Below are 115,343 nucleotides of genomic sequence, written 5' to 3'. Positions count from 1 at the left end.
CCGTCCGGATTAGGGGTAACCTGACCCACAACCACGGCATCAATACCCAGTGCAGACCATGCTGCAGGCTGAACTTCCTGCGCGCTACCCGGCTGCTGAGGCAGGCGAGAACGATCTAACGGGTTGAATTTACCGCTGTTACGCAGGTCAGCCGCCACGATGCCACCGGCATCTTCAGGTGCAGCGCCAGGACCGGCCCACTGGAACGGAACAACACCGATTGGGCGTGCCGAGTCCACCCCCTGGGTGATCTCGATACGTACTTCTGCGTGCAGTACTGCTGCCCACAGCATTAAAAAACTAAATGCTACACGTAATGCCTGCTTCATCATATCTCCCTTATCCGGGTAACCTTACCCACGATAATTTAGCAGAATGTTAACAAACTCAAATAGACAAAACTACCCGCACCCTGTGACTAAACCTGGTCTATTTTTCCCCGTTTGCACGGGGAAAATGTAACTTAAGGTTTGAAGTCCAGCGGCGCATTTTTGAAGACTTCGTAGACTGCCTGCGAAGGCGGTTTAGGCATCTTCGCCTGACGCGCTGCAGCCAGGGCCGCAGTACATAAAGCCGGGTCGCCACCTTCAGACTTAATATCCAGCAGCATGCCGTCCGGAGCCAGTTTTATACGCAACGTACACGTTTTACCGGTATAGGAAGACGCATCATAGAATCGGCTTTCAATAGCGGATTTAATCTGCGCGGCATAACCGTTGATTTCAGCCCCTGTCGCACCGTTACTCTTAGTGTTACCACTTCCGGTCGGCGCTGCGTTGTTTCCTTTCGCCCCACCGCCCGTTTTCGGCGCATTCTTACCGGAGCTCAAATCGCCGAGCAGATCGTCAACCCCTGCGGCAGCAGCGGCTTTTTCAGCGGCGGCAGCCTTTTTAGCAGCCGCTTTTTCAGCTGCTGCTTTCTTATCGGCAGCGGCCTTCTCAGCTGCTGCTTTCTTATCGGCAGCGGCCTTCTCAGCTGCAGCTTTTTTGTCAGCAGCGGCTTTTTCGGCGGCTGCGGCTTTTTCTGCCGCGGCTTTTTCTGCTGCTGCTTTCTCTGCAGCAGCCGCTTTCTTCGCGGCCTCGGCAGCAGCTTTCTTCTCTGCTTCCTGAGTGGCCTTCTTCGCGGCTTCCGCTTCTGCTTTCTTCTGCGCATCAGCTGCCGCTTTCTTCGCGGCTTCCGCTTCGGCTTTCTTCTGAGCATCAGCGGCCGCTTTCTTCGCCGCTTCGGCTTCCGCTTTCTTCTGGGCGTCGGCAGCCGCTTTCTTCGCCGCTTCTGCCGCTAATTTCGCCTGGGCATCAGCCTGTGCTTTCGCGTCCGCTGCGGCTTTTGCTGCCGCCTCTTCCGCCTGCTTTTGCTGTTCCTGTGCTTTTTTCGCGGCCTCTTCGGCTTGTTTCTGCTGCTCTGCCTGCGCTTTCGCGGCTTCCTGCGCCTGCAAACGTTCTTTTTCAAGCTGCTTCAGACGTTCCTGCTCGGCAGCCTGCTTTTCACGCAGCTCTTCCGCTTGCTGTTGCGCCTGTTTTTCACGCTGCTCTTCAGCCCGTTTTGCACTCGCCTTCTGCTGCTGTTGGCGATTATAGTTCTGTACTACCGCACCGGGATCCACCATGACGGCGTCAATGGAAGATCCTCCACCGCCGCCGGCTGATGCATCAATATGCTCGTCGAACGAACTCCAGATCAGCGCTGCAAAGAGAATAACGTGCAGCACTGCGGAGACGATTATCGCTCGCTTAAGCTTGTCGTTCTGTTCGGTTGCCTTTGACACTATCGGTTCCCAAAAACTACGCGGATGATCAAATAGGTTGGGTCATTAAGCCAACTGACTTAACACCCGCACTATGTAGCAAGTTCAGCGCTTTAATTATTTCATCGTAGGGTACGTCTTTCGCGCCACCGATTAAGAAGACCGTTTTCGGATTTGACTCCAGGCGACGCTGCGCTTCGGCAATAACCTGCTCAGGTGGCAGCTGATCCATACGATCTTTTTCTACCACGACGCTGTATTGCCCTACGCCGGAAACCTCAATGATAACCGGAGGATCGTCATTGGTGCTCACCGCCTGTGATTCTGTCGCATCCGGCAGATCCACTTCCACGCTCTGGGTAATGATTGGCGCTGTTGCCATGAAGATCAGCAGCAGTACCAGCAGGACGTCCAGCAGTGGAACGATATTGATTTCGGACTTGAGCTCGCGACGACCTCGTCCACGCGATCTGGCCATGGTTTACCCCTTGTTGCTCTCGGTGCTGGTAAACGCCTGACGGTGCAGAATCGCAGTGAACTCTTCCATAAAGTTGTCGTAGTTCAGTTCCAGTTTGTTCACGCGCTGGTTCAGACGGTTGTAAGCCATAACCGCAGGAATTGCCGCAAACAGACCGATAGCGGTCGCAATCAGTGCTTCAGCGATACCCGGTGCAACCATCTGCAACGTGGCCTGCTTCACCGCGCCCAGCGCGATAAAGGCGTGCATGATCCCCCACACGGTACCAAACAGGCCGATATACGGGCTGATGGAACCGACAGTACCGAGGAACGGAATATGCGTTTCAAGGTTTTCCAGCTCGCGGTTCATCGAAATGCGCATCGCGCGCGAGGCACCTTCCACCACCGCTTCAGGCGCATGATTGTTTGCACGATGCAGACGGGCGAACTCTTTGAAACCGCTGTAGAAAATTTGCTCGGAGCCGGTCAGGTTTTCACGACGCCCCTGGCTCTCCTGGTACAGACGAGAAAGCTCAATGCCCGACCAGAACTTATCTTCAAACGCTTCAGCCTCACGGCCAGCGGCATTGAGGATACGCGTTCTCTGGATGATGATGGCCCAGGATGCGATTGAAAAACCAATCAAAATCAACATGATAAGTTTAACCAGAAGGCTTGCCTTCAGGAACAAATCAAGGATATTCATGTCAGTCACTGCTTAAACTCCGCGACAATAGACTTAGGAAGCGCACGAGGCTTCATTATGGTTGGATCAACACAAACAATCAGCACTTCAGCTGAGTTCAGTACGGTATTCTCTGCGTTGACTATCCGCTGCGTGAAAACCAGTGAGGTCCCGCGCATTGATGTAATTTCAGTTTGGACTTCGAGCATATCGTCGAGTCTGGCAGGCGCAAAATACTCAAGCGTCATCTTGCGTACCACGAAGGCAACTCGCTCAGCCAACAGCACCTGTTGACTAAAGTGATGATGGCGCAGCATCTCTGTGCGTGCCCGTTCATAAAAAGCAACGTAGCTGGCGTGGTAAACCACACCACCGGCATCGGTATCTTCGTAATAGACACGAACCGGCCATCGAAACAGCGTTGTATTCACTTTACATCCCAGTAATGCAACAAAAGTTAGAGCTTTTAAACTTCGCTACTATACGCGCGGGAAAGATGGTTTGGAATGGGGGAAAGTAAACGGAGAGTAAATTTTTATGGGCTCGGGTAAGCCCATAACGTTAACGGACATTTCTTATTCAGAAGAAGAAGAAAATCAAACCGGCGAGTAGCACCAGATCGGCGATCGGCGGGCAAAAAATTCCCTGCCAGTGAACGGCTTTCGGACGAAAGCCTACGCCGTGGATCACACCTGCGCACACCGCCCACATAATGAGGAAGCCGTGCCAGATTTCAAGCTCGCTGGTTTTCGCTGCAAAGCGCGAAGGGTCCCAGAAGATACAGCCTGCCAGCAGTAATGCCATCACTAAAGAAAGCGCCCGTAACGGGCGCTTATCCATTACCGCGTAAAGTTTCGCGATAATATTCATCAGTGTTTTTCTTCACCCGCTTTGGTCGCTTCTACGTGCTCAAGCGCCAGGGCAGTGATGACACCAAATGCACAGGCAAGAAGCGTCCCTAAAATCCATGCGAAATACCACATATTCAGCTCCTTACTTAATACATAGAGTGGGTGTTGCTTTCGATATGTTCTTTCGTGATGCGGCCGAACATTTTCCAGTAACACCAGATGGTGTAGGCCAGAACAATCGGAACGAACACGCAAGCAACATACGTCATCAGGTTCAGCGTCATATGGCTGGACGTTGCATCCCACATGGTCAGGCTAGCATTCAGCATGGTGCTGGATGGCATGACGAATGGGAACATCGCAATACCCGCCGTCAGGATAATGCATGCCAGAGTCAGTGAAGAGAACACGAACGCCAGCGCGCCTTTTTCCAGACGAGACGTCAACATGGTCAGCAGCGGCAGCAGCACGCCCAGCGCCGGGATCGCCCACAGCACAGGGGTATTGTTGAAGTTCACCAGCCATGCTCCCGCCTGACGCGCCACTTCTTTGGTCAGCGGGTTAGACGGTGCGGTGTGGTTAATGGCAGACGTCACCACGTAGCCATCAATGCCGTACACCACCCACACACCGGCCAGCGCGAAGCAGACCAGCGTAACCAGCGCAGCAACCTGAGCCGTCGCGCGGGAGCGCAGATGCAGCTCGCCTACGGTACGCATCTGCAGGTAGGTTGCGCCCTGAGTGATGATCATCGCCACGCTGACGACACCGGCCAGCAGACCAAACGGATTCAGCAGCTGGAAGAAGTTACCGGTGTAGTAAAGACGCATGTACTCGTCCAGGTGGAACGGTACGCCCTGCAGCAGGTTACCGAACGCCACGCCGATCACCAGCGGTGGAACGAAGCTACCGATGAAGATGCCCCAGTCCCACATGTTGCGCCAGCGGGTATCTTCAATCTTCGAACGGTAGTCGAAACCGACCGGACGGAAGAATAAAGAGGCCAGCACCAGAATCATCGCCACATAGAAACCGGAGAACGCAGCCGCGTAGACCATCGGCCAGGCAGCGAACAGCGCGCCGCCTGCGGTGATCAGCCACACCTGGTTACCGTCCCAGTGCGGGGCGATGGAGTTGATCATGATTCGACGCTCGGTGTCATTACGACCGAGGAAACGGGTGAGCATCCCCACCCCCATGTCGAAACCATCCGTGACGGCGAAACCGATCAGCAGAACGCCAACCAGCAGCCACCAGATAAAACGCAATACTTCATAATCGATCATTTGATGACTCCTGTCTTAGCGTGCCGGCTGAGTAGTCGCAGTGGACTGCTCGTAGTGATAGCGACCGGTTTTCAGGCTGCTTGGGCCAAGGCGCGCGAACTTGAACATCAGGAACAGTTCAGCCACCAGGAACAGGGTGTACAGACCACAAATCAGCAGCATGGAGAAGATCAGGTCGCCTGCGGTCAGGGACGAGTTCGCTACCGCCGTTGGCAGCACCTCACCGATCGCCCATGGCTGACGGCCATATTCCGCCACAAACCAGCCGGACTCAATCGCGATCCACGGCAGTGGAATACCGTACAGCGCGGTGCGCAGCAGCCATTTTTTCTCGCCGATGCGGTTGCGAATCACGGACCAGAAGGACGCCGCAATGATCAGCAGCATGATGATGCCGCAGCCCACCATGATACGGAATGCGAAGTACAGTGGCGCAACGCGTGGAATTGAGTCTTTGGTTGCCATCTGGATCTGCGCTTCCGTCGCATCAGAAACGTTCGGGGTATAACGCTTCAGCAGCAGACCGTAACCCAGATCTTTCTTCACGTCGTTAAACTGATCGCGAACGGCCTGGTCGGTAGAACCGGCACGCAGCTGTTCCAGCAGCGAGTAGGCTTTCATACCGTTACGGATACGCTCTTCGTGTTGCACCATCAGCTCTTTCAGACCCGTCACCTGCTTATCAACAGAACGGGTGGCGATGATACCCAGCGCGTAAGGGATTTGAATAGCGAAGCGGTTTTCCTGCGCGTCCTGATCGGGAATACCGAACAGCGTAAAGGCAGCAGGTGCCGGCTGGGTTTCCCATTCGGCTTCGATAGCGGCCAGTTTGGTTTTCTGCACGTCGCCCATTTCGTAACCGGATTCATCACCCAGAACAATAACAGAGAGAATCGCAGCCATACCGAAGCTTGCAGCGATAGCAAAGGAGCGTTTAGCAAACGCGAAGTCACGACCGCGGAGCATGTAGTAAGAACTGATACCCAGTACAAACATCGCGCCGCACACATAGCCAGAAGCGACGGTGTGAACGAATTTAACCTGAGCAACCGGGTTCAGGACCAGCTCGGCAAAGCTGACCATCTCCATACGCATGGTTTCGAAGTTGAAATCAGACGCGATAGGGTTCTGCATCCAGCCGTTCGCGACCAGGATCCACAGCGCGGACAGGTTCGAACCTAATGCCACCAGCCAGGTCACCGCCATATGCTGGACTTTACCCAGACGGTCCCAACCGAAGAAGAACAGACCTACAAAGGTGGATTCAAGGAAGAATGCCATCAAACCTTCAATGGCCAGCGGCGCACCGAAGATATCCCCTACATAGTGGGAATAGTAAGACCAGTTAGTCCCGAACTGGAACTCCATGGTCAGACCGGTTGCCACGCCCAGTGCGAAGTTGATACCAAACAACTTGCCCCAGAACTTGGTCATATCTTTATAAATCTGTTTGCCGGAGAGAACGTATACCGTTTCCATGATGGCCAGCAGGAACGCCATACCGAGCGTCAGTGGCACAAAAAGGAAGTGGTACATCGCGGTCAAGGCAAACTGTAAGCGCGACAGTTCGACTATATCTAACATCATGACTCCTTGCTCATCGCATGAAGACTCCGAGAGTGAACCCCGTCAGAAAGAGATCCACACGCATGCCCCAATACAAATTATTCGCATCCTTGTCGTCGTTATTACCCTGAAGGAGGATAAAAACGATGACGTGAGGTTACAAATACGTTAATAAAAAACTCAAATTGATACCGCAAATATAATACGCTGCAAAACCCTTACAATAAACAGGTTTTTATTGAATCACATTTACGTTTTTCGACGGTGATCAATTTATAGCAAAATTACCACTTTTCGGCCATTTTGATCGGGAACAATTTAGCGCTTTTCAGCACCTTTTTCCAAGGATTAAACTTTGATTTAAATCAAAAACAAACCTTGATGTTAACTATGTTTAATCGTGGTGAGAATGGTAAAAACCATGTTAATGATATGTGCATGTAAAGATGTGATTGGTTATCGAAGACGAAAAAAAATATAAACAGAAGTGATTTTAATTAACGCGAAACAAAAGCCTCATTTCGATGCGCGGCAAACAATAAAGCATAGTCGGGCCGGGTTATTTTTCCACGGCATTTATGCAACCCTTCGTAATTACATTTATTTTACTTTTGTCACCCCATAACTTAACACCGCGGCGTGACTATTTAATGAAAAAGGCCGCAAACAGTGCAGCCTTTTAATGATATCAGCGATTCTCAGGCAAGAAGAAGGCTAAAGGTTCGCGACTGTCCCGGTCTGAACGCCCCGACAATCCCTTCGTCTTCACCGTGGTCCATCTGCCGTTCATTCATGTCCGTTTCGCAGCACCGCTTCACCGCTGGATTGACGGATAGCGTCGCGTCACATGCACTGGACTGTGAAGGGTTGAACAGACGAAGAATGAGCTCATCACGATCTTCCGCTTTTTTGATCGCACTGAGTACGCATCCCGTTGGCGAAAGCGCTAACAGGCTGTAACTTTCCGGCGTGGTCAACGACGCGCGATTCAGCTTCATTGCATCCCAGGGGATCTTGTTATAACACTGCACCGGCGTTAACCACGATTGAGCCTGCTGCGCGACACCCGCGTTTTCCGGCGTGCCGCTGAAGCTGAAGAGGCTAAAGCGACAGCTTAGCGGACCACGCACCTGAGCGTCCGGGACCGGCATTTTGATACCGGATGGTCTGCCGGGGCGCAGGAGCAGATCTTCTTTGCCGAGTACCCCCACGCCGCGCAGCAAGGTCAGAGCAAATGCCTTTTGTTCATCGCCCACGACTTCAAATTCACGCAGCCCCTCGGTAAATAGCGCAAGCCCGTTTCGTTTTTCCTGCAGGACGGCGTAGTTGAGTAAATTCCAGACGGGAACCGGCGCTTCTTTCCACCCCTCCTCCTGCCAGTTTTGCATCGCCGCGTCCTGCACCGGACGAGAGATCGTGCCAAACTGCGTATCCGCTAACACCTCCCGGGTCGCAAACGGCGTTGGGATGAGCACGCGAACGCGGTGGTCGTCGGCCTGATTATCCAGTCGCACCGCCACGTCAATGCGTCTGCTGTTGCGGCTTAGCGTAATTTCAAATTCAGCGCCGAGGTAGCCGTTTCGCTGGCGCGCCGCGCGTTCCGCCAGGTTCGCCGGAACGGCGATTCGATGGCGGATAACTGCCCTGCTCTGCCAGCCTTCATGCGTAACCTCAAATTCATGCTCGCCCTGCGCGGAAGTGAGTCTCCACTCTTCCCGCGAAGGCGAGTAGTCGTACTCATCGCCATCATCCGAGCTCTCTTCGATTTCCAGCACGCGGTCATAAATAAGCCCGGTTTCTTTGTCGCGCAGGCGCAGCGAACCGTCGTCATTTACGTCAATCTGCCAGAAGGCGTTTTCAAGTAAGGAGGCGGTATTTTCCCCCGGAGAGAGCACCTTCCCGGCCACGTTTGGTTCGATAAACAGCGTACGGTAGCCCATCGACGGCAATATCTGGCTGAGCTGAATATCAAACTCCATAAACGGTTCGTAATTGCCGTAGTGGACAATCTGTCGGTCAATGAGGCCCGGGTCGAGCTCGCGCGCGCTGCGGATGAAATACGGGATCTCGTTGCCTTTGTCATCCCACAGACGGAACTGGCTGGCGCGCAGTCGAATCGTGGTGTTCATCACCTCCTCACGCGGCCAGGGCATCAGGTTGAACATCACCAGCTTATCGGCATCGCTTTGCGGCATGTTGTCGACAATCTTGCGCATATAGAAACGCGCCAGGTTATCTGCCATGTCCTCAGCCAGCTCGAAGCGGGAGACAATCTCGCGATGCACCTTGTCGCTGCAGCAGCAGCCGATGCTGTCGTGAGCGTGGTTTTTGAGGATCTCTTTCCACATCTTCTCCAGCAGGCCGTGGTGGTAGTCGAAGCCCAGCGTCCAGGCAAGCGTCGCCAGCGGCTCGAGGATGTTGACAATTTTGTTCTCAATACGCGCATGGGCGATTTTGATATCCATGCGCGTGGAGCCGATGGTCCGGTGCACGCGCATGTATTTCCCGTCGATAAACTCACCTTTTAAGGTCGCCAGATCGTCGCGGTGCGCGTCGATGCGATCAAAGACCTCCTCAAACCGACTCATCACAAATTGACGCTGCGGATAGATTTCACGCAGCTTCTCCATCACCGCGAAAATGTTCTGCTGCAGCGGCATCTGGTCGTGTCCGTTGGGCAGCAAAATCGCTTTGGTGACGGACGCCTTTTCCAGAACCTCGAAATAGCTGTCGAGCCGTTTTCGCAGCCCCGCTTCGTCCTCCGGTAAGTACTTACCAATCGCGTAGCCCAGCGGCAGCACCTGTGCCGTCACTTCACTGCCGTCCTGGCTCTGCCAGAGAAATTCGGTTTTATCGGTCCCGTGGCGTTCAGAACAACCGCGCCAGAACATCGTGCGGGTAATGCCAAACCCGTTATAGATATGCGGAAGCTGGCCGGACATGCCAAACGAATCCGGCAGATAGCCGATCTTCATCGGCTCGCCGAAGGCCATACAATCCCGGATGCCGTACATCAGGTTGCGGACAATCGACTCGCCGCTCACGATCGTGGTATCGGTCTGGGTATACCAGGGACCGATAATCAGCTTTCCACGCTCGACAAGCGCCTTCACGCGAGAGCGGTTTTCGGGCACAACGGCAAAATAATCCTCCAGTACCGCCGTCTGTCCATCGAGAACATAGTATTTGTACTCATCATCCTGCTCCAGACGGGTCAGGATCTCTTCCATATTATTGACCAGAAGAATACGCGACTCTTCGGTGGTGAAGTACCACTCACGGTCCCAGTGCATATGCGGCGTGATATGAACGCGAGATACAGCTTTCATCTTCGTTTCCTGTTTGTGCGTTTTTACGATAAGGCGTCTTCAGTGACGTAGTTGCCCTTTTTTACCGCCTGGCGTCGCCAGAGCAGCAGAACCAGGGTGGAGATAGCGGTACCCACCAGCGCCGCGCCAAACCAGCCCGCCGCAGCAACCACACCGCCCAACCCGGCATCGTGAAGTAAAAAAAGAGAGAAAATCCCGGCCCCCGGCGTAGACAACCCGATCCCCATCGCACCGACAGCCGCGCCTGTCACCATGGATCCGAGTACAAATGAGCCAATGACGCGAAGCGGGTCTTCAATCGCCATCGGAATCGCCCCTTCGGTAATGCCCGCGAGGCCGAGCAGCCAGGTCGATTTACCGGTTTCAATTTCAAACGACTTAAACAGCTTCGGTGCCAGCATCGTTGACGCCGTGACGGTGAAGGCTGAGACCATTTTGACGGAAGCAAAGATCGCATAGGGACCGTATACCCCGTTCGCCATCGCCCCCAGGCAAAACGCGTAAGAGGCTTTGTTGACCGGGCCGCCCAAATCGAATGAGCACATAAACCCGAGGATTGCCCCCAGAAGCAGCGCATTCGCGCCGGACAGACCGTTAAGCCAGACGGTGAGCGTGTTATTGAGCCAGGCCACCGGTTCGCCAATCACAAACAGCATCAGGCTGCCCGCGCCCAGCACGCCAATCACCGGATAGAGATAAAAAGTCAGAAAGCCGTTGTAGCGGCTACTGAGCCGGATGTGGTTTTTCACCCAACGCATCAGATAGCCCGCGATCAGCCCACCGACGATAGCGCCGAGAAAACCGGAGCCGATCATGTTGGCAGCCAGACCGGCCGCAAAGCCCGGCGTCAGCGCGGGTTTATCCGCCAGCGAGTAGGCGGTGTAGGCCGACAGGACAGGCACCATCAAAATGCCGAGCATGCCGCCGCCAAGCTTGCGGTACATCCACAGCCACGCGTTTTCCTGGTCAAACAGGTGCTGCAGGCCAAGGATCTGCGCCAGCAGTACCGATACGGCCAGCACCGTACCGCCGGCGACGATCAGCGGCACCGCAAAAGAGATGCCGCTGAGAAGCGCCTGCTTGAGTTCAGTTTTAACGCGCTTTTTCGTTTCGGTATCGACCTGCGCATGGCGCGCATCGGTAGAAGGCTTTAGCGCCAGCGCGCGCTCAATCAACGCTTCAGCATGACGCAGGGGTTCCGCAACGGGCACGGAAATGGCGGGGATCCCCTGAAAGCGCTCGCTCTCTTTGATCGCCACTTCAGCGGCAAAAATACACGCTTTCGCCTCCTGCAACTGCTGGGCAGTAATTCGCCCTTCGATGCCGTTCGCCCCCTGCTTTTCAACCACCACGTTGACGCCGAGCTTACGTCCCGCTTTCTCCAGGTACTCTGCGGCCATATAGGTATGCGCGATCCCCGCCGGACAGGCGGTGACACAGACGACGGTTGGTGCATTCACCGGCGTATCAGCCTCGTCTTCCTTCGAGACACCGTTCAGCGCATCAAGCAGATCCTCAGCCGTCTCTGCAGCCATAACGCGTTCCCGGAGGACATCATCGGCCAGGCGAGACGTCAGCGCCGTCAGCACCTGGATATGCGTGGATCCCGCTTCAGCTGGCGGGATGGCAAGCAGGACGATCAGCTCTACCTGTTCAGGGCCGTCCACCCCCTCCCACTCCAGCGGTTCGCGCAGCGTAGCAACCGCAAAAGCCGCTTCGTTCACCGCGCTCGATTTACCATGCGGGACAGCCAGCCCTTCACCCAGCGCGGTCGGCCCCTGAGATTCGCGGCGGTAGACCTCCGCCAGAAATGCATCGCCATCGGTAATTTTGCCCAGCGCCACCAGCCGCATTGTAAGCTGGCGAATGGCCTCATCACGGCTGGCATAGTGCGCCTGCACGCAGACAGCACTGGTGTGGGTCAGAGTCGTCAGGTTCATAAGATCCTCACACATACGTTGTTATTGTCTGGCGGCAATTGTGGCAGGTCATACAATACATTTATGTGATCATTTTCACTAACAACGCAAATTTGTATTTAAGTTGTATTATTTACAAATTTTAAGCGGGAGGCATAATTCCATGAAAAGGTATTAGAAAGGCAGATTCGATGGGTAACAAACCGATGTACCGGCAAATAGCCGATGCGCTTCGCGAAAAAATCAGTGCGGGAGAGTTAAAGCCTGGCGATGCGTTACCGACGGAATCCAGCCTTCAGGAGGCATTCAACGTGAGTCGCGTCACGGTGAGACAGGCGCTGAAGCTGCTTACGGAAGAGCAGATCGTCGAGAGCATTCAGGGCAGCGGCACCTACGTAAAAGAAGAGCGCGTCAATTACGACATTTACCAGCTCACCGGGTTTTACGAAAAACTGGCGGACCGGAACGTGGATACCCACAGTGAGGTGAGCATTTTCGAAGTGCTGAAAGCCGATGCAAAACTTGCCGAAAAGCTGAATCTCTCTCATGACGATAAAGTCTGGCACGTTAAACGCGTCCGCTTTATCAAACAAAAACCGGTAAATCTGGAAGAAACGTGGATGCCGCTGGCCCTGTTCCCCGACCTCACCTGGGAAGTGATGGAGAATTCGAAATACCACTACGTTGAGCAGATCAAAAAGCTGGTTATCGATCGCAGCGAGCAGGAGCTGGTGCCGATCATGCCGTCAGAGGAGGCGATCGCCGCGCTGTCGCTCGATCAGGCAAAGCCGATCCTGGAAAAAGTCTCCCGCGGGTTTCTGAAGGACGGGCGGGTATTTGAATACAGCCGCAACGTGTTCAATACCGATGATTACAAGTTCACGCTAGTCGCCAGACGCAGGCAATAAAAAAGGCCGCTTTACAGCGGCCAACCATGTCGAAACGGACATTTTTATACTGCAACGCCCCCCTTTCGGGGAGCAGAGAGGACTTACTTAATGATGGATTTCAGTGCTTCGCCGATATCCGCCAGGCTGCGAACGGTCTTCACGCCTGCGGCTTCCAGCGCTGCGAATTTCTCATCAGCCGTACCTTTGCCACCGGCGATGATCGCGCCTGCGTGACCCATACGCTTGCCTTTCGGCGCAGTCACACCCGCGATGTAACCCACAACTGGCTTGGTCACGTGTTCTTTGATGTAAGCAGCCGCTTCTTCTTCCGCGCTACCACCGATCTCACCGATCATCACGATCGCTTCGGTCTGTGGATCTTCCTGGAACAGCTTCAGGATGTCGATGAAGTTAGAACCCGGGATCGGGTCACCGCCGATGCCCACGCAGGTGGACTGGCCGAAACCGTAGTCGGTGGTCTGCTTAACCGCTTCATAGGTCAGGGTACCGGAACGGGACACGATGCCCACTTTACCCGGCTTGTGAATGTGGCCCGGCATGATGCCGATTTTGCATTCGCCCGGGGTGATCACGCCCGGGCAGTTCGGGCCGATCATACGCACGCCAGCTTCATCCAGCTTCACCTTCACGGTCAGCATATCCAGCGTCGGGATGCCTTCAGTGATGGTGATGATCAGTTTGATGCCTGCGTCGATCGCTTCCAGAATAGAGTCTTTGCAGAACGGCGCCGGAACGTAGATCACGGTCGCGGTTGCGCCCGTCGCTTCTACGGCTTCACGCACGGTGTTGAACACCGGCAGGCCCAGGTGGGTGGTGCCGCCTTTACCTGGCGTTACGCCGCCAACCATCTGCGTGCCGTAGGCAATCGCCTGTTCGGAGTGGAAAGTCCCCTGGCTACCGGTGAAGCCCTGGCAGATAACCTTGGTATCTTTATTAATTAAAACTGACATTATTTCCCCTCCACTGCGGCAACAACCTGCTGAGCTGCATCCGTCAGACTTTTCGCTGCAATAATATTCAGGCCGCTGTCAGCCAGTTTTTTCGCGCCGAGTTCAGCGTTGTTACCTTCCAGACGCACAACCACCGGAACGTTAACGCCCACTTCTTCTACCGCACCGATGATACCGTCGGCGATCAGGTCGCAACGGACGATGCCGCCGAAGATGTTAACCAGAACGGCCTTCACGTTGTCGTCGGAAAGAATGATTTTGAACGCTTCGGTTACGCGCTCTTTGGTTGCGCCACCGCCCACGTCGAGGAAGTTCGCTGGCTCACCGCCGTGCAGCTTAACGATGTCCATGGTGCCCATCGCCAGGCCCGCACCGTTAACCATGCAGCCGATGTTACCGTCCAGCGCCACGTAGTTCAGCTCCCACTGTGCCGCCTGCGCTTCACGCGGGTCTTCCTGAGACTGGTCGCGCATTTCGCGCAGATCCGGCTGGCGGAACAGCGCGTTGCCGTCAGCGCCCAGCTTGCCGTCGAGGCAGATCAGATCGCCCTGGGTCGTGATCACCAGCGGGTTGATCTCGATCAGCGCCAGATCGCGCTCCAGGAAAATGGTCGCCAGACCCATGAAGATCTTGGTGAACTGCTGAACCAGCTTGCCTTCCAGACCCAGTTTGAACGCCAGCTCGCGACCCTGGTAAGGCATTGGGCCTGCCAGCGGATCGATAGCCACTTTGTGGATCAGGTGCGGGGTCTCTTCCGCCACTTTTTCGATTTCCACGCCGCCTTCGGTAGATGCCATGAACACCACGCGACGGGAGCTACGGTCAACCACCGCGCCCAGGTACAGCTCTTTCGCGATGTCGGTTGCCGCTTCAACCAGGATCTGGTTAACCGGCTGGCCGTTCGCGTCTGTCTGGTACGTTACCAGACGCTTGCCGAGCCAATGTTCAGCAAACGCACGAATCTCTTCTTTGCTCTTAACAACCTTCACACCGCCCGCTTTACCACGGCCACCAGCGTGAACCTGACACTTAACTACCCACGGGCCGGAACCGATTTTAGATGCGGCTTCTTCTGCTTCACGCGGGGTAGTACAGGCATAACCCACCGGAGCCGGTAAGCCATACCGGGCAAACAGCTGTTTGGCCTGATATTCATGTAAGTTCATGTGTTCTATCCATCCTTCAGGGTAATCGTTATCTTCAAACCTGTAGACCGGCGCAGCGTGTGCCGGCCTACGGGGCAGGTGATGCTAAATCGTGACTAGACGTCCAGCAGCAGACGCGTTGGATCTTCGAGCAGCTCTTTAATGGCTACCAGGAAGCCCACGGACTCGCGGCCGTCGATCAGGCGGTGGTCGTAAGAGAGCGCCAGGTACATCATCGGCAGGATCTCAACTTTACCGTCTACCGCCATAGGACGATCTTTGATGGCATGCATACCCAGGATCGCGCTCTGCGGCGGGTTAATGATCGGGGTAGACATCAGCGATCCGAAGACGCCGCCGTTGGTAATGGTGAAGTTACCGCCGGTCAGGTCGTCTACGGTCAGCTTGCCGTCGCGGCCTTTCACCGCCAGCTCTTTAATGTTTTTCTCGATGTCGGCCATACCCAGGGTATCCACATCACGCAGAACCGGGGTCACCAGGCCACGTGGGGTAGAAACCGCCATGCTGACGTCGAAGTAGTTGTGGTAAACCACGTCATCGCCATCAATGGACGCGTTCACTTCCGGGTAGCGTTTCAGCGCTTCAACCACCGCCTTCACGTAGAAGGACATAAAGCCCAGACGGATACCGTGACGTTTTTCGAACGCGTCACCGTACTGCTTACGCAGGTCCATGATTGGCTTCATGTTCACTTCGTTGAAGGTAGTCAGCATCGCGGTAGAGTTTTTCGCTTCCAGCAGACGCTCGGCCACGCGCTTGCGCAGGCGGGTCATTGGCACGCGTTTTTCGCTGCGGGCACCCAGAGCAGGCTGTGCTGCCGGTGCTGCCGCAGGGGCTTTCGCTTCGGCCTGAGCAGGCGCTTTCGCCAGGTGTTTGTCGATGTCTTCGCGGGTCAGACGACCGCCTACACCGGTACCTTTGATGGCTGCCGGGTCAAGGCTGTGTTCCGCCAGCAGGCGACGGATCGCCGGGCTGAGGGCGTCGTTGGTCTGTTCTTCCAGAGAAGCCTGCTGGCGCTGCGCTGGCGTAGACGCTTTCTCTTCAGACTTCGCGCTGGACTCTTTGCCCGCGCTGTTGCCTTCACGCAGGCGACCCAGGATCTGACGAGAGGTGACGGTGGTGCCTTCGTCTTCCAGCACCGCGTCCAGAACGCCATCCGCCGAAGCCGGTACTTCCAGTACCACTTTGTCAGTTTCGATTTCTACCAGCACTTCATCGCGCTTAACGGCATCGCCTGGTTTTTTGTGCCAGGTAGCGACGGTCGCATCTGCTACAGATTCAGGCAGGTCGGGAACAAGAATATCTACGCTACTCATTATGTATCCTTTAATTAATCGACGTTCAGCGCGTCATTGACCAGATCTTGTTGCTGCTTCTGGTGAACGGACATATACCCTACCGCCGGAGAGGCGGAGGCCGGGCGACCTGCATAGCGCAGGGCTGACCCAAATGGAATCACTTCACGGAAATGATGCTGGCTGCAGTACCATGCGCCCTGGTTGAGCGGCTCTTCCTGGCACCAGACAAAATCATGAACGTGAGCGTACGGTTTCAGCGCTTCCTGCACCGCCTGGTGCGGGAACGGATAAAGCTGTTCGATACGCACGATGGCGACATCTTTCTGATCGTTCTTACGGCGCTGTTCCAGCAGGTCGTAATAAACCTTACCAGAACACATCACCACACGCTTCACGGCCTGCGGATCCAGCTCGTCAATTTCACCGATGGCTGGCAGGAAGGTACCGTTCGCCAGCTCTTCCAGGCTGGACACCGCCAGCGGGTGACGCAGCAGGGATTTCGGCGACATGACCACCAGCGGACGACGCATACCGCGCAGCGCCTGACGACGCAGCATGTGGTAAACCTGCGCCGGGGTCGACGGCACGCAAACCTGCATGTTCTGCTCGGCGCAGAGCTGCAGATAACGTTCCAGACGCGCGGAGGAGTGCTCCGGACCCTGGCCTTCATAGCCGTGCGGCAGCAGCATCACCAGGCCACACATACGGCCCCATTTCTGCTCGCCGGAGGAGATGAACTGGTCGATAACCACCTGCGCACCGTTGGCGAAGTCACCGAACTGCGCTTCCCAGATGGTCAGGGTGCGCGGTTCTGCCGTGGCGTAACCGTATTCGAAAGCCAGTACCGCTTCTTCAGACAGCACGGAGTCCCAGACCTTGAACTGGCCCTGACCGTTGTGCACGTGCTGCAGCGGGGTGTAGGTTGAACCGTTAGACTGGTTGTGAACCACCGCGTGACGGTGGAAGAAGGTGCCACGGCCCGCATCTTCACCGGACAGACGAACAGGAATGCCTTCGTCAACCAGCGTCGCGTAAGCCAGCGTTTCCGCGCCGCCCCAGTCGAACAGCTTCTCGCCTGCCGCCATGGCCTGACGGTCAGCATAAATTTTCGCCACGCGAGACTGCATCTCGATAGCGTCCGGCACGGTGCTGATGCGTTTAGCCAGCTCCTGCAGGCGCTTCATCTCCACCTTGTTCGGATAGCTCTCATCCCACTCGTGGTTGAGGTACGGCGACCAGGTAAAGGAGTGCATGTTCATCGGGCGCAGCTCTTTCACTACGCATTCACCCGCGTCCAGCGCGTCGCGGTAGAGGTTGACCATTTCGGTCGCATCTTCCAGCGTCGCCACTTTGTCGCTTTCCAGCTTGTCAGCATAGATTTTGCGCGGGGTCGGGTGTTTTTTGATTTTCTGGTACATCAGCGGCTGGGTTGCACTTGGCTCATCCGCTTCGTTGTGGCCGTGACGGCGGTAGCAGAAGAGGTCAATGAACACATCGCGTTTGAAGGTGTTACGGAAGTCCAGCGCCAGACGGGTCACGAAAGCCACGGCTTCCGGGTCATCCGCGTTAACGTGGAAGATCGGCGCCTGAACCATCTTACCGATGTCGGTGCAGTACGGGGTAGAACGTGCGTCAAGCGGGTTAGAGGTGGTGAAGCCCACCTGGTTGTTGATCACAATGCGAACGGTACCGCCCACTTCATAACCACGCGCTTTGGACATGTTCAGGGTTTCCTGCACCACGCCCTGCCCTGTCACCGCCGCATCACCGTGGATGGTGATTGGCAGAACTTTGTTGCTGCTCGGCTCGTCCAGACGATCCAGACGCGCGCGCACGGAACCGATAACCACCGGGCTGACGATCTCGAGGTGCGACGGGTTAAACGCCAGCGCCAGGTGAACCAGACCGCCTTCGGTTTCGATATCTGACGAGAAGCCCATGTGGTACTTCACGTCGCCGGTGCCGAGGTGTTCTTTATGTTTGCCTGCGAATTCGTCGAACAGGTCCTGCGGTTTTTTACCCAGCACGTTGACCAGTACGTTCAGACGACCACGGTGTGCCATGCCCAGCACCACTTCACGGGTGCCGCTCTTGCCTGCGTGACGAATCAGCTCTTTCAGCATCGGCACCAGGGCGTCACCGCCTTCCAGCGAGAAGCGTTTTGCGCCCGGGAACTTCGCGCCCAGATAGCGCTCAAGGCCTTCCGCTGCGGTCAGTTCGCTGAGGAAGCGTTTTTTCTCGTCAGCCGAGAAGGTCGCGTGGCCCGCTACGGATTCGATGCGCTGCTGGATCCAGCGCTTCTCTTCGGTAGAGGTAATGTGCATGTATTCCGCGCCGATGGAGCCGCAGTAGGTTTGCTTGAGCGCGTCAATCAGATCGCCCAGCTTCATCGTGTCTTTGCCGATGGCAAAGGAACCTACGTTAAAGCTTTCCTGGAAATCGGCCTCGGTCAGATCGTGATACGCCGGATCGAGATCGGCCACACGGTCTTGTTTCCACAGTCCCAGCGGATCGAGATTCGCATGCTGGTGACCACGGAAGCGATAAGCGTTGATAAGCTGCAGGACTTTAACCTGCTTCGCATTGGTGTCAGGGTCGGAAATCGCAGAAGAGTAACGTGAGGCATCCTTCGCCAGACGACGGAAATAATCACGTGTTTTGGAATGGAATTGATCCGGTTTGACCCCTGTACCAGGCAACTGCTGGAACATGGAACGCCAGTTTGCGTCCACTGAGTCAGGATCGGTTAAGAAGTCTTCATAGAGCTGTTCTATCCAGCTCTGGTTGGCACCAGAGAGGTAAGAAGAGTCCAGCCAGGCTTTCATTGCGCCGTTCTGCATCGTGATCCCTTAAGCATTTTTATGCTTACTTTCGCCGTAGAAACTACCACGCACACCACGTGTACGTGCCGGGGTTCACCTGCGAGCTCTTTTCATTTGGCCCGCGAAGGAACCTTTAGAAACTGTCTGGACTTCAGGGTAGTACAGGGCAGTTTTTAAAGGTTTCTGCATTTTGCCCGGTGGCGCTACGCTTACCGGGCCTACAGTTTCGTAGGCCGGATAAGCGCAGCGCCATCCGGCAACGTTACTTACGCACTGCGCTGCAGCAGCATCGACTTAATATGGCCGATGGCGCGCGTCGGGTTCAGCCCCTTCGGACACACACTGACGCAGTTCATGATGCTATGGCAGCGGAATACGCTGAAAGCGTCACTCAGTCCTTCCAGACGGCTGTCGGTTTCGGTGTCGCGGCTATCGATCAGGAAGCGATAGGCAGCCAGCAGACCGGCCGGGCCGATAAACTTGTCCGGGTTCCACCAGAACGACGGGCAGGACGTAGAACAGCATGCGCAGAGAATACACTCGTACAGACCATCGAGTTTTTCACGCTGCTCAGGAGACTGTAAGTGCTCACGAGCCGGTGGATTTTGCCCATTATTCAATAAGTAAGGCTTAATCTTCTCATATTGTGCATAGAATTGCCCCATGTCTACCACCAAATCACGCACGACCGGCAGGCCTGGCAGAGGACGGATAACAATTTTCTGACCAGGACGCTGCAACGCTGAAATTGGCGTGATGCAGGCCAGGCCATTTTTGCCGTTCATGTTCACACCGTCAGAACCACACACCCCTTCACGGCAGGAGCGACGGAACGAGAGGGTTGGATCTTTTTCTTTCAGCTGGATTAAGGCATCCAGCAGCATCATGTCGCGACCTTCTTCCGCTTCCAGGGTGTAGTCCTGCATGCGCGGAGCGTCATCAACATCCGGGTTATAACGATAAACTGAGAATTCGAGTTTCATTATCCTGTCTCCGCATTAGTAAGTACGAATCTTCGGCGGGAACGCCGGACGCAGTTTCGGTTCCATGTTGACGCTACGACGCGTCATGGTTTCCGACTCTGGCAGATACAGGGAATGGCACAGCCAGTTTTCGTCATCACGTTCCGGGAAGTCGAAGCGGCTATGCGCGCCACGGCTTTCGGTACGGAAGTTTGCCGACATCGCGGTCGCGAACGCGGTTTCCATCAGGTTATCCAGCTCCAGGCACTCAACGCGCTGGGTGTTGAACTCGCTGGAGGTGTCGTCCAGACGGGCATTTTTCAGACGCTCGCGGATCGCTTTCAGCTGCTCAAGACCTTTGGCCATCGCGTCGCCTTCGCGGAATACCGAGAAGTTGTGCTGCATGCATTCCTGCAGCGCTTTACGGATTTCCACCGGATCTTCGCCGTTACGGTTGCCGTTCCAGCGGTTGAGGCGCTCAAGAGAGGCATCAATTTCGTCGTCGGTCGCGTCACGCAGCGCGCCCTGCTCGGCAATGGATTCCTGCAGATGCAGACCCACTGCGCGACCAAACACCACCAGATCCAGCAGCGAGTTGCCGCCCAGACGGTTTGCGCCGTGTACGGATACGCAGGCAATTTCGCCCACCGCGAACAGGCCAGGAATGACCACGTCTTCGCCCTGCTCGTTCACGGTCAGCGCCTGACCGGTCACTTTGGTCGGAATACCGCCCATCATGTAGTGGCAGGTTGGGATAACCGGAATCGGCTCTTTCACCGGATCGACGTGCGCGAAGGTGCGGGACAGTTCCAGGATGCCCGGCAGACGGGACTCCAGCACTTCTTTACCCAGGTGGTCGAGCTTCAGCTTGGCGTGTGGACCCCAAGGGCCGTCACAGCCGCGGCCTTCACGGATTTCGATCATGATGGAACGCGCCACCACGTCACGACCCGCCAGGTCTTTCGCATTCGGGGCATAACGCTCCATGAAGCGCTCGCCGTGTTTATTCAGCAGGTAGCCACCTTCACCACGGCAGCCTTCTGTTACCAGCACGCCTGCACCGGCGATGCCGGTTGGGTGGAACTGCCACATCTCCATATCCTGCACCGGCACGCCCGCGCGGATAGCCATACCGACACCGTCACCGGTGTTGATGTGGGCGTTGGTAGTGGACTGGTAAATACGGCCTGCACCGCCGGTCGCCAGCACGGTTGCGCGGGCTTTGAAGTAGACCACTTCACCGGTTTCGATGCACAGCGCGGTACAACCAACGATGGCGCCATCGGCGTTTTTCACCAGATCCAGCGCATACCATTCGGAGAAGATGGTGGTGTGGTTTTTCAGGTTCTGCTGATACAGGGTGTGCAGCAGCGCGTGACCGGTACGGTCAGCCGCCGCCGCGGTGCGTGCCGCCTGCTCGCCGCCGAAGTTTTTCGACTGGCCGCCAAACGGACGCTGATAGATGGTGCCATTTTCCAGACGGGAGAACGGCAGACCCATGTGGTCCAGCTCCAGAATCGCTTCCGGGCCAGTTTTACACATATATTCGATGGCATCCTGGTCGCCGATGTAATCGGAACCTTTTACCGTGTCATACATGTGCCATTCCCAGTTATCTTCATGGGAGTTACCCAGCGCAACGGTAATACCGCCCTGCGCAGACACAGTATGGGAACGGGTTGGGAAGACTTTAGAGAGCAGCGCACAGCTCTGGCCACTCTGGGAAATTTGCAGTGCGGCACGCATACCTGCGCCACCGGCACCAATCACAACAGCATCAAATTCTCTGACTGGCAGTTTCATTACACACCCCACACCACAACGAATCCATAAATAACGTAAACCACCAGTGCAACGACAATGGCCAGCTGCAGTGGAAGGCGAATCGCCAGCGGTTTAACGTAATCGGTCAACACCTGCCACATGCCAATCCAGGCATGAATAAGGATGGAGAAAAGGGCCAGCAGGGTGAACACTTTGGTGAAGGCGGATCCGAAGAACCCACTCCAGATTTCCCACGTCAGCGTGCCGCTGGTCGCGAAGAAACCGATCATATAGATGATGTAGAGGGTGAGAACGATGGCGGTAGCACGGACCAGAATGAAGTCATGTACGCCGTTGCGTCCTAATGCGGAGGCGTTGCTTACCATACGAGAACTCCTGCGAGAAGTGAAAGCACGACTGTAATCACAAATGAAATGTTAGCGGAGCGTTTCCCGGCTTCGAAGGTCTCTTCCAGGTAGCCAAAGTCCATCAGCATATGGCGAACACCCACCACAACGTGGTACGCCAGTGCGGTCAGAATGCCCCACATGATGAATTTCACGAAGAAGCTGTTCATGATGGCAGAGGCCTGGAGGAATCCTTCAGGGGAAGAGAGGCTGGTGCCCAGTAACCACAGCAGAATACCGACCGCCACAAACGTAATCACACCAGAAACACGGTGCAGAATGGACGCTATTGCTGTTACGGGGAACCGGATCGTTTTCAGATCCAGATTGACAGGTCTTTGTTTTTTCACATTTCTTATCATGAATAACGCCCACATGCTGTTCTTATTGTTTCCTTCCTCCGGACTGCGATGCGGGTCAGACAGCGTTCCTTTTCTATAACTGCGCGTCATGCAAAACAGTGCTTCCAGATGCTTAAACGACACATTACAACGCTGGGTGGCTCGGGATTGCAGGGTGTTCCGGAGACCTGGCGGCAGTATAGGCCGTTCACAAAATCATTACAATTAACCTACATACAGTTTGTCGGGTTTTCTCTGGAACAGTGATCAGGGTCACGATAACAACATCTTTTTAATTTTTAATCATCTGATTTGACAAATGTTAAACAATATTGTTACAAACGTCATCAGAAAAGGCATATAATGCGCAAAAGTTATGAGGTCTCTCTTTCACCTGACAAATAGTTATGTAACAGTGTGATGGTATTGACCGAAGTTATCAGGACAGTTATTAGTGATATACAGGTTTGAATAATTCGGACTGCAAAAACGCTGATTTGCTGTTGTTTCACTGATATTTCATTCGTTTACCTGCAAGGCGCCATAGCTCTGTACCCTGGTTTGTCCTCGTGAGCTGAGCGGTAAGCCAAATAACAATCTGGTAACGGTGATTAACAGCTGAAAGCAAATCCGGTAAAGCGCAGTCTTAAGCATAAGGCGCTAAGGAGACCGTAAATGGCTGATACAAAGGCAACGCTCACCCTCAATGGTGACACTGCTATTGAACTGGATGTGCTAAAAGGCACGCTCGGTCAGGATGTTATTGATATCCGTACGCTGGGTTCCAAAGGGGTATTCACCTTTGACCCTGGATTTACCTCTACCGCATCTTGCGAATCCAAAATCACCTTTATCGACGGTGACGAAGGTATCCTGCTCCATCGCGGCTTCCCTATCGATCAGTTAGCCACCGAATCCAACTATCTGGAAGTGTGCTACATCCTGCTGAACGGCGAAAAACCGACGCAGGCCCAGTTCGATGAATTTAAAACCACCGTGACCCGTCACACCATGATCCATGAGCAGATTACCCGTCTGTTCCATGCGTTCCGTCGTGACTCTCACCCAATGGCGGTGATGTGCGGTATTACCGGTGCGCTGGCCGCGTTCTACCACGACTCCCTTGACGTGAATAACCCGCGTCACCGTGAAATCGCCGCTTACCGTCTGCTGTCCAAAATGCCTACCATGGCGGCGATGTGTTACAAATACTCCATCGGCCAGCCGTTTGTGTATCCGCGTAACGACCTCTCCTACGCGGGCAACTTCCTGCGCATGATGTTCTCCACGCCGTGCGAAGAGTACGAAGTGAACCCGGTTCTGGAACGCGCGATGGACCGTATTCTGATCCTGCATGCTGACCACGAACAGAACGCCTCGACCTCAACCGTTCGTACCGCAGGCTCTTCAGGCGCGAACCCGTTCGCCTGTATCGCTGCGGGCATCGCCTCCCTGTGGGGACCGGCGCACGGCGGCGCGAACGAAGCGGCGCTGAAGATGCTGGAAGAGATCAGCACCGTTGAGCACATTCCTGAGTTCGTGCGTCGCGCGAAAGACAAGAATGACTCCTTCCGCCTGATGGGCTTCGGTCACCGTGTTTACAAAAACTATGACCCGCGCGCCACCGTGATGCGTGAAACCTGCCACGAAGTGCTGAAAGAGCTGGGTACCAAAGATGACCTGCTGGAAGTGGCGATGGAGCTGGAACACATCGCGCTGAACGACCCGTACTTCATCGAGAAGAAACTCTACCCGAACGTCGATTTCTACTCTGGCATTATTCTGAAAGCGATGGGCATTCCGTCTTCCATGTTCACCGTGATCTTCGCCATGGCGCGTACCGTAGGCTGGATTGCGCACTGGAACGAAATGCACAGCGAAGGCATGAAGATCGCCCGTCCTCGTCAGCTGTATACCGGCTACGAGCAGCGTGATTTTAAGTCTGACCTGAAGCGCTAAAAGTTAAGCCCGGTGGCGCTACCGCTTACCGGGCCTACAAATGCGAAACGTAGGCCGGGTAAGGCGTAGCCGCCACCCGGCTTTTTTATTTTTGACAATGTGGACACCAGTAAAAGGGTCTCGAAGAGAGCATAATCCTGTCGATAATCCCGCCGCACCGCTCGCACTTCTTCCCCGCCCGATGAAACACCTTGAACCGGAACAGCGCCCCGTGGTGCTTGTTTTCATCTACGATGCCACGCGTGTTGTACGACAGCCGCGGGATGTCCAGCAGCGCGTGGGACAGCGCCTCCAGCTGTTCATCGCTCAGCTGAGAAGCTTTGTGCTGCGGTGCCAGCCCGACTTCCCAGAGGATCTCCACCCGCAGGTAGTTGCCAAGCCCGGCGAGAAAGGCCTGGTCAAGGAACAGGCCGGAAAACTGCCGGTTGCGGAATGTGGGCGATAGCAGCCGGGTCTTCACGTCGCTCGCCGTCAGGCGCATATCCAGCACGTCCGGCCCGACCCGCTGTAAGAACGGGTGCGTGAGCAACTGCTCAGGCGTTAACATTTCGATATCAGAGGCGCTATAGAGCAGGATCGCCTTATCCGCCGTTTGCAGCCTGACGCGCAGCACGCGGGTCGTTTGCGGCTGTTCACCCGCCTCCACCACGCGCCACACGCCGTAAAGCTGGTTATGGCTATATAACGTCAGGTTATGGGAAAAGTGCGTGAGCAACGCTTTGCCGCGCGTTTCAATATGCGTTACCGACTGCCCCACCAGCTGTGATTCAAACGGTTTCAGTTGAGGAAAAGCAAACCAGACCTCCGTCAGCGGTTTGCCCTTTATCGCCGCCTCGAGGCTATCCGCCGCGCGGCGGATCTCCGGGCCTTCTGGCATTTTTCTGTCCTTTTATGATTAATCTGCGCTGACAAGAATACCCTCTTCAGCGAACGCGGCCCGCAGGCGGCGCGCGAACTGGAGCGCATGCTCGCCATCGCCGTGTAAACATACCGTATCAGCCTGAACGTGCGCCGTTGTGCCATCCACGGCGGTCACTCGCCCGTAGCGCACCATCTCCAGCGTCTGCGCCAGCGCTTTCGCTTCATCGGTAATCAGCGCACCGGCTTGCGTGCGCGGAACCAGACTGCCGTCCGGCATGTATCCCCGATCGGCAAACACCTCCTGCCGCGTGGTCAGCCCCAGCCGTTCTCCGGCACGAATAAGCTCACTGCCCGCCAGGCCGACCAGAATCAGCTGCGGATTACAGTCCCGCACCGCACGGGCAATCGCCGCCGCCAGCACCGGGTCTTTTGCCGCCTGGTTATAGAGCATACCGTGCGGCTTCACGTGACGCAGTACGCCCTTCCCGGCGCGAACCATCGCCTCCAGCGCGCCAGTCTGGTAGAGCACCTGCGCGTAGACCGTCTCAGGCGGCAGGTCCATCGCGGTGCGGCCAAAGTTCTCCCGGTCAGGGAAGCTCGGGTGAGCGCCAATCGCCACGCCATTTTTGATGGCATGACGCACGCTCTCCAGCATGGTTTGCGCATCGCCCGCGTGAAAGCCGCAGGCGATATTGACCGAGGAGACCAGCGTCATCAGCGCCTCATCGGCGCTGCCGCCCTCGCCCAGATCGGCATTCAAATCAATCTTTACCATCGAGCCTCCACGCCAGCTGTTCGAGATAGCGCTGCTGATCCTGCCGCGCCTTTAGCGCCTCCTCCAGCGAACACTGCACGAAGTGAATCGGCTGACCGAGGGGAATTTGCGCCAGATGGTAGCGATCGGCTTCAATGATGCAGGCAATTCGCGGATAACCACCTGTCGTCTGCGCGTCGTTCATTAACACGATCGGTTGCCCGTTGCCTGGAACCTGAATAACGCCGGGCAGTAAACCGTGGGAAAGCAATTCCCTGTCGGTCGTCCGGATCAGCGGCTGCCCCTGCAGGCGATAGCCCATACGGTTACTCTGCGGACTGAGCTTCCACGGCGCGCGCCAGAAAGACTCTTTTGAGGCCTCGTCGAACTCATGATATTCCGGCCCAGGTAAGGCGCGGATCTGGTTTCCCCAGAGAAGTTGTTTCACCCCCTGCGCCGTCGAGAAGTGACGCGAAGAGGGCTTAATCGCCAGGCGATCGCCGTCGCGCAACAGACGTCCTTCGTGACCGCCTATCCCGGCTTTCTGATCGGTACTGGATGAGCCCAGCACCTCAGGCACATCAATGCCGCCAGCCACCGCGAGATAGCTACGCACGCCGTGCAGAGGACGTTTTAAGGTCAGACGCTGCCCGGCTTTCGCCCGCAGACGCCAGCCGGTCCACACCGCTTTGCCGTCCAGCGTGGCATCACAGCCTGCGCCGGTGAGCGCGAACCAGGTCTCCTGACCAAACTCAATGACACACTGGCCGAGCGTAATTTCGAGCGCCGCCGTGCTGCCGGGGTTGCCCACCAGCACGTTAGCGATTTCCAGCGCAGGACGGTCCAGCGCGCCACAATAGCTCACGCCGGACTGGCGCATGCCAAAGCGCCCGGCATCCTGTACGGAGGTGTAAAGCCCGGCGCGAATAAGCGTTAACATACCCCCTCCTTCTGCGGGATAAAGCGAAGGGTGTCGCCCGGGCGCAGGAGTATTGGCGACGCCAGCGCGGGGTCAAATAACGGGGTGGCGGTATGCCCAATAAGCTGCCAACCACCGGGCGAAGCCAGCGGATATACGCCGGTCTGCTCGCCACCAATGGCGACCGTCCCCGCCGGTACGCTCAGGCGCGGTTCAGCGCGGCGCGGCGTATGCAGCCGGGGAGATAATCCCCCAGATACGGGAATCCGGGCTGGAATCCCAGGAACCAGACGACGTAATCCACCGAACTGTGCAGCTCAACCACCTGCTTTTCGGTGAGCCCGCAATGGTCTGCGACCACACCAAGATCCGGTCCCCCCGTACCGCCATAAACGACCGGGATCTCAATGGCACGCGATTCCGGCTCCAGCGCCTCGCTCTCTTCCCACCAGCGCTGTAAACGCTCGATGGCATCCAGCGCCAGCGTATGCGGACTACGCAGCACCACCGTGATGTTATTCATCCCCGGAATGGCTTCAACCACGTCCGGCAGATCGACCAGACGCTGGGTTAGCCGCCAGATACGCTTTTGCGTGGCAAGGGTCACCGGCGGCTCGAGCTCCAGAACCACTGCCGTTTCTCCCAGAAGATAACAACGCGCTCGCTGCACTCAGGCACCTCTCATCAGGCCGGATTAGGGATATCAATAAAGGTTACATCCAGATCGGTATTTTCCGTCAGCCACTCGCTGAGGGCCCGAATGCCGCCGCGCTCGGTGGCATGATGGCCGGCCGCGTAGAAATGCAGCCCCTGTTCACGCGCCGAGTGAATGGTCTGCTCGGAAACCTCGCCGGTGATAAAGGCATCAACACCGAAGCGCGCGGCGCTGTCGATAAAGCCCTGCCCGCCCCCGGTGCACCAGGCAACGCGTTTTACCAGGTCCGCGCCCGTATCGCCGCACCACAGCGGGCGACGCCCCAGGCGCGCTTCAATCCACGAGGCCAGCTCCAGTCCGGGAACCGGCATCGCCAGCTCGCCCCACGGCACCAGCGGCTCGATTTCGCCCATTACGGTTATCCCCAACAGCTGCGCAAGCTGAACGTTGTTGCCCAGTTCCGGGTGTGCGTCCAGCGGCAGGTGGTAACCGTACAGGTTGATGTCATTTGCCAGCAACGTTTTCAGGCGGTTGCGCTTCATGCCGCGAATAATCGGTGATTCGTTTTTCCAGAAGTAGCCGTGATGGACAATCACCGCATCGGCTTCCTGACGGACAGCCTCGTCCAGCAGCGCCTGGCTTGCCGTGACGCCGGTGATAATTTTCTGCACCGTTTCGCGCCCTTCCACCTGCAGGCCATTCGGGCCGTAGTCGCTAAAGGAGGCGGTATTGAGTTTTTCGTTAATCAGGCGTTCTAGTTCACTGTTTTTCATCTTTATGCTCTCAAACTTTTCGGGCGGCTTCGTACGCCGCCAGCGTGGCGGTGCGCGCCTGTTTATGGTCAACAATCGGGCGGGGATAATCGAGCTTTACGCCCTGTTTATCCGCCCATGCCCACGGGTCGTGGATCGCTTTCGCAGGAACGTTCCTGAGCGCGGGCAACCAGCGGCGGATAAAGTCGCCGTTGGCATCAAATTTTTGCCCCTGAGTGGTCGGATTAAAAATCCTGAAATAGGGAGCCGCATCGGTGCCGGTAGAGGCCGCCCACTGCCAGCCGCCGTTATTCGCAGCGAGATCGCCGTCGATCAGCTGAGAGATAAAATAGCGCTCTCCGATACGCCAGTCGATAAGCAGATCCTTCACCAGAAAGCTGGCGGTAATCATTCGCAGGCGGTTGTGCATCCACCCGGTTTCATTCAGCTGGCGCATGGCGGCATCAACAATCGGATAGCCCGTTTCCCCTTTTTGCCAGGCCTGTAAACGTGCCGCATCGTGCTGCCATTTGACGTTATCGGTCCAGGGAATGAACGGACGATGCTTACAGAGATCGGGATGATACGTCATCAGATGGCGATAGAATTCACGCCAGATGAGTTCGTTCAGCCACACCGAACCCGCCCCACCGTCCATCGCCTGCGGCTGCTCGGCCAGAAGACGATGTAAACACTGGCGAGGAGAGAGTACGCCCAGCGCCAGGCTTGCCGATAAGCGGCTTGTCCCTTCAATCGCCGGGAAATCCCTGCGCGCGTCGTACTCTCCCGCGCCCTGTTTGCAAAACTGGCGCAGCTTCGCAATTGCTGCCTTCTCGTTTGCGGGGAACAGAAGCTCATCGAATGCCTGTTGGGGATAGTTAAACGTTAATTCAGGCAGCGTGGTTATAGCTTCCCCTCTGGCTGCGGGTGCGGGTACGCACTCCGGCAGCGCCTCTTTCAGACGTTTAACAAAAGCATTTTTAAACGGTGTGAACACTTTATACATTTCATGGCCGCCGGTCATGACGCTGCCCGGTGCCAGCATTACGCTGTCATCAAATCCTTCACAAACCACCTCGCCCAGAATGTTCTCCAGTTGGCGATCCCGCAGCCGTTCGTTCAGCTCGTACTGGTAGTTATAAAAAAGATGCGTGACGCCGTTCTGCTGACATACCTCCCGCAACATCTTAAGCTGCGCGGCAAAGTCACTGACCTCTTTGTAGATCAGCGGGATACCTTTTTCAGCAAGTGAGTGTTGCAGATCGTTCAGATGCGATTTGAGGTAAGCCGCCTGCCGCGGGGCCATATCATGCTGCTGCCACTGTTCAGGCGTAGCGATAAACAGCGCCAGCACGCTGGCGTCATCGGAACGGCAGGCTGCCGCGAGTGCGAAGTTGTCATGTACGCGCAGGTCCGCGCGAAACCAAACCAGATGGGTGGGCATAAAACTCCAGGCAAATATCCATTATGTCCGTAAGGGCATGCCGTAAAAGGAAAAAGCATGCATTGAACTACTTTGCCATGAAGTGTAGACGGGATGAAATAAAAAAGGCCGCCCAAGGCGGCCTTACAGACTGATGACAAGGTGCATGCTGTGCATTTCGCCCGGCGGCGCTACGCTTGCAAGGGCCTACAATGAAACATGCAATGCATTGATCTCTTTGCCCTGTGTTTGCCGGGTAAGCGCAGCGTCACCCGGCAAGAAAGACGGCAAATATGTGCCTGTAAACCCTGACGAGGGGCTATCGCTCCCCCGGCGTTTTTTTCTGGGTGTCGTCTTAGTATCAGTAAAAATCGCAGGTCGCTTTCTCGGCCTGATCCATCCACACCGGCTTCTCGCTGGTTTTCGCCCAGACGCGGTGCAGATAGCTATAAAAACGTGCACGATCTTTCCAGAACAGCATCACCGGCAGAGCCAGCACGCCAGCCACTACGGCGAAAGCGCGGCGCATGAACACGATATGAGCCGGAAACTCTTTATAAAGATCCATATTTTTCTCCCCTATAGTTGGCCGGAAACGTCATCCGGAAAATTCAAAATCTGTGACCTGGCTAAAATAATATCGCTTTGTTTGTAATTTTACTACTCATCCGACCACTTATTTTCGTCCGTTTAGCCAAAATTTACATTCACGCCGTAATTAAGTTACAAAAAAGTTAACGATTTACTTATCAATAGTTAAATTGTGGGCTTTGCCATTTTTATACTTTTTTTACACCCGCCCTTCTCATTTTTGCGAAATCTTTGCGCCATAAATCCTACCGTTAGCACAACAACAAAAGTCACCCGGAGGTGGATTGTGAGTGCAGGTCTTATTGCCGGCATCGTGCTGGTGTTCCTGTTATTGGGTTATCTGGTTTATGCCCTGATTAATGCGGAGGCATTCTGATGGCTGCTCAGGCGTTTTTGCTTATTGCCAGTTTCTTAGTGGTGTTGTTCGTCCTGGCAAGGCCACTGGGCTCGGGGATGGCACGGCTCATCAATAACGTTCCCCTGCCCGGCACGGGAAGCGTTGAAAAAGGGATCTTGCGCGTACTGGGTATAGACGATCGGGAGATGAACTGGCGTGACTATCTGATCGCTATTCTGCTGCTGAATATCGTTGGCCTCATCGCGCTTTTTGCCATGCTGATGTTGCAGGGTGTCCTGCCTTTGAATCCGCAGCAGTTACCGGGCCTGTCCTGGCATCTGGCGCTAAACACGGCGGTCAGTTTTGTCACCAACACCAACTGGCAGTCCTATGCCGGTGAAACCACGCTCAGCTACTTCAGCCAGATGGTCGGGCTAACCGTGCAGAACTTCCTCTCTGCCGCCAGCGGTATTGCGGTGATCTTCGCGCTAACGCGTGCGTTTGCGCGCCAGAAAGTGAGCACGCTGGGTAACGCGTGGGTGGATCTGACGCGCATTACCCTGTGGATCCTGCTGCCGATTGCGCTGCTGATCGCGCTGTTCTTCATTCAGCAGGGCACCCTGCAAAACCTGCTGCCTTACGCACCTTATACCTCGCTGGAAGGCGCAAAACAGCTCCTGCCGATGGGGCCAGTGGCGTCGCAGGAAGCCATCAAAATGCTCGGGACGAACGGCGGCGGCTTCTTCAATGCCAACTCCTCGCACCCGTTCGAAAACCCGACCGCCCTGACCAATTTTGTGCAGATGCTGGCGATTTTCCTGATCCCCGCCGCGCTCTGCTTTGCCTTTGGCGACGTGGTCAACGATCGCCGTCAGGGGCGTACCCTGCTCTGGACCATGTCGCTGATCTTTGTGGTCTGTGTTGCGCTGGTGATGTGGGCCGAATGGCAGGGTAATCCGCACTTCCTCTCACTGGGTGCAGATAGCGCAATCAACATGGAAGGTAAAGAGAGCCGCTTTGGCATTCTCGCCAGTAGCCTGTATGCGGTGGTCACCACGGCAGCGTCGTGCGGGGCCGTCAATGCCATGCATGATTCCTTTACGGCGCTGGGCGGCATGATCCCGATGTGGCTGATGCAGATTGGTGAAGTGGTGTTTGGCGGCGTGGGCTCCGGTCTTTACGGCATGCTGCTGTTCGTGCTGCTGGCGGTGTTTATTGCCGGTCTGATGATTGGCCGCACCCCGGAGTATCTGGGTAAAAAGATCGACGTTCGCGAGATGAAATTAACCGCGCTGGCAATTCTGGTCACCCCGGCCCTCGTGCTGCTCGGCACCGCGCTGGCGTTGATGACCGAGGCCGGACGCAGCGGCATCTTTAACCCCGGCATTCACGGTTTTAGCGAAGTGCTGTATGCCGTCTCCTCTGCCGCCAACAACAACGGCAGCGCCTTTGCAGGCCTAAGCGCCAACTCTCCATTCTGGAACTGTCTGCTGGCGTTCTGCATGTTTGTGGGCCGCTTCGGGATCATTGTGCCGGTCATGGCGATTGCCGGATCGCTGGTGAACAAAAAAATCCAACCGACCACTACCGGGACATTACCGACCCACGGCGCGCTGTTTATCGGCCTGCTGACGGGCACCGTGTTGCTGGTCGGCGCCCTGACCTTTATCCCCGCCCTCGCGTTAGGCCCGGTCGCGGAATACCTCTCTTTACGCTGATTTTGCGGAGAAATTGTCATGAGTCGTAAACAACTGGCCCTGTTCGAACCGTCATTAGTTCGCCAGGCGCTCATGGATGCGGTGAAAAAGCTGAGCCCGCGCGTGCAGTGGCACAACCCGGTGATGTTTATCGTCTGGGCGGGAAGCGTCCTGACCACCGCCCTGGCGATTGCCATGGGAACGGGCCATATGCCGGGAAATGCGATGTTTACCGGCGCCATCAGCCTGTGGCTGTGGTTTACCGTGCTGTTCGCCAACTTTGCAGAAGCGCTGGCGGAAGGCCGGAGTAAAGCCCAGGCCAACAGCCTGAAAGGGGTGAAAAAGACCGCCTTCGCACGCAAGCTACGTGAGCCGAAGTACGGCGCGCAGATGGACCACGTTCCGGCAGATGAACTGCGTAAAGGCGATGTGGTGCTGGTGGAAGCCGGTGACATCATCCCTTGCGACGGCGAAGTTATTGAAGGGGGCGCATCGGTCGATGAGAGCGCCATCACCGGCGAATCCGCGCCGGTGATCCGTGAGTCCGGCGGCGATTTCGCCTCCGTGACGGGCGGGACGCGCATTCTCTCCGACTGGCTGGTGATCCAGTGCAGCGTTAACCCGGGTGAAACCTTCCTCGACCGGATGATCGCCATGGTGGAAGGCGCACAGCGTCGTAAAACGCCAAACGAGATTGCCCTGACCATCCTGCTGGTGGCCCTGACAATTGTCTTCCTGCTGGCAACCGCGACGCTGTGGCCATTCTCCGCCTATGGCGGTACCGCGGTCACCGTCACGGTGCTGGTGGCGCTGCTGGTTTGTCTGATCCCCACCACCATCGGCGGCCTGCTGTCGGCCATCGGCGTCGCCGGCATGAGCCGTATGCTCGGTGCCAACGTCATCGCCACCAGCGGGCGTGCGGTAGAAGCCGCCGGTGACGTGGATGTGTTGCTGCTGGACAAAACCGGCACCATCACCCTCGGTAACCGCCAGGCGTCGGATTTTTTACCCGCCCCGGGCGTGGATGAAAAAACGCTGGCGGATGCCGCCCAGCTCTCCTCGCTTGCTGATGAAACCCCGGAAGGCCGCAGCATTGTGATCCTCGCCAAGCAGCGCTTTAACCTGCGCCAGCGCGACGTGCAGAGCCTGCACGCCACGTTCGTACCCTTTACGGCGCAAACCCGCATGAGCGGAATTAACATTCAGGATCGCATGATCCGTAAAGGCTCGGTTGACGCGATCCGCCGCCACATTGAGGCCAACAACGGCCACTTCCCGCCGGAAGTGGACAGCCTGGTCGAAAGCGTGGCCCGTCAGGGGGCGACGCCGCTGGTGGTGGCCGAAGGCGCGCGCGTGCTCGGGGTCATTGCCCTGAAGGACATCGTCAAAGGCGGCATCAAAGAGCGCTTTGCCCAGCTGCGTAAAATGGGGATCAAAACGGTGATGATCACCGGGGATAACCGTCTTACCGCCGCGGCGATTGCTGCCGAAGCGGGCGTGGATGATTTCCTTTCCGAAGCCACACCGGAAGCCAAGCTGGCACTGATTCGTCAGTATCAGGCGGAAGGCCGTCTGGTGGCGATGACCGGTGACGGGACCAACGATGCCCCTGCCCTCGCGCAGGCCGACGTGGCGGTGGCGATGAACTCCGGTACCCAGGCCGCAAAAGAGGCGGGCAACATGGTCGACCTCGATTCTAACCCGACCAAGCTGATTGAAGTGGTGCACATCGGCAAGCAGATGCTGATGACGCGCGGTTCGCTGACCACGTTCAGTATCGCCAACGACGTGGCGAAGTATTTCGCCATCATTCCGGCCGCGTTTGCTGCGACCTATCCGCAATTAAACGCCCTGAACGTGATGCACCTGCACTCTCCGGCCTCGGCCATTCTGAGCGCAGTGATTTTTAACGCCCTGATTATTGTCTTCCTGATCCCGCTGGCGCTGAAGGGCGTGAGCTATAAGCCGCTCACGGCGGCCGCCATGCTGCGCCGCAACCTGTGGATTTACGGCCTGGGCGGGCTGGTGGTGCCTTTCATCGGTATCAAGGCTATCGACCTGCTGTTGACCCTGTTCGGGCTGGTTTAAAAGGTGAATCAAATGACGATGTTACGCCCCGCTATACTTTTGTTTATTCTGCTGTCTCTCATTACCGGCGGGCTGTACCCGCTGGTAACCACCGCGCTGGGCCAGTGGTGGTTTAAGGATCAGGCCAACGGCTCGCTGATTATACAAAACGGCGAAAACCGCGGTTCACGCCTGATTGGTCAGAACTTTACGGATGCCCGCTACTTCCAGGGACGCCCTTCCGCCACTGCCGAAAGCCCGTATAATCCGATGGCATCCGGCGGCAGTAACCTGGCGGGCAGCAACCCGGAGCTGGACAAAGCCGTCGCTGAGCGCGTGGCAGCCCTGCGCGCCGCGAATCCGCAGGCCAGCCGCGAGGTGCCCGTAGAGCTGGTGACCGCCTCGGCCAGCGGGCTGGACTACAGCCTGACGCCGGCAGCGGTGGCCTGGCAGATCCCGCGCGTCGCCGCCGTCCGTCAGTTGACCGTCGAACAGGTGAGCAAGCTGGTGGCAGAGCACACGCAAAAGCCGCTGGTCAGCTTCATCGGCATGCCCGTGGTAAATATTGTTGAGCTGAATCTGGCGCTGGACGCGCTAAGGAAAAACTAAATGACCGACGAGCCCATGCGCCCGGATCCGGACAGGCTGCTTGAACAGACGGCTGAAGCCCATCGCGGCAAACTGAAAATTTTCTTTGGCGCCTGCGCGGGCGTCGGGAAAACCTTCGCCATGCTGACGGAAGCCCAGCGGCTTCGGGCGCAGGGGCTCGATATTCTGATCGGCGTGGTTGAAACCCACGGACGCAAAGAGACGGCGTCGCTGCTGAAGGGGCTGGCTACCCAGCCGCCCCGCCGCATCAGCCACCGTGGTCGGTTAGTTACGGAGTTTGATATTGATGCCGCCCTCGCCCGCCGTCCCGCCCTTATCCTGATGGACGAACTGGCGCACAGCAATGCGCCAGGCTCGCGCCACCCCAAACGCTGGCAGGACGTTGAAGAATTACTTGAAGCCGGTATCGATGTGTTCACCACGGTTAACGTTCAGCATCTCGAAAGCCTGAACGACGTGGTCAGCGGCGTGACCGGCATTCAGGTACGCGAGACGGTGCCCGATCCCTTCTTCGATTCCGCCGATGAGGTGGTGCTGGTCGACCTGCCGCCCGATGATTTGCGCCAGCGCCTGCACGAAGGCAAAGTCTATATCGCCGGCCAGGCCGAGCGCGCCATCGAACATTTCTTCCGTAAAGGCAACCTGATTGCCCTGCGCGAGCTGGCCCTGCGCCGAACCGCCGACCGGGTGGACGATCAGATGCGTGCCTGGCGCGATTTACAGGGACAGGAACGCGTCTGGCACACGCGGGACGCCATCCTGCTGTGCGTGGGCCACGGCAGCGGCAATGAAAAGCTTGTCCGCACCGCCGCGCGCCTGGCGGCCAAATTTGGCAGCGTCTGGCATGCGGTGTATGTTGAAACGCCGCAGCTGCACGCGCTGCCCGAAAACCAGCGTCGCGCGATCCTGAGTTCGCTGCGCCTGGCGCAGGAGCTGGGCGCGGAAACCGCCACCCTTTCCGATCCGCAGGAAGATAAAGCCATTCTGCGCTACGCGCGCGAGCATAACCTGGGGAAAATCGTCATTGGCCGTCGTCAGCATCGGCGCTGGTTTAGCCGAGAATCCTTTGCCGACAAGCTGGCCCGTCGCGCGCCGGATCTGGATCTGGTGATCGTGGCGCTGGACGACAAACCTACCCCCTTACCCAATCGCGCGCCGGACAGCCGTACCTTCAGCGATAAATGGCGCATTCAGCTTCGCGGCTGTCTCGTCGCCGTCGTGCTCTGCGCCCTGATTACCGTGATTGCCAGCCAGTGGCTGATCGCGTTTGATGCCGCCAACCTGGTGATGATCTACCTTTTAGGCGTGGTGGTGGTGGCGCTCTTCTACGGGCGCTGGCCGTCGGTCCTGGCGACGGTGATCAATGTCATCAGCTTCGATCTGTTCTTTATTGCCCCCCGCGGGACGCTGGCCGTCTCGGACGTACAGTACATCCTCACCTTTGCCGTCATGCTCACCGTCGGGCTGGTGATCGGCAATCTGACGGCGGGCGTGCGCTATCAGGCGCGCATCGCCCGCTATCGCGAACAGCGCACGCGCCATCTCTATGAGATGTCGAAATCGCTGGCGGTGGGCCGCACGCCGCTGGATATCGTACAGACCAGCGAGCAGTTTATCCGCTCGACGTTTCATGCCAGCAACCTGATTTTACTCCCGGACGAACACGGCAAGCTGCGCCCGCTGACCTCCGCCACAGGCATGACGCCCTGGGACGAAGCCATCGCGCGCTGGAGCTTTGACAAAGGCTTACCGGCGGGCGCAGGGACCGACACCCTCCCCGGCGTGCCCTACCAAATTCTGCCCCTGCGCAGCGCCGATAAAAATCAGGGGCTGGTCATCGTGGAGCCTTCCAACCTGCGCCAGCTGATGATCCCCGAACAGCAGCGTTTACTGGAGACGTTTACGCTGCTGGTTGCCAGCGCGCTGGAACGACTGGCCCTCACCGCCAGCGAGGAACAGGCCCGGCTGGCAAGCGAGCGTGAAAGCATTCGTAACTCGCTGCTGGCGGCGCTGTCTCACGATCTGCGTACCCCGCTCACCGTCCTGTTTGGTCAGTCAGAAATTCTGACGCTGGACCTGGCGGCGGAAGGCTCGAAGCATGCCCTTCAGGCCAGCGAGATCCGCCAGCACGTGCTGAATACCACGCGCCTGGTGAATAACCTGCTCGACATGGCGCGTATCCAGTCGGGCGGTTTTAACCTCAAAAAAGAGTGGCTCACGCTGGAAGAGGTGGTGGGCAGCGCGCTGAAAATGCTCGAACCCGGCATGGGCGGGCGACATATTGCGCTGAACATGCCCAAACCCCTGACCTTAATTCACGTTGATGGTCCGCTGTTTGAACGGGTGCTGATCAACCTGCTTGAAAATGCCGCCAAATATGCGGGCGCCAGCGCGCAGATTGGCGTGGATGCGACGGTGGACGACGGCGCGCTTCGCCTTAACGTCTGGGATACCGGCCCGGGCATTCCTGCCGGGCAGGAGTTGGCTATTTTCGAGAAATTCGCGCGCGGCAATAAGGAGTCGGCCATTCCGGGCGTGGGGCTGGGGCTGGCCATTTGCCAGGCGATCATTGACGTGCATGGCGGCTCCATTTCCGCGGAGAATCGTCCGGAAGGCGGTGCGCGTTTTTGTGTTACACTTCCTCTGGAAACCCCGCCAGAACTTAATGAATTACCAGAGGATTTGTGATCAACGTTCTGATTGTTGAAGATGAGATCGCCATTAGCCGCTTTCTGCGCGCTGCGCTGGAAGGAGACGGTCTGCGCGTCCATGATGCAGGTACGCTTCAGCGGGGGTTAATTGAAGCCGCCACCCGCAAGCCGGACCTGGTGATCCTCGATCTGGGTCTCCCGGACGGTGACGGCATCGATTTTATTCGTGAAGTCCGTCAGTGGAGCCAGATGCCGATTCTGGTGCTCTCCGCCCGTACTGAAGAGACGGATAAAATCGCCGCGCTGGATGCCGGGGCGGATGACTACCTGATTAAACCGTTTGGCATCGGCGAGCTACAGGCTCGCCTTCGCGTGGCGCTGCGTCGCCACAGCGCCACCACGCCAGCCGACCCAACCTACACGTTTGGGGATATCCGGGTTGACCTGGCCGCGCGGCGCATTGTGCGCGGCGAAGAGGAAATTCACCTCACGCCCATCGAATTTCGCCTGCTCGCCGTGCTGCTCAACAATCACGGCAAGGTTCTCACCCAGCGCCAGCTGTTAAGTCAGGTGTGGGGACCCAACGCCGTGGAACATAGTCACTATTTACGCATATATATGGGCCATCTTCGTCAGAAACTCGAAGTCGACCCCGCTCGCCCTCGCCATTTATTAACTGAAACCGGTATCGGTTATCGGTTTATGCTCTGAATAACTATTCATTTTATTTTTAAATAAAATAAAAATCTCTCAGAAAATATTTCATAAATAATCCACTCGATATTTTTTGGGTTATTTATGTCCATTTTAAACATTTGCAATACATCCTATTAACCCGATACCAACAAATCAGAATTTTGATCTGCGATATTCATCAAAAACGACTATTTATTTCTAAAATGATCGGTTAACGGTGATCTCCTTCACAGTTAATCGCGCTTTCCTGGATAAAATGACTGTGCTTTCAATTACTGAAAGGAAAATAAATCATGGAAAACAACAATCGTTTAATGCCCCATATAAGGCGGACAACACATATCATGATGTTTGCCCACCGAAACTGCTTTGACTTTCATCTCTTTAATGCCCGGTAGTCCTTCGACTTCTGGCGCACTCGCTTACAGGTTACCCTGAAACATCTTATTTTACAGGCCATTGCCTGTGAACGCGTGCGCTCATTCATTTTGATTCAGACCCATCCGCACCGGGCGGACTGAATTTCAATCATCAAAAAAGCAATGTACTGATTTTAATCAGCGGCCACCCTTTGCTTTTTTTCCGGAAAATTATCGATTTCTTTTTTGCAAGAAATCGAGGGACGCTTATTACCTAAAATAAAGAGAGAAAGATGAAAAGTTTAAAAATCGCAGCCAGCCGCGCCTGTCCTGATTGCTTTACCACCCAGCGTGAACTGGTGGATGTCCGGGCCTCGGATTATATCGACGTTGCCGCTATTGTGCTGGCGGTCAGTGATATTACCGATGGCATACTGGAAGAAATAGAAGCCACCGGATTTGGCATTCCTGTTTTTGTCGCGACGCATAAAGAAGAATTCATTCCGGCTGATTATTTATCGCGCATTCATGGCGTATTTGAGTATTCAGACACCAGCAACGACTTTTATGGACGCCAGCTGGAGGCGGCTGCCCTGAAGTATGAAACCCAGCTGCGCCCGCCGTTTTTCCGCGCCCTTGTCGACTATGTAAAACAGGGCAACAGCGCGTTTGACTGCCCGGGGCATCAGGGCGGCCAGTTCTTCCGCCGCCATCCTGCCGGTAATCAGTTCGTTGATTTCTTTGGCGAGACGCTTTTCCGCGCCGATCTGTGCAACGCCGACGTGGCAATGGGCGATCTGCTGATTCACGAGGGCGCGCCGTGCATCGCACAGCAGCATGCGGCGAAGGTCTTTAATGCCGATAAGACCTATTTCGTGCTCAACGGCACCTCGTCATCCAACAAAGTGGTGCTTAACGCCCTGCTCACCCCGGGCGACCTGGTGCTGTTCGATCGTAATAACCACAAATCCAACCATCACGGTGCCCTCCTTCAGGCAGGCGCAACGCCGGTCTATCTGGAAACCGCGCGCAACCCGTACGGCTTTATCGGCGGCATTGACGCCCACTGTTTTGAAGAAAGCTATCTTCGCGAGCTGGTGGCAGAAGTCGCACCCGGCCGTGCACGCGATGCGCGTCCGTTCCGTCTGGCGGTGATCCAGCTGGGCACCTACGATGGCACCATCTACAACGCCCGCCAGGTGGTGGATAAGATTGGGCACCTGTGTGATTACATCCTGTTTGACTCGGCCTGGGTGGGTTACGAGCAGTTCATTCCGATGATGGCCGACTGCTCGCCGCTGCTGCTGGAGCTGAACGAAAACGACCCGGGGATTTTGGTTACCCAGTCCGTGCATAAACAGCAGGCCGGCTTCTCCCAGACCTCGCAAATTCACAAGAAAGACAGCCACATCAAAGGTCAGCAGCGCTATGTCCCGCATAAGCGGCTGAATAATGCCTTTATGATGCACGCCTCCACCAGCCCGTTCTATCCGCTGTTTGCCGCGCTGGACATCAACGCCCGTATGCATGAAGGCCAGAGCGGCCGCAACATGTGGATGGACTGCGTGGTGAACGGTATTGAGGCGCGAAAACTAATCCTGGAGAACTGCCGGTATCTGCGCCCCTTCGTGCCGGAGACGGTGGATGGCCGTCCGTGGGAAAGCTGGGACACGGCGGAGATTGCGACCGATCTGCGCTTCTTCCACTTCGTACCGGGTGAAAACTGGCACGCTTTTGAAGGCTACGCCGAGCATCAGTATTTTATCGACCCGTGCAAGCTCCTGCTGACCACGCCGGGCATTAACGCCCGCACCGGGGAGTATGACGGCTTCGGCGTGCCCGCCACCATCCTCGCCAACTTCCTGCGTGAAAACGGCATCGTGCCGGAGAAATGCGATCTCAACTCGATCCTGTTCCTGCTCACGCCTGCGGAAGATATGGGCAAGCTGCAGCAGCTGGTGGCGCAGCTGGTGCGTTTCGAAAAACTGCTCGAGAGCGATGCTCCATTAAAAGAGGTGCTGCCTTCCATCTGCAGACAACATCCGGAACGTTACGCGGATTACACCCTGCGCCAGATCTGCCAGGAGATGCATGACCTGTACGCCCGTCACAATGTCAAACAGCTGCAGAAAGAGATGTTCCGCAAGTCTCACTTCCCGCGCGTGATGATGAACCCGCAGGACGCGAACTACGCCTATCTGCGCGGAGAAGTGGAACTGGTCTCCCTGCGCGACGCGGAAGGCCGCATCGCCGCCGAAGGCGCCCTCCCTTATCCACCGGGGGTATTGTGCGTGGTTCCAGGGGAGGTCTGGGGCGGCTCCGTGCTGCGCTACTTCGCCGCGCTGGAAGAAGGCATCAACCTGCTGCCGGGCTTCGCGCCGGAGCTGCAGGGTGTGTACGTCGAAGAGTGCGAGGGCCGCAAACAGGTTCGCTGTAACGTCATCAAACAACCCGCCGCTCAGCCCGCGCTGCTGAAAGGAGAGAAATTATGAGTAAGTCCAATAAGATGGGCGTGGTGCAGCTGACCATCCTCACCATGGTGAACATGATGGGTTCAGGGATCATTATGCTGCCCACCAAGCTTGCCGAAGTAGGAACCATTTCAATTATCTCCTGGCTGGTGACCGCCGTCGGCTCGATGGCGCTGGCGTGGGCGTTTGCCAAGTGCGGGATGTTCAGCCGCAAGTCAGGCGGCATGGGGGGCTACGCCGAGTATGCCTTTGGCAAGTCGGGCAACTTTATGGCCAACTATACCTACGGGGTGTCACTGCTGATCGCCAACGTGGCGATTGCCATCTCCGCCGTGGGCTACGGTACGGAGCTGTTTGGCGCGACGCTTAGCCCGGTACAGATTGGCCTGGCCACCATCGGCGTGCTGTGGATCTGCACCGTGGCTAACTTTGGCGGGGCGCGTATCACCGGACAGCTCTCTAGCATCACCGTCTGGGGCGTGATTATTCCGGTTGTCGGCCTGTGCATCATCGGCTGGTTCTGGTTCAGCCCGACCCTGTACGCCAACTCCTGGAACCCGCACCATGTGCCGTTCTTCAGCGCAGTCGGCTCTTCTATCGCCATGACGCTCTGGGCCTTCCTGGGCCTGGAATCCGCCTGCGCCAACGCAGAAGTGGTTGATAACCCTGAAAAGAACGTGCCGATTGCGGTCCTCGGCGGTACGCTGGGCGCAGCGGTGATCTATATCGTCTCGACAAACGTCATCGCGGGCATCGTTCCGAACATGGATCTGGCCAACTCCACGGCGCCGTTCGGGCTGGCCTTCGCGCAGATGTTCACGCCGGAAGTCGGGAAAGTGATTATGGGTCTCATGGTCATGTCATGCTGCGGTTCACTGCTTGGCTGGCAGTTCACCATCGCACAGGTATTTAAATCTTCGGCTGATGAAGGTTACTTCCCAAAAATCTTCTCCCGCGTCACCAAAGCCGATGCGCCGGTGCAGGGCATGCTGGCGATTGTTATCTTCCAGAGCGGATTGTCGCTGATGACCATTAGCCCGTCGCTGAACAGCCAGTTCAACGTGCTGGTCAACCTGGCGGTGGTGACGAACATCATTCCGTATATTCTGTCGATGGCGGCGCTGGTGATTATTCAGAAGGTTGCGAAGGTGGATCCGCGCAAGGCGCGTGCGGCCAATATCGTGGCGCTGATTGGCGCAATCTACAGCTTCTATGCGCTCTATTCCTCCGGCCAGGAAGCGATGCTGTATGGTGCGATGGTGACCTTTATGGGCTGGACGCTGTACGGTCTGGTGTCGCCGCGGTTTGAATTGAAGAATAAGCACAGTTGAAAAAAAGCCCGGTGGCGCTAGCGCTTACCGGGCCTACGATCGTTGTTGTAGGCCGGGCAAACGCAGTGCCGCCCGGCACACAAACCGCACTTACGCGTTTTTCAGCACTTCGCTGACAATCTCTACCGCTTCTTTCTCAATCTGCTGACGATGCTCAGCGCCGAGGAAGCTTTCGCAATAGATTTTATACGCATCTTCCGTACCGGATGGACGCGCAGCGAACCAGCCGTTTTCGGTCATCACTTTCAGACCACCAATAGACGCGCCGTTACCCGGTGCCGCCGTCAGACGCGCGGTGATCGGATCGCCCGCCAGGGTGCTTGCACTGACCATCTCCGGAGAGAGTTTGGACAGGGCCGCTTTCTGGGCAGACGTTGCGCTGGCCTGAATACGGTTATAGCTTGGCGCACCAAAGCGTGCTGCCAGGTCGTTGTAATGTTCCTGTGGGTTTTTACCGGTGACCGCGGTGATTTCCGCCGCCAGCAGGCACATGATGATGCCGTCTTTATCGGTTGACCACGGCGTGCCGTCGAAGCGCAGGAAAGAGGCCCCCGCGCTCTCTTCACCACCGAAGCCAAAGCTGCCGTCGTGCAGACCGTCAACAAACCATTTGAAGCCCACAGGTACTTCCACCAGCTTGCGGCCCAGCGCCTCGACCACGCGGTCGATCATGGCGGAGGACACCAGCGTTTTACCGACAGCCACCTCTTTGCCCCACTGTGGACGGTGCTGGAACAGGTAGTTGATCGCAACAGCCAGATAGTGGTTCGGGTTCATCAGCCCGGCAGGAGTGACGATACCGTGACGGTCGTAATCCGGGTCGTTCGCAAACGCCAGATCGAATTTATCACGCAGCGCCAGCAGGCCCGCCATCGCGCACTCGGAGGAGCAGTCCATACGGATCGCGCCGTCTTTGTCCAGGTGCATAAAGCGGAAGGTCTGATCGACGTGATCGTTTACGATGGTCAGATCCAGCTTGTAGTGCTCGGCAATACGTTTCCAGTATTCAATACCGGAGCCGCCCAGCGGATCCACACCTAGCTTCAGGCCGGCTTTCTGGATGGCCGCCATATCGACGATCTCCGCCAGCCCTTCCACGAACGGCTGAACCAGATCCTGCTCTTTTACGTGGCCGGACGCCATGGCCGCATCCAGAGAGATGCGCTTCACGCCTTTCAGACCGTCAGCCAGCAGGGCGTTCGCACGATCTTCCACCACTTTGGTGACGTTGGTGTCTGCCGGGCCACCGTTAGGCGGGTTGTATTTGATGCCGCCGTCTTCCGGCGGGTTGTGGGATGGCGTAATCACGATACCGTCAGCCAGCGCGCCACCTTTTTTGTTGTGCACCAGGATGGCGTTAGAGACCGCAGGCGTTGGGGTGAAGCCGTTGTTCTCCTGAACAATCACCTCGACGCCGTTCGCAGTCAGAACTTCCAGCACGGAGATAAAGGCCGGTTCAGACAGCGCATGGGTATCTTTCCCCACGTAGCACGGACCGGTAACGCCATTTTTAGCGCGCTCTTCCGCAATGGCCTGAGCAATGGCCAGAATGTGCGGTTCGTTAAAGCTGTGGCGAGCCGCGCTGCCGCGGTGACCAGATGTACCAAACTTCACTGCGTGTTCTGCGTTGCCCACGACCGGCTTCAGCACGTAATACTGCGCGGTCAGCTGAGCGACGTTAATCAAATCGCTTTGTTGTGCAGGTTGGCCTGCACGGCTGTGATTTGCCATTACCGGGTCCTTCTGATGCAAGGGTTAAATTGTACCGCAAACCTTCTCAATCAATTCCGCCGGGAACTGCATGGACTGCATGATATGTTCAATCATGCTGCACTTGCGGCCCGTATTGGTATTGGTGATCACCCAGTACGGGGTGCCAGGAACATGTTTGGGTTTGGTTTGATTGCCATTTTGCAGCAGCGTCTGCTCGTCGCCCGCGAAGTAGACGCGAGTACGACCGTGCAGCGACTCGGTCGCTTCAGCAAACGCTTTGTTATCCAGTGAATAAAGTGTAGACAGCACCAGCATAAAGCGGTTAACCGCCTTTTTTTGCTCCGCATATTCATCGGAAAGCAGCAGCTCGCGCATCGCGCGCACTTTATCTTTTGCCGGTGTCACGGCAGGTTTTGCTTGTGCAACAACGCTTGGCTGAGACACGACATCTTTGGTGACTGGGGTAGCAGGCTGTGAAGCGGCGGAAATTTTAAGCATGCGCCGTAAAATGTCGGACGCGCTCTCCCCGATATGCCGCGTCTGGCTGGCAATATACTGATAGAGTTCGTCATCAACTTCGATTGTTTTCATCTTAATCCAGTGCGATATCTTATCTGAATACAAGTCATTGGGATTATAAGGTCAAATCCCAACAGCGGATAGCGTCAAACCAGGTTGGCGGCAAAAGTCAGATTAAACTGGAACCTTGCAGCCGGGCGGCAGAATGGACAACATGATACCCTAACCTGACATACGTAAAAAAAGAACTTTGCCATGAAATTGAATACCCGAGCGCAAACTGCACAATCGCCGAACAATAATTCTCCCATCGTACTGGTTCACGGGCTTTTTGGCAGCCTGGATAACCTGGGCGTGCTGGCGCGCGATCTGGTTACCGACCACGATATTCTTCAGGTCGATATGCGCAATCATGGTCTTTCCGGCCGTTCCGACGAGATGACCTACGCCGCGATGGCGCAGGATCTGCGGGATACGCTGGATGCCAACCACTTGCAAAAGGTGACCCTCATCGGGCATTCAATGGGCGGTAAAGCGGTGATGGCCCTGACGGCGCTGGCCCCGGAGCGTATTAACGGCCTGGTGGTGATTGATGTTGCGCCCGTGGATTACGACGTCCGCCGTCACGACGAAATTTTTGCCGCCATCAATGCGGTCACCGAAGCGGGTGTCGCGACGCGTCAGCAGGCGGCTGCCGTCATGCGTGAGCATCTTGATGAAGAAGGCGTCGTCCAGTTCCTGCTGAAGTCGTTTGTTGACGGGCAATGGCGTTTTAACGTGCCGGTGCTCTGGAACCAGTACAACAATATTGTGGGCTGGCAAACCGTACCCGCCTGGCCACACCCTACCCTCTTTATTCGCGGCGGCAATTCCCCTTACGTTACCGACGCGTACCGCGACGCCATACTGGCGCAATTCCCGCAGGCTCGTGCCCACGTCATTGCCGGAGCCGGACACTGGGTGCATGCGGAAAAACCTGACGCCGTGCTGCGCGCCATTCGCCGCTATCTTGCTGATACTGCAAATTGATTAAAAAGAGAGCGACTGGAAGGCTGCGGGCTTCCAGTCGTTGGCGCGCCGTTTTTGGTGATGTATGATGGCGCGCTTATCGCCCGGGCATTAGCAGGGCGGCGTGTTTCCCCCGAAGTCTCAGAATCATGGCCAAAGAACAAACGGACCGTACGACACTAGATCTGTTCGCGAATGAGCGTCGCCCGGGACGACCGAAGACGAATCCGCTTTCGCGCGATGAACAGCTGCGTATCAATAAACGCAATCAGCTTAAACGCGATAAAAATCGTGGGCTTAAGCGTGTCGAACTGAAGCTCAACGCCGACGCGGTCGATGCGCTTAACGAGCTGGCCGACGCGCGAAATATTAGCCGCAGCGAGCTCATTGAAGAGATGTTGATCGCCCAGCTTGAGTTGCTGCGCAGCCAGGCATAAGTCTGAAAATTCCCTTAATTACCCTTTTCATGTAGCACAGAGTGCAGTCCTGCGCGATAGCTGTTTCCGCAGGGTTGCCAGTTCTGCTATTATTGCCCTTATCCGTGGCCGAATTGCGCCACCATACTATTAAGTTTCAAGAGGTTATTTTACTCATGGCAATCATCGGCATTTTCTTTGGCAGTGATACCGGCAATACCGAAAATATCGCGAAAAACATTCAAAAACAGCTCGGTAAAGACGTTGCTGATGTGCATGACATCGCCAAGAGCAGCAAAGAAGATCTCGAAGGCTATGACATTCTGCTGCTGGGTATTCCGACCTGGTACTACGGCGAAGCCCAGTGCGACTGGGATGATTTCTTCCCGACGCTGGAAGAAGTGGACTTCAACGGTAAGCTGGTTGCCCTGTTTGGCTGTGGCGACCAGGAAGACTACGCCGAGTACTTCTGTGACGCGCTGGGTACCATCCGCGACATCATTGAGCCGAATGGCGCTGTGATCGTCGGCCACTGGCCAACCGCCGGTTACCACTTCGAAGCGTCCAAAGGTCTGGCCGATGACGATCACTTCGTGGGTCTGGCCATCGACGAAGACCGTCAGCCAGAACTGACTGCAGAGCGCGTCGAGAAATGGGTTAAGCAGATCCGTGAAGAACTGCACCTGGACGATATTCTCAACGCCTGATTTTTATCGCGGCGCAACGGCGGTTGCGCCCGCGCACCAGGTCAAACCGATTAAATTAATTGCTACAATCTTTTAACTTTTTCGCCCAGACCTGTACAATGTCTCCCTGATAAAATGTGGTTTTCCACCGAGCAAGTTTGTTGGTGATACCCCATTTTTATAAGCATATTTTGCCTGAGACTTGCAGTTTTCATTTAGCCATGGCAGTTCTATAATGAGACGCATTATCCCGGGTGCATTTTCTGTCACTTCCTACAGAAGTGAATCGTTTAGCAACAGGACAGATTCCGCATGACTGACAACAATACCGCATTAAAGAAGGCTGGCCTGAAAGTTACGCTTCCTCGGTTAAAAATCCTCGAAGTGCTTCAGGGTCCAGACAATCACCATGTCAGTGCGGAAGACCTTTATAAACGTCTTATCGACATGGGTGAAGAGATTGGGCTGGCTACCGTCTATCGCGTGCTGAACCAGTTTGATGACGCGGGCATTGTCACCCGTCATAATTTCGAAGGTGGTAAATCTGTCTTCGAACTGACCCAGCAGCAGCACCACGATCACCTGATCTGCCTCGACTGTGGCAAGGTCATTGAATTTAGCGATGACTCTATCGAAGCGCGCCAGCGTGAAATCGCCGCGCGTCACGGCATCCGTCTGACCAACCACAGCCTGTACCTTTATGGTCACTGCGCTGAAGGCGATTGCCGCGAAAATGAACATGCGCATGACGCAAAATAAGTGAGTGTTCATACTCTGAGCCAGCCGTAAGGTTGGCTTTTTTTTGCCAGAAAAAAGCCCGGTGGCACTGTGCCACCGGGCGTAAAGCAACTTATTTATTGTTATTGCGTATCTCGTTCCAGATCTTATCGCAACGCTTCGCCACTTCCTGATCGTTACCGGTTTTACGTGCCTGGATACAGGCCTGGTAATCCATCACGCGGACATTCTCCTGCGTCGCGAACTGCTCGTGCGCTTTCTCTTTCTTCAGCACGTTCAGCACGCTCTGGCAGGCTTCAATTTTCTCCGGCGAACCTTCTGCAGTATTAATGCAGGCGCTGTAGGCCTCCTTGAGACGGGAGTCCTCTTTCGGTGCCTGAGTCTGGGCACACGCCACCAGCCCCGATGCCAACAGCGCGACGATTACGATTTTTTTCATCATTTGCAGTCTCCGGTCCGACGGGATCTAACCCGCCGGACGATTCATCAGAAGATGGTGAACGGTGCGATAACCATGAATTTCACGTCACGTTCATCCTGGAAGATGTTGCCGTAACCGCCCGCGTAGCTCGGGATATCGGAGTGGTTGTCGTACTGGGTGAAGTGCAGTTTGAACATCGTGCCTTTCGCGCGGCCATCCTGCAGGGTATAGATAGCATCCAGGCTGTAGGAAGACTCTTTCAGGCGATAGTTTGGATCGTAATAAGCATCCGGTGTTGCCATGTCGGCAGGTTTTGCATCCCAGGCGTAAGCGTAAGAAGCGCCCACGGCCCAGCCCGGCAGGTTCCAGTTTTTCAGGTCATACATCGCGCCGAAGAAGACCGCTTTCTCACCGTCGGCGTTGAAGTCGGAGCGGTTATCCCACCAGATATCAAGACGACCGTTGGAGGAAGCATAGGTCGGGGTCATACGCTGCAGGAAGTAGCCCTGCTGCCCTTCCGCTTTCACCCATGTGCCTTCCAGACGCAAATCAACCTGACCGACCTTGTAGCCGAAGGTTAACGCCTGCAGCCACGCGGTGCCGTCGTAGATATCATTGACGCCACCGTTACTGACTTTGTCGCGCGTACCGTAGAACTGGTAGCTGGTACTCAGCGGGCTACCCGCAATATCAAACTTATAGCTGGCCTTGGCAAAGTATTGATCGATATACCCTTGCGCCTGGCCGAATGCCGCTTCGAGAACCAGATCGTTTTTGAAGTCGTATTTCGCACCCAGCGAGTGGAGGTAATCGACTTTGGTTTTCTTATCGTTCTGGTAGAACTTGTCCATTTCAATGTGCCACGGTGCTTTGTACTCGTTGGTCCACATATAGGAGAAGCTCAGCGCACCTGCGTCACCGTAGTCAAAGTTAGCCCCGGCTTCTGCACCCTGATAGGTACCCGGCATAAAGCTCCAGTGTGGGGCTAACAGCGTCTGGCCGGTTGGCTGAATATAGCCCCCACGCGCCCAGACCGGGCCGTATTTGAATTTCGCTGCGGCTTTGTAGAGGCTGATACCGCTCTTATCCCCGGACCAGTCTTCATCATAGGCTTTGTTGCTGGAGGAGAAGGCGATTTCGTTCGGGTGGCCGCTGTCGCCGTTTTCCGCCATTTCGATCGCGGTGAACGCGGCGATATCCAGACCGAACATATCCGCGGCGTAGCCTGACTGGAAGTCCAGGTTGGCGTTCCAGGTGGAGTGCGAGAGGTTGGTTTTGTATTTATCTTCAGTGACGTCTTTACGGTCACGCTCACGCTGCCAGTAATAAATACCGCCCGTGAGGGTGGAATCTTCGATGAAACCCGCTGCTTTTGCCTCTGGCGCAATCACCAGGCCCGACATTGCTGTCACACCGGCAATAGCCAGCGCCAGCGCACTACGTTTGCCACTGAACGTACGCATAGATTATTCCTCTTTGACGAATTAAAACGCCTGAAACGGCGTAAATAAAAAAGACCAAATGGTCAGGGGTAGTGTTAAATACCCTCGAATTAACTACCGTCTTTAGGTTATTTTTCGCGACGCGAATTATCAATGCTTTTCAGCGGGCAAAAGTCAGGATTATGACGAAGTGCACATAATTGGTAGTGCTTTGTAACATTTACAGGAAGGCGAGGAATGACGGGAAATTCTCAGCTATTTCAGTGTCCAGGCGTGGGATCGGTTTCCTTTTTTATAACCCTTTTGAATTTCGTAATGACACAAACTTTTTTTAAAAAAATAAGTAGCACCTCATTGACCTGTTATTTTCATGACGCCACTTTAACCCCTGGCTTAATACTCTGATCGTTAAATAAAAAAACGCCGCATAATGCGGCGTTTGTTTCTCATTGACCAGAGCAGCAATATTATTCGCCGATCTTCGTCCAGGTATCACGCAGACCCACGGTACGGTTAAATACCGGTTTTTCCGCCGTGCTGTGACGGCTGTCCAGGCAGAAGTAACCTTCACGTTCGAACTGGAACGCTTTGCCTGCTTCAGCCGCTTTCAGAGAAGGCTCCGCATAACCCTGCTTGATCACCAAAGATTCCGGGTTAATGGTCGCCAGGAAGTCTTCCGCCGCACCTGGGTTAGGCACGCTGAACAGGCGATCGTACAGACGAATCTCTACCGGCAGCGCGTGGGATGCGCTCACCCAGTGGATAACGCCTTTCACCTTGCGGCCATCCGCCGGATCTTTACTCAACGTTTCAGCGTCATAAGAACAGAAGATGGTGGTGATATTCCCTTCCGCATCTTTTTCTACGCGCTCGGCTTTGATGACGTAAGCATTACGCAGACGCACTTCTTTACCCAGCACCAGACGCTTGTACTGCTTGTTAGCTTCTTCGCGGAAGTCAGCGCGGTCAATCCAGATCTCGCCGCTGAACGGCACGTCACGGCTTCCCATTTCCGGTTTGTTCGGATGGTTAGGCATGGAGACCAGCTCGCTCTCGCCCTGCGGATAGTTTTCGATGACCAGCTTCACCGGATCGATAACGGCCATCGCGCGCGGGGCATTTTCATTGAGGTCTTCACGAATGCAGGATTCCAGAGACGCCATCTCAATGGTGTTGTCCTGCTTGGTCACGCCGATACGCTTGCAGAACTCACGGATTGACGCCGCGGTGTAGCCACGGCGGCGCAGACCCGAGATGGTTGGCATACGCGGGTCGTCCCAGCCCTCAACGTGCTTGTCGGTGACCAGCAGGTTCAGCTTACGCTTGGACATCACGGTGTATTCCAGATTCAGACGAGAGAACTCGTACTGACGCGGATGCACAGGAATGGTGATGTTATCCAGCACCCAGTCGTACAGACGACGGTTGTCCTGGAACTCCAGCGTACACAGCGAGTGGGTGATGCCTTCCAGCGCATCGCTAATGCAGTGGGTGAAGTCGTACATCGGGTAGATGCACCACTTGTTGCCGGTCTGGTGGTGTTCCGCAAATTTAATGCGGTACAGCACCGGGTCGCGCATCACGATGAACGGAGACGCCATATCGATTTTGGCACGCAGGCACGCTTTGCCCTCTTCGAAGCCACCGGCACGCATTTTTTCAAACAGCGCCAGGTTCTCTTCCACGCTGCGATCGCGGAACGGGCTGTTTTTACCCGGTGCGGTCAGCGTACCGCGGTACTCACGGATCTCATCTGCAGACAGTTCGTCTACATACGCCAGACCTTTGTTGATGAGCTCTACCGCGTAGGCATACAGCTGATCAAAATAGTCAGAGGAGTAGCAGATATCGCCAGACCAGTTGAAGCCCAGCCATTGCACGTCGTTTTTGATGGACTCAACGTATTCGATGTCTTCTTTTACTGGGTTGGTGTCATCGAAACGCAGGTTGCACTGTCCCTGGTAGTCTTGCGCAATGCCAAAGTTCAGGCAGATGGACTTCGCATGCCCGATATGCAGGTAGCCATTCGGCTCCGGCGGGAAACGGGTATGAATTGTGGTGTGCTTACCACTGGCCAGATCTTCATCGATGATCTGACGAATAAAGTTACTCGGGCGGGCTTCTGCCTCACTCATCGTGGATTCCTCAAAGCGTAAACAACGTATAACGGCATATGATCTTATAAGCCGGACGTAGTGACAACCCTTAGTTACGGAAAATACGTATCAGATGAAAATAATGGGGGCATTTGCTGCAAAAAAAAGCGGCGGAGGATATCCCCCGCCGCTTAAGGCATGACTCTACTCAGGAGCGATTACTTGCCTTTAATCTCATACAGTGGGGTTTGACCCGCAACAACCTGACCTTTCGCCTGGATGACCAGACCGCTGTAGTCGTCAATGTTGCTGCAAACCACCGGGCTAATCATGGAACGCGCGTTGGCATTCAGGAAGTCCAGATCCATTTCCAGAATCGGCTGCCCGGCCACCACTTCAGCGCCCTCTTCCACCAGGCGAGTAAAGCCCTGACCATTCAGCGCAACGGTATCGATACCCATGTGGACAACGATCTCCGCACCCTTTTCGGTTTCGAGGCAGAACGCGTGGTTGGTGTTGAAGATTTTCACGATGGTACCGGTAGCAGGAGACACCACGGTTTTATCCGTTGGTTTCACCGCCACACCGTCACCGACCGCTTTGCTGGCGAACGCTTCATCAGGTACCTGCTCAAGGTCAACCACGTCACCCGTTACCGGAGAGACCAGCGCGGCCACCGTCACGGCGTTAGGCACGGCCTGCGGCTTCGCTACCGGGGCAGCCGTCGACGCAGGTGCGCTGTCGGCTGATGCTGCCGCAACCGGACCGCGGGCAACCACTTTCTTCATTTCGTCACCGATGGATTCCGCTTTGGCACCCACGATAACCTGGATAGTTTGTTTGTTCAGTTTAACCACGCCCGATGCGCCAAGGCGTTTACACATTGCGTCGCTGACGCGCGCAGAGTCACCCACCGTCAGACGCAGACGGGTGATGCAGGCATCAATGGCTTTCAGGTTGTCAGTCCCCCCGACTGCAGCGATATAGCTGGTCGCCAGCTGGGTCAGACCCTCTTCGGTGTTGCTGTTGGCTTCGTTGGTGACCACTTCGTCTTTGGTGTCTTCGCGGCCCGGCGTTTTGAGGTTAAACATACGAATAACCGCAGTGAACAGCACGAAGTAGATGACGAAGAAGACCAGACCCATTACCACCAGCATCCAGACGTTCTTGCTTGCCGCCGGCAGGTTGTACATCAACACGTAGTCGATCGCGCCTGCAGAGAAGGAGAAGCCAGCATGGATACCCAGCAGGGTCGCCACAAACAGGCTGATACCGGTCAGGACCGCATGCATGAGGTACAGCACCGGCGCCAGGAACATGAACAGGAATTCCAGCGGCTCGGTTACGCCGGTCAGGAACGCGGTAATCGCAACGGACAGCAGCATGCCGCCAACCATTGGGCGACGCGCTTTTGGCGCAGCCAGGTACATTGCCAGCGCAGCGCCCGGCAGACCAAACATCATGATTGGGAAGAAGCCAGACATGAACATGCCTGCGGTGCCGTCACCCGCGTAGAAGCGGTTGATGTCGCCGTGGAATACGGTGCCCGCAGCATTGGTGAACTCACCAATCTGGAACCATGCGATAGTGTTCAGCACCTGATGCAGACCGGTTGGGATCAGCAGACGGTTGATGAAACCAAAGATACCTGAGCCAAGTGCACCCGCTGATACAATCCACTCACCACCCGCATGGATCGCATGCTGTACCGGTGGCCAGACGTAGCCAAAGATAGCGGCCAGAACCAGACAGAAGAAACCTGTCGCGATCGGCACGAAACGTTTGCCGCCAAAGAAACTCAGGAAGTCTGGCAGCTTAATGTTTGCCCAGCGGTTGTACACAGCACCACCGACCAGACCGGTAATGATACCTGCCAGCACGCCCATGTTGATTTCTGGGTTAATGGTTACCATCGCTTTCGTCAGGATGAAATAACCGACTGCCCCTGCCAGCGCTGCGGCACCCGCGCTGTCTTTTGACCAGCTAGAGGCAACACCGATGGCGAAAATCAGCGCCAGGTTGTCAAAAATGGCACCGCCAGCCTGAGCAATAAACGGTACGTTAAGAAGATCGGGTTGCCCGAATCGCAGCAGCAGCGCTGCAACCGGTAGCACGGCGATAGGGAGCTGCAAAGCCCTACCGAGGCGCTGGAAAAAACCTAAAATATTCATCCTATTCCCCCTACGAGACCCTTTTTCAGGCTCGCGCATAAACTATGTTTTTATTGTGTCACGAACGATAGATACCGTTGATAATTCACTGGCAGTCTGAGTGTGTGAAAAATTAATTCGTATCGCAAATTAAACACCTATTTTTTGTGATTTTTGTCACCAAATATCGTATTCAGCCCTCCCTTACACTGGCTAACAGTGAAAACTTATTTTATCATTCAAAAAATCAAGACGGATTGATCCGGCCTGAAAGTTTCCAGGTTACGCTTTAGTATCAGGTTCCGAAGCCATCCGCCCACTCTTCTACTTAAACTTTGAGGTGAACAATGAGACTGATTCCCCTGGCAACTGCAGAACAAGTTGGTAAATGGGCCGCTCGCCATATCGTAAACCGCATTAACGCGTTCAAACCGACCGCCGATCGTCCTTTCGTTCTGGGCCTTCCGACCGGCGGCACACCGCTGACCGCTTACAAGGCGCTGGTTGAGATGCATAAAGCAGGCCAGGTTAGCTTCAAACATGTTGTGACCTTCAATATGGATGAATACGTTGGCTTACCGAAAGACCACCCGGAAAGCTACCATAGCTTTATGCACCGCAATTTCTTTGATCACGTTGATATCCCAGCTGAAAATATTAACCTGCTGAATGGAAACGCGCCGGATATTGACGCAGAATGCCGTCAGTATGAAGAAAAAATCCGTTCCTACGGTAAAATCCACCTGTTCATGGGTGGTGTAGGTAATGATGGTCATATCGCGTTTAACGAACCGGCGTCCTCTCTGGCTTCCCGTACCCGTATTAAAACGCTGACCCATGACACGCGCGTGGCAAACTCCCGCTTCTTTGACGGTGACGTGAACCAGGTTCCAAAATACGCCCTGACCGTAGGCGTAGGCACCCTGCTGGATGCTGAAGAAGTGATGATTCTGGTGCTGGGCGGCGTGAAAGCGCAGGCGCTCCAGGCTGCTGTTGAAGGCAACGTTAACCATATGTGGACCATCAGCTGTCTGCAGCTGCATCCTAAATCCGTCATCGTCTGCGACGAACCGTCCACGATGGAGCTGAAGGTTAAAACGCTGAAATACTTCAACGAGTTAGAAGCCGAGAACATCAAAGGTCTGTAATTGAATAACCGCCTCTTTATCAAGAGGCGGCCGCTTTTTTTAACCGGGGGTCGTTATGTACGCTTTAACCCACGGTCGGATTTATACCGGCCATGAAATTCTGGATGACCACGCGATTGTTATCGCGAATGGCCTGATTGAACGTGTTTGCCCGCTGGCAGAACTGCCGCCGGAGATTGAACAGCGCTCACTCAATGGAGCAGTAATCTCCCCCGGTTTCATCGACGTACAGCTCAACGGCTGCGGCGGTGTGCAATTCAATGATACCGCCGATGCGGTAACGGTCGAAACGCTGGAGATCATGCAGAAAGCCAACGAGAAATCGGGCTGCACCAGCTATCTGCCAACGCTCATCACCAGCAGTGATGACCTGATGAAGCAGGGTATCCGCGTGATGCGCGAATACCTGGCCAAACATCCGAATCAGGCGCTCGGTCTGCACCTGGAAGGGCCATGGCTGAACATGGTCAAGAAAGGAACGCATAACCCGGACTACGTGCGTAAACCTGATGCGGAGCTGGTTGACTACATGTGTGCCAACGCCGATGTGATCACCAAGGTGACGCTGGCACCGGAAATGACCGGCACGGACGTCATCAGCAAGCTGGCCGCCGCCGGAATTGTGGTTTCAGCGGGCCACTCAAATGCCACGCTGAAAGAAGCGAAAGCCGGTTTCCGTGCGGGCATTACCTTTGCGACGCACCTGTATAACGCCATGCCATACATCACAGGTCGTGAACCGGGTCTGGTTGGCGCGATTCTGGATGAGCCAGACGTTTACTGCGGCATTATCGCGGACGGCTTACACGTTGATTACACCAACATTCGCAACGCCAAGCGGCTGAAAGGTGACAAGCTCTGCCTGGTAACGGACGCTACCGCACCGGCAGGTGCAAATATTGAGCAGTTCATTTTTGCCGGTAAAACAATATACTACCGCAATGGACTGTGTGTGGATGAAAACGGTACGCTGAGCGGTTCCTCTTTGACCATGATTGAAGGGGTGCGTAACCTGGTTGAGCATTGCGGGATTGCGCTTGATGAAGTCCTGCGCATGGCCACCCTTTATCCTGCGCGCGCTATCGGCGTGGATAAACAGCTTGGCGGAATTGCACCAGGTATGGTTGCAAACCTGACGGCATTCACACACGATTATAAAATTATTAAGACCATCGTTAATGGTAACGAGGTCGTCACTGAGTAAGTAAAAGTATGACACCTGGCGGACAAGCTCAAATCGGTAATGTCGATCTCGTTAAACAGCTTAACAGCGCGGCGGTATATCGCCTGATTGACCAACACGGGCCAATCTCACGTATTCAGATAGCCGAACAAAGCCAGCTTGCTCCCGCCAGCGTGACAAAAATTACCCGCCAGCTCATTGAGCGCGGTTTGATCAAAGAAGTCGATCAGCAGGCCTCCACCGGGGGCCGCCGCGCTATCTCCATTATTACCGAAACCCGCAATTTTCAGGCAATTGGCGTCCGTCTGGGCCGTCATGACACCACGCTCACGCTGTACGATCTGAGCAGCAAAGCCATTGCGGAAGAGCACTATCCCCTTCCGGAACGCACCCAGGAGACGCTGGAGCATGCGCTGCTGAATACCATCGCACAGTTTATTGAAAGCTGTCAGCGCAAGATCCGCGAACTCATCGCCATCTCGGTGATTCTGCCCGGTCTGGTCGACCCGGAAAGCGGCGTGATCCGCTATATGCCGCACATTCAGGTTGAAAACTGGGGGCTGGTCGACGCGCTGGAAAAGCGCTTTAAAGTGACCTGCTTTGTGGGCCACGATATTCGCTCTCTGGCGCTGGCAGAGCACTACTTTGGTGCGAGCCAGGACTGTGAAGACTCTATTCTGGTGCGCGTTCACCGCGGTACGGGCGCAGGCATTATCTCTAACGGCCGAATTTTTATCGGTCGCAACGGTAACGTCGGTGAGATCGGCCACATTCAGGTTGAACCGCTCGGGGAGCGCTGCCACTGCGGCAACTTTGGCTGCCTTGAAACCATTGCCGCCAACACCGCCATCGAGCAGCGCGTTCGCCATCTGCTTGAACAGGGTTACCAAAGCCGCGTCACGCTGGACGACTGCAAGATAGGCACCATCTGCAAAGCCGCTAATAAAGGCGACGCGCTGGCCTGTGAAGTGATCGAGCAGGTGGGGCGCCATCTGGGGAAAACCATCGCCATCGCCATTAACCTGTTTAACCCACAAAAAGTGGTGATCGCCGGTGAAATTGTGGAGGCGGAAAAGGTGCTGCTCCCCGCGATTGAAGGCTGTATTAACACCCAGGCGCTGAAAGCATTCCGCCAGAATCTTCCGGTGGTTCGTTCAAAGCTTGACCATCGTTCGGCGATTGGCGCGTTCGCGCTGGTCAAACGCGCCATGCTCAACGGAATTCTGCTGCAGCATTTGCTGGAAAGTTGATCGGACCTTATAGTAACGCCTTCTTTTTTTGATGTCGGACTGTCCATGACCATTAAGAATGTAATTTGTGATATCGACGGCGTGCTGATGCACGACAACGTTGCCGTGCCGGGTGCTGCGGAGTTTCTTCACCGCATCATCGACAAAGGAATGCCTCTGGTTCTTCTCACGAACTACCCTTCTCAGACCGGTCAGGATCTGGCAAACCGCTTTGCCACGGCGGGAGTCGACGTCCCGGACAGCGTGTTTTATACCTCGGCGATGGCCACGGCGGATTTTCTGAAGCGTCAGGAAGGAAAAAAAGCCTATGTGGTCGGTGAAGGCGCGCTGATCCATGAGCTGTATAAAGCGGGCTTTACCATCACCGACGTCAACCCGGACTTTGTGATTGTAGGTGAAACGCGTTCCTACAACTGGGAGATGATGCATAAGGCATCCTTCTTTGTGGCTAACGGCGCGCGCTTTATTGCGACCAACCCGGATACCCACGGTCGCGGTTTTTATCCGGCCTGCGGCGCGCTGTGTGCCGGTATCGAGAAGATCTCCGGGCGCAAGCCGTTCTATGTCGGCAAGCCCAGCCCGTGGATCATTCGCGCCGCGCTCAACAAGATGCAGGCCCACTCTGAAGAGACCGTGATTGTCGGCGACAACCTGCGCACCGATATTCTGGCCGGTTTCCAGGCCGGTCTGGAGACGATTCTGGTGCTCTCTGGGGTCTCTCAGCTTGATGACATTGACTCAATGCCGTTCCGCCCAAGCTGGATTTACCCCTCCGTCGATGAAATTGACATCATCTGATACCAAACCACGCCTCAGGGCGTGGTTTTTTATTTTCTCACCTGCAAAACACGACTACATCTAACGAAAAAGCACTTTCATTGCATAATCCTCAATAAAAGCGCTAATCACATACGCGTTTTTCACCGATCCGCAACCGCCATTGCACTATTTCCGTTTTCACCCGTAAAACGCTTGCGCGCCCTGCCCCTTTGCGGCATTTTCATAAGCAAGCAACATTACAAAGCAACAGGGTTAACGGAGAAGGTTATGTGTTCAATTTTTGGCGTACTGGATATTAAAACTGACGCGGGCGAACTGCGTAAAAAGGCACTCGAACTGTCCCGCCTGATGCGCCATCGCGGCCCGGACTGGTCAGGCGTTTACGCCAGTGACAAAGCAATTCTGGCTCACGAACGTCTGTCTATTGTTGACGTCAACGCCGGTGCACAGCCGCTGTATAACGAGAAAAAAACGCACGCGCTGGCTGTCAACGGTGAGATCTATAACCACCAGGCGCTGCGCGCCGAGTACGGCGACCGCTACGCGTTCCAGACCGGGTCCGACTGTGAAGTGATCCTGGCGCTGTATCAGGAGAAAGGTCCCGAGTTTCTGGACGACCTGCAGGGTATGTTTGCCTTCGCCCTGTACGACAGCGAAAAAGACGCCTACCTGATTGGCCGCGACCACATCGGTATTATCCCGCTGTACATGGGCCACGATGAACACGGCAACTTCTACGTTGCGTCTGAAATGAAAGCCCTGGTGCCGGTCTGCCGCACCATCAAAGAGTTCCCGGCAGGCAGTTACCTGTGGAGTAAAGACGGCGAGATCCGTCCGTACTACCAGCGCGACTGGTTCGACTACGACGCGGTAAAAGACAACGTGACGGACAAAGCCGAGCTGCGTCAGGCGCTGGAAGATTCCGTGAAAAGCCACCTGATGTCAGACGTACCTTACGGCGTGCTGCTCTCCGGCGGTCTGGACTCCTCCGTGATCTCTGCGATCACCAAGAAATTTGCGGCTCGTCGCGTGGAAGATCAGGAGCGCTCAGAAGCCTGGTGGCCACAGCTGCACTCCTTTGCCGTGGGCCTGGAAGGCGCGCCGGATCTGAAAGCCGCGCAGGAAGTGGCAAACCACCTCGGCACCGTGCACCATGAAATTCACTTCACCGTGCAGGAAGGCCTGGATGCGATCCGCGATGTGATCTATCACATTGAAACCTATGACGTAACGACAATTCGCGCCTCCACGCCGATGTACCTGATGTCGCGTAAGATCAAGGCGATGGGCATCAAAATGGTGCTCTCCGGTGAAGGTTCTGACGAAGTGTTTGGCGGCTACCTGTACTTCCACAAAGCGCCAAATGCCAAAGAGCTGCACGAAGAGACCGTGCGTAAACTCCAGGCGCTGCATATGTTTGACTGCGCGCGTGCCAACAAAGCGATGTCGGCATGGGGTGTCGAAGCGCGTGTACCGTTCCTGGATAAGAAATTCCTCGACGTGGCGATGCGCATCAACCCGCAGGATAAAATGTGCGGCAACGGTAAAATGGAAAAACATATCCTGCGTGAATGTTTTGAATCCTACCTGCCGGCGAGCGTAGCATGGCGTCAGAAAGAGCAGTTCTCCGATGGCGTAGGCTACAGCTGGATCGACACCCTGAAAGAGGTGGCGGCGAAACAGGTTTCTGACCAACAGCTGGAAACCGCAAGCTTCCGCTTCCCGTACAACACGCCGGGCTCGAAAGAAGCGTACCTCTACCGTGAAATTTTTGAAGAACTGTTCCCGGTACCGAGCGCTGCAGAGTGTGTGCCGGGTGGTCCATCCGTCGCCTGCTCGTCTGCCAAAGCGATTGAATGGGATGAATCGTTCAAATCCATGAACGATCCGTCAGGACGTGCGGTAGGCGTTCACCAGTCAGCCTACAAATAATCACGCATTTCATCATCAGGCCCTGCGGGGCCTGATTTTTTTTGCCCCGCTTTTGCACAGCTAAAACCGATTAATAACCAATAATTGCCGAATATTCGGTCACGCTGTTCGCAACCTAACCAAACAGTCACATTCCGGCTATTTTCGTTGAAAAAGGTGTTGACGCTGCAAGGGTCTATACGCATAATGCGCCCCGCAACGCCGATAAGGTAACGCGAAAAAAAGATGGCTACGTAGCTCAGTTGGTTAGAGCACATCACTCATAATGATGGGGTCACAGGTTCGAATCCCGTCGTAGCCACCATCTTTTTTTGCGGGAGTGGCGAAATTGGTAGACGCACCAGATTTAGGTTCTGGCGCCGCAAGGTGTGCGAGTTCAAGTCTCGCCTCCCGCACCATTCCCGGGTAAGCGTTGCACGGATGGGGTATCGCCAAGCGGTAAGGCACCGGTTTTTGATACCGGCATTCCCTGGTTCGAATCCAGGTACCCCAGCCATATTTCTTCGATTTTGCGGTTCTCCGCGGTATTGGGGTATCGCCAAGCGGTAAGGCACCGGTTTTTGATACCGGCATTCCCTGGTTCGAATCCAGGTACCCCAGCCATCGAAGATTGCAGTACTGGCTACGTAGCTCAGTTGGTTAGAGCACATCACTCATAATGATGGGGTCACAGGTTCGAATCCCGTCGTAGCCACCAAATTGAGATTATCGATCGATTTCGGTAATGAGAAAAAATTGTTGGGGTATCGCCAAGCGGTAAGGCACCGGATTCTGATTCCGGCATTCCGAGGTTCGAATCCTCGTACCCCAGCCAATTTACAAAGTCGTTAAGCAGCTTGTTTAACGCAATTGGGGTGTCGCCAAGCGGTAAGGCTCTGGTTTCTGATACCAGCATTCCGGGGTTCGAATCCCTGCACCCCAGCCACTTAAAACAAAAAAGCCCGCTCTGCGGGCTTTTTTGTTTTTGTACAGAATTGTGCGGCCTGATGCCCTAACCCTGGCCCTCTCCCACGGGGAGAGGGAAAAAGTTTAGAGTCCGAGAGCGTACTTCAGGGCCTGACGCTTCAGGCCACCGGCGCGTTCCGCTGCCATCAGGCCTATGTTACGCAGAATACGCACCGGGGCTACGTCATTGCTAAACCCGGCATAGAACAGATCCATTCCCGACTGCATGAGGAAGTTATCCGCCATACGCCGCGTCTGATAACGCTTCAGCACCTGATGGCTGGCCCAGTTTTCCGCGTGTCCGCGGGCGTTGCCCAGCACATCCAGCAGGGCATCGACGTCACGATACCCCAGGTTCACGCCCTGCCCGGCCAGCGGATGAATGGTATGTGCCGCATCCCCCACCAGCGCTAAGCCTGCGCGGGCATACTGCAACGCATGACGACGCGTGAGCGGGAACGCCCCGGCGGCGACCGGCGTGACGTGCCCCAGACGGCTCGGGAAGTGCAGCAGGATCTCGCGCTGCAGCTGTTCCATGTTCATCCCCTGCAGCTGACGAATGCGCGCCGGTTTGTCGTACCACACCAGCGACGCCCAGTTATCAAACAGCGGTAAAAAGGCATGCGGGCCGTTCGGCGTAAAGTGCTGCCAGGTGCTTTCACCCGGCGCATTCTCGCACTCGGCGGTAATCAGCATACAGGACTGTTCATACTGCCAGGCATGAACCCCGATCCCCGCCATCTGTCTGACCTGCGAGTTAGCGCCGTCCGCCCCGATGACCAGCTTCACGGCCAGCTCATCGCCGCTGTCGAGCGTCAGTAGATAGCCGCTCCCGTGAGGATGCAGCGCCTTAAGCGACGCAGGCACGCGCAGCGTCACCTTCGGATGCGCCTCCAGCGCCTGCCAGAGCGCCCGCTGGAGCACGTTGTTTTCCACCATATACCCCAGGCGCGGCAGCTTCAGCTCTGCGGCATCAAACGCGACGTGGGCATTTTCCCACTCCCAGGTTTCGAGGCGGCTGTAAGGGTGCGCGCGCATCGCCTGCACTGCCTCCCAGACGCCCAGCCCGCGCAGCAGATCGACGGATGCCGCGCTGATCGCAGAAATGCGCACGTCCGGTTTGCTGGTGGGATCGTAGGCTGGCGGAGCCGCCTGTTCGATTACCGTTACCTCAAATCCCTGCTGTGCCAGCCCCAGCGCCAGCGCGCCGCCGACCATACCGCCGCCGACAACGGCAACTTCGGTGTGTTGGAGTGTCATGGTCAATTTTCCTTATTGGAGAATCCCTTAAGTTTACCGGATTTTTGCGGTCCTGAGACACATAACCTTCATACTGGTCACAACCCCACCAAAGCATTACAATACGCGGCTTGCAATCCTGAGCTGAGCAAGTCGATGACTAAAAAACTCCATATAAAAACCTGGGGCTGTCAGATGAACGAATACGATTCATCCAAGATGGCCGATCTGCTGGATACCACCCACGGATACCAGCTGACTGAAAATGCGAAAGAAGCCGATGTGCTGCTGCTGAACACCTGTTCAATTCGTGAAAAAGCGCAGGAAAAAGTCTTTCACGTGTTAGGCCGCTGGAAACTTCTCAAACGAAAAAATCCGGACCTGATCATCGGCGTGGGCGGCTGCGTCGCGTCGCAGGAAGGCAAGCTGATCCGCCAGAGAGCGCCGTATGTGGACATTGTCTTTGGCCCTCAGACCCTGCACCGTCTGCCTGAGATGATCAATCAGGTTCGTGGCAACCGTAGCCCGGTCGTTGACGTCAGCTTCCCGGAAATCGAAAAATTTGACCGTCTGCCTGAGCCACGTGCCGATGGCCCGACCGCCTTCGTCTCCATCATGGAAGGCTGCAACAAATACTGCACGTACTGCGTGGTGCCGTACACCCGTGGTGAAGAGGTCAGCCGCCCGGCAGATGACATTCTGTTTGAAATCGCGCAGCTTGCCGCGCAGGGTGTGCGCGAAGTGAACCTGCTGGGCCAGAACGTTAACGCCTGGCGCGGTGAGAACTACGACGGCACGACCGGCAGCTTTGCCGAGCTGCTGCGTCTGGTGGCCGCGATTGACGGCATCGACCGCATTCGCTTTACCACCAGCCATCCGATGGAATTTACCGACGACATTATTGACGTCTATCGCGATACGCCAGAGCTGGTGAGCTTCCTGCACCTGCCGATCCAGTGCGGCTCTGACCGCGTGCTGAACCTGATGGGCCGTCCCCATACGGTGCTGGAGTATAAATCCACCATCCGTAAGCTGCGTGAAGCGCGTCCGGATATCCAGATTAGCTCTGACTTTATCGTCGGCTTCCCTGGCGAAACCGCTGATGACTTCGAGCGCACCATGAAGCTCATCGGCGAAGTGAACTTTGACGTCAGCTACAGCTTCATCTTCTCCGCGCGTCCTGGAACACCGGCGGCCGATATGGTTGACGATGTACCGGAAGAAGAGAAAAAGCAGCGTCTGTATATTCTGCAGGAGCGCATCAACCAGCAGGCTAACGCCTGGAGCCGCCGCATGCTCGGTACCGTACAGCGCATTCTGGTGGAAGGCACTTCCCGCAAGAGCATTATGGAACTCTCTGGTCGTACGGAAAATAACCGCGTGGTGAACTTTGAAGGCACCCCGGATATGATCGGTAAATTTGTGGACGTCGAGATTGTCGAAGTGCTGACCAACTCGCTGCGCGCGAAAGTGGTCCGCACCGAAGACGAAATGGGCCTGCGTATCGCAGAGTCACCGGAATCCGTGATCTCGCGTACCCGCAAAGAAAACGATTCTGGCGTTGGGATTTACCAGCCATAATCCTTCAGGCCTGCCGCTTTGGCAGGCCTTGTATTTCCTCTCATCGCCCCCAATATCTTCCGCAACGCTTGCGCCTTTATTCTGTGGCGTGAATAATTTCGGTAATGACCGTTTTATTGCGCCGTGTGGCAGCGGGTCAGTTAATCAATCAAAGAGGAACAGTTTGAACATAGATACGCGTGAAATTAGCCTTGAGCCAGCAGACAACGCTCGCCTGCTGAGCCTGTGCGGGCCGTTTGATGACAACATCAAACAACTGGAGCGACGTCTGGGTATCGAAATCAATCGTCGCGATAATCATTTCAAACTCACCGGACGCCCTATCTGCGTCAACGCCGCTGCGGACATTCTGCGTAGCCTGTATGTCGACACCTCCCCCATGCGCGGCGAAATTCAGGATATCGAACCGGAGCAGATTCACCTCGCCATTAAAGAGGCGCGCGTGCTTGAGCAGAGCGCGGAGAGCGTGCCGGATTATGGCAAGGCAATCAACATTAAGACCAAGCGTGGCGTCATTAAGCCGCGTACGCCAAACCAGGCGCAGTATATCGCCAATATTCTCGACCACGACATCACCTTCGGCGTGGGGCCGGCGGGTACGGGTAAAACCTATCTGGCCGTTGCCGCGGCGGTCGATGCGCTGGAGCGTCAGGAAATCCGGCGTATCCTGCTGACCCGCCCTGCCGTTGAAGCCGGTGAAAAACTGGGCTTCCTGCCTGGCGATCTGAGCCAGAAGGTCGACCCGTATCTCCGTCCTTTATACGATGCGCTGTTCGAAATGCTGGGCTTTGAGAAGGTCGAGAAGCTCATTGAGCGTAACGTGATCGAAGTGGCCCCGCTCGCCTACATGCGCGGCCGTACGCTGAACGATGCGTTCATCATTCTTGATGAGAGCCAGAACACCACCATCGAACAGATGAAAATGTTCCTGACGCGTATTGGCTTTAACTCGAAAGCGGTGATTACCGGCGACGTCACGCAGATCGATCTGCCGCGCAGCACCAAATCGGGCCTGCGCCACGCCATCGAAGTGCTCGCCGAGGTCGATGAAATCAGCTTTAACTTCTTCCACAGTGAAGACGTGGTACGCCACCCGGTGGTCGCGCGTATCGTTAACGCTTATGAAGCCTGGGAAGAGGCAGATCAGAAGCGTAAGGCCGAACTGGCCGCAGAACGTAAGCGCGAAGCGCAGGAGCAAGAACAGAAATGAGTCAGGTGATCCTCGATTTACAGCTGGCCTGTGAAGACAATTCCGGCATGCCAGATGAGGCACAGTTTCAGAAATGGCTGGATGCCGTTATCCCCCAGTTTCAGGAAGAATCAGAAGTCACGATTCGCCTGGTGGATGAAGCAGAAAGCCATGAGCTTAACCTGACCTATCGCGGGAAAGATAAGCCGACCAACGTGCTCTCTTTCCCGTTCGAAGCCCCGCCGGGCATCGAGATGCCGCTGTTGGGCGATCTGATCATCTGCCGCCAGGTGGTTGAACAGGAAGCCAAAGAGCAGCAGAAACCTCTTGAAGCCCACTGGGCGCACATGGTGGTACACGGCAGCCTGCATCTGCTCGGCTACGATCATATTGAAGACGACGAAGCGGAAGAGATGGAGTCCCTCGAGACAGAGATAATGCTTGCTCTGGGCTATGAGGATCCGTACATTGCCGAGAAAGAATAGTCAGTCACCGGACTGACTCCCCTGCCGCCACGAAAGGACATCGCGTGGCGGTAAACATTGAACTAACAAGAGAACCCTTAACAAACGCCATGAGCGACGACAATTCACACAGTAGCGACACGACAACCAGTAAAAAGGGATTTTTCTCCCTCATTCTGAACCAGCTTTTCCACGGCGAACCGAAAAACCGTGATGAACTGCTGGAGCTGATTCGTGATTCCGGGCAAAACGACCTTATCGACGAAGATACGCGCGAAATGCTCGAAGGGGTTATGGACATCGCCGACCAGCGCGTTCGCGATATCATGATTCCCCGCTCGCAGATGATCACCCTGAAACGTAACCAGACGCTGGACGAGTGTCTCGATGTCATCATCGAATCCGCCCACTCGCGTTTCCCGGTCATCAGCGAAGACAAAGATCACATCGAAGGGATTTTGATGGCGAAAGATCTGCTGCCGTTTATGCGCAGCGATGCCGAAGCCTTCAGCATGGAAAAAGTGTTACGCCAGGCCGTGGTTGTGCCGGAAAGTAAACGTGTGGATCGGATGCTGAAAGAGTTTCGCTCTCAGCGTTACCACATGGCGATTGTTATTGATGAATTTGGTGGCGTCTCCGGTCTGGTCACGATCGAGGATATCCTTGAGCTGATCGTGGGCGAAATCGAAGATGAGTATGACGAAGAAGAGGATATCGACTTCCGTCAGCTCAGCCGCCACACCTGGACCGTGCGGGCGCTGGCCTCTATTGAGGACTTCAACGACGCCTTCGGGACCCACTTCAGCGATGAAGAGGTCGATACCATTGGCGGGCTGGTGATGCAGGCCTTTGGCCACCTCCCGGCGCGCGGAGAGACCGTTGACATCGACGGTTACCAGTTCAAAGTAGCCATGGCCGACAGCCGACGTATTATACAGGTTCACGTCAGAACGCCGGACGACTCACCGGTGCCAAAACTGGAAGATTAATGTAAATGGCATTTGCCCCATTGCTTGAACGCCAGCGCGTCCGTTTGCTGCTGGCGCTGTTACTCGGAGCCAGCGGTACGCTGGCTTTTTCTCCTTACGATATCTGGCCTGCGGCCGTTCTCTCCCTGATGGGGCTTCAGGGTTTGACCCTGAACCGTCGTCCGGTACAGGCTGCCGCTATTGGCTACTTCTGGGGACTGGGGCTGTTTGGCTCAGGGATTAACTGGGTCTACGTCAGCATCGCGCAGTTTGGCGGTATGCCGGGCCCGGTAAACGTCTTCCTGGTGGTACTGCTCGCCGCGTATCTCTCGCTCTATACCGGTCTGTTCGCCGGCATCCTTTCTCGCCTGTGGCCCAAAACCACCTGGCTGCGCGTCGCCATTGCCGCGCCGGTGGTCTGGCAGATCACCGAATTCCTGCGCGGCTGGGTGCTGACCGGCTTCCCGTGGCTGCAGTTCGGCTACAGTCAGATTGACGGCCCGCTGAAAGGCCTGGCGCCGGTCATGGGCGTTGAGGCCATTAACTTCCTGCTGATGGTCGTTAGCGGCCTGCTGGTATTAGCGCTGGTTTCACGATGCTGGAAACCGCTGGCTGTGGCGCTGGTGCTGTTCGCCCTGCCCTTCCCGCTGCGCTATATCCAGTGGTTCACGCCGGAGCCCGCGCGCGCCATGCAGGTCTCCATGGTGCAGGGGAATATCCCGCAGTCGATGAAGTGGGACGAGAAAGAGCTGCTGAATACGCTGAAGATCTACGCCAACGTCACCGAAGAGGTGATGGGTAAATCGCAGCTGATTATCTGGCCGGAGTCTGCTATTCCCGATCTTGAGATCAACCAGCAGCCGTTCCTCAACATGATGAACGACCTGCTGCTCTCGCGTGGCAGTACGCTGATCACCGGGATTGTCGATGCGCGTCTGAATCAGCAGAACCGCTACGACACCTACAACACCATCATTACGCTCGGCAAAGACAGCGAATACAGTTACCACTCCACTGACCGGTACAACAAGAACCACCTGGTGCCGTTTGGTGAATTTGTGCCGCTGGAGTCAATTCTTCGCCCGCTGGCCCCGTTCTTCGATCTGCCGATGTCCTCCTTCAGCCGCGGACCGTACGTTCAGCCTCAGCTGCACGCGCACGGCGCAGCCCTGACGGCGGCCATCTGCTACGAAATTATCTTAGGCGAGCAGGTGCGCGATAACTTCCGCCCGAATACGGACTATTTGCTGACCATCTCTAACGATGCCTGGTTTGGTAAATCAATCGGCCCGTGGCAGCACTTCCAGATGGCACGCATGCGCTCCCTGGAGCTGGCACGTCCCCTGCTGCGCAGCACCAACAACGGCATCACCGCCGTGATTGGTCCGCAGGGTGAAATCCAGGCCATGATCCCGCAGTTCACCCGAGAAGTGCTGACCACCAGCGTCACGCCTACCACCGGGCTGACGCCGTACGCCCGCACCGGCAACTGGCCGCTGTGGATCCTGACCGCGCTGTTCGGCTTTGGCGCGGTGCTGATGAGTCTGCGCCAGCGTCGTCGATAATCCCTCCTCTTCCTGCCGGGTGGCGCTGACGCTTACCCGGCCTACTGTTTCGCTTTTGTAGGTCGGGTAAGCGTCAGCGCCACCCGACAATACTCTCCAGACTTCAATTCTGGCACGCCTATTGCTTTGTTTATTCAGGTAAACGCAGTTTGGCTTACTGTGCAACTTTGTCGCACCAGCGTAGATCATCGGTAGCACCGAAACGGTGCAACGGGAGATATTTGCCTCTGAATGGTGCGGCGTGCTTCGCAAAAATAAACAATAACGCAGCAAAATCTTTACATTAAGCCAGACTAAATGTTAACAAGCTTGCATAACACTGCACTCGCATTGCGCGAGATATAACAACATCACAATGGGTATCAATGCGTCGCTGGCGCTGATAAAAAAGGAGTTGGGTATGCAATTACGTAAACTGGCCACAGCAATGCTGGTTATGGGGATGTCCGCAGGCGTGGTTCACGCTGAAGACGCTCCGGCAGCAGGCAGCACTCTCGACAAGATTGCCAAAAACGGCGTTATCGTGGTCGGCCACCGTGAATCTTCTGTCCCGTTCTCTTACTACGACAACACGCAAAAAGTCGTGGGCTATTCACAGGATTACTCCAACGCCATCGTTGAAGCTGTGAAGAAAAAGCTGAACAAACCTGACCTGCAGGTGAAGCTGATCCCCATCACTTCACAGAACCGTATTCCGCTGCTGCAAAACGGCACCTTTGACTTCGAGTGTGGCTCCACCACCAACAACCTCGAGCGTCAGAAGCAGGCTGCCTTCTCCGACACCATCTTTGTTGTGGGCACCCGCCTGCTGACGAAGAAAGGCGGTGAGATCAAAGACTTCTCTGACCTGAAAGGGAAAGCGGTCGTTGTCACCTCCGGGACCACGTCTGAAGTGCTGCTGCACAAGCTGAACGACGAGAAGAAAATGGATATGCGCATCATCAGCGCGAAAGACCATGGCGACTCCTTCCGTACCCTGGAAAGCGGTCGTGCCGTCGCGTTTATGATGGACGACGCCCTACTGGCAGGCGAGCGTGCGAAAGCGAAGAAACCAGACAACTGGGATATCGTCGGTACCGCGCAGTCGAAAGAAGCCTACGGCTGTATGCTGCGTAAAGACGATCCGCAGTTCAAAAAGCTGATCGATGACACCATCGCCCAGGTGCAGACCTCAGGCGAAGCGGAAAAATGGTTCGACAAATGGTTCAAGAACCCGATTCCACCAAAAAACCTGAACATGAATTTTGAACTGTCAGACGACATGAAAGCGCTGTTCAAATCTCCAAATGACAAGGCTCTTAACTAATTAGAACAACAGGGGCGGGATCTCCTGCCCTCTCGATTGTCGGGAAGCATGGACAGACTATACGTTGAGTGGTCGTTCCCCACTCAGCGCGAAAAATGAGCTTCTCACCAATCTTCGAGGGTAGCGCTGCTACCCTTTTTTTTCTGGAGTTTATTATGTCAATCGACTGGAACTGGGGCATATTCCTGCAACAAGCCCCGTTCGGCAACACCACCTATCTTGGCTGGCTGTGGAGCGGCTTTCAGGTCACCGTGGCATTATCGATAACGGCGTGGATCATCGCGTTTCTTGTCGGTTCTCTGTTCGGTATTCTGCGCACCGTCCCTAACCGTTTTCTTTCAACACTCGGCACCCTGTACGTGGAACTGTTCCGTAACGTTCCGCTGATCGTGCAATTCTTTACCTGGTATCTGGTTATCCCGGAACTGCTGCCGGAAAATATTGGCATGTGGTTCAAGTCGGAACTGGATCCGAATGTGCAGTTCTTTGTCTCCTCCATGATGTGTCTGGGGCTGTTTACCGCTGCGCGCGTTTGCGAGCAGGTGCGTGCCGCCATTCAGTCATTACCCCGCGGACAAAAAAATGCGGGTCTGGCGATGGGGTTAACCCTGCCACAAACCTACCGCTACGTGCTGCTGCCTAACGCCTACCGCGTCATCGTTCCACCAATGACCTCCGAGATGATGAACCTGGTGAAAAACTCGGCCATCGCATCGACCATCGGTCTGGTCGATATGGCCGCGCAGGCGGGCAAGCTGCTGGATTACTCCGCTCACGCGTGGGAATCCTTCACCGCGATCACGCTCGCCTACGTTCTGATTAACGCTTTCATCATGCTGGTGATGAACCTGGTTGAACGCAAAATTCGCCTGCCGGGCAACATGGGGGGCAAATAATGTACGAATTTGACTGGAGTTCTATCGTTCCATCCATGCCTTACCTGCTTGATGGATTGATGATTACCTTAAAAATCACCGTCATTGCCATCATCATCGGTATTGTCTGGGGCACCCTGCTGGCCGTTATGCGCCTGTCGAGCTTTAAGCCGCTCGCCTGGTTTGCAACCGCCTACGTTAACGTGTTCCGTTCCATCCCGCTGGTAATGGTGCTGCTGTGGTTTTACCTGATCGTGCCCGGCTTCCTGCAAAACGTGCTGGGGCTGTCGCCGAAAACCGATATCCGTCTGATCTCGGCGATGGTGGCGTTCTCAATGTTTGAGGCCGCTTACTACTCGGAGATTATCCGTGCAGGCATTCAGAGTATCTCCCGCGGGCAATCCAGCGCCGCGCTGGCGCTGGGGATGACGCACTGGCAGTCCATGCAGCTCATTATTCTGCCGCAGGCGTTTCGCGCCATGGTTCCGCTCCTGCTGACCCAGGGAATTGTGCTGTTCCAGGATACGTCCCTGGTCTACGTGCTGAGCCTGGCAGACTTCTTCCGTACCGCGTCCACCATCGGTGAGCGTGATGGTACGCAGGTTGAGATGGTGCTCTTTGCGGGAGCGGTCTATTTTGTGATTAGTTTAAGCGCGTCGCTGTTGGTCAGCTGGCTGAAGAAAAGGACGGTACAATGATTTCCCTGAAAAATGTTTCTAAATGGTATGGGCACTTTCAGGTGCTGACCGACTGCTCCACCGAAGTGAAAAAAGGCGACGTGGTAGTGGTGTGCGGACCGTCCGGTTCCGGTAAATCGACGCTGATCAAAACCGTCAATGGTCTGGAGCCGGTCCAGCAGGGCGAGATCGTGGTCAACGGTACCAAAGTCAACGACAAGAAAACCAATCTTGCCCAGCTTCGCTCTCACGTTGGCATGGTGTTCCAGCATTTTGAGCTGTTCCCTCACCTCTCCATTATTGAGAACCTGACGCTGGCCCAGGTGAAAGTGCTCAAGCGTGATAAAAAAGCGTCGCGCGAGAAAGGCCTGAAGCTCCTGGAACGCGTTGGCCTCTCTGCGCATGCCGATAAGTTCCCGGCGCAGCTTTCTGGCGGCCAGCAGCAGCGTGTGGCGATCGCCCGTGCGCTGTGCATGGATCCGGTTGCCATGCTGTTTGACGAGCCCACATCGGCGCTCGATCCGGAGATGATCAACGAAGTGCTGGACGTGATGGTCGAACTGGCGCACGAAGGGATGACCATGATGGTGGTGACCCACGAAATGGGCTTCGCCCGTAAGGTGGCCAACCGCGTGATCTTCATGGACGAAGGGAAAATTGTTGAAGATTCCCCGAAAGAGGAGTTCTTCGCCAACCCGAAATCGGAACGTGCGAAAGATTTCCTCGCGAAAATCCTGCACTAATCTTCTCGGTGCGCAATCTGCGGATTGCGCACTGCCTCACGCTTTCGCTCACTTCTTCTCGTCCGTGCCCCATTGCAGCGTTAACCTTGTCACAAAATAACGCTATGAATGGAGAACGCTATGGCACAACCTATAATTTTCGATTGCGACCCGGGTCATGATGACGCGATCGCGCTCGTCCTTGCACTTGCCTCCCCCGAGCTCGACGTCAAAGCCGTCACCTCTTCTGCCGGAAACCAGACGCCGGATAAAACCCTGCGTAACGTTTTGCGCATGCTGACGCTGCTCAAGCGCACGGATATTCCTGTCGCCGGCGGCGCCCTCAAGCCCCTGATGCGTGAATTAATTATTGCGGATAACGTGCATGGCGAAAGCGGGCTGGACGGTCCGGCGCTGCCGGAACCTGGCTTCACGCCGCAAAGCTGCACCGCCGTGGAGCTGATGGCAAAGGTGCTGCGCGAGAGCGCGGAACCCGTCACCCTGGTGGCAACGGGACCGCAAACCAACGTCGCGCTGCTGCTGAGCAGCCATCCTGAACTGCACAGCAAAATCGCTCGTATCGTCATCATGGGCGGGGCTATGGGCCTGGGAAACTGGACGCCTTCCGCAGAGTTCAACATTTTTGTCGACCCGGAAGCAGCGGAAATCGTCTTCCAGTCGGGCCTGCCAGTTGTGATGGCAGGGCTGGATGTGACGCATCGCGCGCAGATTATGGCAGACGACATTGAGCGCTTCCGCTCCGTGGGCAATCCGGTCGCGACAACCGTGGCTGAGCTGCTCGACTTCTTTATGGAGTATCACAAAGCCGAGAAATGGGGATTCCACGGCGCGCCGCTGCACGATCCGTGCACCATTGCCTGGCTGTTAAAACCGGAGATGTTTACCACAGTCCACAGGTGGGTTGGCGTCGAAACTCAGGGGAAATACACCCAGGGGATGACGGTGGTGGACTACTACTCGCTGACGGGGAATAAACCGAATACCACGGTGATGGTGGATATTGACCGTGAGGCGTTTGTGGATTTGCTGGCGGAGAGACTGGCTTACTACTCTGCGGCCTGATGCCCTCACCCCAGCCCTCTCCCACGGGGAGAGGGCGCAAACCTGGGCTTTTACCTAGGGCTCAAACGGCCGACGCTGGAACTGATCGTGGCCGCATTTCGGACACAGCGACAGGACCTCCGGCGTATACACCGCAATATGATGGTGGCAATTCTCGCACACCAGATTTCCCAGCCCGACCACTTCACCGCTGTGGTACACACCGTGGTGGTTTAAATCCTGAAAGACTTCACGCCACTCCAGCTGCGTTTTATCCGTGATATCGGCCAGCTCCTGCCACAGGCTCTCTTTGATCACCCGCATGAAAACGCTGTCCGTGACCTCCTCCTGGCTTTCCTGGTAGCTGCGCGCGAACTCTTCCAGATCGCGACGCACGGCGCGGGTCACCTCTTCCACTTCGGTTCGCGTTAACTCACCCGTTTGCGACACGCGGGCACGCGCCTGCTCCACCAGCGCGTCGATATCACGCTCGCCGTTACGCAGCCGTTCCGTCAGTGTCGCCACCAGTTCGCGGTAAAATTGAGCAACCTTGTTCATCATTTTGCCTCCCGGGTAAGTAACTATTTCTAATAATAGACCTTATTTCAGCGCCGCTTTGTCAGGTGAAGCACAGACCCGGTAAATTCCTGCAAAGCGCATTTGTGCGAAAGGCTGTTTTGACGCGGGCGTTTGGGCTATGCTATGCGGATCTGAATTACCACATCCATTGGCTACATTTGTAGCTGTATTGAACACAGGACCACTGGCTGCCATGCAAGAGCAATACCGCCCGGAAGAGATAGAATCAAAAGTCCAGCAACACTGGGACGAGAAGCGCACCTTTGAAGTAACCGAAGACGAGAGCAAAGAGAAGTATTACTGCCTGTCGATGCTTCCCTATCCTTCTGGTCGACTACACATGGGCCACGTGCGTAACTACACCATCGGTGATGTGATTGCGCGCTACCAGCGCATGCTGGGCAAAAACGTTCTGCAACCCATCGGTTGGGATGCGTTCGGTCTGCCTGCGGAAGGCGCGGCGGTCAAAAACAATACGGCGCCGGCACCGTGGACGTACGACAACATCGCGTACATGAAAAACCAGCTCAAAATGCTGGGCTTTGGCTATGACTGGAGCCGCGAGCTGGCAACCTGTACCCCGGAATATTACCGCTGGGAACAGAAATTCTTCACCGAGCTGTACAAAAAAGGCCTGGTGTACAAGAAGACCTCTGCCGTTAACTGGTGCCCGAATGACCAGACCGTTCTCGCGAACGAACAGGTTATCGATGGCTGCTGCTGGCGCTGTGATACCAAAGTGGAGCGTAAAGAGATCCCGCAGTGGTTTATTAAAATCACCGCTTACGCTGATGAGCTGCTGAACGATCTGGATAATCTGGACCACTGGCCAGATACCGTTAAGACCATGCAGCGCAACTGGATCGGCCGTTCTGAAGGCGTGGAAATTACCTTCAACGTTGAGAACTACGACCAGACCCTGACCGTCTACACCACCCGTCCGGACACCTTCATGGGCGCGACCTACCTGGCCGTGGCCGCAGGTCACCCGCTGGCGCAGAAAGCGGCAGAAAACAATCCGGAACTGGCTACCTTCATCGACGAGTGCCGCAACACGAAAGTGGCCGAAGCCGATATGGCAACGATGGAGAAAAAAGGGGTTGATACCGGCTTTAAGGCCATTCACCCGCTGACGGGCGAAGCGATCCCTGTCTGGGCCGCCAACTTCGTACTGATGGAGTACGGCACAGGCGCCGTGATGGCTGTTCCGGGTCACGACCAGCGCGACTATGAATTTGCCACTAAATATGGCCTGACCATCAAGCCTGTTATTCTGACGGCGGACGGTTCTGAACCAGACCTGTCCGAACAAGCGCTGACCGAAAAAGGGACCTTGTTCAACTCCGGCGAGTTCAACGGTCTGAGCTTCGAAGAGGGCTTCAACGCTATCGCCGACAAGCTGGCCTCCCTTGGCGTGGGCGAGCGTAAAGTTAACTTCCGTCTGCGCGACTGGGGCGTTTCCCGTCAGCGTTACTGGGGTGCGCCAATTCCAATGGTGACGCTGGAAGATGGCACCGTGATGCCAACGCCGGAAGATCAGCTGCCGGTGATCCTGCCGGAAGACGTGGTCATGGACGGTATCACCAGCCCGATCAAAGCCGATCCTGAGTGGGCAAAAACCACCGTCAACGGTCAGCCCGCGCTGCGCGAAACCGACACCTTTGACACCTTTATGGAGTCATCCTGGTACTATGCTCGCTACACCTGTCCTCAGTATCAGGACGGCATGCTGGATTCCAAAGCAGCGAACTACTGGCTGCCGGTAGATATCTACATCGGTGGTATCGAACACGCCATCATGCACCTGCTCTACTTCCGCTTCTTCCACAAGCTGATGCGCGATGCGGGCATGGTGAACTCTGACGAACCTGCAAAACAGCTGCTGTGCCAGGGCATGGTGCTGGCGGATGCCTTCTATTACGTCGGGGCGAACGGCGAGCGTAACTGGGTATCTCCGGTTGACGCGATCGTTGAGCGCGACGAGAAGGGCCGTATCGTGAAGGCGAAAGACGCTGAAGGTCACGAGCTGGTCTACACCGGCATGAGCAAAATGTCCAAGTCGAAAAACAACGGTATCGACCCGCAGGTGATGGTTGAGCGTTATGGTGCGGATACCGTGCGTCTGTTCATGATGTTTGCCTCTCCGGCAGACATGACGCTGGAATGGCAGGAGTCTGGCGTGGAAGGCGCAAACCGCTTCCTGAAACGCGTCTGGAAGCTGGTTTACGAGCACACCTCACTGGGCGATGCCCCGGCGCTGAACGCTGCTGCCCTGACTGAAGATCAGCAGGCGCTGCGTCGTGACGTTCATAAAACCATTGCGAAAGTGACCGATGATATTGGTCGTCGTCAGACCTTCAATACCGCAATTGCGGCTATTATGGAACTGATGAACAAGCTGGCGAAAGCCCCGCAGGACGGCGAGCAGGATCGTGCCTTAATGCGTGAAGCGCTGCTGGCCGTCGTTCGCATGCTGAACCCGTTCACGCCGCACGTTAGCTTTACCCTGTGGCAGGAGCTGAAAGGCGAAGGCGATATCGACAACGCGCCGTGGCCGCAGGCTGACGAAGCCGCGATGGTGGAAAACACCACGCTGGTCGTGGTCCAGGTGAACGGTAAAGTCCGCGGTAAAATTACCGTGGCGGTCGATGCAACCGAAGAACAGGTTCGCGAGCGCGCGGGCCAGGAACCACTGGTCGCTAAATATCTTGAGGGCGTTACCGTACGTAAAGTGATCTACGTACCTGGTAAACTGCTGAATCTGGTCGTTGGCTAAGCGCGGGAGGAAACGTGCGACAACTGGCAACAATACTCTTATCTCTGGCGGTGCTTGTCACCGCTGGCTGCGGCTGGCACCTGCGCAATACCACGGCGGTGCCTGCTCAGATGAAAACCATGATCTTTGATTCCGGGGATCCGAACGGTCCACTCAGCCGGGCAATTCGCAATCAGCTGCGTCTGAACGGCGTTGAGCTTGTTGAGAAACAGACGCTGCGTCAGGATGTACCGTCTCTGCGTGTGACAGGAAGTGGTCTGTCGAGAGACACTGCGTCTATCTTCCAGGATGGCCGTACCGCAGAGTATCAAATGGTGTTGACGGTCAACGCGGCAGTTCTGATCCCGGGTAAAGACATCTATCCGATCAGCACGAAAGTGTACCGTTCGTTCTTCGATAACCCGCAGACGGCGCTGGCAAAAGATGCCGAACAGCAGATTATCATCAACGAAATGTATGACAAGGCGGCGGAACAGCTGATCCGTAAACTGCCAAGTATTGCAGCGTCAACCAAACAAGGATCTGACATTGTTGATAAACCGGTTGATGGCACGCTTCCTGCTGCTAACTCTCTGGGTAAATGATGATCAGGCTGTATCCTGAACAACTCCGCGCGCAGCTCAATGAAGGGCTGCGCGCGGCGTATCTGCTTCTTGGAAACGATCCGTTATTACTTCAGGAAAGCCTGGATGCCGTGCGGCATGCCGCCGCCGCGCAGGGCTTTGATGAACACCACACCGTCCAGTTGGATAACAATACCGACTGGAACGCCCTCTTCTCGCTCTGTCAGGCGATGAGCCTGTTCGCATCGCGCCAGACGATTCAGATCCTGCTGCCGGAAAACGGGCCTAACGCGGCGATGAACGAGCAGCTCGCTACGCTGGTCAGCCTCTTACACAGCGATCTGATCCTGATTGTGCGTGGCAACAAGCTGACCAAAGCGCAGGAAAACGCGGCATGGTTTACCCAACTCGCGCCCCACGCGGTGCTGGTCACCTGTCAGACGCCTGAGCAGGCGCATCTGCCTAAATGGGTCGCCGCGAGAGCGAAGCAGCACAACCTTCAGCTGGATGACGCGGCGAACCAGCTGCTCTGCTACTGCTATGAAGGTAACCTGCTGGCCCTGGCGCAGGCGCTGGACAGACTCTCCCTGCTCTGGCCGGACGGCAAGCTGACCTTGCCGCGCGTCGAGCAGGCCGTTAACGACGCGGCGCACTTCACGCCGTTCCACTGGGTGGACGCGCTGCTGTCGGCAAAAAGTAAACGCGCCCTGCATATTCTGCAGCAGCTGCGCCTCGAAGGCAGCGAACCGGTTATTCTGCTGCGAACCCTGCAGCGCGAACTGCTGCTGCTGATTACGCTCAAGCGTCAGTCTGCCCATACGCCTTTGCGTTCGCTGTTTGATAAACACCGGGTGTGGCAAAATCGCCGGGCTTTGACCACCGAGGCCATCAACCGCCTGAGTCATGAACAGCTTCGCCAGGCGGTACAGCTTCTGATGCGCGCCGAGCTTACGCTAAAGCAAGATTACGGCCAGTCGGTCTGGGCGGAGCTGGAAAGCCTTTCCCTGCTGCTCTGCCACAAGGCGCTGGCAGACGTTTTTATTGATGGATAGTATGCACTCTTTACAGGCCCTGTATGGCGGCACCTTCGACCCGGTACACTACGGGCATCTGAAGCCGGTTGAAATTCTGGCGAATCTGATCGGCCTTCAGCGCGTCACCATCATGCCCAATAATGTCCCGCCCCACCGTCCACAGCCCGAGGCGACCAGCGAGCAGCGAAAAGAGATGCTTGCCCTGGCCATCGCAGATAAGCCGCTCTTCCGGCTTGACGAGCGTGAGCTGCGTCGCGATACGCCCTCCTGGACCTCGCAGACGCTTCAGGAATGGCGTGCAGAACAAGGTCCAGACCAGCCGCTGGCTTTTATCATCGGACAGGACTCCCTGCTGAACTTCCCCACATGGCATAAATATGAAACCATCCTGGAGAACAGCCACCTGCTCGTTTGCCGCCGTCCTGGCTATCCGCTGACCATGCGCGAAGCGCAGTACCAGCAGTGGCTGGAAGATCATCTCACCGCCAATGTTGAAGATCTTCACACTCAGCCTGCCGGGAAGATTTATCTGGCCGAAACGCCGTGGTTCGATATCTCTGCAACCCTCATTCGCGAGCGCTTACAGCAGGGTTTAGCGTGTGACGATCTGCTCCCCGCACCGGTGCTGGCCTATATCCATACGCATGGTTTGTATCAGAAAAGCGCAGATGAATAGCCGGAGGGCATAAAAAGCGGCTTATTGTTTATCCTGCCTTGACAGGGTAAGCCATACTGTTATTCTCCGCTGCCAGACTTTCCCGCCGATGATTGCTTTACAGAAATTGTTTTACAAAAATGGCGATGCAATCTCAGGCAGAGGGTGGGATGATACCCGCCTTCAAAAGCCCGACCGGAGACTTTTGTCCCGATACAGGCATGAGTTCAGGTATACTGTCTGGCTACGAATTCAACGTTTTACAATCTCATTCACCCCAGGGGGAAAACTTGCAGGGTAAAGCACTCCAGGATTTTGTTATTGACAAAATTGATGACCTGAAAGGTCAGGACATCATCGCTATCGACGTTAAGGGTAAATCCAGTATTACCGACTGCATGATCATCTGCACCGGTACGTCCACACGTCATGTTGTTTCAATTGCCGATCACGTGGTACAGGAATCACGTGCTGCAGGGCTGTTGCCGCTCGGCGTTGAAGGTGAAGCGACGGCTGACTGGGTGGTTGTCGATCTCGGCGATGTGATTGTCCACGTCATGCAGGAAGAGAGCCGTCGCCTGTATGAGCTGGAAAAACTCTGGGGTTAATGCGTGAAGTTGCAGCTGGTCGCCGTCGGCACCAAAATGCCGGACTGGGTACAAACCGGTTTTACTGAATATCTGCGTCGTTTTCCAAAAGACATGCCGTTCGAACTGGTGGAAATCCCCGCCGGTAAGCGCGGCAAGAACGCCGATATCAAACGTATTCTCGATAAAGAGGGCGAACTGATGCTGGCTGCCGCTGGCAAAAACCGCATCGTCACCCTCGATATTCCAGGAAAACCCTGGGATACGCCGCAGCTGGCGCACGAACTGGAGCGCTGGAAGCAGGATGGCCGTGACGTCAGTCTGTTGATTGGCGGACCCGAAGGGTTATCCCCTGCCTGCAAAGCGGCAGCAGAACAAAGTTGGTCCCTCTCCGCGCTGACGCTTCCCCACCCGCTCGTTCGGGTACTGGTGGCAGAAAGCCTGTATCGCGCGTGGAGCATTACTACCAACCACCCCTATCACCGCGAGTAATGACTGACCAGGGTAGATTAAGCAGCGGATGAAACTACAGAATTCTTTTCGCGACTATACGGCTGAGTCCGCGCTGTTTGTGCGCCGGGCGCTGGTCGCCTTCACCGGGATTTTGCTGCTTACCGGCGTGCTGATCGCCAACCTTTATAATCTGCAAATTGTCCGTTTTACCGACTACCAGACGCGTTCCAACGAAAACCGTATCAAGCTGGTGCCTATCGCGCCCAGCCGCGGCATTATTTACGATCGCAACGGCACCCCGCTGGCGTTAAACCGCACCATCTATCAAATCGAGATGATGCCGGAAAAAGTCGATAATGTTCAGGATACGCTGGAAGCGCTGAAAAGCGTTGTTGACCTTAACGACGACGATATCGCCGCCTTCAAAAAAGAGCGCGCCCGCTCACACCGATTCACCTCCATCCCGGTTAAAACCAACCTGACGGAAGTCCAGGTGGCTCGCTTTGCGGTAAACCAGTACCGTTTCCCCGGCGTGGAAGTAAAGGGGTACAAGCGTCGCTACTACCCCTACGGCTCCGCGCTGACGCATGTGATTGGCTACGTCTCCAAGATTAACGACAAAGACGTCGACCGCCTCGATAAAGACGGCAAGCTGGCGAACTACGCCGCAACGCACGACATCGGTAAGCTCGGTATTGAACGCTACTACGAAGATGTCCTGCACGGGCAAACCGGCTATGAAGAGGTTGAGGTTAACAACCGTGGCCGCGTGATTCGCCAGCTTAAAGAAGTGCCGCCTCAGGCGGGGCATGACGTCTATCTGACCCTCGACCTTAAGCTTCAGCAGTATATTGAAACCCTGCTGGCGGGCAGCCGCGCAGCCGTTGTGGTCACCGATCCCCGCACCGGCGGCATCCTGGCGATGGTGTCTATGCCAAGCTATGACCCGAACCTGTTTGTTGACGGCATTTCCAGTAAAGACTACTCCGGTCTGCTGAATGACCCCAACACGCCGCTGGTGAACCGCGCGACGCAAGGGGTTTACCCGCCGGCATCCACGGTTAAACCGTACGTGGCGGTCTCTGCACTGAGTGCTGGCGTCATCAACCGCAATACCAGCCTGTTTGACCCGGGCTGGTGGCAGTTGCCCGGTTCAGAAAAGCGCTATCGCGACTGGAAAAAATGGGGCCACGGTCATCTGAACGTCACCAAATCGCTGGAGGAGTCTGCGGATACCTTCTTCTATCAGGTGGCGTATGACATGGGGATCGACCGCCTGTCAGAATGGATGAGCAAATTCGGCTACGGACACTACACCGGCGTTGACCTGGCGGAAGAACGCTCCGGCAACATGCCGACGCGCGAATGGAAGCTGAAGCGCTTTAAAAAACCGTGGTATCAGGGCGACACCATTCCGGTGGGTATCGGTCAGGGTTACTGGACGGCAACGCCGCTTCAGATGAACAAAGCCATGATGATCCTCATCAATGACGGCGTGGTGAAAGTGCCTCACCTACTGCAGAGTACGGTTGAAGACGGCAAAAAAGTGCCGTGGAACCAGCCGCACGAAGCGCCGGTGGGTGACATTCATTCCGGCTTCTGGGAAATCGCGAAAGACGGTATGTACGGCGTGGCAAACCGCCCCAACGGTACCGCCCACAAGTATTTCGCCGGTACGCCGTACAAAGTGGCGGCGAAGTCCGGTACTGCGCAGGTCTTTGGTCTGAAAGCCAACGAAACCTATAACGCGCACCGCATTGCCGAACGTCTGCGTGACCACAAGCTGATGACGGCGTTTGCCCCATATGACAACCCGCAGGTCGCGGTGGCGATGATTCTGGAGAACGGCGGTGCCGGGCCTGCAGTAGGGACCATCATGCGCCAGATCCTTGACCACATTATGCTGGGTGATAACAACACCGAACTGCCGGCTGAAAACCCGGCCGCCGCTGCGGCGGAGGACCAATAATCATGACGGATAATCCAAATAAAAAATCGCTGTGGGACAAAATCCACATCGACCCAGCCATGCTGCTGATCCTGCTGGCCCTGCTGGTTTACAGCGCGCTGGTTATCTGGAGCGCCAGCGGCCAGGACATCGGGATGATGGAGCGCAAAATCGGCCAGATCGCCATGGGGCTGATTATTATGGTGGTGATGGCGCAGATCCCGCCGCGCGTCTACGAAGGCTGGGCGCCCTACCTCTACATCTTCTGTATTATTTTGCTGGTTGCGGTCGATGCCTTTGGGGCCATTTCAAAAGGGGCGCAACGCTGGCTGGATTTGGGCATTGTCCGCTTTCAGCCTTCGGAAATTGCCAAAATCGCCGTGCCCTTAATGGTGGCACGCTTTATCAACCGCGACGTCTGTCCGCCGTCGCTGAAGAATACCGCCATCGCGCTGGTGCTGATTTTCCTGCCAACGCTGCTGGTTGCGGCACAGCCTGACCTGGGTACCTCTATCCTCATCGCCCTCTCCGGCCTGTTTGTCCTGTTCCTGTCGGGCCTGAGCTGGCGCCTGATTGGTATCGCGGTAGTGCTGATTGCGGCGTTCATCCCTATTCTCTGGTTCTTCCTGATGCACGATTACCAGCGCCAGCGCGTCATGATGCTGCTCGATCCGGAAACCGATCCGCTGGGCGCGGGCTATCATATTATTCAGTCCAAGATTGCGATTGGCTCCGGCGGCCTGCGCGGTAAAGGCTGGCTGCACGGCACGCAGTCGCAGCTGGAATTTTTACCGGAACGTCACACCGACTTTATCTTTGCCGTCCTGGCGGAAGAGCTGGGGCTGGTGGGCATCTTAATACTCCTGGCCCTATACGTTCTGCTGATCATGCGAGGATTGTGGATTGCAGCACGCGCGCAAACGACCTTTGGTCGCGTCATGGCTGGCGGGTTGATGCTGATTTTATTCGTTTATGTCTTCGTAAATATTGGTATGGTGAGTGGTATTCTGCCGGTGGTAGGCGTACCGCTGCCGCTGGTGAGTTACGGAGGCTCGGCACTGATCGTGTTGATGGCCGGGTTTGGTATCGTGATGTCGATCCATACCCACAGAAAAATGTTGTCAAAAAGCGTATAAAAATAAGGGGATCGGAATGCGTAAGCAGTGGCTGGGGATCTGCATTGCGGCAAGTTTACTTGCGGCCTGTACTAGTGATGATGGTCAGCAACAGGCAACCGTCGCGCCGCCGCAGCCTGCGGTGTGTAATGGCCCGATCGTAGAAATCAGCGGTGCCGATCCCGTTTATGAACCGCTGAATGCCAGTGCCAATCAGGATTACGAGCGCGACGGCAAAAGCTATAAAATTGTTCAGGATCCTTCCCGTTTCAGCCAGGCGGGCTTTGCCGCCATTTATGATGCCGAGCCAGGCAGTAACCTGACGGCCTCCGGAGAGACGTTCGACCCCATGCAGTTGACGGCGGCACATCCGACGCTGCCGATCCCGAGCTATGCCCGTATCACCAACCTGGCAAACGGCCGCATGATCGTCGTGCGTATCAACGACCGCGGCCCGTACGGAAATGACCGGGTGATCTCCCTGTCGCGCGCGTCTGCCGATCGCCTGAATACCTCGAACAACACCAAAGTCCGTATTGACCCGATTATCGTGGCGCAGGATGGCTCCCTCTCCGGGCCGGGTACCGCGTGTACGACGGTGGCGAAACAGACTTATGCCCTTCCCGACCGCCCAAATCTTGACGGGGGAATGGGCAGCGTCTCTTCTCCGGCCGAGCCTGCTCAGCCGGGGGGAGAAATACGCCCAATCAGCAATGACACGCTGCAAAGCGACGATTCAACGGGCGCACCGGTAAAGAGCAGCGGCTTTCTTGGCGCACCGACGACCTTAGCCTCGGGCGTGCTGGAAGGCAGTGAACCTACCCCAGCCCCCGCTCCCGTTGCTGCACCAGCGACCCAGCAAGCTCCCGTAACGGCGCCCGCGGCCACGCAAAGTGCCGCGGTGGCGGCTCCAACAGCGGCCAGCGGCAGCTATGTGGTTCAGGTCGGTGCTGTGAGCGATCAGGCCCGGGCTAAACAGTATCAGCAGCGTCTGAGCCAGCAGTTTGGCGTACCAGGACGCGTTGAGCAGAACGGTGCTGTCTGGCGCATTCAGATGGGGCCGTTTGCCAGCAAATCGCAGGCAGCCTCCCTGCAGCAGCGTCTGCAGAATGAAGCTCAGCTTCAGTCATTTATCGCTGTTGCGAAATAATTAACCGGCGGTATCCGAATTGTCAGTTTGTGTAAAACACATTCACAAACTCATGCTTAAAGTCGGATGCCTGCCTGAATAGCATTTGCTATAGTAAGGCACTTTTTTTAATTCCATCACGGATGTCGTAGTTCTGACCATGAAGACCACTTTTTCTGCTCGTTTTGTGCAGCGCATGGCGCTGACCACGGCCCTTTGCGCGGCTGCGCTCTCTGCAGCTCACGCCGATGACCTGAATATCAAGACCATGATCCCTGGCGTTCCGCAAATCGACGCGGAATCCTACATCCTGATCGATTACAACTCTGGCAAAGTGCTGGCAGAACAGAATGCCGATGCCCGCCGTGACCCGGCCAGCCTGACCAAAATGATGACCAGCTACGTTATCGGCCAGGCGATGAAGGCAGGTAAATTCAAAGAAACGGATCTGGTCACCATCGGTAACGATGCGTGGGCAACCGGGAACCCGGTCTTTAAGGGTTCCTCTCTGATGTTCCTGAAACCGGGTATGCAGGTTCCTGTTTCCCAGCTGATTCGCGGTATCAACCTGCAGTCGGGTAACGATGCCTGCGTAGCGATGGCCGATTTCGCCGCCGGTAGCCAGGATGCCTTCGTAGGCCTGATGAACAGCTACGTGAACGCGCTGGGTCTGAAAAACAGCCATTTCCAGACCGTACACGGCCTGGACGCAGACGGTCAGTACAGCTCGGCACGTGATATGGCGTTGATTGGTCAGGCGCTGATCCGCGATGTCCCTAATGAATACTCTATCTATAAAGAGAAAGAGTTCACCTTCAACGGTATCCGTCAGACCAACCGTAACGGCCTGCTGTGGGATAACAGCCTGAACGTTGACGGCATTAAAACGGGTCACACCGACAAAGCGGGCTACAACCTGGTCGCCTCCGCCACTGAAGGCCAGATGCGTCTGATCTCTGCCGTGATGGGTGGCCGCACCTTTAAAGGCCGTGAAACAGAAAGCAAGAAGCTGCTGACCTGGGGCTTCCGTTTCTTCGAAACCGTGAATCCACTGAAAGCAGGCAAAGAGTTTGCGTCTGAACCGGTCTGGTTCGGCGACAACGACCGTGCTTCTCTCGGCGTTGATAAAGACCTCTACCTGACCATTCCGCGCGGTCGTATGAAGGATCTGAAAGCCAGCTACGTCCTGAACAGCACCGAGCTGCACGCCCCGCTGCAGAAAAATCAGGTCGTGGGCACAATCAACTTCCAGCTGGATGGCAAAACGATCGATCAGCGCCCGCTGGTGGTCCTGCAAGAAATTCCTGAAGGCAATTTCTTCGGCAAAATCATTGATTATATTAAATTGATGTTCCACCACTGGTTTGGTTAAAAATCGAACACTTGAAAGTGTGATTTTGATCCCCATATACTAAGTATCCTGATAACTCCCACCTGACGTGGGAGTTATTATTTTTTGACGTTACGCCGGAGCTGACATGAAAACCAAACTTAACGAACTGCTTGAATTCCCTACCCCATTTACCTACAAAGTAATGGGTCTGGCGAAACCTGAGCTGGTTGATCAGGTGGTTGAAGTGGTACAGCGCCATGCGCCGGGTGACTACTCTCCGTCAGTAAAACCAAGCAGCAAGGGCAACTACCACTCGGTTTCTATTACTATCACTGCGACACACATTGAGCAGGTTGAGACGCTGTACGAAGAGCTCGGCAATATCGAAATCGTTCGTATGGTGCTGTAGTCCCTTTGCGGTTACCCGGTTTGCCGGGTAACCCCTCTCCCCGCTGTGATATACTCCCGCATACCTTTTGTCCCTCGTCTTCGGAGACGCAGTTTTGTATCAGGATAAAATTCTGGTCCGTCACCTCGGGCTGCAACCTTACGAGCCTGTCTCCCAGGCTATGCATGACTTCACCGATTCACGCGATGACACAACCCCCGATGAGATCTGGCTGGTCGAACACCTGCCGGTCTTTACGCAGGGTCAGGCGGGAAAAGCAGAACATTTATTAATGACGGGCGATATTCCGGTTATCCAGAGCGATCGCGGCGGTCAGGTCACGTACCATGGTCCCGGGCAGCAGGTAATGTACGTCCTGCTCAATCTGAAGCGCAGAAAGCTCGGCGTGCGTGAACTGGTTACCTTACTGGAACAGACAGTCGTCAATACGCTGGCGGAATACGGGATTGACGCGCATCCGCGGGCCGATGCGCCTGGGGTCTACGTTGGGGAAATGAAGATCTGCTCTCTGGGGCTGCGTATTCGTAAAGGCTGCTCATTCCATGGCCTGGCCTTGAATATTAATATGGATCTCGCGCCTTTCCAGCGCATAAACCCCTGCGGCTACGCCGGCATGGAAATGACGCAAATGCGCCAGTGGATAGAAACCGCTACGCCAGACACGATTCGTCCCGTGCTGTTAAAGAACGTGTTAGCACTACTTAACAATCCCCCGCACGAATATATCCCTGCTTAATATATCGTACAACAGGGCTCGCTAATTTGACGGGCCACTGTCTATTTACCGTTTTTGCACTTTACAATAATCCATAGATTCTATATTTTCGAAGCGCCCGAATATTACCGCTACATATTATTTAGCCTCCAGCATGCACGGCAAACACGGCATAAGTAACGTGAGCAATTATCACACAAGCGTTTGCTTTTGATAAACAAATGAAACAAAACCAACACTTTACGAATCTCTACAAGCATAATAAATAAATTCAACTATCATTCATATTGTGAATGTATACGGAGTGAAAGCGTGGAGTATAATAATTTACCAGCCAAACGACTGAATGAACCTGGTGGCGAAGACAAGCCGCAAATTTTTCGGACTTTACGTAATATTGATCTCAATTTACTGACTATTTTTGAGGCAGTATATGTCCATAAGGGTATCGTTAACGCTGCGAAAATTCTTAATCTCACGCCATCAGCAATTAGCCAGTCCATCCAAAAGCTACGCGCTATATTTCCTGACCCGTTATTTATCCGTAAGGGCCAGGGGGTAACGCCGACGGCCTACGCCACGCATCTCCATGAGTACATCAGCCAGGGGCTGGAGTCGATTCTGGGCGCACTGGATTTAACCGGGAGCTACGATAAGCAGAGAACCATCACCATCGGCTGTTCCCCTTCGGTGGGTGTGCTGGTCATGCCTGCGATCTTCCAGGCCGTAAAAGAGCATGCTCCGCAGCTCCTGCTTCGCAATGTGCCTCTCCATGAACCTGACGTTCAGCTTGCCCAGTTCCAGACGGACCTGATTATTGAAAGCGGCAGCTTCAGTGCCAGAGCGCTGGGGCAAAATGTGCTCTATGCGGATAACCTGGTGCTGGTTTGCCGTCAGCAGCATCCTGCCCTCAGCGAGCCGCTGACCATAGAAAACCTGCGCAACTACGACCACTCGTCTTTCATGACCGAAGGGCAGTCCAACCATGGCCTTCGTCAGCGTATTGATGAAATTTTCCCGGAACGTCAGATCAGCTTCAGCAGTTACAATATGTTCACCACCGCATCCCTGATAGGCAGCAGCGATATGCTGTGCATCATGCCATCGCGCCTGTACAGCCTGCTCCGGAAATGCTGGCCGCTGGACAGTATCCCCCTCAGCCAGCTTAATGGGGAATCTGTTGAAATTTCACTGCATTACAACAAGCTGAGCTTGCGCGATCCGGTTCTGGAAAACGTAATCCGCATTATCCGTCAGGCCTTCTGACAGGTTGAGCCAGCATAAGCCCCTGCGGCAGGCAGGGCAAAAGGCACAAAACAACAACTATTTTACAAATTGGCGATCTGGCAGGCTGCTTTAACGACCGTTTCAATGATATACTGCCTGTCGTTCGTTCAAAAATAGTTGATAAATACAACATTCCCTTGAATTGAAACGCTTTCCTTCGATATTCGCAACTGGAACACGCACGCTATGAGTAAACCCATTGTGATGGAACGCGGTGTTAAATACCGCGATGCCGATAAAATGGCCCTTATCCCGGTTAAAAACGTGGCTACAGAGCGCGAGGCGCTGTTAAGAAAACCGGAATGGATGAAAATCAAACTTCCGGCCGACTCTTCGCGTATCCAGGGGATCAAAGCGGCGATGCGCAAGAATGGCCTTCACTCCGTTTGTGAAGAAGCCTCTTGTCCGAACCTTGCTGAATGTTTCAATCACGGTACCGCGACGTTTATGATTCTGGGTGCTATCTGTACCCGCCGCTGCCCGTTCTGCGATGTTGCTCATGGCCGTCCGGTTGCACCTGATGCTAACGAACCCCAGAAGCTGGCGCAGACCATCGCCGACATGGCGCTGCGTTACGTGGTTATCACGTCCGTTGACCGTGACGATCTGCGCGACGGCGGAGCGCAGCACTTCGCTGACTGTATTACGGCCATTCGCGAGAAAAGCCCAAACATCAAAATCGAGACGCTGGTGCCAGACTTCCGCGGCCGTATGGACCGCGCGCTGGATATCCTGACCGCGACGCCGCCAGATGTATTTAACCACAACCTGGAAAACGTACCGCGTCTCTATCGTCAGGTGCGCCCGGGCGCTGACTATAACTGGTCTCTGAAACTGCTGGAACGCTTCAAAGAAGCGCATCCACATATTCCGACCAAGTCAGGTCTGATGGTAGGTCTGGGTGAAACTAACGATGAAATCATCGAGGTGATGCGCGATCTTCGCCGCCACGGTGTAACCATGCTGACTCTGGGCCAGTATCTGCAGCCAAGCCGTCACCACCTGCCGGTACAGCGCTACGTGAGCCCGGACGAGTTTGATGAAATGAAGGCCGAAGCGCTGGCGATGGGCTTTACTCACGCCGCATGCGGCCCGTTTGTTCGCTCCTCCTACCATGCAGATATGCAGGCAAAAGGCGAAGAAGTTAAATAATGCTGTAATATTCATTTACAGTAATACAAAAAAACCGGCCTCATGAGCCGGTTTTTTTTTCGCATGCCCTCAGGCGTTGCTGTCACTCTTTGTGAGAAAGCTTGTCTGCCGGGACGTCATCCTCAGCGCTTTTCTTCGCGGCTGTATCATCGTCGTTCATCGCTTTCTTAAAGCCTTTGATGGCAGCCCCCAGGTCACCACCCAGCGTGCGTAACTTCTTGGTACCAAACAGCAGGACGACCAGTGCGGCAACCACCAGCAGTTTGGTAATACTAATCTCACCCATAGATACCTTCTTTACTTAAAACAGGCTGCATTCAGCGCCAAAACCTGACTGTATTAACGGTCATTTAGCGCGTGCACACAATAGCAATCTGTAACAAGGTGAATCAAGCATTGTTGAAAAAAACATCACAATAATTGCGGTGGCGCAAACCGACGATTGCGAAGAACAGGTAATTGCTGACGTGCAAGCGCAATTCTGTCTATGTTTATCTCCGCCACCAGCAAATCCGGGGCTTCCGCAGCGGCGGCGATCGTCACACCCAGCGGATCGACTACCCTGCTTTGCCCGATGTTCTTCGTTCCGCATTCTCCTGCAGCAACGATATAGCAGGTGGTATCCAGCGCGCGTGCCGCCAGCAGCGTTGCCCAGTGATGTTCTTTTAACGGCCCTTTAACCCACGCGGCAGGCAGAACCAGCACGTCCGCCCCCTGTAGCGCCAGATGGAGTGCCAGCTCCGGAAAACGCAGGTCATAGCAGGTCATCAGCCCAACCTTTAATCCGTCAATCTCCAGCAGCGGCGGAACACGGTCTCCTGGGTCGACGCGCCGTGATTCCTGAATGCTGAAGGCATCATAAAGATGGAGCTTGGCGTAACGTGCGACTATGGCTCCGCCGCGAATCGCCACCAGCGTATTCACCGCCCGACCCGGCGTAGAGGGAACATGGATTGTTAAGATCGTCGTCATCGTATTGCCCACGCTCTGGGCGAGCAATTGCTGTAAAAATTCACCGTCCAGCGGCTGCGCGGACTTCACGGATAAATCCGGGTCATTATCATCCCTGGCCAGCAGCGCCTCAGGAAGCACCAGCAGCGACGCGCCTTTCTGTTGGGCCTGCATCATCAGATTGACGCATTTTATCGCGTTAGCCTGCCAGTCAGGCGTGACCGCAAATTGCCCTACCGCAACATACATATTTGTCCCCTCATCATAAACGGCGTTAAACTCGCTTCTCTTACACATCAAATAGCAGGTATTTAGCGTGTTACAACTACTTTTAGCCGTTTTTATTGGTGGGGGAACGGGTAGCGTTGCGCGATGGTTTCTCAGTATGCGGTTTAACCCCCTGCATCAGGCGATTCCCATGGGGACGCTGGCTGCAAACCTGATAGGTGCCTTTATCATTGGCATGGGGCTGGCCTGGTTTAACCGAATGACACACATTGACCCAATGTGGAAAGTCCTGATTACCACCGGATTCTGCGGCGGGTTAACCACCTTCTCAACCTTTTCTGCGGAAACGGTTTTTCTCTTTCAGGAAGGCCGTATCGGCTGGGCGCTGATGAATATGGCGATCAATATGCTCGGCTCCTTTGCGATGACGGGGATCGCATTTTGGCTATTTTCTTCCGCAAGCGCGCATTAACAGCCGAACCGTTAATGTTGGCTTAATTTTTCTCTGTCACTCTGGATGCAGTACTGAACGAGGGTGACAGAATGAAACAGAGTCTGATGAGCGCAGGCATGGTGTTGTTAAGCGTGCTGATCGTGGCCAGCTTCCTGAAAATGTATCTGCTTGGCTGATTCAAAACGAAAAAAACCCGCTCAGTGAGCGGGTTTTGAAATTCTTGCTGACGCGTCTGGATTACAGAGCGATTACGTTAGCAGCAGAAGGGCCTTTGGCACCGTTAGTGATTTCGAACTCTACACGCTGACCTTCAGCCAGAGTTTTGAAACCATTAGACTGGATTGCAGAGAAGTGTACGAACACGTCTTTGCTGCCATCTTCAGGAGTAATGAAACCGAATCCTTTGGACTCATTAAACCACTTAACGTTACCTTTAATCTTAGACATCAAAATTACCTTTACATTAAAAAACGACACAAATGCTGTGTCGGTTACCAGTACATCAATTGTGAGACCTTTTGTCCAGCGGATCTTTGATAAAAAGTGACTAAAGTCGCGTTAATTTTCACTGGCAGATTTTTATCGTTTATGAATCAACGGCTGCGCGTTTTATCACCAACAGGTAACGTTTTTTCAGTTAAAACTGAAAACGCATCCAGGCGAAGTAAACGTTACCGTTGTTGTACGTGCCCGGGATGTAGGTCATCTGGAACGTTGCGGGGCCGTAACCGATAGAGGCCAACGGCAGCAGCACCGGGATCGGAATGTAGTTCCAGTTGTCACGTGCGGTGACCCCCGCGGTATAGCCCAACCCGACATGGAAGTTCTCGTCGGCTAGCGGGCGCCAGGTTTTCTCCCAGCCGTAGCCCCCAATCGGCTCCCATTTATTAAAGGAGTCTTTAAAGGCCATCAGATAGATGCCATGCCAGTTTCCCTTATCATCCCAGCGCGACTGACCGAAACCAGCGCCCCACGGACGCTCGTTATATTTATCGGTTTTCTCTTTGTCGTAAGCAAAACGCGCATGCCACGTTATTGCCGGAACATAGAGATCATAATGTTCGGGCGCCGTCCAGGTCTGAGAGACATTATCCGTAAAGGTTGAGAACCACCCTTTATCCGTCGCGTTGTCCTCTGCCTGTGCAACAGAAGAAAACGTTAACTGCCCAAAAATAAACAATAAAATTGAGAAAAATGTATTACGTACGATCACAATGCAATTACCATTCTTAGTATTCGAGGCAAAGTTTACCATAAAGTAGTTGAATCAAGGCTTAACGACATCAGCGTTATTCCTAATTATTCGGCCTTTTTCCGGGAATATTCTCAATAAACTGGACCGCAAGTCTGAATAAGCCCATTCAGAGTGAGCCTTTAACCTGTTTAGCCTTGTATATCAGCAACATGCTGAATTACACAAAATATTAACAATCTGTTATCATTGTAAGGACATATTACGCTATTTCTGACGGTCAAGACTCTCATGGCGTAAATGTAAGAGCCATGGCAAAAACACGGTTGTTCTGCTCTCTAGTCGTCTGTTTATTGATTTTAATCAGCAAGAACAGGCCATTTATTCGGCACATTTTCATCCTTCTTATTTTTATTGATTTTTTGTGCTCCATTGCAGCAGAGATACAGGGGAAATCATGCTTACGTTATTCGAACTCCTTATTGGGGTCGTCGTCATTGTCGGTGTCGCACGCTACATCATTAAAGGCTATTCGGCCACGGGCGTATTATTTGTTGGCGGTTTAACGCTGCTGATTATCAGCGCCATAATGGGACATCAGGTATTACCTGCCAGTGCAACCAGTACGGGTTACACCGCCACTGATATTGTTGAATACATTAAGATATTACTCATGAGCCGCGGCGGCGACCTGGGTATGATGATCATGATGCTGTGCGGTTTTGCCGCCTACATGACCCATATCGGTGCCAACGACATGGTCGTTAAGCTTGCCTCAAAACCGCTGCAGTACATCAACTCACCCTATCTGCTGATGGTCGCCGCCTATTTCCTCGCCTGCCTGATGTCGCTGGCCGTGTCGTCGGCAACCGGACTTGGCGTACTGCTCATGGCCACGCTGTTCCCGGTCATGGTGAACGTCGGTATCAGCCGCGGCGCGGCAGCAGCCATTTGCGCGTCTCCGGCAGCCATTATTCTTTCCCCAACCTCCGGCGACGTTGTGCTGGCGGCAAAGGCTGCGGAGATGTCGCTCATCGACTTCGCCTTTAAAACCACGCTGCCAATCTCTATTGTCGCCATTGTGGGAATGGGAATCGCGCATTTCTTCTGGCAGCGCTATCTGGACAAGAAAGAAAACATCAGCCACGAGATGATGGATGTGAGTGAGATCACCACCACCGCACCCGCGTTTTATGCCATTCTGCCCTTCACGCCGATTATCGGAGTGCTGATTTTTGACGGCAAATGGGGCCCGCAGCTGCACATCATCACCATTCTGGTGATCTGCATGCTGCTGGCTGCCGTGCTGGAGTTTGTGCGCGGTTTCAACACGCAAAAGGTGTTCTCTGGTCTGGAAGTCGCCTATCGCGGTATGGCGGATGCCTTCGCTGGCGTGGTGATGCTGCTGGTGGCAGCGGGCGTTTTTGCTCAGGGTCTGAGCACCATCGGCTTTATCCAGAGCCTGATCTCTATCGCCACCTCGTTCGGCTCGGCCAGTATTATCCTGATGCTGGTCCTGGTGGTACTCACCATGCTGGCGGCCATGACCACCGGTTCCGGCAATGCGCCTTTCTACGCTTTCGTGGAGATGATCCCGAAACTGGCCCACTCCTCCGGGATTAACCCGGCCTATCTCTCCATTCCCATGCTGCAGGCGTCAAACCTGGGCCGTACCATTTCCCCGGTATCGGGCGTGGTCGTCGCCGTTGCCGGGATGGCGAAAATCTCGCCATTTGAAGTGGTAAAACGCACCTCAGTGCCCGTTATGGTTGGGCTGATTATCGTGATTATCGCCACGGAAGTGCTGGTGCCCGGCGCAGCCTAAGCTAAATTCCTGATATCCAGAAAGCGCCTGCGGGCGCTTTTTGTGCTTTAATAACCCCCAGAAATCAATCACGCTCATTCGATCAGGAAATCATATGTTCAGGAAGGATATCGTTATCCCGTCTGGGGCAATCGCGCTTGCCCTCTGTGTTTTCTCCACGCAGGCAGAACCGCTCAAGGCAACCCAGTATGGCGATTTCGATCGCTATGTGCTGGCCCTGTCCTGGCAAACCGGTTTTTGCCAGAGCATGGTCGAGCGCAACCGCAATGAACCTGACGAATGTCGCCTGCAAAAAGAGCGCGAAAATAAAGCCGATTTTCTGACCGTTCACGGGCTATGGCCCGGCCTGCCAAAATCCATTGCCGCACGCGGGGTGGATGAACGTCGATGGATGCGTTTTGGCTGCGCCACGCGCCCCATTCCGAACATGCCGGAAGTGAAGGCCAGCCGTAAATGCGATGCCGCCGAAACCGGACTGTCGCTTTCCGCTGCCGCAAAGCTCAACGACGTGATGCCGGGTGCGGGCGGTAATTCCTGCCTGGAACGCTACGAATACGCCAAACATGGCGTCTGCTTTGGTTTCGATCCGGATGCCTATTTCGGCACGATGGTGCGGATGAATCAGGAAGTTAAAAACAGTGCGGTCGGTAAATTCCTTGCCAATAACTACGGAAAACCCGTCAATCGCAGCGACTTTGACAGTGCCGTAGCCAAAAGCTGGGGCAAGGAGAACGTCAGAGCGTTCAAGCTGACCTGCAACGGCAATCCGGCTTATCTGACCGAGATGCAGATTTCGCTGAAGGCTGACGCCATTAACAACCCGCTTTCTGCGGCCTCATTTGCCCCGCAGCCACATCCGGGTAACTGCGGTAAACAATTCGTGATTGATAAAGCCGGTTACTGATCGGTATGAACCGGAAACATGGGTAACACTTTAGACCGGATACATGGGTAACAGTTATAACTGGCATAGAAGAGGAGACTCGCTATGCCCTGGACTGAGACCCGACCTATGCAACGCCTTGATTTTATCCGTGCCTGCCATGAAGGTACGGACTCCTTCTCCGCTCTTTGCCGTCTTTTTGGTATCAGCCGCAAAACCGGCTACAAATGGCTTCAGCGTTTTGACCCTTCTGACCTGTCCTCTCTCTCTGACCGGTCGCGCGCACCATGCTCTCACTCCCGGACGGTTCCTGATGAGGTCGTCGGACACCTGACTGCCCTGCGTCAGAAACACCCTGACTGGGGCCCGAAAAAACTGCGGATGTGGCTCCTCAATCATCACGTCGATTTTACCGTTCCTGCTGCCAGCACTGTCGGCGATATCCTCAAGCGTGAAGGCCTGGTACCTGACAGAAAGAGAAAGCGCAGAACGCCGGGGAATCGCCGGCCCCTGACCAGCATCAGTGAAAACAATCAGGTCTGGAGCGCTGATTTTAAAGGCAAGTTCAGGCTGCTGAGCAGAGAGTACTGTCATCCCTTTACCCTGACCGACAACCACAGCCGGTATCTGCTGAGCTGCCGTGGAACAGACCGTGAGAGCGAGCCCTTCGTCAGGCACTGTCTGACGGAGGCGTTCCTGGAGTACGGTCTGCCGGACGTTCTGAGAACCGATAATGGTCAGCCCTTCGCAGGGACGGGTATCGCCGGGTTAAGTCGCCTTGCCGTCTGGCTGATAAAGCTGGGCGTCAGACCGGAGCGTATCCGGCGGGGCCATCCCGAAGAGAACGGGCGGCACGAACGCATGCACCGTTCCCTGAAAAGTGCGCTGGCGCAGGGGAACACCTTCATGACGATGGAAGAACAACAGCGGTGGTTCAGTGACTACCGGGAAGAATTTAACTACGAAAGACCGCATGAAGCCCTGGCGGGTGCAACGCCCGGAACGGTGTGGCACCCCTCGAAGCGACAGTGGGATGGCCGTGTTCCTGACTATGCCTATCCGTCAGGAGGAACGGTCTACAGGGTGAAATCGAGGGGGACACTCTATATGGGGAAAAAGGGGACGGTGTTCCTGAGTGAAGCGCTGACTGATGAGTACATCATGCTGGAAGAACAGGATGATGGCCTGGAGGCCATCATCTTCAACGGAATAACGCTTGCGTACTACGACCGAAAAACCCAGAGTGTGGTGCGGATAGACTAAAAGTGTTACCTATGTTCCCGGTCTGATCTGTCACCTATGTATCCGGTCATACAATCCGCGCCCGGGCGCACCATATCAAACCGGTTTTCATCGCTGATGCCATAGTACGCTGTCGGCCCACCCGCACGCAGGATGGGCTGCGCTTTCGCCGTCTGGTATATCCCCTCTTCCAGCAGCGTTTCGGCAATATGGATACCGACCACTTCCCCCAGCACCAGCCACGTGTCCACCGGCGTACCGTCGGCTCCGGTAAGCTGAATGCACTGGGACAGTCGACATTCAAAATTCACCGGGCTTTCTGCAACGCGGGGGGCGTTAACCAGCTGGCTGGCCGCTGGCGTGAGCCCGGCAAAGCTAAATTCATCCCGATCGTGGGGAAGCATCGCGGAGGTTTGATTCATCGCCTGCGCGAGATCGCGCGTTGCCAGGTTCCAGACAAACTCCCCGGTTTCCGTAATATTACGCACGCTGTCCTTCCAGCCGTTGCTGGAAAAGCCGATGATCGGCGGGCGGTAGTTAAAGCAGTTGAAGAAACTGTACGGTGCAAGGTTCAGCTGACCGGCCTTGTCGCAAGAGGAGATCCAGCCTATCGGACGTGGACCAATAATGGCGTTCAGCGGGTCATGCGGCAGGCCGTGCCCCTGAGACGGTTGATAGAAGTACATAATTCTCTCTCGTTGGTGGGCAACGCCCGGGTTCAGGACACTCAGCGTAACGTATTCCGTCAGGAATGAAGACTGAATAAATTTCAGCGAAAATTCATATGGCCCATGAATGTGACTTTCATCACTTCAAACTTGCGCGCTCAGCCAGTATCATCGGGAGAGTTAAACCCTCGCTGCCAGACGGCGAGGGTTTTCTTTTGGATCAGTTTCTGCGTTAGACGCAGCATTAACGACATGGAGTAAAAAATGTCCAGACCTACCATTATCATCAATGAGCTCGACGCAGAACGTATCGACAGGCTGCTGGAAAAAGCGGAATTTGCCTCGCTCCCCGTGGCCGACGCCCTGAATGAGGAGCTCGACCGGGCACAGATGTGCACGCCTGAGACAATGCCACATGACGTGGTCACCATGAACAGCCAGGTGAAATTCCGCAACCTGACCACCGGTGAAGAGTTGACCCGTACGCTGGTTTACCCCGCTCAGATGACCGACAGCAGCACACAGCTTTCTGTTCTGGCCCCTGTGGGTGCCGCACTGCTGGGGCTGCGTACGGGGGATACGATCCACTGGGAATTACCGGGTGGCGCGTCAACCCATCTGGAAGTGCTGGAGCTGCTCTACCAGCCAGAAGCCGCGGGCGATTACCTGCGTTAATCTCTTCTGAATAAGCGCCTACCCGCTTTGCACAGAGGATGCAGCCGCATCCTCTTTCCGCAAATTCACCCAATTTTCCTATACCGCGCAAAATGGCCTTAATCCACGCTTAACCTGTTTTGGTGCCGCGGGGACGGTCATGAGTGAGATAGGCGTTATCACACTTATCTTTCTGATTTTTGTGGCGATTATCGTCACGGCCGTGCTCTATCTTGAACGCCACTGGTAAGCGAACATTCTCAGGCAACCCCGCCCGGGAAGGCGTTCACCAGCCCTTTAACGGTCTGCTCTGCGGCTTCGGGGGTCTCTGCGCCCGGGACCAGAATCACCTTCCGGCACTCCTCCTCCCGTTTTTCGAAAATCTTATAGGCGCGTTCCGCATCCGCAAGGGGGAGATAATGGGTCACGATCTCTTCCGGCGTAAGCAGCCCTTTTTCGATCAGCGGTAACAGTTCACCCAGCCAGGCATGGACGTGCGTCTGGCCCATCTTAAACGTCAGCCCCTTATCAAAGGCATCGCCAAACAGGAAGCCATGGATAAACCCTGCGTATACGCCGGGTACGCTGACCACCCCGCTGCGACGCACGGCAGCAATGCACTGACGCAACGCTTTGCCGCTGCTGCCTTCGATTTTAAGATTGCTGAGGATCGTTTCCGTGGTGCTGCCTTTCGCTTCAAACCCGACCGCATCAATCACGGCGTCAACGCCGCGCTGGCCCGCGGTCTGCTCGATGATTTTTTCCGCCGCGTCGTTGTCATCATCGAAGTTGATGGGGATAGCGCCATAGCGCGCCTCGGCAAATCGCAACCGGTAGGGATGGTGATCGATAACAAAGATCTGCTCAGCCCCCAGCAGCCGCGCACAGGCAATGGTCAGTAGCCCCACCGGCCCGGCGCCAAAAACGGCTACGCTTGAGCCTTTTTCAATCTGCGCATTTTTTGCCGCCTGCCAGGCCGTGGGCAAAATGTCGGACAGGAACAGCGCTTTATCATCAGAAAGAAGCTGCGGGACTTTAAACGGTCCGACGTTACCCTTCGGCACGCGAACGTATTCCGCCTGCCCGCCCGGCACGCCGCCGTAGAGGTGGCTATAGCCAAACAGCGCCGCAGGCGCGGGAATTTGCTTTTTGTTCAGTGCGGCACCCTGCCCGGCGTTGGTATTCTCACAGGCCGCATACTGCTGGAGGCGACAGAAGAAACAGTCCCCGCAGGCGATAACAAAGGGGATCACCACGCGATCGCCCTTTTGCAAATTCTTCACCTCTGCGCCGCACTCGACGATTTCCCCCATAAACTCATGGCCAAAAATATCGCCGTGCTGCACCTTTGGGATCTTTCCGCGGTAGAGATGCAAATCGGAGCCGCAGATAGCCGTGGCCGTGACGCGCAGAATAATATCGTCGGGCTGTTCGATGATGGGGTCGGGGACATTCTCGACGCGAACATGGTGTGGACCGTGATACGTAAGTGCTTTCATGCGACCTCCGAAAGGTTCCGGGTAAGTGTATAAGGGTAGCTACCCCTGAAGGTCTGCCTGTGAATACGGGTCTTTTGAGATTTATCCTGGCAAGATAAGAAAACTGACGGAGCGCTTACAGAAACCATGACTATTTTGTGGTTGAATGAGTACAGCGTTTATAAACAAGGAGAAACGGGTATGTATCAAAGAATCATTATGCCGGTTGATGTTTTTGAAATGGAGCTGAGCGACAAGGCCGTACGCCACGCGGAGTTTCTGGCGCAGCAGGACGGTGTCATCCATCTGCTACACGTGCTGCCAGGCTCCGCCAGCCTGAGCCTGCACCGTTTTGCCGCCGATGTGCGTCGCTTCGAGGAACATTTGCAGCACGAAGCGGAAAATCGCCTGCAAACCATGGTCAGCCACTTCAGCATCGACCCTTCACGTATCAAAACACACGTCAGATTCGGCAGCGTACGCGATGCGGTCAATGAGCTGGCGACCGAACTGAAGGCAGACGTGGTGGTTATCGGTTCGCGTAACCCGTCCATTACCACGCATCTGCTGGGCTCTAACGCCTCCAGCGTCATCCGCCACACCCATATACCGGTGATGGTCGTCAGATAAAAAAAAGAGGCCACCTTTCGGTGGCCTCTCGCTATTGCAGGTGTAGCCTTACTTTCTTTTTTTATGCGGTTTTGGTGCGGATCAGGTAGTCAAACGCGCTCAGAGACGCCTTCGCCCCTTCGCCCGTGGCGATAATAATCTGTTTGTACGGCACGGTGGTGCAGTCGCCGGCCGCAAACACGCCTTTCACGCTGGTTTCACACTTGGCATCGATGATGATTTCGCCCATGCGGTTGCGCTCAATCGCCCCTTCCAGCCAGGTGGTGTTTGGCAGCAGACCAATCTGCACGAAGATCCCTGAAAGCTGCACGCTGTGCACGTCGCCGCTCACGCGGTCGCGGTATTCCAGACCAGTGACCTTGCTGCCGTCGCCCTTCACTTCCGTGGTCTGCGCGTTCAGCACGATGTCGACGTTTTTCAGGCTGCGCACTTTATCCTGCAGAACCTGGTCGGCCTTCATGTCTGGCGCGAACTCCAGCAGGGTTACGTGTTCAACAATCCCCGCCAGGTCGATCGCCGCTTCCACGCCGGAGTTACCGCCGCCGATCACCGCCACGCGCTTACCTTTAAACAGCGGGCCGTCGCAGTGCGGGCAGTAGGTCACGCCTTTGGTGCGATACTGATCTTCGCCCGGGACGTTCATGTTGCGCCATTTCGCACCGGTGGCAATGATGATGCTGCGCGCTTTCAGCACCGCGCCGGAGGCGGTTTCAATCTGGTGTAACCCCCCCTCAACCGCAGCAGGTACCAGCCTGCTGGCGCTCTGGCTGTCGATCACATCTACGTCGTAATCGCTGACGTGCGCCTTCAGCGCGCCGGCCAGCTTCTGGCCTTCGGTTTTTGGCACGGAGATATAGTTTTCAATGTCCACGGTATCCAGCACCTGGCCACCAAAACGTTCGCCCATCAGGCCGGTACGGATCCCTTTACGTGCGGAGTACACTGCCGCCGCCGCACCCGCAGGGCCGGAACCGACAATCAGCACGTCATAGGCATCACGTTTGTTCAGCGCTTCTGCGGCACGTTTTTCTGCACCGGTATCCACTTTGGCGACGATTTCCGTCAGCGTCATACGGCCCTGGCCGAATTCCTGACCGTTCAGATACACCGCCGGAACGCCCATCACGTTGCGATCGGTGATTTCATTCTGGAAGGTACCGCCATCAATTGCCGTGTGTTTGATGCGCGGGTTGAGGACCGACATCAGGTTCAGCGCCTGCACCACGTCAGGACAGTTGTGGCAGGAGAGCGAGTAATAGGTTTCAAACTCAAAATCACCGTCGATATCGCGGATCTGCTCCAGCAGCGCCTGCGCCTCTTTCGACGGATGACCGCCGGTCCACAGCAGCGCCAGCACCAGCGAGGTAAATTCGTGCCCCAGCGGCGAGCCGGCAAAACGCGGCCCCAGCTCAGAGCCTGGGTTAGTGATCAGGAAAGACGGCTTACGGACGTTAAGCGAGTTATCCTCTTTGAAGGTCACTTTTGGTGACAGTTCAGCAATCTCTGCCAGCAGTTCCTTGATCTCTGCCGATTTCGCGCTGTCGTCCAGCGTGGCAATCAGCTCAACGGGTTTGGTCAGTTTCTCAAGATAGGCCTTGAGCTGGGTTTTCATCGTGGTGTCGAGCATGGTTCTTCCCTCTCTTAAAACGTCATCATGCAAGCTGCCTTATACGGGCGGCCTGAATGCAACTTGCATCATGGTGCTGGAATGAAATGGGCGCGGGTGCGCCCATTGATTGCGGGTGGCTCGTCGTTTACCCGGCCTACGATACTGTAGGCCTGTGCAAGCGCAGCGCCGCCAGGCTTTACAGACTTAGATCTTGCCGACCAGGTCTAAAGATGGCGCCAGCGTTGCTTCGCCTTCTTTCCATTTAGCCGGGCACACTTCGCCTGGGTGAGAAGCGACATACTGCGCTGCTTTTACTTTACGCAGCAGGTCAGACGCATCACGGCCGATACCTTCAGCGGTAACTTCGATAGCCTGGATAATGCCCTGCGGGTCAACAACGAAGGTCGCACGGTCAGCCAGGCCTTCATCTTCACGCATGTTGTCGAAGTTACGGGTCAGGGCGCCAGTCGGGTCACCGATCATCGCGTATTTGATTTTGGCGATGGTTTCAGAGCTGCTGTGCCATGCTTTGTGGGTGAAGTGGGTATCGGTAGACACAGAGTAAACGTCTACGCCCAGCTTCTGCAGTTCGTCGTAATGGTCAGCCACGTCGCCCAGTTCGGTCGGGCAAACGAAGGTGAAGTCAGCCGGATAGAAGAAGAAGACGCTCCAGCGACCTTCGGTATCTTTCTCGGTTACTTCGATGAACTCACCGTTTTTGAACGCCTGGTTTTTGAAAGGTTTAATTTTAGTGTTAATCAAAGACATCTGTACTTCCTCCGTGTTTTCGTTGAGATGTAAGGTAACCAACTTTATCCATCGGGGCTAATGCGTATGCTTTATCAAATCAATCAGCCAAACCTTACAACGCCAACAAGACAACCTTGTGAACGGAACTAACGGAAAGCCTGAACGTAAAAAGGCCGCCCTGGTGGGCGGCCCTGATACCTGAACTTTCCACAGGAACTTTCAGTGCCAGCCTGGGCTGGCGTTGCGTTGCGCTCTACATACCTTATTTCAGGCCGTAACAGCGGTTTGATTACAGCACCGGTTTTCAGTTTGGGCAATGCGTCACGCCGGCATTCCGCCCTATGGCTGTGATAGGTTTTACCGAATAGCCTCCGCGTCTGCCTGACTCAACGAGAGGCTTAATAATGAGAATGAGTTGCAATAAGTGGTCTGCCTGGTGGCCAGAACGAAAGTGACAATAATGAGTCACAGCGAATGTATAACCAATAATGGTTATTTGAGAACAACGCCGCAAGTTTTAAAGATAAAAATATCTTAATAACGGCTGAAGTTCTATTTCAATAATCCAGCCTCGTGATATATTAAGCTCGTATTTAAAACAAATTAAGTAGGTTAATCACAAGGATTGTAAATGATTAACTTCGAACTATAGTTATCAGTAATGTGATGACAACAACACACTCAGGATGATTTATGGCAAATCTTTACGACCTTAAAAAATTCGATCTTAATCTGTTAGTCATTTTTGAGTGCATTTATCAGCACCTTAGCATTAGCAAGGCAGCGGAAACACTCTACATCACGCCCTCAGCAGTGAGCCAGTCCCTGCAACGCCTGCGCGCGCAACTGAATGACCCGCTTTTTATTCGTTCGGGTAAAGGCATTACCCCGACGACAGTGGGGATCAATTTGCATCACCATCTGGAAGAAAACCTTAATAGCATTGAGCAAACCATTAATATCCTGAATAACGCGCAGATCAAAAAGAGCTTTGTCATCTACTGCCCGCAGATTGTGGCCCATGGGCGCTTCGGCGGCCTGCTAAGCTCTCTGCTTGCCGAAGGGAATTACGACATAGAACATAATGATGTGGTCTTATCCCCTGAGTCAGCCGAGGATTTGCTCGCCTACCGCAAGGCCGATCTGGTGTTTAGCTTTGCTCCGGTTAACAGTCGCTCTATCGTCTGTACCCGCTTTATGAAGTTTTCAATACAGGTGGCGTGCAGCAAAGATCACCCCCGCCTCGGCGATAGCGCAACGCTCGAGGAACTCAGCCAGGAAAAATTCACGCTGATGCGCAGTCAGGAGAATGGCATAAAAGAGTTCCAGCTGCAGTCAAACATTCTCCTTCCGGAACGCAATGTCTGTTTCCGCAGTGACTCACTGCTTTCGATTATGAATATTATTGGCGTGAGTGATTTAATAGGCTTTGTACCAACAATATTGTTTGAACGATATAAAGACCATCTCAACCTGAAGAGCATTTCCTTGCCTTTTGAGACTCCGCAATTAGATGTTTATATGCTTTACAATCGCTCAGCGCTAAACAGCAGCGTGTTTTCGAAATTCATTGAAAAAATCGAAGCAGAATAATTTTCGATATTTCCTGAGGGCTTTTTAATTACATTTTGGCAACAAATTCGATAATGGAAGATCTTATTATTCCGGTTTCTCCTTAATATCTTTACTATTCATGGTTAATCAGCGTAAATAAAAGCCCCCGACAGTCATACTCAGGAAGAGATTGAACATGTCACTGTATAAATATCCCCTGCAGCTTAACGTGCTGGAGGCCGCGCAGGAGCGCATCGGCTGGACGTTCGCCACCTTTTCCCGCATCTGCGTCTCCTTCTCCGGCGGCAAAGACTCCACCGTCATGCTGCATCTCACCGCGCAAATGGCCCGGGCGCAAAAACGAAAAATCAGCGTGCTTTTTATTGACTGGGAAGCACAGTTCTCCTGCACCATTGAGCACGTTAATGCGCTGCGCGAAGGCTACCGGGACGTCATCGAGCACTTTTACTGGGTGGCGCTTCCGCTGACCACGCAAAATTCCCTTTCACAGTATCAGCCTGAATGGCAATGCTGGGCGCCGGACGTGCGCTGGGTGCGCCAGCCGCCGGAAGGCGCCATCACCGCTGCGGATTATTTTGATTTTTACCAGACGGGAATGACCTTTGAAGCCTTTGTCCGCTCGTTTTCCGACTGGTTTGCCCTGCACCGTCCGGCAGCCATGCTGGTGGGCATTCGCGCCGATGAATCCTATAACCGATTTTTGACCATCGCCAACAACCGCAAGCATCGCTTCGCGGACGATAAGCCCTGGACAACCACCGCGCCCGGCGGGCACGCGTGGTACGTCTATCCTCTTTACGACTGGAAAACCGCAGACATCTGGACATGGTTTGCAAAATCCGGAAGCAGCTATAACCCGCTCTACAACCTCATGTTTCAGGCGGGCGTCCCGCCGCGCTATATGCGCATCTGCGAGCCCTTCGGCCCGGAACAGCGCCAGGGACTCTGGCTCTATCACGTTCTCGAGCCCGAGCGCTGGGCCGCCATGTGCGAGCGCGTCAGCGGCGTGCGCAGCGGCGGCTTCTACGCCGGGCAGGACAACCACTTTTATGGCCACCGGAAAATCCTCAAACCCGATCACCTCGGCTGGCGCGACTACGCCATGCTCCTGCTGAACAGCATGCCGCAAAACACGGCTGAGCATTACCGCAATAAAATCGCGATCTATCTGCACTGGTATCAGAAGAGAGGCATGCCGGATATCCCCGAGACGCAGGACGGCGATATCGGCGCCAAAGACATCCCCTCATGGCGCCGTATTTGTAAGGTATTACTTAATAATGACTACTGGTGCAGGGCGCTGTCATTCAGCCCGAATAAACCTAAACATTATCAGCGCTACAACGAACGAGTGAAGGCGAAGCGCAAGGAGTGGGGCATTTTATGCGACAAAGAATAATTACCGAGATCGAAACGTACCTTCAGTCACTTTGCGAGGAGGATCGGATTACTGCCATCAATGCCTTTCGCGAAGCGATCCATAAAAACAGCCCTTTTCGCGAGCAACCGATAGACTGCGTTCTCTGGATCAAACAGGACGCGATTATCGCTAACGACTACAACCCCAATAACGTTGCCCCTCCGGAAAAACGGCTGCTCAGCAAGTCGCTCGAACTCGATGGATTCACCCAACCTATTGTTGTGACGGAAAGTGAAGCCCATCACTACGAAATTGTGGATGGCTTTCATCGCCACGAAATCGGCAAAAGTCGGGCGGCGTTAAAGCGTCAGCTCAGGGGATATCTCCCCGTCACCTGCCTGCGCCAGCACCGGAAGGATAAACATGACCGTATGGCCGCCACGATTCGCCACAATCGGGCGCGGGGTCGGCATCAAATCAACGCCATGTCAGATATCGTGCGCGAACTGGTACAGCTCGGCTGGAATGATGAGCGAATAGGCAAAGAGCTGGGCATGGACAGCGATGAGGTGCTGCGCCTCAAGCAAATCAACGGTCTGCTGGAGCTGTTTGCAGACCGCCGTTACTCAGAAGCGTGGACGGTGAAATAATCAGAGCGTGTTCAAACGCTCCGCCGCCGCCAGCAGCGTCGATTCCTGCTTCGCAAAGCACAGGCGGATCAGCTTGTGCGGGAAGGGATCGGCGCAGAACACCGACAATGGAATGGCGGCCACGCCGACCTCTTTCGTCAGCCACTGGCAAAAGCTGACGTCGTCCAGATCGGAAATCGCGCTGTAGTCGGCGAGCAGGAAATAGGTTCCTTCAGACGGCAAAATTTCCAGGCGGCTTTGGCTCAGCGCCGCCACAAACAGATCCCGACGTTCACGATAGAAGTGCGGCAGCTCGCGGTAATGCGCGGGTTCCGCGCGCAGCATATCCGCCAGCGCCAGCTGAGCCGGCGTGTTCACGGCAAACGTCAGGTACTGATGCACTTTGCGCAGCTCAGCGCTGATGGCCGCCGGGGCCACGCAGTACCCTACCTTCCAGCCGGTCATATGGTAGGTCTTACCAAACGAAGAGACGGCGATAGCACGCTCGCGAAGCTGCGGATGGGCCAGCACGCTGGCATGCCCTTCCTCAGCAAAGCAGATGTGCTCGTAGACTTCATCGCTCAGGACGTAAATTTCCCGTTCGGCGATAGCCTGCCACAGCGCGGCAAAATCGGCTTTTTGCCACACCGTCGCCGACGGGTTATGCGGCGTATTCAGGATCACCAGACGGGTTTTGTCACTCAGCAGCGCAGCAAACGCCTGCCAGTCAGGGCGAAAATGCGGCGGCTGGAGCGCCACGCGTTTCACCACGCCGCCGGAGAGTTCAACCGCAGGCGCATAGCTGTCGTAGCTCGGATCAAAGCAGATGACTTCATCCCCCGCGCGCACCAGTGCGGTGATGGCCGCATACAGCGCTTCGGTTGCCCCTGCCGTCACCGTAATGTCGGTGTTCGCATCGGGCTTATAGCCATACAGCTCCGCCGTTTTGTCGGCAATCGCTTCCCGCAGCGCCTGCACGCCCGTCATCGGCGCATACTGATTCGCCCCCTGCGCCACGTGATACGCCAGACGCGCCTGCAGATAAGCCGGGCCGTCGAAATCCGGGAACCCCTGAGAAAGGTTAATGGCGTTGTGCTGCTGCGCCAGGGCGCTCATCTGCGTAAAGATGGTGGTACCGAGGTTGGGAAGTTTACTTTGCGGAATCAAGGCGTTAATGCTCATTGTGTTGTGCCTGCTTGTAATACTTATGTTGCTGCCACTATAACACGATGTTAGTCTTTGGCAATCAAGACGCTTAGACGTCTAAACCATATGAATATTCCTGGCCGAGAGGGTAAAAGGAAAATGACAGACAACCTGCAACTCACGCATCTGGTCGACGCCTGCCGCTGGATCGGTGCCAAAGGCTGGGCGCCCGCTACCGGCGGTAACATGTCGGTGCGTCAGGACGAACATCTCTGCTGGCTCAGCGAATCCGGCAAGGACAAAGGTAGCCTCACAACCGATGACTTTCTGCAGGTGGAGATCGCCACCAACCGCGCGCCGTCCGGTCGCAAACCGTCGGCGGAGACCGGTCTGCACACGCTGATTTATCGCCTGTTCCCGGAAGCCAACGCCGTGCTGCACGTTCACACGGTTAACGCCACGGTGCTATCGCGTCTGGTCAAAGAGGCCGAGCTCACCATCAGCGGCTTTGAGATGCAAAAATCCCTCACCGGACAAACCACGCATCTGGACACGGTGGCTATCCCGGTCTTTGATAACGACCAGGATATCGGCGCCCTCGCCTCACGAATCGCCCATTACGCCCAGGAACGGCCGCTTAATTATGGTTTTCTTCTGCGCGGTCATGGCTTAACCTGCTGGGGACGCGACGTGGCCGAAGCCCGGCGTCATCTGGAAGGATTAGAGTTCTTATTTGAATGCGAAATGCGTTTACGACAACTGGAGAGAGTATGATTCGCGCGATTGTGACGGATATTGAAGGGACCACCAGCGATATTCGTTTTGTCCATGATGTTTTGTTCCCCTACGCGCGTGAGCGACTGGCGGCCTTCGTGACCGCGCAGCAGTACGCCGAGCCGGTGAAATCCATTCTGGACAACCTGCGTGATGAAATCGCTAACCCACACGCCAGCGTCAGCGAACTTATCGACGCCCTGTTTGCCTTTATGGATGAAGACCGTAAATCCACGGCACTTAAAGCGCTGCAGGGGATCATCTGGCACGACGGCTACGTTAACGGCGACTTTACCGGCCATCTCTACCCGGACGTGCTCCCGGCGCTGGAAAAATGGAAAGCGCAAGGGATTGATCTCTATGTTTATTCCTCTGGCTCCGTCGCCGCGCAGAAACTGTTATTTGGCTACAGCGACGAAGGTGATATTACTCATTTGTTCAGCGGCTATTTCGACACCCACATCGGCGCCAAGCGCGAGGTGCAGTCTTATCAGAACATTGCGGCACAAACGGGCATCGCCCCGTCGCAGATCCTCTTCCTCTCCGATATTCATCAGGAGCTGGACGCGGCTGAACAGGCAGGTTTTCGTACCCTGCAGCTGATTCGCGGCGATGATGACGGCGCAAGCCACCACCATCAGGTCCACCAGTTTGACGAGATTAACCCGGAGCAGATCCCTTCATGAGCGCATTGACCATTTATTCCGACAAAGACGCCAGTCAACACCAGTGGCACAGCACCGACGCCGCCGAGATTGCCCAACAGCTCAACGCGAAAGGCGTGCGGTTTGAACGCTGGGCGGCGGATCGCGATTTAGGACACGATCCCGCGCCTGAAGCCGTGATCGCGGCGTATCAACATGCGATCGACAAACTGGTGGCAGAGAAGGGTTACCAGAGCTGGGACGTGATCAGCCTGCGCGCCGACAATCCGCAGAAAGACGCGCTGCGCGCGAAGTTCCTGAACGAACACACCCACGGCGAAGACGAAGTACGCTTTTTCGTGGAAGGCGCGGGCTTGTTCTGCCTGCACATTGGCGATGAGGTGTATCAGGTGCTGTGCGAGAAAAACGACCTGATCTCCGTGCCCGCGGGCACGCCGCACTGGTTTGATATGGGCTCAGAGCCGAACTTTACGGCGATTCGTATTTTCGATAATCCGGAAGGCTGGGTGGCGCAGTTTACCGGTAACGCCATTGCGGATGCGTATCCGCGCCTCGCTTGATCTTTTCGCCCTCTCCCTGTGAACTGAGGGAACCCCACAAAGTCATGCGAGCACTGTGCTATCCCCTCGCCCCTCCGGGGAGAGGGTTAGGGTGAGGGGAACATACGGCTCAGGTGGTCAGTTCCATATTCAGGCATTAATTAAATACTGGTGATGATCCTCTGCACATCAGCGCCAACCAACCTCGCCAGATGCACAAACTCCACCACATCCAATCTACGCTCACCGTTTTCCACTTTTGCAATAAACGATTGTGGTTTACCCAGCGCCTCAGCAAGCTGCGCCTGAGTAATGCCCTTCTCTTTACGCGCTTTCTTCAACGCATTGATAACTCGCTGATATTCATCCGAATAAACTGAGGCCATTGTTCCGATTCCATACAAATATCCTGAAATCGAATATCCTCCTATTGCCTTTTTATCCCAAAACAGGATAATTGAGCACGTAATGAGCACACGTAAGGAGGACACTATGCGTCATCAGAACTGGCATCCTGCCGATATCATTGCCGCACTAAAGAAACATGGAACAAGCCTGGCTGCGTTGTCCCGAAAGGCTGGCCTTTCCTCATCCACACTGGCAAACGCGCTTTCCCGACCATGGCCCAAAGGTGAATTGCTTATCGCTCAGGCGCTAGACATTCCACCCGATGTGATATGGCCGGAAAGATATTTTGATGAAAAAGGAGCGCCAGTATTTCGTCAGATGAGGAATACTAAAAAAAGAAATCTATCTTCGACTTGATCAATGAATTCTCCCCCTTCACCCCAACCCTCTCCCTCAAGGGAGAGGGGGTCGAAGAGACTTCACATACGCCACCAGCTGATCCAGCACTATCCCCCACCCTTCGTGGAAGCCCATCTGCTCATGCTGCTCGCGGATTTCCTTCGTGGGGTGGCGCGCAATCGCCGTATAGCGGGTTTTGCCCTCTCCGGCGTCTTCCAGCAACAAAATTGCCGTCATAAACGGCTTCTCGGCCGGTTTCCAGCCTTCGGTATAGCCGTCGGTAAAGACCAGCTTTTTCGCCGGGTCGATTTCAAGAAACACGCCCCGGTTATCCATCCGCTGGCCCTCCACCTCAAACACGGTGTTGAACCGCCCGCCCACGCGCAGATCGAGATCGCAGTCGAGCACCTTATGCGGTGCAGGGATGAAGAAGTGTTTGATGTGTTCGGGCGTAGTCCAGCAGAGCCACAGGAGGTCGCGCGGTGCGTCCACTACGCGCTCCAGTTTTAAGTCTGTTTCAGGGTCGAGCGTCACGGTGTTGTCCTCTTAAGGGAGCCCCTTAAAGGATAGCCGGACTCAGGCAAATTTCCCTTCCGCAACCTCTTCCGGCGTGACCACACCCGTATCCAGCACCCAGCCGCTAATCAGCGAGGCTGGCGTCACGTCAAACGCCGGGTTGTAGACCTGAGCGTTTTCCGGCGCCCACTGCACCGCGCCAAAGCTTCCGGCGACGCCCGTCACTTCGCTGGCGGCGCGCTGCTCAATGGGGATCGCGTCCCCGTTCGGGCAGGCCGGGTCGAGCGTGGTCTGCGGCGCGGCAACGTAGAACGGAATACCGTGGAATTTCGCCAGCACCGCCAGAGAGTAGGTGCCAATTTTATTCGCCACATCGCCGTTAGCGGCAATGCGATCTGCCCCTACCCACACGGCGTCGACCTGCCCTTTCGCCATCAGGCTGGCGGCCATGGAATCGGTGATGAGCTGATACGGCACGCCCAGCTCGCCAAGTTCCCACGCGGTCAGCCTGCCTCCCTGCAGCAGCGGACGGGTTTCATCCACCCAGACGTTGCTGACGTTGCCTTCCTGGTGCGCGCGAGCAATCACCCCCAGCGCGGTGCCGACGCCCGCCGTTGCCAGCCCGCCGGTGTTGCAGTGGGTCAGCAGACGGCTGCCGGGCTTCACCAGCGCGCTGCCCGCGCTGGCAATCGCATCGCAAAGTCGTTTGTCTTCGTCAATCAGGCGCAGCGCTTCGGCCACCAGCGCCGGAACAAAATCTTCCTGCCACAGCGCCCGCTTCATGCGGTCGAGGTTATTCATCAGGTTCACCGCCGTCGGCCGGGAGGCGCGCAGGGTTTCCAGCGCAACCGCCAGCTCGTCGCGGCTTTTGCCGTTTTCCGCCAGCAGCGCCAGCAGCAGGCTTGCAGAGAGTCCGATCAGCGGCGCGCCGCGCACCCGCAGGGCGTGAATATGCCCCACCAGCGCCTCTACCGTTGAGGCATCCAGCCAGCGTTTCTCCTGCGGAAGGGCCTGCTGGTCGAGAATAAAGAGCTGATTATCCGCTACCCGCAGGCTGGTCGTCTGTAATGTCTGCATGTCGTTAATTCCCTGTTGCGTTGTTGTAGCACATTGTGTCAGGATGAAATCCAGATGTATAGACGTCTACATGTCTTTATTAGCAAACCCGTGAGGAGCAGGCCATGTCGCAATACCGAACCTTTACCGCTCAGGACGCCGTGGAATATGCCAGGCAGTTTGGCGGCCTTGACGATCCTTCATCGCTGGTGGAGGCGCAGGAGGTAGGCGACGGCAACCTCAATCTGGTGTTCAAAATCTTCGACAGCGCGGGCGTGAGCCGCATCATCGTTAAGCAGGCGCTGCCCTACGTGCGCTGCGTCGGCGAGTCCTGGCCGCTGACGCTGGACCGCGCCCGTCTGGAGGCGCAAACCCTGGTCGAGCACTACCGGCACAGCCCGCAGCACACGGTGAAAATCCACCACTTTGACCCGGAACTGGCGGTAATGGTGATGGAAGATCTCTCCAGCCATCGCATCTGGCGCGGCGAGCTGATCAAAAATAATTATTACCCGCAGGCGGCGCGTCAGCTGGGTGAATACCTCGCGCACGCGCTGTTCCACACCAGCGATTTCTACCTGCACCCGCACAAGAAAAAAGCGCAGGTGGCGAAATTCATCAACCCGGAGATGTGCGAGATCACCGAAGATCTGTTCTTCAACGATCCGTACCAGATCCACGAACGCAACAGCTACCCGGCCGATCTGGAAAGTGACGTCGCCGCGCTGCGCGACGACGCCCAGCTGAAAATTGCCGTGGCCGCCCTGAAGCATCGCTTCTTTTCTCAGGCTGAGGCCCTGCTGCACGGGGATATCCACAGCGGCTCGATTTTTGTGGCCGACGGCAGCCTGAAGGCCATCGACGCCGAGTTCGGCTATTTCGGGCCGATGGGCTTTGATGTCGGCACCGCCATCGGCAACCTGCTGCTCAACTTCTGCGGCCTGCCGGGGCACCTGGGCATTCGCGATGCCGCCGCCGCCCGCGAGCAGCGCCTGACCGATATTCAGGAGCTGTGGAACACCTTCGCGGAACGCTTCCAGGCGCTGGCGCACGAGAAAACGCGCGACGCCGCGCTCAGCGCGCCGGGTTATGCCTCCGCGTTCCTGAAAAAGGTCTGGCATGATGCCATCGGCTTCTGCGGCACCGAGCTCATTCGCCGCAGCGTCGGGCTTTCCCACGTCGCGGATATCGACACCATTCAGGACGAGGCGATGCGCCACGAATGCCTTCGCCACGCGATAACGCTCGGCAAGGCGCTGATTGTGATTGCCGACCGTATCGACAGCGCGGAAGATCTGGTGGCGCGGGTGCGGCAGTACAGCTGAGAACGTTTGCCCGGTAGCGCTGCGCTTACCGGGCCTACGGGTGCAAAATGTAGGCCGGGTAAGGCAAAGCCGCCACCCGGCAAAAACTCACCCCAGATACTCAATCACCGACAGCCCGCCGTTATAGTCCGTGCTGTAGATAATTCCCTGCGCATCCACAAACACGTCACACGACTGGATCACCTGCGGGCGATTCGGGCGGGTATCCATCATTTTCGCCGGCGCGGCAGGCACCAGCGCCCCCGTTTCAACCGGCCGATACGGATTGGAGATGTCATACGCGCGCACGCCCGCATTCTGCCAGGTGGCAAAAATCAGCGTGGAGCTGACAAAGCTCCCCGGCCGGTTCTCGTGCAGGTTGTGCGGGCCAAAATGCGCCCCTTTCGCCACGTAGTCGATTTCATCCGGCTGCGGGAAGGTAGAAATGCTGACCGGATTCGACGGGTCGCGAATATCAAACAGCCAGATCAGCTTCTCGCCGTCCTCCTGGTTATCGAGCACCGCTTCGTCCAGCACCACCAGCAGATCGCGGTCCGGCAGCGGCAGCGCGGTGTGCGTGCCGCCGCCAAACGGCGGACTCCAGTTACGGTGGCTAATAAGCTTAGGCTGGGTACGATCCTTCACGTCCAGCAGCGTCAGGCCGCCGTCGCGCCAGCTGCCGTACGCGGTATCGCCGGCGATAATCGCGTGGTGGAGCGCGTAGCGTTTCCCTTCCGGCCAGTTAGGCTTCTCCCCTTCTGCCTGATTCATCCCCGGCAGCCACCAGCGCCCTGCCACCTCGGGCTTACGCGGGTCGGCCAGGTCAATCGTCAGAAAGATGTAGTCGGTAAAGCCGTCAATAAGCGCCGACACGTACGCCCAGCGGCCCCCGACGTACCAGATGCGGTGAATGCCAATGCCGCTCAGCGGCAGAAAGCCGATTTCGCGCGGCGCGTCCGGCGTGGAGATATCAAAAACGCGAAGGCCAGCGCTCCAGCCTTTGTCCTGCACGTCGCTGACGGTCTCGCCCACCTGCCGGGTATAGTAGACCTTCTCGTCGGCAAAGCGGGCATCGGCAAACAGATCCCGGGCGTTGATGACCAGCAGGAGATCATCATGCGCCTGGAGGTGCACGTTCCAGGTGCCGGGCGGCGCGGGAACATAGCCCGCCGCTTTCGGGTTTTTCGGATCGCGCACGTCGACAATCGAAAAGCCCTGCGACACCATATGGCCGATATAAGCGAAACCGCGGTGCACCATCAGCTGCACGCCGTCCGGGCGACCGCCCTGATCGCTATGGCCAATCAGCCGCATATTGCGGCTGTATTCGGGAGGGGGTAAATGAGTCACCTTGAGCTCCTTTCGCCGGGTGGCGGCTGCACCTTACCCGGCCTACCAAACCGTAGACCCGGTAAGCGCAGCGCCACCGGGCATTATTTTGACCTGGCTTCCAGCGTCGCAAACCACGGCGCGATAAAATCTTCCGTCTGACCCCAGCCCGGAATGATTTTCCCCAGCGACGCCACGTTCACCGCGCCCGGCTGGGCGGTCAGCAGCGCCTGCGGGATAGCCGCGGCTTTAAAATCGTAGGTGGCCGGGGTCGGTTCACCGGCAATCTTGTTCGCCACCAGACGCACGTTCGTCGCGCCAATCAGCTTCGGATCCACCGCCACGCTCACCTTCCACGGGCTGCCCGGCTCGCGCATCAGCTGCAGATCCTGGTTGGAGATGTCGATGCTGTAGAGTTTGATCTCGGTACGGCCGTTCTCCTTCAGCGCCTTATACGCGCCCTGGCTGAAGGCGTCCCAGGTGCCCCAGATGGCGTCGATTTTGCCTTTCGGGTATTTCGCCAGGATCGCCCCCACCTTGTTGGCGGTGTCGCCCTGCACGTCAGAGGAGACCGCGCCGATAGACTCCAGCTCTTTGATGTCCGGGTACTGTTTTTGCAGCTCTTTATACGCCGCCTGACGACGCTCCATCGGCGGGAAGCCCGCTACCCACAGCTTGACGATATTGGCCTTGCCGTTGAAATCTTTCGCCAGCTGGCCGAAGGAGAGATTCGTCAGAGAGGCATCGTCCTGTTGGGTCACGGTTACGCCCGGGATCTCGCCGTTGACGGCGGTATCAAATACCGCGACCTTAATCCCGGCGTCCACCGCCTTCTTCACCAGCGCGGTGGAGTACGGATCGCGGCCCTGAGACAGGATAATCCCGTCGTACTTCTGGCTGATGGCCTGGTTCACGAAGTCCTGGAATTTGGCGTCGTCCCCGTTACTTAAAAAGGTGCTGACCTTAAAGCCAAGCTTCTTCCCTTCCTGAATGGCCCCGGCAATAAACTGCGTGGTGTTGTCGTCTGAGCCGAGGTTACGGATCACCGCGATGCGAATGGGGCCGTCGTGGTTGGCAATGGCCGCCGGGAGCGGTGCGGGCGTGGCCGCGAAGCCAGGCAGAGCGGTGAATAACCCTAATGCCACCAAAGAGAGTGCAATCTTTTTCATTTTTTATCCCGTTGTGTTGTCAGCGTTTTTGTATGTAGGTAATCGCCAGCGCTACCGCGAGCACCAGCCCTTTTATAATGTCCATGGCGTAATACGGCACGGAGAGCATCACCAGCCCGTTCGACAGCACGCCGAGAATCACCGCCCCGACCAGGGTCCCCAGCGCATTCGGCTTGCCGGACCCGGCCAGCGAGAAGCCGATCCACGCCGCCGCCACCGCATCCATCAGGTAACCGCCGCCCGCGTTCACCTGCGATGAGCCAATGCGCGAGGCCAGCAAAATCCCGCCCAGGCCCGCCAGCAGGGAGGCAATCACGTAGGCCGCCACCTTGTAGCGGGTGGTGCGAATCCCCGAGAGGCGCGCCGCTTCCGGGTTACCGCCAATGGCGTACATCCGACGACCGTGAGTGGTGAGCGACAGCCCCAGCTGCGCCAGAACCGTCACCACCAGCATGACGATCACGATAGTCGGCACCTGTCCCAGCAGGCTGAACGTCGCAGGGATGGTCCCTTCCGCCATGTCGCCGCTCGGCAGCACCATGTTCTCGGTAATCGACCCGCCGTAGCTGTAGGTCATCGCCACGCCCTGGATCACAAACAGGCTGGCCAGCGTCGCGAGCATGTCCGGAATGCGCAGGATGACGATCAGAAAGGCGTTAAACAGCCCCACCAGCGTGCAGAGCGCGAGGGTGATAAGAATCGACTCGGTGGTGCCGAAGCCGTGCCAGACGAAAAGCGAAACCACCAGCGCGTTCGCCAGCGACGCGGTCGATCCTACGGACAGATCGAACCCGCCAATGGTCAGCGAGATCGACACGCCGATGGCAATCACCGTCACGATGGCAATCGAACGCAGAATATTGATGATATTGTTCGGATCGAGGAAGCTGTCCGACGCCAGGCCAAAGACGGCCACCAGCGCGACGACGGTTAACAGCATGCCCCACTTGTAGAGAAAATCGAAAATCTGCTGACGGCCAGACGCCGCCGCGTTTACTGAAAGGGCCTTGCTCACGACGCCGTTCCTCCGGTTGAATAATAAAGTAGTGTCTCTTCACGGGCCTCGGCCCCGGCGATTTCCGCCACGATGCGCCCGTCCCACAGCACGCAGATGCGGTCGCACAGCCCGACCAGCTCGGCAAATTCGCCGGAGGCGTAAATCACCCCTTTGCCCTCGCGCGCCAGGCCGTCAATCAGCTGGAACAGATCGGTTTTGGCCTTCACGTCCACGCCTTTGGTCGGCTCGTCGAAGATCAGCACGCTCGCGTCATTGCGCAGCCATTTGCCGATGGCGATCTTCTGCTGATTGCCGCCGGAGAGACGTCGCAAAACCTGCCCGGGTCCGCGGGCGCGCACGCCGACGCGGGCGATCACCTCCTCCGCCCAGCGCCACGCCTGACGATGGCCGAACAGGCTCCAGCGCGAAAAGCTGTTATCGGCGCACACGGCAAGATTCATGCTCACCGGCTCGTCGATAAAAATGCCCTCTTTGCGCCGCTCTTCCGGCACCAGCGCCAGGCCGCGCAGCACCGAGTCCGCCGGGTCGCGCGGTTTCCAGGGCTGTTGAT

Annotated in this window: 109 protein-coding genes, 7 tRNA genes and 1 pseudogene (2 of these 117 running past the window's edge); 66 read left to right on the top strand and 51 right to left on the bottom strand. The window is 55.6% G+C overall.

The window, feature by feature from the left end; genetic code table 11:
• The 11 genes from tolB to mngA all read right to left on the bottom strand — a co-directional run.
• Nucleotides 1–329, bottom strand: the 5' end (the start) of a protein-coding gene (tolB, locus tag BFV67_RS06115; RefSeq protein WP_008501103.1) for a Tol-Pal system beta propeller repeat protein TolB. 964 nt of this gene lie to the left of the window's left edge; only the first 329 of its 1,293 coding nucleotides appear in the window; it begins with the start codon at nt 327–329; the stop codon falls past the left edge of the window.
• 134 nt (nt 330–463) lie between these two features.
• Entirely contained in the window at nt 464–1,765 is a 1,302-nt protein-coding gene (gene tolA / locus BFV67_RS06110) for a cell envelope integrity protein TolA (protein ID WP_069598003.1), read from the bottom strand.
• A 28-nt stretch (nt 1,766–1,793) separates the two neighbouring features.
• The gene (tolR, locus tag BFV67_RS06105) at nt 1,794–2,222 is read right to left on the bottom strand and encodes a colicin uptake protein TolR (protein WP_003858589.1); all 429 of its coding nucleotides are present in this window, start codon (nt 2,220–2,222) and stop codon (nt 1,794–1,796) included.
• 3 nt (nt 2,223–2,225) lie between these two features.
• Entirely contained in the window at nt 2,226–2,918 is a 693-nt protein-coding gene (gene tolQ, locus BFV67_RS06100) for a Tol-Pal system protein TolQ (protein WP_008501101.1), read from the bottom strand.
• Nucleotides 2,915–3,319: a tol-pal system-associated acyl-CoA thioesterase gene (ybgC, locus tag BFV67_RS06095; protein ID WP_003858593.1), complete on the bottom strand. Its 405-nt coding sequence runs from the start codon at nt 3,317–3,319 to the stop codon at nt 2,915–2,917. Before ybgC ends, tolQ begins: the two co-directional genes overlap by 4 nt.
• Nucleotides 3,320–3,467: 148 nt before the next feature.
• Nucleotides 3,468–3,758, bottom strand: coding sequence for a cyd operon protein YbgE (gene ybgE, locus BFV67_RS06090; RefSeq protein ID WP_023618885.1), 291 nt, complete (start codon nt 3,756–3,758; stop codon nt 3,468–3,470).
• Nucleotides 3,758–3,871 carry a cytochrome bd-I oxidase subunit CydX gene (cydX, locus tag BFV67_RS06085; RefSeq protein ID WP_003858598.1) on the bottom strand — a complete coding sequence of 38 codons (114 nt, stop codon included), beginning with the start codon at nt 3,869–3,871 and terminating at the stop codon, nt 3,758–3,760. The genes ybgE and cydX overlap by 1 nt, the downstream gene beginning before the upstream one ends.
• Before the next feature lie 14 nt (nt 3,872–3,885).
• Nucleotides 3,886–5,025 carry a cytochrome d ubiquinol oxidase subunit II gene (cydB, locus tag BFV67_RS06080; protein ID WP_023293006.1) on the bottom strand — a complete coding sequence of 380 codons (1,140 nt, stop codon included), beginning with the start codon at nt 5,023–5,025 and terminating at the stop codon, nt 3,886–3,888.
• A 15-nt stretch (nt 5,026–5,040) separates the two neighbouring features.
• A complete protein-coding gene (cydA, locus tag BFV67_RS06075) occupies nt 5,041–6,609 on the bottom strand; it encodes a cytochrome ubiquinol oxidase subunit I (protein WP_008501098.1) in 1,569 nt (522 codons plus the stop codon).
• A gap of 680 nt (nt 6,610–7,289) precedes the next feature.
• A complete protein-coding gene (gene mngB, locus BFV67_RS06070) occupies nt 7,290–9,920 on the bottom strand; it encodes a mannosylglycerate hydrolase (protein WP_069598002.1) in 2,631 nt (876 codons plus the stop codon).
• Nucleotides 9,921–9,943: 23 nt separating this feature from the next.
• Complete coding sequence (mngA, locus tag BFV67_RS06065) at nt 9,944–11,860, bottom strand: PTS 2-O-a-mannosyl-D-glycerate transporter subunit IIABC (protein ID WP_069598001.1); 1,917 nt, start codon at nt 11,858–11,860, stop codon at nt 9,944–9,946.
• Nucleotides 11,861–12,030: 170 nt separating this feature from the next.
• Between mngA and BFV67_RS06060 the strand changes: the two genes are divergently transcribed.
• A complete protein-coding gene (locus BFV67_RS06060) occupies nt 12,031–12,747 on the top strand; it encodes a GntR family transcriptional regulator (protein WP_069598000.1) in 717 nt (238 codons plus the stop codon).
• A gap of 83 nt (nt 12,748–12,830) precedes the next feature.
• Here BFV67_RS06060 and sucD read toward each other — a convergent pair whose 3' ends face one another.
• The 8 genes from sucD to sdhC all read right to left on the bottom strand — a co-directional run bounded on the left by sucD (nt 12,831) and on the right by sdhC (nt 22,496).
• Nucleotides 12,831–13,700 carry a succinate--CoA ligase subunit alpha gene (sucD, locus tag BFV67_RS06055; RefSeq protein ID WP_008501094.1) on the bottom strand — a complete coding sequence of 290 codons (870 nt, stop codon included), beginning with the start codon at nt 13,698–13,700 and terminating at the stop codon, nt 12,831–12,833.
• Nucleotides 13,700–14,866 (bottom strand): ADP-forming succinate--CoA ligase subunit beta, encoded by a 1,167-nt coding sequence (sucC, locus tag BFV67_RS06050; protein WP_006809579.1) that lies wholly within the window; start codon nt 14,864–14,866, stop codon nt 13,700–13,702. The genes sucD and sucC overlap by 1 nt, the downstream gene beginning before the upstream one ends.
• 95 nt (nt 14,867–14,961) lie before the next feature.
• On the bottom strand, nt 14,962–16,182 hold the full coding sequence (odhB, locus tag BFV67_RS06045) for a 2-oxoglutarate dehydrogenase complex dihydrolipoyllysine-residue succinyltransferase (RefSeq protein ID WP_025912846.1): 1,221 nt from the start codon (nt 16,180–16,182) through the stop codon (nt 14,962–14,964).
• Between the two features lie 14 nt (nt 16,183–16,196).
• A complete protein-coding gene (gene sucA, locus BFV67_RS06040; RefSeq protein WP_008501092.1) occupies nt 16,197–19,004 on the bottom strand; it encodes a 2-oxoglutarate dehydrogenase E1 component in 2,808 nt (935 codons plus the stop codon).
• Between the two features lie 248 nt (nt 19,005–19,252).
• Nucleotides 19,253–19,969 (bottom strand): succinate dehydrogenase iron-sulfur subunit SdhB, encoded by a 717-nt coding sequence (gene sdhB, locus BFV67_RS06035; protein ID WP_008501090.1) that lies wholly within the window; start codon nt 19,967–19,969, stop codon nt 19,253–19,255.
• 15 nt (nt 19,970–19,984) lie between these two features.
• Nucleotides 19,985–21,751: a succinate dehydrogenase flavoprotein subunit gene (gene sdhA / locus BFV67_RS06030; RefSeq protein WP_008501089.1), complete on the bottom strand. Its 1,767-nt coding sequence runs from the start codon at nt 21,749–21,751 to the stop codon at nt 19,985–19,987.
• Entirely contained in the window at nt 21,751–22,098 is a 348-nt protein-coding gene (gene sdhD / locus BFV67_RS06025) for a succinate dehydrogenase membrane anchor subunit (RefSeq protein WP_008501088.1), read from the bottom strand. Before sdhD ends, sdhA begins: the two co-directional genes overlap by 1 nt.
• Nucleotides 22,092–22,496: a succinate dehydrogenase cytochrome b556 subunit gene (gene sdhC / locus BFV67_RS06020; RefSeq protein WP_020684965.1), complete on the bottom strand. Its 405-nt coding sequence runs from the start codon at nt 22,494–22,496 to the stop codon at nt 22,092–22,094. Before sdhC ends, sdhD begins: the two co-directional genes overlap by 7 nt.
• A 639-nt stretch (nt 22,497–23,135) precedes the next feature.
• Here sdhC and BFV67_RS06015 point away from each other — a divergent pair.
• A complete protein-coding gene (locus tag BFV67_RS06015) occupies nt 23,136–24,419 on the top strand; it encodes a citrate synthase (RefSeq protein WP_008501086.1) in 1,284 nt (427 codons plus the stop codon).
• Nucleotides 24,420–24,504: 85 nt separating this feature from the next.
• Here the strand turns inward: BFV67_RS06015 and nei are convergent, their stop codons facing one another.
• The 7 genes and pseudogenes from nei to BFV67_RS05980 all read right to left on the bottom strand — a co-directional run bounded on the left by nei (nt 24,505) and on the right by BFV67_RS05980 (nt 30,351).
• The gene (nei, locus tag BFV67_RS06010) at nt 24,505–25,296 is read right to left on the bottom strand and encodes an endonuclease VIII (protein WP_069597999.1); all 792 of its coding nucleotides are present in this window, start codon (nt 25,294–25,296) and stop codon (nt 24,505–24,507) included.
• Nucleotides 25,297–25,314: 18 nt separating this feature from the next.
• Nucleotides 25,315–26,055: a 5-oxoprolinase subunit PxpA gene (pxpA, locus tag BFV67_RS06005; RefSeq protein ID WP_069597998.1), complete on the bottom strand. Its 741-nt coding sequence runs from the start codon at nt 26,053–26,055 to the stop codon at nt 25,315–25,317.
• On the bottom strand, nt 26,042–26,974 hold the full coding sequence (gene pxpC / locus BFV67_RS06000; protein WP_021241019.1) for a 5-oxoprolinase subunit PxpC: 933 nt from the start codon (nt 26,972–26,974) through the stop codon (nt 26,042–26,044). Before pxpC ends, pxpA begins: the two co-directional genes overlap by 14 nt.
• A pseudogene (pxpB, locus tag BFV67_RS05995) lies at nt 26,968–27,623 on the bottom strand (5-oxoprolinase subunit PxpB). The gene pxpC and the pseudogene pxpB overlap by 7 nt, the downstream one beginning before the upstream one ends.
• A 14-nt stretch (nt 27,624–27,637) precedes the next feature.
• Nucleotides 27,638–28,381, bottom strand: coding sequence for a type 2 GTP cyclohydrolase I (locus BFV67_RS05990; protein ID WP_021241021.1), 744 nt, complete (start codon nt 28,379–28,381; stop codon nt 27,638–27,640).
• A 10-nt stretch (nt 28,382–28,391) separates the two neighbouring features.
• Entirely contained in the window at nt 28,392–29,804 is a 1,413-nt protein-coding gene (gene phrB / locus BFV67_RS05985; RefSeq protein WP_023326918.1) for a deoxyribodipyrimidine photo-lyase, read from the bottom strand.
• A gap of 340 nt (nt 29,805–30,144) precedes the next feature.
• Complete coding sequence (locus BFV67_RS05980) at nt 30,145–30,351, bottom strand: YbfA family protein (protein WP_008501079.1); 207 nt, start codon at nt 30,349–30,351, stop codon at nt 30,145–30,147.
• Between the two features lie 309 nt (nt 30,352–30,660).
• Between BFV67_RS05980 and kdpF the strand changes: the two genes are divergently transcribed.
• The 9 genes from kdpF (at nt 30,661) to potE (ending at nt 42,592) form a co-directional block, all read left to right on the top strand.
• Nucleotides 30,661–30,750: a K(+)-transporting ATPase subunit F gene (gene kdpF, locus BFV67_RS05975; protein WP_014069365.1), complete on the top strand. Its 90-nt coding sequence runs from the start codon at nt 30,661–30,663 to the stop codon at nt 30,748–30,750.
• Nucleotides 30,750–32,429: a potassium-transporting ATPase subunit KdpA gene (kdpA, locus tag BFV67_RS05970; protein WP_069597997.1), complete on the top strand. Its 1,680-nt coding sequence runs from the start codon at nt 30,750–30,752 to the stop codon at nt 32,427–32,429. The genes kdpF and kdpA overlap by 1 nt, the downstream gene beginning before the upstream one ends.
• 18 nt (nt 32,430–32,447) lie before the next feature.
• The gene (gene kdpB, locus BFV67_RS05965) at nt 32,448–34,496 is read left to right on the top strand and encodes a potassium-transporting ATPase subunit KdpB (RefSeq protein WP_023326916.1); all 2,049 of its coding nucleotides are present in this window, start codon (nt 32,448–32,450) and stop codon (nt 34,494–34,496) included.
• A gap of 12 nt (nt 34,497–34,508) precedes the next feature.
• Nucleotides 34,509–35,084, top strand: coding sequence for a potassium-transporting ATPase subunit KdpC (kdpC, locus tag BFV67_RS05960; protein ID WP_069597996.1), 576 nt, complete (start codon nt 34,509–34,511; stop codon nt 35,082–35,084).
• The gene (gene kdpD, locus BFV67_RS05955) at nt 35,085–37,772 is read left to right on the top strand and encodes a two-component system sensor histidine kinase KdpD (RefSeq protein WP_069597995.1); all 2,688 of its coding nucleotides are present in this window, start codon (nt 35,085–35,087) and stop codon (nt 37,770–37,772) included.
• Nucleotides 37,769–38,446 carry a two-component system response regulator KdpE gene (gene kdpE / locus BFV67_RS05950; protein ID WP_008501074.1) on the top strand — a complete coding sequence of 226 codons (678 nt, stop codon included), beginning with the start codon at nt 37,769–37,771 and terminating at the stop codon, nt 38,444–38,446. The genes kdpD and kdpE overlap by 4 nt, the downstream gene beginning before the upstream one ends.
• Nucleotides 38,447–38,724: 278 nt before the next feature.
• Complete coding sequence (gene speFL, locus BFV67_RS23835) at nt 38,725–38,829, top strand: leader peptide SpeFL (RefSeq protein WP_003858645.1); 105 nt, start codon at nt 38,725–38,727, stop codon at nt 38,827–38,829.
• A 254-nt stretch (nt 38,830–39,083) separates the two neighbouring features.
• A complete protein-coding gene (gene speF, locus BFV67_RS05945; RefSeq protein ID WP_023326913.1) occupies nt 39,084–41,282 on the top strand; it encodes an ornithine decarboxylase SpeF in 2,199 nt (732 codons plus the stop codon).
• Entirely contained in the window at nt 41,279–42,592 is a 1,314-nt protein-coding gene (gene potE / locus BFV67_RS05940) for a putrescine-ornithine antiporter (RefSeq protein ID WP_008501072.1), read from the top strand. Before speF ends, potE begins: the two co-directional genes overlap by 4 nt.
• Before the next feature lie 90 nt (nt 42,593–42,682).
• Here potE and pgm read toward each other — a convergent pair whose 3' ends face one another.
• Together pgm and seqA are read right to left on the bottom strand one after the other, a co-directional pair.
• Nucleotides 42,683–44,323, bottom strand: a complete 1,641-nt coding sequence (pgm, locus tag BFV67_RS05935) for a phosphoglucomutase (alpha-D-glucose-1,6-bisphosphate-dependent) (RefSeq protein ID WP_058653536.1) — start codon at nt 44,321–44,323, stop codon at nt 42,683–42,685.
• Nucleotides 44,324–44,347: 24 nt separating this feature from the next.
• A complete protein-coding gene (gene seqA, locus BFV67_RS05930; protein WP_008501070.1) occupies nt 44,348–44,896 on the bottom strand; it encodes a replication initiation negative regulator SeqA in 549 nt (182 codons plus the stop codon).
• Nucleotides 44,897–45,079: 183 nt separating this feature from the next.
• On the opposite strand from seqA, the gene ybfF reads away from it, so the two are divergent.
• The 4 genes from ybfF (at nt 45,080) to fur (ending at nt 47,693) form a co-directional block, all read left to right on the top strand.
• A complete protein-coding gene (gene ybfF / locus BFV67_RS05925; RefSeq protein WP_069597994.1) occupies nt 45,080–45,853 on the top strand; it encodes an esterase in 774 nt (257 codons plus the stop codon).
• Between the two features lie 128 nt (nt 45,854–45,981).
• Nucleotides 45,982–46,269, top strand: a complete 288-nt coding sequence (gene ybfE, locus BFV67_RS05920) for a LexA regulated protein (protein WP_069597993.1) — start codon at nt 45,982–45,984, stop codon at nt 46,267–46,269.
• Nucleotides 46,270–46,424: 155 nt separating this feature from the next.
• Nucleotides 46,425–46,955, top strand: a complete 531-nt coding sequence (gene fldA / locus BFV67_RS05915) for a flavodoxin FldA (protein WP_008501067.1) — start codon at nt 46,425–46,427, stop codon at nt 46,953–46,955.
• 291 nt (nt 46,956–47,246) lie between these two features.
• Nucleotides 47,247–47,693 carry a ferric iron uptake transcriptional regulator gene (fur, locus tag BFV67_RS05910; RefSeq protein ID WP_008501066.1) on the top strand — a complete coding sequence of 149 codons (447 nt, stop codon included), beginning with the start codon at nt 47,247–47,249 and terminating at the stop codon, nt 47,691–47,693.
• Between the two features lie 91 nt (nt 47,694–47,784).
• On the opposite strand, the gene chiQ is transcribed toward fur, so the two are convergent.
• The 4 genes from chiQ to nagE all read right to left on the bottom strand — a co-directional run bounded on the left by chiQ (nt 47,785) and on the right by nagE (nt 53,802).
• Nucleotides 47,785–48,111: a ChiQ/YbfN family lipoprotein gene (gene chiQ, locus BFV67_RS05905; RefSeq protein WP_025912725.1), complete on the bottom strand. Its 327-nt coding sequence runs from the start codon at nt 48,109–48,111 to the stop codon at nt 47,785–47,787.
• Nucleotides 48,112–48,158: 47 nt separating this feature from the next.
• Nucleotides 48,159–49,556 (bottom strand): chitoporin ChiP, encoded by a 1,398-nt coding sequence (gene chiP / locus BFV67_RS05900; RefSeq protein WP_023293022.1) that lies wholly within the window; start codon nt 49,554–49,556, stop codon nt 48,159–48,161.
• Nucleotides 49,557–50,002: 446 nt separating this feature from the next.
• A complete protein-coding gene (gene glnS, locus BFV67_RS05895; RefSeq protein ID WP_021242997.1) occupies nt 50,003–51,670 on the bottom strand; it encodes a glutamine--tRNA ligase in 1,668 nt (555 codons plus the stop codon).
• Between the two features lie 179 nt (nt 51,671–51,849).
• Nucleotides 51,850–53,802, bottom strand: a complete 1,953-nt coding sequence (gene nagE, locus BFV67_RS05890; RefSeq protein ID WP_069597992.1) for a PTS N-acetyl glucosamine transporter subunit IIABC — start codon at nt 53,800–53,802, stop codon at nt 51,850–51,852.
• A gap of 326 nt (nt 53,803–54,128) precedes the next feature.
• On the opposite strand from nagE, the gene nagB reads away from it, so the two are divergent.
• The 5 genes from nagB to asnB all read left to right on the top strand — a co-directional run bounded on the left by nagB (nt 54,129) and on the right by asnB (nt 60,074).
• Nucleotides 54,129–54,929, top strand: a complete 801-nt coding sequence (nagB, locus tag BFV67_RS05885) for a glucosamine-6-phosphate deaminase (RefSeq protein ID WP_008501061.1) — start codon at nt 54,129–54,131, stop codon at nt 54,927–54,929.
• A gap of 55 nt (nt 54,930–54,984) precedes the next feature.
• Nucleotides 54,985–56,133, top strand: coding sequence for an N-acetylglucosamine-6-phosphate deacetylase (gene nagA / locus BFV67_RS05880; RefSeq protein WP_008501059.1), 1,149 nt, complete (start codon nt 54,985–54,987; stop codon nt 56,131–56,133).
• Between the two features lie 8 nt (nt 56,134–56,141).
• Complete coding sequence (gene nagC / locus BFV67_RS05875; protein WP_021242995.1) at nt 56,142–57,362, top strand: DNA-binding transcriptional regulator NagC; 1,221 nt, start codon at nt 56,142–56,144, stop codon at nt 57,360–57,362.
• Between the two features lie 45 nt (nt 57,363–57,407).
• Nucleotides 57,408–58,160, top strand: a complete 753-nt coding sequence (gene nagD, locus BFV67_RS05870) for a ribonucleotide monophosphatase NagD (RefSeq protein ID WP_008501057.1) — start codon at nt 57,408–57,410, stop codon at nt 58,158–58,160.
• A gap of 249 nt (nt 58,161–58,409) precedes the next feature.
• Complete coding sequence (gene asnB / locus BFV67_RS05865; protein ID WP_021242994.1) at nt 58,410–60,074, top strand: asparagine synthase B; 1,665 nt, start codon at nt 58,410–58,412, stop codon at nt 60,072–60,074.
• On the opposite strand, the gene BFV67_RS24130 is transcribed toward asnB, so the two are convergent.
• Nucleotides 60,065–60,259 (bottom strand): hypothetical protein, encoded by a 195-nt coding sequence (locus tag BFV67_RS24130; RefSeq protein WP_119312017.1) that lies wholly within the window; start codon nt 60,257–60,259, stop codon nt 60,065–60,067. The two genes, asnB and BFV67_RS24130, sit on opposite strands and share 10 nt — an antisense overlap.
• A 42-nt stretch (nt 60,260–60,301) precedes the next feature.
• Between BFV67_RS24130 and BFV67_RS05860 the strand changes: the two genes are divergently transcribed.
• The 7 genes from BFV67_RS05860 (at nt 60,302) to BFV67_RS05830 (ending at nt 60,999) form a co-directional block, all read left to right on the top strand.
• A tRNA-Met gene (locus BFV67_RS05860) sits at nt 60,302–60,378 on the top strand.
• Between the two features lie 9 nt (nt 60,379–60,387).
• Nucleotides 60,388–60,472, top strand: a tRNA-Leu gene (locus tag BFV67_RS05855).
• A 23-nt stretch (nt 60,473–60,495) separates the two neighbouring features.
• Nucleotides 60,496–60,570: transfer RNA gene (locus tag BFV67_RS05850), tRNA-Gln, on the top strand.
• 32 nt (nt 60,571–60,602) lie between these two features.
• Nucleotides 60,603–60,677 (top strand) — tRNA-Gln (locus BFV67_RS05845).
• A 17-nt stretch (nt 60,678–60,694) separates the two neighbouring features.
• A tRNA-Met gene (locus BFV67_RS05840) sits at nt 60,695–60,771 on the top strand.
• A 42-nt stretch (nt 60,772–60,813) separates the two neighbouring features.
• Nucleotides 60,814–60,888 (top strand) — tRNA-Gln (locus BFV67_RS05835).
• A 36-nt stretch (nt 60,889–60,924) separates the two neighbouring features.
• Nucleotides 60,925–60,999 (top strand) — tRNA-Gln (locus BFV67_RS05830).
• A gap of 104 nt (nt 61,000–61,103) precedes the next feature.
• Here the strand turns inward: BFV67_RS05830 and ubiF are convergent.
• A complete protein-coding gene (ubiF, locus tag BFV67_RS05825) occupies nt 61,104–62,279 on the bottom strand; it encodes a 3-demethoxyubiquinol 3-hydroxylase (RefSeq protein WP_069597991.1) in 1,176 nt (391 codons plus the stop codon).
• Between the two features lie 135 nt (nt 62,280–62,414).
• On the opposite strand from ubiF, the gene miaB reads away from it, so the two are divergent.
• The 10 genes from miaB to rihA all read left to right on the top strand — a co-directional run bounded on the left by miaB (nt 62,415) and on the right by rihA (nt 72,688).
• Nucleotides 62,415–63,839, top strand: a complete 1,425-nt coding sequence (miaB, locus tag BFV67_RS05820; RefSeq protein WP_028012350.1) for a tRNA (N6-isopentenyl adenosine(37)-C2)-methylthiotransferase MiaB — start codon at nt 62,415–62,417, stop codon at nt 63,837–63,839.
• Between the two features lie 163 nt (nt 63,840–64,002).
• Nucleotides 64,003–65,049 (top strand): PhoH family protein, encoded by a 1,047-nt coding sequence (locus tag BFV67_RS05815; protein ID WP_008501053.1) that lies wholly within the window; start codon nt 64,003–64,005, stop codon nt 65,047–65,049.
• Nucleotides 65,046–65,513 (top strand): rRNA maturation RNase YbeY, encoded by a 468-nt coding sequence (ybeY, locus tag BFV67_RS05810; protein ID WP_008501052.1) that lies wholly within the window; start codon nt 65,046–65,048, stop codon nt 65,511–65,513. The genes BFV67_RS05815 and ybeY overlap by 4 nt, the downstream gene beginning before the upstream one ends.
• A gap of 89 nt (nt 65,514–65,602) precedes the next feature.
• Nucleotides 65,603–66,481 (top strand): CNNM family magnesium/cobalt transport protein CorC, encoded by an 879-nt coding sequence (gene corC, locus BFV67_RS05805; RefSeq protein WP_021242574.1) that lies wholly within the window; start codon nt 65,603–65,605, stop codon nt 66,479–66,481.
• Nucleotides 66,482–66,486: 5 nt separating this feature from the next.
• Nucleotides 66,487–68,025: an apolipoprotein N-acyltransferase gene (gene lnt / locus BFV67_RS05800; protein WP_069597990.1), complete on the top strand. Its 1,539-nt coding sequence runs from the start codon at nt 66,487–66,489 to the stop codon at nt 68,023–68,025.
• Nucleotides 68,026–68,425: 400 nt separating this feature from the next.
• The gene (locus tag BFV67_RS05795; protein WP_045335480.1) at nt 68,426–69,331 is read left to right on the top strand and encodes an amino acid ABC transporter substrate-binding protein; all 906 of its coding nucleotides are present in this window, start codon (nt 68,426–68,428) and stop codon (nt 69,329–69,331) included.
• Between the two features lie 155 nt (nt 69,332–69,486).
• Nucleotides 69,487–70,227, top strand: coding sequence for a glutamate/aspartate ABC transporter permease GltJ (gene gltJ, locus BFV67_RS05790; protein WP_008501048.1), 741 nt, complete (start codon nt 69,487–69,489; stop codon nt 70,225–70,227).
• Entirely contained in the window at nt 70,227–70,904 is a 678-nt protein-coding gene (gltK, locus tag BFV67_RS05785; RefSeq protein ID WP_069597989.1) for a glutamate/aspartate ABC transporter permease GltK, read from the top strand. Before gltJ ends, gltK begins: the two co-directional genes overlap by 1 nt.
• Complete coding sequence (locus BFV67_RS05780; RefSeq protein WP_014883001.1) at nt 70,901–71,626, top strand: amino acid ABC transporter ATP-binding protein; 726 nt, start codon at nt 70,901–70,903, stop codon at nt 71,624–71,626. Before gltK ends, BFV67_RS05780 begins: the two co-directional genes overlap by 4 nt.
• Before the next feature lie 120 nt (nt 71,627–71,746).
• Nucleotides 71,747–72,688, top strand: coding sequence for a pyrimidine-specific ribonucleoside hydrolase RihA (rihA, locus tag BFV67_RS05775; protein WP_069597988.1), 942 nt, complete (start codon nt 71,747–71,749; stop codon nt 72,686–72,688).
• Between the two features lie 54 nt (nt 72,689–72,742).
• On the opposite strand, the gene BFV67_RS05770 is transcribed toward rihA, so the two are convergent.
• A complete protein-coding gene (locus BFV67_RS05770; RefSeq protein WP_023617134.1) occupies nt 72,743–73,225 on the bottom strand; it encodes a zinc ribbon-containing protein in 483 nt (160 codons plus the stop codon).
• A 214-nt stretch (nt 73,226–73,439) separates the two neighbouring features.
• Here BFV67_RS05770 and leuS point away from each other — a divergent pair, with 214 nt between their 5' ends.
• From leuS to lipA, 14 genes are all read left to right on the top strand, one after another.
• Nucleotides 73,440–76,022, top strand: a complete 2,583-nt coding sequence (gene leuS / locus BFV67_RS05765) for a leucine--tRNA ligase (protein ID WP_021242577.1) — start codon at nt 73,440–73,442, stop codon at nt 76,020–76,022.
• A gap of 14 nt (nt 76,023–76,036) precedes the next feature.
• Nucleotides 76,037–76,606 carry an LPS assembly lipoprotein LptE gene (gene lptE / locus BFV67_RS05760; RefSeq protein ID WP_008501042.1) on the top strand — a complete coding sequence of 190 codons (570 nt, stop codon included), beginning with the start codon at nt 76,037–76,039 and terminating at the stop codon, nt 76,604–76,606.
• On the top strand, nt 76,606–77,637 hold the full coding sequence (gene holA / locus BFV67_RS05755) for a DNA polymerase III subunit delta (RefSeq protein WP_025912715.1): 1,032 nt from the start codon (nt 76,606–76,608) through the stop codon (nt 77,635–77,637). The genes lptE and holA overlap by 1 nt, the downstream gene beginning before the upstream one ends.
• Entirely contained in the window at nt 77,630–78,295 is a 666-nt protein-coding gene (nadD, locus tag BFV67_RS05750) for a nicotinate-nucleotide adenylyltransferase (RefSeq protein ID WP_032637604.1), read from the top strand. The genes holA and nadD overlap by 8 nt, the downstream gene beginning before the upstream one ends.
• A 269-nt stretch (nt 78,296–78,564) precedes the next feature.
• Nucleotides 78,565–78,882, top strand: coding sequence for a ribosome silencing factor (rsfS, locus tag BFV67_RS05745; protein WP_003858696.1), 318 nt, complete (start codon nt 78,565–78,567; stop codon nt 78,880–78,882).
• A gap of 3 nt (nt 78,883–78,885) precedes the next feature.
• Nucleotides 78,886–79,353, top strand: a complete 468-nt coding sequence (rlmH, locus tag BFV67_RS05740) for a 23S rRNA (pseudouridine(1915)-N(3))-methyltransferase RlmH (protein ID WP_003858701.1) — start codon at nt 78,886–78,888, stop codon at nt 79,351–79,353.
• A gap of 28 nt (nt 79,354–79,381) precedes the next feature.
• Nucleotides 79,382–81,283 (top strand): peptidoglycan DD-transpeptidase MrdA, encoded by a 1,902-nt coding sequence (gene mrdA / locus BFV67_RS05735; RefSeq protein WP_023293034.1) that lies wholly within the window; start codon nt 79,382–79,384, stop codon nt 81,281–81,283.
• A gap of 2 nt (nt 81,284–81,285) precedes the next feature.
• Nucleotides 81,286–82,398 carry a peptidoglycan glycosyltransferase MrdB gene (gene mrdB / locus BFV67_RS05730; RefSeq protein ID WP_008501037.1) on the top strand — a complete coding sequence of 371 codons (1,113 nt, stop codon included), beginning with the start codon at nt 81,286–81,288 and terminating at the stop codon, nt 82,396–82,398.
• 16 nt (nt 82,399–82,414) lie between these two features.
• On the top strand, nt 82,415–83,527 hold the full coding sequence (rlpA, locus tag BFV67_RS05725; RefSeq protein WP_047748673.1) for an endolytic peptidoglycan transglycosylase RlpA: 1,113 nt from the start codon (nt 82,415–82,417) through the stop codon (nt 83,525–83,527).
• A gap of 139 nt (nt 83,528–83,666) precedes the next feature.
• Nucleotides 83,667–84,878, top strand: coding sequence for a D-alanyl-D-alanine carboxypeptidase DacA (gene dacA, locus BFV67_RS05720; RefSeq protein ID WP_008501035.1), 1,212 nt, complete (start codon nt 83,667–83,669; stop codon nt 84,876–84,878).
• Nucleotides 84,879–84,984: 106 nt separating this feature from the next.
• Nucleotides 84,985–85,248, top strand: a complete 264-nt coding sequence (gene ybeD, locus BFV67_RS05715) for a DUF493 family protein YbeD (protein ID WP_003858718.1) — start codon at nt 84,985–84,987, stop codon at nt 85,246–85,248.
• 94 nt (nt 85,249–85,342) lie between these two features.
• Entirely contained in the window at nt 85,343–85,984 is a 642-nt protein-coding gene (gene lipB / locus BFV67_RS05710) for a lipoyl(octanoyl) transferase LipB (protein WP_069597987.1), read from the top strand.
• Nucleotides 85,985–86,275: 291 nt separating this feature from the next.
• Complete coding sequence (locus tag BFV67_RS05705; RefSeq protein ID WP_039265955.1) at nt 86,276–87,229, top strand: YbeF family transcriptional regulator; 954 nt, start codon at nt 86,276–86,278, stop codon at nt 87,227–87,229.
• 207 nt (nt 87,230–87,436) lie between these two features.
• The gene (lipA, locus tag BFV67_RS05700) at nt 87,437–88,402 is read left to right on the top strand and encodes a lipoyl synthase (protein ID WP_008501032.1); all 966 of its coding nucleotides are present in this window, start codon (nt 87,437–87,439) and stop codon (nt 88,400–88,402) included.
• Between the two features lie 82 nt (nt 88,403–88,484).
• On the opposite strand, the gene tatE is transcribed toward lipA, so the two are convergent.
• On the bottom strand, nt 88,485–88,688 hold the full coding sequence (gene tatE, locus BFV67_RS05695; RefSeq protein ID WP_008501031.1) for a twin-arginine translocase subunit TatE: 204 nt from the start codon (nt 88,686–88,688) through the stop codon (nt 88,485–88,487).
• A gap of 125 nt (nt 88,689–88,813) precedes the next feature.
• Nucleotides 88,814–89,602 (bottom strand): deaminated glutathione amidase, encoded by a 789-nt coding sequence (locus BFV67_RS05690; protein WP_039265954.1) that lies wholly within the window; start codon nt 89,600–89,602, stop codon nt 88,814–88,816.
• 67 nt (nt 89,603–89,669) lie between these two features.
• Between BFV67_RS05690 and crcB the strand changes: the two genes are divergently transcribed.
• Nucleotides 89,670–90,053 (top strand): fluoride efflux transporter CrcB, encoded by a 384-nt coding sequence (crcB, locus tag BFV67_RS05685; protein WP_008501029.1) that lies wholly within the window; start codon nt 89,670–89,672, stop codon nt 90,051–90,053.
• Nucleotides 90,054–90,272: 219 nt separating this feature from the next.
• Here the strand turns inward: crcB and cspE are convergent, their stop codons facing one another.
• Together cspE and pagP are read right to left on the bottom strand one after the other, a co-directional pair.
• The gene (cspE, locus tag BFV67_RS05680; protein ID WP_002439184.1) at nt 90,273–90,482 is read right to left on the bottom strand and encodes a transcription antiterminator/RNA stability regulator CspE; all 210 of its coding nucleotides are present in this window, start codon (nt 90,480–90,482) and stop codon (nt 90,273–90,275) included.
• A gap of 190 nt (nt 90,483–90,672) precedes the next feature.
• The gene (gene pagP, locus BFV67_RS05675; protein ID WP_008501026.1) at nt 90,673–91,290 is read right to left on the bottom strand and encodes a lipid IV(A) palmitoyltransferase PagP; all 618 of its coding nucleotides are present in this window, start codon (nt 91,288–91,290) and stop codon (nt 90,673–90,675) included.
• Between the two features lie 394 nt (nt 91,291–91,684).
• Here pagP and dcuC point away from each other — a divergent pair, with 394 nt between their 5' ends.
• The 3 genes from dcuC to BFV67_RS05660 all read left to right on the top strand — a co-directional run bounded on the left by dcuC (nt 91,685) and on the right by BFV67_RS05660 (nt 95,198).
• Entirely contained in the window at nt 91,685–93,052 is a 1,368-nt protein-coding gene (gene dcuC / locus BFV67_RS05670; protein WP_021242585.1) for an anaerobic C4-dicarboxylate transporter DcuC, read from the top strand.
• 94 nt (nt 93,053–93,146) lie between these two features.
• Nucleotides 93,147–93,956, top strand: a complete 810-nt coding sequence (rna, locus tag BFV67_RS05665; RefSeq protein ID WP_008501023.1) for a ribonuclease I — start codon at nt 93,147–93,149, stop codon at nt 93,954–93,956.
• A gap of 108 nt (nt 93,957–94,064) precedes the next feature.
• Nucleotides 94,065–95,198 (top strand): integrase core domain-containing protein, encoded by a 1,134-nt coding sequence (locus tag BFV67_RS05660; RefSeq protein ID WP_235610606.1) that lies wholly within the window; start codon nt 94,065–94,067, stop codon nt 95,196–95,198.
• A gap of 5 nt (nt 95,199–95,203) precedes the next feature.
• Here BFV67_RS05660 and BFV67_RS05655 read toward each other — a convergent pair whose 3' ends face one another.
• Complete coding sequence (locus tag BFV67_RS05655; RefSeq protein WP_069597985.1) at nt 95,204–95,863, bottom strand: flavin reductase family protein; 660 nt, start codon at nt 95,861–95,863, stop codon at nt 95,204–95,206.
• A 246-nt stretch (nt 95,864–96,109) separates the two neighbouring features.
• Here BFV67_RS05655 and rnk point away from each other — a divergent pair, with 246 nt between their 5' ends.
• Complete coding sequence (gene rnk, locus BFV67_RS05650; protein WP_008501021.1) at nt 96,110–96,520, top strand: nucleoside diphosphate kinase regulator; 411 nt, start codon at nt 96,110–96,112, stop codon at nt 96,518–96,520.
• A 139-nt stretch (nt 96,521–96,659) separates the two neighbouring features.
• Entirely contained in the window at nt 96,660–96,749 is a 90-nt protein-coding gene (gene yldA / locus BFV67_RS24805; protein ID WP_008501020.1) for a small membrane protein YldA, read from the top strand.
• A 10-nt stretch (nt 96,750–96,759) separates the two neighbouring features.
• Here the strand turns inward: yldA and BFV67_RS05645 are convergent, their stop codons facing one another.
• The gene (locus BFV67_RS05645) at nt 96,760–97,998 is read right to left on the bottom strand and encodes a zinc-dependent alcohol dehydrogenase (protein ID WP_069597984.1); all 1,239 of its coding nucleotides are present in this window, start codon (nt 97,996–97,998) and stop codon (nt 96,760–96,762) included.
• A gap of 180 nt (nt 97,999–98,178) precedes the next feature.
• Between BFV67_RS05645 and uspG the strand changes: the two genes are divergently transcribed.
• Nucleotides 98,179–98,607 (top strand): universal stress protein UspG, encoded by a 429-nt coding sequence (gene uspG / locus BFV67_RS05640; RefSeq protein WP_008501017.1) that lies wholly within the window; start codon nt 98,179–98,181, stop codon nt 98,605–98,607.
• Between the two features lie 61 nt (nt 98,608–98,668).
• Here uspG and ahpF read toward each other — a convergent pair whose 3' ends face one another.
• The gene (ahpF, locus tag BFV67_RS05635) at nt 98,669–100,234 is read right to left on the bottom strand and encodes an alkyl hydroperoxide reductase subunit F (RefSeq protein ID WP_023326894.1); all 1,566 of its coding nucleotides are present in this window, start codon (nt 100,232–100,234) and stop codon (nt 98,669–98,671) included.
• A 186-nt stretch (nt 100,235–100,420) separates the two neighbouring features.
• A complete protein-coding gene (ahpC, locus tag BFV67_RS05630) occupies nt 100,421–100,984 on the bottom strand; it encodes an alkyl hydroperoxide reductase subunit C (protein WP_008501015.1) in 564 nt (187 codons plus the stop codon).
• 675 nt (nt 100,985–101,659) lie between these two features.
• Between ahpC and citR the strand changes: the two genes are divergently transcribed.
• The 3 genes from citR to BFV67_RS05615 all read left to right on the top strand — a co-directional run bounded on the left by citR (nt 101,660) and on the right by BFV67_RS05615 (nt 104,551).
• Complete coding sequence (citR, locus tag BFV67_RS05625; RefSeq protein ID WP_032663966.1) at nt 101,660–102,559, top strand: DNA-binding transcriptional repressor CitR; 900 nt, start codon at nt 101,660–101,662, stop codon at nt 102,557–102,559.
• 157 nt (nt 102,560–102,716) lie between these two features.
• Entirely contained in the window at nt 102,717–103,940 is a 1,224-nt protein-coding gene (locus BFV67_RS05620; protein ID WP_069597983.1) for a phosphoadenosine phosphosulfate reductase, read from the top strand.
• The gene (locus BFV67_RS05615; protein ID WP_069597982.1) at nt 103,925–104,551 is read left to right on the top strand and encodes an IbrB-like domain-containing protein; all 627 of its coding nucleotides are present in this window, start codon (nt 103,925–103,927) and stop codon (nt 104,549–104,551) included. Before BFV67_RS05620 ends, BFV67_RS05615 begins: the two co-directional genes overlap by 16 nt.
• Here BFV67_RS05615 and BFV67_RS05610 read toward each other — a convergent pair whose 3' ends face one another.
• Nucleotides 104,552–105,712: a pyridoxal phosphate-dependent aminotransferase gene (locus BFV67_RS05610; protein ID WP_069597981.1), complete on the bottom strand. Its 1,161-nt coding sequence runs from the start codon at nt 105,710–105,712 to the stop codon at nt 104,552–104,554.
• A 123-nt stretch (nt 105,713–105,835) separates the two neighbouring features.
• Between BFV67_RS05610 and BFV67_RS05605 the strand changes: the two genes are divergently transcribed.
• From BFV67_RS05605 to BFV67_RS05595, 3 genes are read left to right on the top strand one after another with little or no spacing between them, the layout of a single operon-like run.
• Entirely contained in the window at nt 105,836–106,450 is a 615-nt protein-coding gene (locus BFV67_RS05605; protein ID WP_069597980.1) for a methylthioribulose 1-phosphate dehydratase, read from the top strand.
• Nucleotides 106,447–107,136, top strand: coding sequence for an acireductone synthase (gene mtnC / locus BFV67_RS05600; RefSeq protein WP_008501009.1), 690 nt, complete (start codon nt 106,447–106,449; stop codon nt 107,134–107,136). The genes BFV67_RS05605 and mtnC overlap by 4 nt, the downstream gene beginning before the upstream one ends.
• Nucleotides 107,133–107,675, top strand: coding sequence for a 1,2-dihydroxy-3-keto-5-methylthiopentene dioxygenase (locus tag BFV67_RS05595; protein ID WP_045909605.1), 543 nt, complete (start codon nt 107,133–107,135; stop codon nt 107,673–107,675). The genes mtnC and BFV67_RS05595 overlap by 4 nt, the downstream gene beginning before the upstream one ends.
• Nucleotides 107,676–107,815: 140 nt before the next feature.
• Here the strand turns inward: BFV67_RS05595 and BFV67_RS05590 are convergent, their stop codons facing one another.
• Nucleotides 107,816–108,040 carry a helix-turn-helix transcriptional regulator gene (locus BFV67_RS05590; RefSeq protein ID WP_048990019.1) on the bottom strand — a complete coding sequence of 75 codons (225 nt, stop codon included), beginning with the start codon at nt 108,038–108,040 and terminating at the stop codon, nt 107,816–107,818.
• A gap of 106 nt (nt 108,041–108,146) precedes the next feature.
• Between BFV67_RS05590 and BFV67_RS23210 the strand changes: the two genes are divergently transcribed.
• Entirely contained in the window at nt 108,147–108,419 is a 273-nt protein-coding gene (locus tag BFV67_RS23210; RefSeq protein ID WP_071965069.1) for a helix-turn-helix domain-containing protein, read from the top strand.
• A gap of 36 nt (nt 108,420–108,455) precedes the next feature.
• Here the strand turns inward: BFV67_RS23210 and BFV67_RS05585 are convergent, their stop codons facing one another.
• Both BFV67_RS05585 and mtnA read right to left on the bottom strand, forming a co-directional pair.
• A complete protein-coding gene (locus tag BFV67_RS05585) occupies nt 108,456–108,935 on the bottom strand; it encodes an SRPBCC family protein (RefSeq protein WP_069597979.1) in 480 nt (159 codons plus the stop codon).
• 42 nt (nt 108,936–108,977) lie between these two features.
• The gene (gene mtnA / locus BFV67_RS05580) at nt 108,978–109,994 is read right to left on the bottom strand and encodes an S-methyl-5-thioribose-1-phosphate isomerase (protein ID WP_069597978.1); all 1,017 of its coding nucleotides are present in this window, start codon (nt 109,992–109,994) and stop codon (nt 108,978–108,980) included.
• Between the two features lie 104 nt (nt 109,995–110,098).
• On the opposite strand from mtnA, the gene mtnK reads away from it, so the two are divergent.
• A complete protein-coding gene (gene mtnK, locus BFV67_RS05575) occupies nt 110,099–111,298 on the top strand; it encodes an S-methyl-5-thioribose kinase (RefSeq protein ID WP_069597977.1) in 1,200 nt (399 codons plus the stop codon).
• Between the two features lie 87 nt (nt 111,299–111,385).
• Here the strand turns inward: mtnK and BFV67_RS05570 are convergent, their stop codons facing one another.
• From BFV67_RS05570 to BFV67_RS05555, 4 genes are all read right to left on the bottom strand, one after another.
• Nucleotides 111,386–112,627 carry an LVIVD repeat-containing protein gene (locus tag BFV67_RS05570; protein WP_201258623.1) on the bottom strand — a complete coding sequence of 414 codons (1,242 nt, stop codon included), beginning with the start codon at nt 112,625–112,627 and terminating at the stop codon, nt 111,386–111,388.
• Nucleotides 112,628–112,710: 83 nt separating this feature from the next.
• A complete protein-coding gene (locus tag BFV67_RS05565) occupies nt 112,711–113,775 on the bottom strand; it encodes a sugar ABC transporter substrate-binding protein (protein WP_023326886.1) in 1,065 nt (354 codons plus the stop codon).
• 19 nt (nt 113,776–113,794) lie between these two features.
• Nucleotides 113,795–114,790 carry an ABC transporter permease gene (locus tag BFV67_RS05560; protein ID WP_069597975.1) on the bottom strand — a complete coding sequence of 332 codons (996 nt, stop codon included), beginning with the start codon at nt 114,788–114,790 and terminating at the stop codon, nt 113,795–113,797.
• Nucleotides 114,787–115,343, bottom strand: the final stretch of a protein-coding gene (locus BFV67_RS05555) for a sugar ABC transporter ATP-binding protein (protein WP_069597974.1). 946 nt of this gene lie beyond the right edge of the window; only the last 557 of its 1,503 coding nucleotides appear in the window; the start codon falls outside the window, past its right edge — the gene reads right to left on this strand; the stop codon is at nt 114,787–114,789. The genes BFV67_RS05560 and BFV67_RS05555 overlap by 4 nt, the downstream gene beginning before the upstream one ends.

Source organism: Enterobacter roggenkampii (assembly GCF_001729805.1).
In the GTDB taxonomy this organism is placed as follows: Bacteria; Pseudomonadota; Gammaproteobacteria; order Enterobacterales; family Enterobacteriaceae; genus Enterobacter; species Enterobacter roggenkampii.
The sequence above is the reverse complement of the archived record's forward strand: the minus strand, read 5'-3'. Positions and strand labels throughout refer to the sequence as shown.

Bases quoted from the DNA above. Each gene is read 5' to 3' on its own strand.
- tolR (WP_003858589.1), bottom strand. From the start codon at position 2,222: ATGGCCAGATCGCGTGGACGAGGTCGTCGCGAGCTCAAGTCCGAAATC.
- ybgE (WP_023618885.1), bottom strand. From the start codon at position 3,758: ATGAATATTATCGCGAAACTTTACGCGGTAATGGATAAGCGCCCGTTA.
- cydX (WP_003858598.1), bottom strand. From the start codon at position 3,871: ATGTGGTATTTCGCATGGATTTTAGGGACGCTTCTTGCCTGTGCATTT.
- cydB (WP_023293006.1), bottom strand. From the start codon at position 5,025: ATGATCGATTATGAAGTATTGCGTTTTATCTGGTGGCTGCTGGTTGGC.
- cydA (WP_008501098.1), bottom strand. From the start codon at position 6,609: ATGTTAGATATAGTCGAACTGTCGCGCTTACAGTTTGCCTTGACCGCG.
- mngB (WP_069598002.1), bottom strand. From the start codon at position 9,920: ATGAAAGCTGTATCTCGCGTTCATATCACGCCGCATATGCACTGGGAC.
- mngA (WP_069598001.1), bottom strand. From the start codon at position 11,860: ATGAACCTGACGACTCTGACCCACACCAGTGCTGTCTGCGTGCAGGCG.
- BFV67_RS06060 (WP_069598000.1), top strand. From the start codon at position 12,031: ATGGGTAACAAACCGATGTACCGGCAAATAGCCGATGCGCTTCGCGAA.
- sucD (WP_008501094.1), bottom strand. From the start codon at position 13,700: ATGTCAGTTTTAATTAATAAAGATACCAAGGTTATCTGCCAGGGCTTC.
- sucC (WP_006809579.1), bottom strand. From the start codon at position 14,866: ATGAACTTACATGAATATCAGGCCAAACAGCTGTTTGCCCGGTATGGC.
- odhB (WP_025912846.1), bottom strand. From the start codon at position 16,182: ATGAGTAGCGTAGATATTCTTGTTCCCGACCTGCCTGAATCTGTAGCA.
- sucA (WP_008501092.1), bottom strand. From the start codon at position 19,004: ATGCAGAACGGCGCAATGAAAGCCTGGCTGGACTCTTCTTACCTCTCT.
- sdhB (WP_008501090.1), bottom strand. From the start codon at position 19,969: ATGAAACTCGAATTCTCAGTTTATCGTTATAACCCGGATGTTGATGAC.
- sdhA (WP_008501089.1), bottom strand. From the start codon at position 21,751: ATGAAACTGCCAGTCAGAGAATTTGATGCTGTTGTGATTGGTGCCGGT.
- sdhD (WP_008501088.1), bottom strand. From the start codon at position 22,098: ATGGTAAGCAACGCCTCCGCATTAGGACGCAACGGCGTACATGACTTC.
- sdhC (WP_020684965.1), bottom strand. From the start codon at position 22,496: ATGTGGGCGTTATTCATGATAAGAAATGTGAAAAAACAAAGACCTGTC.
- BFV67_RS06015 (WP_008501086.1), top strand. From the start codon at position 23,136: ATGGCTGATACAAAGGCAACGCTCACCCTCAATGGTGACACTGCTATT.
- nei (WP_069597999.1), bottom strand. From the start codon at position 25,296: ATGCCAGAAGGCCCGGAGATCCGCCGCGCGGCGGATAGCCTCGAGGCG.
- pxpA (WP_069597998.1), bottom strand. From the start codon at position 26,055: ATGGTAAAGATTGATTTGAATGCCGATCTGGGCGAGGGCGGCAGCGCC.
- pxpC (WP_021241019.1), bottom strand. From the start codon at position 26,974: ATGTTAACGCTTATTCGCGCCGGGCTTTACACCTCCGTACAGGATGCC.
- BFV67_RS05990 (WP_021241021.1), bottom strand. From the start codon at position 28,381: ATGAAAAACAGTGAACTAGAACGCCTGATTAACGAAAAACTCAATACC.
- phrB (WP_023326918.1), bottom strand. From the start codon at position 29,804: ATGCCCACCCATCTGGTTTGGTTTCGCGCGGACCTGCGCGTACATGAC.
- BFV67_RS05980 (WP_008501079.1), bottom strand. From the start codon at position 30,351: ATGGATCTTTATAAAGAGTTTCCGGCTCATATCGTGTTCATGCGCCGC.
- kdpA (WP_069597997.1), top strand. From the start codon at position 30,750: ATGGCTGCTCAGGCGTTTTTGCTTATTGCCAGTTTCTTAGTGGTGTTG.
- kdpB (WP_023326916.1), top strand. From the start codon at position 32,448: ATGAGTCGTAAACAACTGGCCCTGTTCGAACCGTCATTAGTTCGCCAG.
- kdpC (WP_069597996.1), top strand. From the start codon at position 34,509: ATGACGATGTTACGCCCCGCTATACTTTTGTTTATTCTGCTGTCTCTC.
- kdpD (WP_069597995.1), top strand. From the start codon at position 35,085: ATGACCGACGAGCCCATGCGCCCGGATCCGGACAGGCTGCTTGAACAG.
- speFL (WP_003858645.1), top strand. From the start codon at position 38,725: ATGGAAAACAACAATCGTTTAATGCCCCATATAAGGCGGACAACACAT.
- speF (WP_023326913.1), top strand. From the start codon at position 39,084: ATGAAAAGTTTAAAAATCGCAGCCAGCCGCGCCTGTCCTGATTGCTTT.
- potE (WP_008501072.1), top strand. From the start codon at position 41,279: ATGAGTAAGTCCAATAAGATGGGCGTGGTGCAGCTGACCATCCTCACC.
- pgm (WP_058653536.1), bottom strand. From the start codon at position 44,323: ATGGCAAATCACAGCCGTGCAGGCCAACCTGCACAACAAAGCGATTTG.
- seqA (WP_008501070.1), bottom strand. From the start codon at position 44,896: ATGAAAACAATCGAAGTTGATGACGAACTCTATCAGTATATTGCCAGC.
- ybfF (WP_069597994.1), top strand. From the start codon at position 45,080: ATGAAATTGAATACCCGAGCGCAAACTGCACAATCGCCGAACAATAAT.
- ybfE (WP_069597993.1), top strand. From the start codon at position 45,982: ATGGCCAAAGAACAAACGGACCGTACGACACTAGATCTGTTCGCGAAT.
- fldA (WP_008501067.1), top strand. From the start codon at position 46,425: ATGGCAATCATCGGCATTTTCTTTGGCAGTGATACCGGCAATACCGAA.
- fur (WP_008501066.1), top strand. From the start codon at position 47,247: ATGACTGACAACAATACCGCATTAAAGAAGGCTGGCCTGAAAGTTACG.
- chiQ (WP_025912725.1), bottom strand. From the start codon at position 48,111: ATGAAAAAAATCGTAATCGTCGCGCTGTTGGCATCGGGGCTGGTGGCG.
- chiP (WP_023293022.1), bottom strand. From the start codon at position 49,556: ATGCGTACGTTCAGTGGCAAACGTAGTGCGCTGGCGCTGGCTATTGCC.
- glnS (WP_021242997.1), bottom strand. From the start codon at position 51,670: ATGAGTGAGGCAGAAGCCCGCCCGAGTAACTTTATTCGTCAGATCATC.
- nagE (WP_069597992.1), bottom strand. From the start codon at position 53,802: ATGAATATTTTAGGTTTTTTCCAGCGCCTCGGTAGGGCTTTGCAGCTC.
- nagB (WP_008501061.1), top strand. From the start codon at position 54,129: ATGAGACTGATTCCCCTGGCAACTGCAGAACAAGTTGGTAAATGGGCC.
- nagA (WP_008501059.1), top strand. From the start codon at position 54,985: ATGTACGCTTTAACCCACGGTCGGATTTATACCGGCCATGAAATTCTG.
- nagC (WP_021242995.1), top strand. From the start codon at position 56,142: ATGACACCTGGCGGACAAGCTCAAATCGGTAATGTCGATCTCGTTAAA.
- nagD (WP_008501057.1), top strand. From the start codon at position 57,408: ATGACCATTAAGAATGTAATTTGTGATATCGACGGCGTGCTGATGCAC.
- asnB (WP_021242994.1), top strand. From the start codon at position 58,410: ATGTGTTCAATTTTTGGCGTACTGGATATTAAAACTGACGCGGGCGAA.
- BFV67_RS24130 (WP_119312017.1), bottom strand. From the start codon at position 60,259: ATGCGTATAGACCCTTGCAGCGTCAACACCTTTTTCAACGAAAATAGC.
- ubiF (WP_069597991.1), bottom strand. From the start codon at position 62,279: ATGACACTCCAACACACCGAAGTTGCCGTTGTCGGCGGCGGTATGGTC.
- miaB (WP_028012350.1), top strand. From the start codon at position 62,415: ATGACTAAAAAACTCCATATAAAAACCTGGGGCTGTCAGATGAACGAA.
- ybeY (WP_008501052.1), top strand. From the start codon at position 65,046: ATGAGTCAGGTGATCCTCGATTTACAGCTGGCCTGTGAAGACAATTCC.
- corC (WP_021242574.1), top strand. From the start codon at position 65,603: ATGAGCGACGACAATTCACACAGTAGCGACACGACAACCAGTAAAAAG.
- lnt (WP_069597990.1), top strand. From the start codon at position 66,487: ATGGCATTTGCCCCATTGCTTGAACGCCAGCGCGTCCGTTTGCTGCTG.
- BFV67_RS05795 (WP_045335480.1), top strand. From the start codon at position 68,426: ATGCAATTACGTAAACTGGCCACAGCAATGCTGGTTATGGGGATGTCC.
- gltJ (WP_008501048.1), top strand. From the start codon at position 69,487: ATGTCAATCGACTGGAACTGGGGCATATTCCTGCAACAAGCCCCGTTC.
- gltK (WP_069597989.1), top strand. From the start codon at position 70,227: ATGTACGAATTTGACTGGAGTTCTATCGTTCCATCCATGCCTTACCTG.
- BFV67_RS05780 (WP_014883001.1), top strand. From the start codon at position 70,901: ATGATTTCCCTGAAAAATGTTTCTAAATGGTATGGGCACTTTCAGGTG.
- rihA (WP_069597988.1), top strand. From the start codon at position 71,747: ATGGCACAACCTATAATTTTCGATTGCGACCCGGGTCATGATGACGCG.
- BFV67_RS05770 (WP_023617134.1), bottom strand. From the start codon at position 73,225: ATGAACAAGGTTGCTCAATTTTACCGCGAACTGGTGGCGACACTGACG.
- leuS (WP_021242577.1), top strand. From the start codon at position 73,440: ATGCAAGAGCAATACCGCCCGGAAGAGATAGAATCAAAAGTCCAGCAA.
- holA (WP_025912715.1), top strand. From the start codon at position 76,606: ATGATCAGGCTGTATCCTGAACAACTCCGCGCGCAGCTCAATGAAGGG.
- nadD (WP_032637604.1), top strand. From the start codon at position 77,630: ATGGATAGTATGCACTCTTTACAGGCCCTGTATGGCGGCACCTTCGAC.
- mrdA (WP_023293034.1), top strand. From the start codon at position 79,382: ATGAAACTACAGAATTCTTTTCGCGACTATACGGCTGAGTCCGCGCTG.
- mrdB (WP_008501037.1), top strand. From the start codon at position 81,286: ATGACGGATAATCCAAATAAAAAATCGCTGTGGGACAAAATCCACATC.
- rlpA (WP_047748673.1), top strand. From the start codon at position 82,415: ATGCGTAAGCAGTGGCTGGGGATCTGCATTGCGGCAAGTTTACTTGCG.
- dacA (WP_008501035.1), top strand. From the start codon at position 83,667: ATGAAGACCACTTTTTCTGCTCGTTTTGTGCAGCGCATGGCGCTGACC.
- ybeD (WP_003858718.1), top strand. From the start codon at position 84,985: ATGAAAACCAAACTTAACGAACTGCTTGAATTCCCTACCCCATTTACC.
- lipA (WP_008501032.1), top strand. From the start codon at position 87,437: ATGAGTAAACCCATTGTGATGGAACGCGGTGTTAAATACCGCGATGCC.
- tatE (WP_008501031.1), bottom strand. From the start codon at position 88,688: ATGGGTGAGATTAGTATTACCAAACTGCTGGTGGTTGCCGCACTGGTC.
- BFV67_RS05690 (WP_039265954.1), bottom strand. From the start codon at position 89,602: ATGTATGTTGCGGTAGGGCAATTTGCGGTCACGCCTGACTGGCAGGCT.
- cspE (WP_002439184.1), bottom strand. From the start codon at position 90,482: ATGTCTAAGATTAAAGGTAACGTTAAGTGGTTTAATGAGTCCAAAGGA.
- pagP (WP_008501026.1), bottom strand. From the start codon at position 91,290: ATGGTAAACTTTGCCTCGAATACTAAGAATGGTAATTGCATTGTGATC.
- dcuC (WP_021242585.1), top strand. From the start codon at position 91,685: ATGCTTACGTTATTCGAACTCCTTATTGGGGTCGTCGTCATTGTCGGT.
- rna (WP_008501023.1), top strand. From the start codon at position 93,147: ATGTTCAGGAAGGATATCGTTATCCCGTCTGGGGCAATCGCGCTTGCC.
- BFV67_RS05660 (WP_235610606.1), top strand. From the start codon at position 94,065: ATGCAACGCCTTGATTTTATCCGTGCCTGCCATGAAGGTACGGACTCC.
- BFV67_RS05655 (WP_069597985.1), bottom strand. From the start codon at position 95,863: ATGTACTTCTATCAACCGTCTCAGGGGCACGGCCTGCCGCATGACCCG.
- rnk (WP_008501021.1), top strand. From the start codon at position 96,110: ATGTCCAGACCTACCATTATCATCAATGAGCTCGACGCAGAACGTATC.
- yldA (WP_008501020.1), top strand. From the start codon at position 96,660: ATGAGTGAGATAGGCGTTATCACACTTATCTTTCTGATTTTTGTGGCG.
- BFV67_RS05645 (WP_069597984.1), bottom strand. From the start codon at position 97,998: ATGAAAGCACTTACGTATCACGGTCCACACCATGTTCGCGTCGAGAAT.
- uspG (WP_008501017.1), top strand. From the start codon at position 98,179: ATGTATCAAAGAATCATTATGCCGGTTGATGTTTTTGAAATGGAGCTG.
- ahpF (WP_023326894.1), bottom strand. From the start codon at position 100,234: ATGCTCGACACCACGATGAAAACCCAGCTCAAGGCCTATCTTGAGAAA.
- ahpC (WP_008501015.1), bottom strand. From the start codon at position 100,984: ATGTCTTTGATTAACACTAAAATTAAACCTTTCAAAAACCAGGCGTTC.
- citR (WP_032663966.1), top strand. From the start codon at position 101,660: ATGGCAAATCTTTACGACCTTAAAAAATTCGATCTTAATCTGTTAGTC.
- BFV67_RS05620 (WP_069597983.1), top strand. From the start codon at position 102,717: ATGTCACTGTATAAATATCCCCTGCAGCTTAACGTGCTGGAGGCCGCG.
- BFV67_RS05615 (WP_069597982.1), top strand. From the start codon at position 103,925: ATGCGACAAAGAATAATTACCGAGATCGAAACGTACCTTCAGTCACTT.
- BFV67_RS05610 (WP_069597981.1), bottom strand. From the start codon at position 105,712: ATGAGCATTAACGCCTTGATTCCGCAAAGTAAACTTCCCAACCTCGGT.
- BFV67_RS05605 (WP_069597980.1), top strand. From the start codon at position 105,836: ATGACAGACAACCTGCAACTCACGCATCTGGTCGACGCCTGCCGCTGG.
- mtnC (WP_008501009.1), top strand. From the start codon at position 106,447: ATGATTCGCGCGATTGTGACGGATATTGAAGGGACCACCAGCGATATT.
- BFV67_RS05595 (WP_045909605.1), top strand. From the start codon at position 107,133: ATGAGCGCATTGACCATTTATTCCGACAAAGACGCCAGTCAACACCAG.
- BFV67_RS05590 (WP_048990019.1), bottom strand. From the start codon at position 108,040: ATGGCCTCAGTTTATTCGGATGAATATCAGCGAGTTATCAATGCGTTG.
- BFV67_RS23210 (WP_071965069.1), top strand. From the start codon at position 108,147: ATGCGTCATCAGAACTGGCATCCTGCCGATATCATTGCCGCACTAAAG.
- mtnA (WP_069597978.1), bottom strand. From the start codon at position 109,994: ATGCAGACATTACAGACGACCAGCCTGCGGGTAGCGGATAATCAGCTC.
- mtnK (WP_069597977.1), top strand. From the start codon at position 110,099: ATGTCGCAATACCGAACCTTTACCGCTCAGGACGCCGTGGAATATGCC.
- BFV67_RS05565 (WP_023326886.1), bottom strand. From the start codon at position 113,775: ATGAAAAAGATTGCACTCTCTTTGGTGGCATTAGGGTTATTCACCGCT.